The organism is Rossellomorea pakistanensis (genome assembly GCF_016908495.1).
Lineage (GTDB): Bacteria > Bacillota > Bacilli > Bacillales > Bacillaceae_B > Rossellomorea > Rossellomorea pakistanensis.
Window position 1 is genome coordinate 230,686 of the sequence record NZ_JAFBDZ010000004.1, and the last position, 115,343, is coordinate 346,028.

Annotated in this window: 99 protein-coding genes and 4 pseudogenes (2 of these 103 only partly in view); 45 read left to right on the forward strand and 58 right to left on the reverse strand. The window is 38.6% G+C overall.

The genetic code is table 11. The annotated features are described in order from the left end of the window. From JOC86_RS24750 to JOC86_RS18755, 4 genes are all read right to left on the reverse strand, one after another. A protein-coding gene (locus JOC86_RS24750; RefSeq protein WP_338021792.1) for a polysaccharide lyase 8 family protein crosses the window boundary here: on the reverse strand, positions 1–1,937 show its 5' portion. Its footprint begins 565 nt before the window's first position; 1,937 of the gene's 2,502 nt are visible here — the first part of the coding sequence; its start codon is at positions 1,935–1,937; the stop codon falls past the left edge of the window. Beyond that, positions 1,897–3,180, reverse strand: coding sequence for an Ig-like domain-containing protein (locus JOC86_RS18745; protein ID WP_205174478.1), 1,284 nt, complete (start codon positions 3,178–3,180; stop codon positions 1,897–1,899). Before JOC86_RS18745 ends, JOC86_RS24750 begins: the two co-directional genes overlap by 41 nt. A gap of 51 nt (positions 3,181–3,231) precedes the next feature. Next, on the reverse strand, positions 3,232–4,110 hold the full coding sequence (locus tag JOC86_RS18750) for a carbohydrate ABC transporter permease (protein ID WP_205174479.1): 879 nt from the start codon (positions 4,108–4,110) through the stop codon (positions 3,232–3,234). A gap of 72 nt (positions 4,111–4,182) precedes the next feature. After that, on the reverse strand, positions 4,183–5,082 hold the full coding sequence (locus tag JOC86_RS18755) for a carbohydrate ABC transporter permease (RefSeq protein WP_205174480.1): 900 nt from the start codon (positions 5,080–5,082) through the stop codon (positions 4,183–4,185). A 287-nt stretch (positions 5,083–5,369) separates the two neighbouring features. Between JOC86_RS18755 and JOC86_RS18760 the strand changes: the two genes are divergently transcribed. Both JOC86_RS18760 and JOC86_RS25180 read left to right on the forward strand, forming a co-directional pair. Next, on the forward strand, positions 5,370–6,848 hold the full coding sequence (locus JOC86_RS18760; RefSeq protein WP_205174481.1) for a sensor histidine kinase: 1,479 nt from the start codon (positions 5,370–5,372) through the stop codon (positions 6,846–6,848). 50 nt (positions 6,849–6,898) lie between these two features. After that, on the forward strand, positions 6,899–7,582 hold the full coding sequence (locus JOC86_RS25180; RefSeq protein WP_205174482.1) for a response regulator: 684 nt from the start codon (positions 6,899–6,901) through the stop codon (positions 7,580–7,582). A 40-nt stretch (positions 7,583–7,622) separates the two neighbouring features. Here the strand turns inward: JOC86_RS25180 and JOC86_RS18770 are convergent, their stop codons facing one another. The 7 genes from JOC86_RS18770 to JOC86_RS18800 all read right to left on the reverse strand — a co-directional run bounded on the left by JOC86_RS18770 (position 7,623) and on the right by JOC86_RS18800 (position 15,010). Further along, positions 7,623–8,240, reverse strand: a complete 618-nt coding sequence (locus JOC86_RS18770; protein ID WP_205174483.1) for a YesL family protein — start codon at positions 8,238–8,240, stop codon at positions 7,623–7,625. Between the two features lie 18 nt (positions 8,241–8,258). Further along, entirely contained in the window at positions 8,259–8,924 is a 666-nt protein-coding gene (locus JOC86_RS18775; protein ID WP_205174484.1) for a bifunctional 4-hydroxy-2-oxoglutarate aldolase/2-dehydro-3-deoxy-phosphogluconate aldolase, read from the reverse strand. A 3-nt stretch (positions 8,925–8,927) separates the two neighbouring features. Next, entirely contained in the window at positions 8,928–9,896 is a 969-nt protein-coding gene (locus tag JOC86_RS18780) for a PfkB family carbohydrate kinase (protein ID WP_205174711.1), read from the reverse strand. A gap of 21 nt (positions 9,897–9,917) precedes the next feature. Next, positions 9,918–11,897 (reverse strand): alginate lyase family protein, encoded by a 1,980-nt coding sequence (locus JOC86_RS18785; protein ID WP_205174485.1) that lies wholly within the window; start codon positions 11,895–11,897, stop codon positions 9,918–9,920. A 73-nt stretch (positions 11,898–11,970) separates the two neighbouring features. Continuing rightward, on the reverse strand, positions 11,971–12,801 hold the full coding sequence (kduI, locus tag JOC86_RS18790; protein ID WP_205174486.1) for a 5-dehydro-4-deoxy-D-glucuronate isomerase: 831 nt from the start codon (positions 12,799–12,801) through the stop codon (positions 11,971–11,973). Between the two features lie 40 nt (positions 12,802–12,841). Continuing rightward, entirely contained in the window at positions 12,842–13,597 is a 756-nt protein-coding gene (kduD, locus tag JOC86_RS18795) for a 2-dehydro-3-deoxy-D-gluconate 5-dehydrogenase KduD (RefSeq protein WP_205174487.1), read from the reverse strand. Between the two features lie 105 nt (positions 13,598–13,702). Next, positions 13,703–15,010, reverse strand: coding sequence for an ABC transporter substrate-binding protein (locus JOC86_RS18800; RefSeq protein ID WP_239587701.1), 1,308 nt, complete (start codon positions 15,008–15,010; stop codon positions 13,703–13,705). Positions 15,011–15,466: 456 nt separating this feature from the next. Between JOC86_RS18800 and JOC86_RS18805 the strand changes: the two genes are divergently transcribed. After that, the gene (locus JOC86_RS18805; protein WP_205174488.1) at positions 15,467–18,697 is read left to right on the forward strand and encodes a chondroitinase family polysaccharide lyase; all 3,231 of its coding nucleotides are present in this window, start codon (positions 15,467–15,469) and stop codon (positions 18,695–18,697) included. 143 nt (positions 18,698–18,840) lie between these two features. On the opposite strand, the gene JOC86_RS18810 is transcribed toward JOC86_RS18805, so the two are convergent. From JOC86_RS18810 to JOC86_RS18825, 4 genes are all read right to left on the reverse strand, one after another. Next, the gene (locus JOC86_RS18810) at positions 18,841–19,104 is read right to left on the reverse strand and encodes a hypothetical protein (protein ID WP_205174489.1); all 264 of its coding nucleotides are present in this window, start codon (positions 19,102–19,104) and stop codon (positions 18,841–18,843) included. 102 nt (positions 19,105–19,206) lie between these two features. Further along, positions 19,207–20,181 (reverse strand): anti sigma factor C-terminal domain-containing protein, encoded by a 975-nt coding sequence (locus tag JOC86_RS18815; RefSeq protein WP_205174490.1) that lies wholly within the window; start codon positions 20,179–20,181, stop codon positions 19,207–19,209. After that, positions 20,165–20,680, reverse strand: coding sequence for an RNA polymerase sigma factor (locus JOC86_RS18820; RefSeq protein WP_205174491.1), 516 nt, complete (start codon positions 20,678–20,680; stop codon positions 20,165–20,167). Before JOC86_RS18820 ends, JOC86_RS18815 begins: the two co-directional genes overlap by 17 nt. Before the next feature lie 216 nt (positions 20,681–20,896). Further along, entirely contained in the window at positions 20,897–21,445 is a 549-nt protein-coding gene (locus JOC86_RS18825; protein ID WP_239587702.1) for a helix-turn-helix domain-containing protein, read from the reverse strand. Positions 21,446–21,549: 104 nt separating this feature from the next. On the opposite strand from JOC86_RS18825, the gene JOC86_RS18830 reads away from it, so the two are divergent. The 4 genes from JOC86_RS18830 to JOC86_RS18845 are packed head-to-tail and all read left to right on the forward strand — an operon-like array spanning position 21,550 to position 26,323. After that, positions 21,550–22,902, forward strand: a complete 1,353-nt coding sequence (locus tag JOC86_RS18830) for a D-serine ammonia-lyase (RefSeq protein ID WP_205174493.1) — start codon at positions 21,550–21,552, stop codon at positions 22,900–22,902. Between the two features lie 15 nt (positions 22,903–22,917). Beyond that, a complete protein-coding gene (locus JOC86_RS18835; RefSeq protein ID WP_205174494.1) occupies positions 22,918–23,196 on the forward strand; it encodes a DUF997 family protein in 279 nt (92 codons plus the stop codon). Between the two features lie 4 nt (positions 23,197–23,200). Then, on the forward strand, positions 23,201–24,688 hold the full coding sequence (panF, locus tag JOC86_RS18840) for a sodium/pantothenate symporter (protein WP_205174495.1): 1,488 nt from the start codon (positions 23,201–23,203) through the stop codon (positions 24,686–24,688). A gap of 24 nt (positions 24,689–24,712) precedes the next feature. After that, entirely contained in the window at positions 24,713–26,323 is a 1,611-nt protein-coding gene (locus JOC86_RS18845) for an N-acyl-D-amino-acid deacylase family protein (RefSeq protein ID WP_205174496.1), read from the forward strand. A gap of 223 nt (positions 26,324–26,546) precedes the next feature. Here JOC86_RS18845 and JOC86_RS18850 read toward each other — a convergent pair whose 3' ends face one another. Next, positions 26,547–27,401 carry a MurR/RpiR family transcriptional regulator gene (locus tag JOC86_RS18850; RefSeq protein ID WP_205174497.1) on the reverse strand — a complete coding sequence of 285 codons (855 nt, stop codon included), beginning with the start codon at positions 27,399–27,401 and terminating at the stop codon, positions 26,547–26,549. A gap of 269 nt (positions 27,402–27,670) precedes the next feature. On the opposite strand from JOC86_RS18850, the gene JOC86_RS18855 reads away from it, so the two are divergent. The 7 genes and pseudogenes from JOC86_RS18855 to blaI all read left to right on the forward strand — a co-directional run bounded on the left by JOC86_RS18855 (position 27,671) and on the right by blaI (position 34,039). Then, positions 27,671–28,546: a hypothetical protein gene (locus JOC86_RS18855; RefSeq protein WP_419096123.1), complete on the forward strand. Its 876-nt coding sequence runs from the start codon at positions 27,671–27,673 to the stop codon at positions 28,544–28,546. Positions 28,547–28,559: 13 nt separating this feature from the next. Next, positions 28,560–29,954, forward strand: coding sequence for a sodium/glutamate symporter (locus JOC86_RS18860; protein ID WP_205174499.1), 1,395 nt, complete (start codon positions 28,560–28,562; stop codon positions 29,952–29,954). A 435-nt stretch (positions 29,955–30,389) separates the two neighbouring features. Then, positions 30,390–31,319: a class A beta-lactamase gene (gene bla / locus JOC86_RS18865; protein ID WP_205174500.1), complete on the forward strand. Its 930-nt coding sequence runs from the start codon at positions 30,390–30,392 to the stop codon at positions 31,317–31,319. A gap of 570 nt (positions 31,320–31,889) precedes the next feature. Next, positions 31,890–32,707, forward strand: a pseudogene (locus JOC86_RS25185) (M56 family metallopeptidase); the annotation flags it as partial. A 117-nt stretch (positions 32,708–32,824) separates the two neighbouring features. Continuing rightward, a complete protein-coding gene (locus tag JOC86_RS25190; RefSeq protein WP_338021793.1) occupies positions 32,825–33,253 on the forward strand; it encodes a penicillin-binding transpeptidase domain-containing protein in 429 nt (142 codons plus the stop codon). A gap of 26 nt (positions 33,254–33,279) precedes the next feature. Next, complete coding sequence (locus JOC86_RS25195; protein WP_338021785.1) at positions 33,280–33,633, forward strand: penicillin-binding transpeptidase domain-containing protein; 354 nt, start codon at positions 33,280–33,282, stop codon at positions 33,631–33,633. 22 nt (positions 33,634–33,655) lie between these two features. Continuing rightward, entirely contained in the window at positions 33,656–34,039 is a 384-nt protein-coding gene (gene blaI, locus JOC86_RS18875) for a penicillinase repressor BlaI (protein WP_205174501.1), read from the forward strand. Between the two features lie 280 nt (positions 34,040–34,319). Here blaI and JOC86_RS18880 read toward each other — a convergent pair whose 3' ends face one another. Continuing rightward, complete coding sequence (locus tag JOC86_RS18880) at positions 34,320–34,691, reverse strand: winged helix-turn-helix transcriptional regulator (protein ID WP_205174502.1); 372 nt, start codon at positions 34,689–34,691, stop codon at positions 34,320–34,322. A gap of 204 nt (positions 34,692–34,895) precedes the next feature. Here JOC86_RS18880 and JOC86_RS18885 point away from each other — a divergent pair, with 204 nt between their 5' ends. Further along, positions 34,896–36,089, forward strand: a complete 1,194-nt coding sequence (locus JOC86_RS18885) for an MFS transporter (RefSeq protein WP_205174503.1) — start codon at positions 34,896–34,898, stop codon at positions 36,087–36,089. A gap of 25 nt (positions 36,090–36,114) precedes the next feature. Continuing rightward, the gene (locus JOC86_RS18890) at positions 36,115–36,957 is read left to right on the forward strand and encodes an aldo/keto reductase (RefSeq protein WP_205174713.1); all 843 of its coding nucleotides are present in this window, start codon (positions 36,115–36,117) and stop codon (positions 36,955–36,957) included. Between the two features lie 395 nt (positions 36,958–37,352). On the opposite strand, the gene JOC86_RS18895 is transcribed toward JOC86_RS18890, so the two are convergent. The 4 genes from JOC86_RS18895 to JOC86_RS18910 form a co-directional block, all read right to left on the reverse strand. Then, the gene (locus JOC86_RS18895; RefSeq protein ID WP_205174504.1) at positions 37,353–38,387 is read right to left on the reverse strand and encodes an McrC family protein; all 1,035 of its coding nucleotides are present in this window, start codon (positions 38,385–38,387) and stop codon (positions 37,353–37,355) included. A gap of 1 nt (position 38,388) precedes the next feature. Next, on the reverse strand, positions 38,389–40,932 hold the full coding sequence (locus tag JOC86_RS18900) for an AAA family ATPase (protein WP_205174505.1): 2,544 nt from the start codon (positions 40,930–40,932) through the stop codon (positions 38,389–38,391). Between the two features lie 680 nt (positions 40,933–41,612). Beyond that, positions 41,613–42,986 carry a hypothetical protein gene (locus JOC86_RS18905; RefSeq protein ID WP_205174506.1) on the reverse strand — a complete coding sequence of 458 codons (1,374 nt, stop codon included), beginning with the start codon at positions 42,984–42,986 and terminating at the stop codon, positions 41,613–41,615. Between the two features lie 28 nt (positions 42,987–43,014). Continuing rightward, positions 43,015–45,249: an N-6 DNA methylase gene (locus JOC86_RS18910; RefSeq protein WP_205174507.1), complete on the reverse strand. Its 2,235-nt coding sequence runs from the start codon at positions 45,247–45,249 to the stop codon at positions 43,015–43,017. A gap of 93 nt (positions 45,250–45,342) precedes the next feature. Between JOC86_RS18910 and JOC86_RS24760 the strand changes: the two genes are divergently transcribed. Further along, a complete protein-coding gene (locus JOC86_RS24760; RefSeq protein ID WP_239587703.1) occupies positions 45,343–45,582 on the forward strand; it encodes a hypothetical protein in 240 nt (79 codons plus the stop codon). A 215-nt stretch (positions 45,583–45,797) separates the two neighbouring features. Next, positions 45,798–46,088, forward strand: coding sequence for a M48 family metallopeptidase (locus JOC86_RS24765; protein ID WP_239587704.1), 291 nt, complete (start codon positions 45,798–45,800; stop codon positions 46,086–46,088). Here the strand turns inward: JOC86_RS24765 and JOC86_RS18920 are convergent. The 3 genes from JOC86_RS18920 to JOC86_RS25060 form a co-directional block, all read right to left on the reverse strand. Continuing rightward, entirely contained in the window at positions 46,053–46,325 is a 273-nt protein-coding gene (locus tag JOC86_RS18920; RefSeq protein WP_205174508.1) for a DUF7669 domain-containing protein, read from the reverse strand. The genes JOC86_RS24765 and JOC86_RS18920 overlap by 36 nt on opposite strands. 89 nt (positions 46,326–46,414) lie before the next feature. Further along, a complete protein-coding gene (locus JOC86_RS25055; protein WP_275583415.1) occupies positions 46,415–46,630 on the reverse strand; it encodes a type I restriction enzyme endonuclease domain-containing protein in 216 nt (71 codons plus the stop codon). A 136-nt stretch (positions 46,631–46,766) separates the two neighbouring features. Further along, positions 46,767–47,195, reverse strand: a complete 429-nt coding sequence (locus tag JOC86_RS25060; RefSeq protein WP_338021786.1) for a type I restriction enzyme endonuclease domain-containing protein — start codon at positions 47,193–47,195, stop codon at positions 46,767–46,769. A gap of 403 nt (positions 47,196–47,598) precedes the next feature. Here JOC86_RS25060 and JOC86_RS18930 point away from each other — a divergent pair, with 403 nt between their 5' ends. Continuing rightward, the gene (locus JOC86_RS18930) at positions 47,599–48,594 is read left to right on the forward strand and encodes a zinc-binding dehydrogenase (RefSeq protein ID WP_205174509.1); all 996 of its coding nucleotides are present in this window, start codon (positions 47,599–47,601) and stop codon (positions 48,592–48,594) included. Between the two features lie 102 nt (positions 48,595–48,696). On the opposite strand, the gene JOC86_RS18935 is transcribed toward JOC86_RS18930, so the two are convergent. From JOC86_RS18935 to JOC86_RS18970, 8 genes are all read right to left on the reverse strand, one after another. After that, a complete protein-coding gene (locus JOC86_RS18935) occupies positions 48,697–49,140 on the reverse strand; it encodes a carboxymuconolactone decarboxylase family protein (RefSeq protein WP_205174510.1) in 444 nt (147 codons plus the stop codon). 169 nt (positions 49,141–49,309) lie between these two features. Continuing rightward, positions 49,310–50,182, reverse strand: a complete 873-nt coding sequence (locus tag JOC86_RS18940) for an RNA polymerase sigma-70 factor (RefSeq protein WP_205174511.1) — start codon at positions 50,180–50,182, stop codon at positions 49,310–49,312. Between the two features lie 234 nt (positions 50,183–50,416). Then, positions 50,417–50,800: a VOC family protein gene (locus JOC86_RS18945; RefSeq protein ID WP_205174512.1), complete on the reverse strand. Its 384-nt coding sequence runs from the start codon at positions 50,798–50,800 to the stop codon at positions 50,417–50,419. Positions 50,801–50,828: 28 nt separating this feature from the next. Then, positions 50,829–51,932, reverse strand: a complete 1,104-nt coding sequence (locus JOC86_RS18950) for a Gfo/Idh/MocA family protein (RefSeq protein ID WP_205174513.1) — start codon at positions 51,930–51,932, stop codon at positions 50,829–50,831. A 45-nt stretch (positions 51,933–51,977) separates the two neighbouring features. Continuing rightward, on the reverse strand, positions 51,978–53,354 hold the full coding sequence (locus tag JOC86_RS18955; protein WP_205174514.1) for a glycoside-pentoside-hexuronide (GPH):cation symporter: 1,377 nt from the start codon (positions 53,352–53,354) through the stop codon (positions 51,978–51,980). 183 nt (positions 53,355–53,537) lie between these two features. After that, complete coding sequence (locus tag JOC86_RS18960) at positions 53,538–54,635, reverse strand: Gfo/Idh/MocA family protein (protein WP_205174515.1); 1,098 nt, start codon at positions 54,633–54,635, stop codon at positions 53,538–53,540. 22 nt (positions 54,636–54,657) lie between these two features. Then, entirely contained in the window at positions 54,658–55,506 is an 849-nt protein-coding gene (locus tag JOC86_RS18965; protein ID WP_205174516.1) for a sugar phosphate isomerase/epimerase family protein, read from the reverse strand. A gap of 119 nt (positions 55,507–55,625) precedes the next feature. Beyond that, complete coding sequence (locus tag JOC86_RS18970; protein ID WP_205174517.1) at positions 55,626–56,627, reverse strand: LacI family DNA-binding transcriptional regulator; 1,002 nt, start codon at positions 56,625–56,627, stop codon at positions 55,626–55,628. Positions 56,628–56,875: 248 nt separating this feature from the next. Between JOC86_RS18970 and JOC86_RS24770 the strand changes: the two genes are divergently transcribed. Next, a complete protein-coding gene (locus JOC86_RS24770; protein WP_239587705.1) occupies positions 56,876–57,190 on the forward strand; it encodes a PaaI family thioesterase in 315 nt (104 codons plus the stop codon). A 151-nt stretch (positions 57,191–57,341) separates the two neighbouring features. Further along, positions 57,342–57,602 carry a tyrosine-type recombinase/integrase gene (locus JOC86_RS18980; RefSeq protein ID WP_419096124.1) on the forward strand — a complete coding sequence of 87 codons (261 nt, stop codon included), beginning with the start codon at positions 57,342–57,344 and terminating at the stop codon, positions 57,600–57,602. Between the two features lie 146 nt (positions 57,603–57,748). Here the strand turns inward: JOC86_RS18980 and JOC86_RS18985 are convergent, their stop codons facing one another. Beyond that, positions 57,749–58,279: a GNAT family N-acetyltransferase gene (locus JOC86_RS18985; protein ID WP_205174518.1), complete on the reverse strand. Its 531-nt coding sequence runs from the start codon at positions 58,277–58,279 to the stop codon at positions 57,749–57,751. A gap of 471 nt (positions 58,280–58,750) precedes the next feature. Between JOC86_RS18985 and JOC86_RS18990 the strand changes: the two genes are divergently transcribed. Continuing rightward, positions 58,751–60,265 (forward strand): MDR family MFS transporter, encoded by a 1,515-nt coding sequence (locus JOC86_RS18990; RefSeq protein ID WP_205174519.1) that lies wholly within the window; start codon positions 58,751–58,753, stop codon positions 60,263–60,265. A gap of 160 nt (positions 60,266–60,425) precedes the next feature. Here the strand turns inward: JOC86_RS18990 and JOC86_RS18995 are convergent, their stop codons facing one another. After that, entirely contained in the window at positions 60,426–60,866 is a 441-nt protein-coding gene (locus JOC86_RS18995; protein WP_205174715.1) for an Lrp/AsnC family transcriptional regulator, read from the reverse strand. A gap of 122 nt (positions 60,867–60,988) precedes the next feature. Between JOC86_RS18995 and JOC86_RS19000 the strand changes: the two genes are divergently transcribed. After that, positions 60,989–61,414, forward strand: coding sequence for a carboxymuconolactone decarboxylase family protein (locus JOC86_RS19000; RefSeq protein WP_205174520.1), 426 nt, complete (start codon positions 60,989–60,991; stop codon positions 61,412–61,414). A gap of 447 nt (positions 61,415–61,861) precedes the next feature. On the opposite strand, the pseudogene JOC86_RS25200 reads toward JOC86_RS19000, so the two are convergent. The 3 genes and pseudogenes from JOC86_RS25200 to JOC86_RS19010 form a co-directional block, all read right to left on the reverse strand. Next, positions 61,862–62,008: pseudogene (locus tag JOC86_RS25200) on the reverse strand (hypothetical protein); the annotation flags it as partial. Between the two features lie 58 nt (positions 62,009–62,066). After that, the gene (locus tag JOC86_RS19005; protein WP_205174521.1) at positions 62,067–62,663 is read right to left on the reverse strand and encodes a class I SAM-dependent methyltransferase; all 597 of its coding nucleotides are present in this window, start codon (positions 62,661–62,663) and stop codon (positions 62,067–62,069) included. Positions 62,664–62,809: 146 nt separating this feature from the next. Then, the gene (locus tag JOC86_RS19010; protein ID WP_205174522.1) at positions 62,810–64,186 is read right to left on the reverse strand and encodes an aminotransferase-like domain-containing protein; all 1,377 of its coding nucleotides are present in this window, start codon (positions 64,184–64,186) and stop codon (positions 62,810–62,812) included. A 159-nt stretch (positions 64,187–64,345) separates the two neighbouring features. On the opposite strand from JOC86_RS19010, the gene JOC86_RS19015 reads away from it, so the two are divergent. The 4 genes from JOC86_RS19015 to JOC86_RS19030 all read left to right on the forward strand — a co-directional run bounded on the left by JOC86_RS19015 (position 64,346) and on the right by JOC86_RS19030 (position 67,026). Continuing rightward, positions 64,346–65,287 (forward strand): DMT family transporter, encoded by a 942-nt coding sequence (locus JOC86_RS19015; protein WP_205174523.1) that lies wholly within the window; start codon positions 64,346–64,348, stop codon positions 65,285–65,287. A gap of 197 nt (positions 65,288–65,484) precedes the next feature. After that, entirely contained in the window at positions 65,485–65,961 is a 477-nt protein-coding gene (locus JOC86_RS19020; protein WP_205174524.1) for a DUF2975 domain-containing protein, read from the forward strand. A gap of 10 nt (positions 65,962–65,971) precedes the next feature. Then, on the forward strand, positions 65,972–66,193 hold the full coding sequence (locus JOC86_RS19025; protein ID WP_205174525.1) for a helix-turn-helix domain-containing protein: 222 nt from the start codon (positions 65,972–65,974) through the stop codon (positions 66,191–66,193). 41 nt (positions 66,194–66,234) lie between these two features. Then, complete coding sequence (locus JOC86_RS19030) at positions 66,235–67,026, forward strand: DUF817 domain-containing protein (protein ID WP_205174526.1); 792 nt, start codon at positions 66,235–66,237, stop codon at positions 67,024–67,026. Positions 67,027–67,174: 148 nt separating this feature from the next. Here JOC86_RS19030 and JOC86_RS19035 read toward each other — a convergent pair whose 3' ends face one another. Continuing rightward, positions 67,175–67,936: an MBL fold metallo-hydrolase gene (locus JOC86_RS19035; RefSeq protein ID WP_205174527.1), complete on the reverse strand. Its 762-nt coding sequence runs from the start codon at positions 67,934–67,936 to the stop codon at positions 67,175–67,177. 118 nt (positions 67,937–68,054) lie between these two features. Between JOC86_RS19035 and JOC86_RS19040 the strand changes: the two genes are divergently transcribed. From JOC86_RS19040 to JOC86_RS19055, 4 genes and pseudogenes are all read left to right on the forward strand, one after another. Continuing rightward, positions 68,055–68,465 carry an Lrp/AsnC family transcriptional regulator gene (locus JOC86_RS19040; RefSeq protein WP_205174528.1) on the forward strand — a complete coding sequence of 137 codons (411 nt, stop codon included), beginning with the start codon at positions 68,055–68,057 and terminating at the stop codon, positions 68,463–68,465. A 381-nt stretch (positions 68,466–68,846) separates the two neighbouring features. Next, positions 68,847–69,701: pseudogene (locus JOC86_RS19045) on the forward strand (EamA family transporter); the annotation flags it as partial. A gap of 66 nt (positions 69,702–69,767) precedes the next feature. Further along, positions 69,768–70,940: pseudogene (locus JOC86_RS19050) on the forward strand (CynX/NimT family MFS transporter); the annotation flags it as partial. 687 nt (positions 70,941–71,627) lie between these two features. After that, entirely contained in the window at positions 71,628–72,257 is a 630-nt protein-coding gene (locus tag JOC86_RS19055; protein WP_205174529.1) for a YesL family protein, read from the forward strand. A gap of 202 nt (positions 72,258–72,459) precedes the next feature. On the opposite strand, the gene JOC86_RS19060 is transcribed toward JOC86_RS19055, so the two are convergent. From JOC86_RS19060 to JOC86_RS19090, 8 genes are all read right to left on the reverse strand, one after another. Further along, positions 72,460–74,283, reverse strand: a complete 1,824-nt coding sequence (locus tag JOC86_RS19060) for a M3 family metallopeptidase (protein ID WP_205174530.1) — start codon at positions 74,281–74,283, stop codon at positions 72,460–72,462. A gap of 134 nt (positions 74,284–74,417) precedes the next feature. Next, positions 74,418–76,739: a glycoside hydrolase family 127 protein gene (locus tag JOC86_RS19065; RefSeq protein WP_205174531.1), complete on the reverse strand. Its 2,322-nt coding sequence runs from the start codon at positions 76,737–76,739 to the stop codon at positions 74,418–74,420. A 24-nt stretch (positions 76,740–76,763) separates the two neighbouring features. After that, positions 76,764–77,645, reverse strand: a complete 882-nt coding sequence (locus JOC86_RS25205) for a glycoside hydrolase family 127 protein (protein ID WP_338021787.1) — start codon at positions 77,643–77,645, stop codon at positions 76,764–76,766. Continuing rightward, on the reverse strand, positions 77,626–78,672 hold the full coding sequence (locus JOC86_RS25210) for a glycoside hydrolase family 127 protein (protein WP_338021788.1): 1,047 nt from the start codon (positions 78,670–78,672) through the stop codon (positions 77,626–77,628). The genes JOC86_RS25205 and JOC86_RS25210 overlap by 20 nt, the downstream gene beginning before the upstream one ends. A gap of 71 nt (positions 78,673–78,743) precedes the next feature. Beyond that, the gene (locus tag JOC86_RS19075; RefSeq protein ID WP_239587706.1) at positions 78,744–79,574 is read right to left on the reverse strand and encodes a carbohydrate ABC transporter permease; all 831 of its coding nucleotides are present in this window, start codon (positions 79,572–79,574) and stop codon (positions 78,744–78,746) included. 1 nt (position 79,575) lies between these two features. Beyond that, positions 79,576–80,472 (reverse strand): carbohydrate ABC transporter permease, encoded by an 897-nt coding sequence (locus JOC86_RS19080; RefSeq protein ID WP_205174718.1) that lies wholly within the window; start codon positions 80,470–80,472, stop codon positions 79,576–79,578. Between the two features lie 147 nt (positions 80,473–80,619). Then, entirely contained in the window at positions 80,620–82,002 is a 1,383-nt protein-coding gene (locus JOC86_RS19085) for an ABC transporter substrate-binding protein (RefSeq protein ID WP_205174532.1), read from the reverse strand. A 343-nt stretch (positions 82,003–82,345) separates the two neighbouring features. Beyond that, positions 82,346–84,292 (reverse strand): glycoside hydrolase family 127 protein, encoded by a 1,947-nt coding sequence (locus JOC86_RS19090; protein WP_205174533.1) that lies wholly within the window; start codon positions 84,290–84,292, stop codon positions 82,346–82,348. 333 nt (positions 84,293–84,625) lie between these two features. Between JOC86_RS19090 and JOC86_RS19095 the strand changes: the two genes are divergently transcribed. Then, positions 84,626–85,522 (forward strand): AraC family transcriptional regulator, encoded by an 897-nt coding sequence (locus tag JOC86_RS19095; RefSeq protein WP_205174534.1) that lies wholly within the window; start codon positions 84,626–84,628, stop codon positions 85,520–85,522. A 65-nt stretch (positions 85,523–85,587) separates the two neighbouring features. Here the strand turns inward: JOC86_RS19095 and JOC86_RS19100 are convergent, their stop codons facing one another. The 8 genes from JOC86_RS19100 to JOC86_RS19135 form a co-directional block, all read right to left on the reverse strand. Beyond that, entirely contained in the window at positions 85,588–86,655 is a 1,068-nt protein-coding gene (locus tag JOC86_RS19100; protein WP_205174535.1) for a M24 family metallopeptidase, read from the reverse strand. Positions 86,656–86,743: 88 nt separating this feature from the next. Next, positions 86,744–87,853 (reverse strand): M24 family metallopeptidase, encoded by a 1,110-nt coding sequence (locus tag JOC86_RS19105; RefSeq protein ID WP_205174536.1) that lies wholly within the window; start codon positions 87,851–87,853, stop codon positions 86,744–86,746. 133 nt (positions 87,854–87,986) lie between these two features. Further along, entirely contained in the window at positions 87,987–89,459 is a 1,473-nt protein-coding gene (locus tag JOC86_RS19110; RefSeq protein ID WP_205174537.1) for an alanine/glycine:cation symporter family protein, read from the reverse strand. Between the two features lie 295 nt (positions 89,460–89,754). Further along, positions 89,755–91,239, reverse strand: a complete 1,485-nt coding sequence (locus JOC86_RS19115; RefSeq protein WP_205174538.1) for an aldehyde dehydrogenase family protein — start codon at positions 91,237–91,239, stop codon at positions 89,755–89,757. 42 nt (positions 91,240–91,281) lie between these two features. After that, the gene (gene dapA / locus JOC86_RS19120) at positions 91,282–92,178 is read right to left on the reverse strand and encodes a 4-hydroxy-tetrahydrodipicolinate synthase (protein ID WP_205174539.1); all 897 of its coding nucleotides are present in this window, start codon (positions 92,176–92,178) and stop codon (positions 91,282–91,284) included. 75 nt (positions 92,179–92,253) lie between these two features. Continuing rightward, positions 92,254–93,207, reverse strand: coding sequence for a proline racemase family protein (locus tag JOC86_RS19125; RefSeq protein WP_205174540.1), 954 nt, complete (start codon positions 93,205–93,207; stop codon positions 92,254–92,256). Beyond that, positions 93,204–94,241 (reverse strand): proline racemase family protein, encoded by a 1,038-nt coding sequence (locus JOC86_RS19130; protein ID WP_205174541.1) that lies wholly within the window; start codon positions 94,239–94,241, stop codon positions 93,204–93,206. Before JOC86_RS19130 ends, JOC86_RS19125 begins: the two co-directional genes overlap by 4 nt. Continuing rightward, positions 94,238–95,413 carry an FAD-dependent oxidoreductase gene (locus JOC86_RS19135; protein ID WP_205174542.1) on the reverse strand — a complete coding sequence of 392 codons (1,176 nt, stop codon included), beginning with the start codon at positions 95,411–95,413 and terminating at the stop codon, positions 94,238–94,240. The genes JOC86_RS19130 and JOC86_RS19135 overlap by 4 nt, the downstream gene beginning before the upstream one ends. Positions 95,414–95,584: 171 nt before the next feature. Here JOC86_RS19135 and JOC86_RS19140 point away from each other — a divergent pair, with 171 nt between their 5' ends. The 6 genes from JOC86_RS19140 to JOC86_RS19165 all read left to right on the forward strand — a co-directional run bounded on the left by JOC86_RS19140 (position 95,585) and on the right by JOC86_RS19165 (position 101,976). Next, entirely contained in the window at positions 95,585–97,255 is a 1,671-nt protein-coding gene (locus tag JOC86_RS19140) for a sigma-54 interaction domain-containing protein (RefSeq protein ID WP_419096125.1), read from the forward strand. Positions 97,256–97,325: 70 nt separating this feature from the next. Further along, positions 97,326–97,598 (forward strand): (2Fe-2S)-binding protein, encoded by a 273-nt coding sequence (locus JOC86_RS19145; RefSeq protein WP_205174543.1) that lies wholly within the window; start codon positions 97,326–97,328, stop codon positions 97,596–97,598. Beyond that, the gene (locus JOC86_RS19150; protein ID WP_205174544.1) at positions 97,595–97,927 is read left to right on the forward strand and encodes a (2Fe-2S)-binding protein; all 333 of its coding nucleotides are present in this window, start codon (positions 97,595–97,597) and stop codon (positions 97,925–97,927) included. Before JOC86_RS19145 ends, JOC86_RS19150 begins: the two co-directional genes overlap by 4 nt. Further along, entirely contained in the window at positions 97,924–99,168 is a 1,245-nt protein-coding gene (locus JOC86_RS19155) for an NAD(P)/FAD-dependent oxidoreductase (RefSeq protein ID WP_205174545.1), read from the forward strand. Before JOC86_RS19150 ends, JOC86_RS19155 begins: the two co-directional genes overlap by 4 nt. A 539-nt stretch (positions 99,169–99,707) precedes the next feature. Further along, positions 99,708–100,148: a CHRD domain-containing protein gene (locus tag JOC86_RS19160; RefSeq protein ID WP_205174546.1), complete on the forward strand. Its 441-nt coding sequence runs from the start codon at positions 99,708–99,710 to the stop codon at positions 100,146–100,148. 1,051 nt (positions 100,149–101,199) lie between these two features. Further along, positions 101,200–101,976: a TerC family protein gene (locus JOC86_RS19165; protein WP_205174547.1), complete on the forward strand. Its 777-nt coding sequence runs from the start codon at positions 101,200–101,202 to the stop codon at positions 101,974–101,976. A 123-nt stretch (positions 101,977–102,099) separates the two neighbouring features. On the opposite strand, the gene JOC86_RS19170 is transcribed toward JOC86_RS19165, so the two are convergent. Together JOC86_RS19170 and JOC86_RS19175 are read right to left on the reverse strand one after the other, a co-directional pair. Beyond that, on the reverse strand, positions 102,100–102,531 hold the full coding sequence (locus JOC86_RS19170; protein ID WP_205174548.1) for a cytidine deaminase: 432 nt from the start codon (positions 102,529–102,531) through the stop codon (positions 102,100–102,102). 95 nt (positions 102,532–102,626) lie between these two features. Next, positions 102,627–103,316 carry an alpha/beta fold hydrolase gene (locus JOC86_RS19175; RefSeq protein WP_205174549.1) on the reverse strand — a complete coding sequence of 230 codons (690 nt, stop codon included), beginning with the start codon at positions 103,314–103,316 and terminating at the stop codon, positions 102,627–102,629. Between the two features lie 493 nt (positions 103,317–103,809). Between JOC86_RS19175 and JOC86_RS19180 the strand changes: the two genes are divergently transcribed. Then, entirely contained in the window at positions 103,810–104,445 is a 636-nt protein-coding gene (locus tag JOC86_RS19180) for a pentapeptide repeat-containing protein (protein ID WP_205174550.1), read from the forward strand. Between the two features lie 274 nt (positions 104,446–104,719). Here the strand turns inward: JOC86_RS19180 and JOC86_RS19185 are convergent, their stop codons facing one another. Then, positions 104,720–105,613 (reverse strand): TetR/AcrR family transcriptional regulator, encoded by an 894-nt coding sequence (locus tag JOC86_RS19185; RefSeq protein ID WP_205174551.1) that lies wholly within the window; start codon positions 105,611–105,613, stop codon positions 104,720–104,722. Positions 105,614–105,894: 281 nt separating this feature from the next. On the opposite strand from JOC86_RS19185, the gene JOC86_RS19190 reads away from it, so the two are divergent. Both JOC86_RS19190 and JOC86_RS19195 read left to right on the forward strand, forming a co-directional pair. Beyond that, positions 105,895–107,148: a cytochrome P450 family protein gene (locus JOC86_RS19190; RefSeq protein ID WP_205174552.1), complete on the forward strand. Its 1,254-nt coding sequence runs from the start codon at positions 105,895–105,897 to the stop codon at positions 107,146–107,148. Between the two features lie 111 nt (positions 107,149–107,259). Then, entirely contained in the window at positions 107,260–108,492 is a 1,233-nt protein-coding gene (locus JOC86_RS19195; RefSeq protein WP_205174553.1) for a cytochrome P450, read from the forward strand. A gap of 593 nt (positions 108,493–109,085) precedes the next feature. On the opposite strand, the gene yeiL is transcribed toward JOC86_RS19195, so the two are convergent. Next, positions 109,086–109,757 carry a transcriptional regulator YeiL gene (gene yeiL, locus JOC86_RS19200; protein ID WP_205174554.1) on the reverse strand — a complete coding sequence of 224 codons (672 nt, stop codon included), beginning with the start codon at positions 109,755–109,757 and terminating at the stop codon, positions 109,086–109,088. A gap of 79 nt (positions 109,758–109,836) precedes the next feature. Between yeiL and JOC86_RS19205 the strand changes: the two genes are divergently transcribed. The 4 genes from JOC86_RS19205 to JOC86_RS19220 all read left to right on the forward strand — a co-directional run. Then, positions 109,837–111,036 (forward strand): MFS transporter, encoded by a 1,200-nt coding sequence (locus JOC86_RS19205; protein ID WP_205174555.1) that lies wholly within the window; start codon positions 109,837–109,839, stop codon positions 111,034–111,036. Between the two features lie 579 nt (positions 111,037–111,615). Continuing rightward, on the forward strand, positions 111,616–112,476 hold the full coding sequence (locus JOC86_RS19210) for a MerR family transcriptional regulator (RefSeq protein WP_205174556.1): 861 nt from the start codon (positions 111,616–111,618) through the stop codon (positions 112,474–112,476). A gap of 429 nt (positions 112,477–112,905) precedes the next feature. Further along, on the forward strand, positions 112,906–114,252 hold the full coding sequence (locus tag JOC86_RS19215; protein ID WP_205174557.1) for an APC family permease: 1,347 nt from the start codon (positions 112,906–112,908) through the stop codon (positions 114,250–114,252). Between the two features lie 30 nt (positions 114,253–114,282). Beyond that, positions 114,283–115,343, forward strand: the 5' portion of a protein-coding gene (locus JOC86_RS19220) for an amidohydrolase (protein WP_205174558.1). 562 nt of this gene lie beyond the right edge of the window; 1,061 of the gene's 1,623 nt are visible here — the first part of the coding sequence; its start codon is at positions 114,283–114,285; its stop codon lies beyond the right edge, outside the window.

Below are 115,343 nucleotides of genomic sequence, written 5' to 3' on the forward strand. Positions count from 1 at the left end.
TTCATGGTAATAGATGCTTTGTCGTACACAGTTAACGGTCCGGCTTGTTGTTTTGTACTTTCCCAGAAATTTGCACCGAGGATGTTTTGAGTCGTTTCGTGAACCGCTTGAACGGCTTTATCATTTCGTAGGATTTGAACATCAGGATTTGCTGCATATTGCTCTATTTCATCTGCTGATTGATTCGGTAATAATGTGTAAGCATACCTTTCAGCGTTCGGATTTTTTCCATGATCCAACCACATGGTGGCATAGGAACGCTTAATCACTTCTTCTGGACCGCCGTAATTGATATCACTCCATTTTCCTTCTCGTTGTTCTTTTTTAACGTAAAGATTGGCTTTTTCCGGGAAATAATAACCTATATCCGCTCCTTCTCCATTCCCTTCTAGATAAGCCCACTCTACTTCTTTAATTTCCTTTTCCGAACCTAATTCGTTCAATGGGGATTCTCCATTAATGATGACTTTATTCGAACCGTCCTGACGAATTTTTCTGTTTTCAACAATGGTTTCAATAGGACGATCGTCCGAACTTGTGATATCAGCACCGAGGGCTACAATTTCGTTGTCAAACATGAACCATGATTTTTTTGCCTGCAAGGAACTGTTCCATGCATCATAGGACATTCCCGCTGTTCCATATTGTTCATTTAGTGTAGAACCACCAGTCCATGATTGGGTGGAACGGTGCTCCCCGCTTCCATCTGTACGCGTCATCGTATCAATGGTCGTTCCCGGCATCCGGTAAGGGTCGACGGTTGGCCAATAACCATCACTGAATTGTCCAAGATCATCATTGTATAAATACGCCATTCCTTCTCCCGTATACCATCCTTTACGATTTTCGTTATTCATGTCTTCATAGTTTTGAATTCGGTTGGAATACATACTGAGACCAAATGCATAGCCGGGTTTTCGGTGTACGACCCGATCCATCGAGGCAAACGTTTTATGCAAGTATAGCTCTCCCCGTGGTTTGATATCATTGTTACTTAACAATGTTTTCGCCAATGTAATATCACGGAAGCTTTCTGCATTCTCGATATAATCTAAGAAAGTGTCTTCTTGAATCCAATGCTTTGCCATCCTGAGGAACCGGTCTCCATATGGTTCTGGTGCGAACTGCCCCATTCGTACTACGGTTTTTATAACCGAGTGTCCAGCATTATGATCCTGAAGGAAATCACGGGAAATCGCCCGCCCCCTCACCATATCCATTAAACTTCCTTTATACATAAGAGGCTCGAAGCTATCTTGAATCCATTCATACACATTGTTCACATTTGGATTGGTCACTTTCCAAGTAGACCCACTGAAAACCTCAAGCAGCTCGGTTAATCCTTCAATTAATACAATTCCGTAAGATCCCGTGTAAGCAATGTCTTCATGCTGAACAAATGACCCGTCCTTATAGAATCCATTCCCTTCGGTGACATATTCAAATACCTGACTAAGGGCATCACGGGAAGCAGCAATTTTACTAGGATCCTTTACAATAATCCCTCTTACCGCAACAACTTTACTCACATCCACTCGGTTTGCCCCGAAGGCTTCTCTATAGTTATCAGGTGTAGTCGCTCCTGATTTAGTCGGGGCGGGCTGAAAATGATCGACGACATCCATATAACGATTAATCTTCTCCTCATCTAAATAGCTGTATAAAAGAACAACGAGATTATTTAACGCTTGGGGACCGCCGATTTCCCAATGCCACCAATTGCTGTATTGACTGAGTTGCTCGTTATAGCGATGTTCATTCATCCACTCCATACCAGAAATGATGTCTTTCAGTAGTTTTGGATTATGATAGAGAGACGACTGCTCTGAAACAAATGCTTCCGCCATCGCATAAAGATTACGGTAACTTTGTGTAATGACACCCGAATCTGTAGTACTAGCTAAATCGCTCCATAAAAACGTGATCTTCGTTTTTATACATCGTCACCCACAATCTTTCTGCTTTTTCCGTTCTTTTCTTCATCATTTCAGTCATTCTTGGGTTGTTTTCGTCAAATGATGAGGTTCCAAGCAATTGCTCTTCCCATCTTTCTCTTAGCTGATCATATTCATCTTTTTCATATTCTCTAACGGTTACGGTACTTTGAGCTTGAACACTTCCATCCTTTGATTGAACGGTAATGGTCGCTTTCCCTGGAGAAAGGGCTTTTATTAGTCCGCCTTTTTCAACAATAGCGACTTGTTCATTAGAAGATGTCCATTGAAGGGAGTCAGTGTCAGCATTCTTAGGCTGAACGTCTGCATTTAACAATGTGTAACGATGTTCGTCTAGTGTGGCTGTCTCTGGCGACAAAGTGATCGATTCGATAGCAACAGGAGGGTGCTCTGGGTTTTGGGTGACCGTTACCACACAATAATCAGAAAGCCCCTCTTTTGTCTTAACGGTAATGGTTGCTTTTCCCTCACGAACTCCTGTTACGATTCCATCTTGAACCGTGGCTACAGATGGATCTGACGACTCCCATCGAATGCCTGTTTCAAGGGCATCTTCAGGAGTGAAGCTCCATGTAAGCGGAGCACTTTTTTCTTGTTCGACCGTTATCTGTTCTTCTTCTATTTCAATCGCTTCAATCGGATTCGTTTTTACTAGTGAAACATCATCAAACCAGACTGTGCCTGTCCCTTCCTCAAGGAAAAGCTGTACCCTTATGCGATCGATTTCTTTCGGAGGATCGAGGGCTTTTTCAATCCTCGTCCAATCATTCGTACCTCTTAACTTGTCAGAGTAGATTAAATTGATCTGCTGGTCCCCGCTGTAATACACCACCCTTAGTCTAGCTCCTTGAGTGCTTGTAACATCAGCAGTTTTCAGCCAAGCACTCAGTTTATAATGATTTCCTCCTTCAATCGCAATATCTTGTGAAACCGCTGCTCTTCCGTTTTCAGGAGAAGAGATTTGCAGCGCGTGTCCGCCTGTACGATAGACCGAATCACTTACCGTTGCAGAAGGATTTCCTACAGGTGTCCATAAACTCCATCCAACTGCACTTGGACTTGTCCATCCCCCTCCTCCATCTGGAAGAATTTCTTCAAACCCAGGATTCATCAGTCCAAACGGTTCTTCTGCTGCCCCTTTTCCTATACTTCCTACCGAACCAAATAGAAGCATTACCGTAAGCATTACCATCCAAACCTTTTTCCAAAGATCCAATTTCTTCAAAACGCCACTCCTTTTTGATATATTTTATAATCCCCTTGATGGAACTTGCTCCTATCCCTTAATTCCTGTATTCGCTACCCCTTTAATAAAGTGATCCTGCGCTAGGATGTAAACAAGTAAAGTCGGTACGATAGCGGATACCGCTGCAGCCATTAAGAGGGAATACTCGGTATTAAATGTTGTGACGAAATGCTGCATGCCAAGCTGTAGTGTGTATAAATGGTCTGAGGTTAAATAAATGAGCGGTCCTAAGAAGTCATTCCATGCATGCATAAATGAGAAAATCACAAGGGTTGCAATCGCCGGCTTTGATAGCGGCAAAATGATTTTCAAGTAAATCCCGAATTCATTCAGCCCATCTATGCGAGCTGCTTCAATAAGTTCATCTGGAATCGATAAAAAGAACTGACGGAATAAAAACACTCCGAACGGGTTAAATGCCCCCAGCAAGATCAGAGACCAATGAGAATCAACTAGATTCAATTCTTTTAAAATCATAAACTGTGGAATCATCATGACCTGATAAGGAATCATCATCGTTGTGACATAAAGAAAAAAGAGCTTATCCCGTTCTGGGAATTTCACTTTTGAAAAAGCATATCCTGCTAGTGAACTCGTAATGACGAGCAAGGTAGTGGTGATCACCGCTATTTTCAGTGTATTTAGGTAATAGAGATGAAAGGGATGCCTTGTCCATACTTCTTTGTAATTACTCCAATGGAAGGTTTCTGGAATCCATTTGATCGGGAAGCCAAAGATTTCAGCTTCTGCTTTTAAAGACGCTGACAGCATCCAAATAAACGGTAGTACCATCATTAATGAGACCGAGATGATTAGAAGATACTTGATGATTTTCTTTATGTGCGATTTTGTTTTCGTTCTTTTCTGTTCGTAGAGATGTGGGGCTGATTTTTCTGTTGAGATCTCCATTTTCTTTTCTCCTTTCTACTGCAGCCATCCACCCCACCTCATATGGGATGCTTGGATGGACTGACAGACTGCTTAATAATTCACCCATTTCTTCTGACCTTTAAATTGGATATAAGCAATGATAATGATCAGCAAGAACAGGACATAAGCCATTGCGGAAGCATAACCATATTCAAACTGCTTAAAGGCCACATTATAAATATCGTAAACAAGGACGTGGGTGGAACGTCCTGGTCCCCCGCCAGTTAACACATAGATGAGGTCAAACACTTTAAACGAGTTAATGATTCCAATAATCGTGGTAAAGAAAATCACAGGTGAAAGCATTGGCAATGTCACATTAAAAAACTTAGCGACAGGACCTGCCCCATCGAGTTCGGCCGCTTCATATAAATAATCAGGGATGCTTTGTAATCCTGCTAAATAAAGAATCATATAGTAGCCGACAGAGTGCCAAATATATACAATTGATACAGAAACAAGTGCCCACTCGGGAGAAGACAGCCATTGCGGTGGATTGTCGATTCCAATCGCTTGGAGGACATTATTAATCGGCCCCATCGATGGATTAAAAATTAACTGCCACACCGCAGCAACTGCAACAGTCGCTGTCACATAAGGCAGGAAAACGGCTGTTCTGAAAAACTTTACAAACCTTATCCCTCTATTTAGCGCAACCGCTAACAGAATCGAAAGAAATAAAGTGATTGGTACCGATATTAAGGTGAATAAAATACTATTAAGGAAAGAGATCCGGAAGCTTGGATCCTTCATTAGATCAATGTAGTTCTTCAACCCTATAAACTCAATCTGTCCAAAGCCATTCCATGAAGTAAAGCTCATTAGGAACGAAGCAATCACTGGGAAAAATATAAATACGGAGAACCCCAAAATATTAGGGAGTAAAAAAGCATAAGCAACGATTCGATTTCTTTTTGTGTGTGCTGATTTTATTCGCGACTTTTTTGGCATTCCTTCTACTCCTTTCTTCACTGAAAGTAATCATTTGTAATTCTTTTTTTACTATTATTAGACGAGCTGCTTTCATTGAGCTTCGATTTTACTAGACTTATAGTCTCAAAAAGTAATAAACTTCCCTGCCATTCCCCCTCCAAATTTAATAAAGTTTCTGTATAATAAGTGTAAGGGTTTTCAATTTTCAAAATAAGACGAATATTTTATACCCCTATTTTTCTGACTTTTCTGAACGATACATCGAGGTGATCATCCTGATCTTTATTGCTGTTTTATTTCTTTTTTTGACCATACTCTTTACCTATAAGAAGATTGATAGTCTTTCCTCGCGATTTATGTACGGCATTAATCTGGGGTTTATTTGTTCTTATGTAGCTTTCATCCTGTACTTAACCCAGTTCAATTACTACTACAATATCGTCAATCAGTTTTTTGACTTCAGCCCTGGTACTTGGAACTACTTAGTCCTGCAAAACTTTGACACGAATACGATCATCCGGCTGTTAAACGGGGGAGTCATTTTATTCTACTTTTCCTTTTTTTGCTTCACCCTTTCCTTTACCAACAGCCGAAAGAAGTCAAAAAAAATAACCGTTTCGGTTACCCTGTTAAGCGTGTTGGCCCTGCTGCAATTTTTATTCTATGATCCCATCCTTAATCTTTATTTACAGGATTACACGTTGAAGTCAGATCTACTTTCGAGCTATCAATCGTATACACAAATCGGTGATAAACTATTTCGCTTTGTGAATGTTCTGAGTCTATTAATAGGGATTTTATTAATGGTCCATCATTATATAAAGCATCGTCATATTCGTTTTATGAGGAATTACACCCTTTTTACCCTGCTCAGCTTGCTGCCGCTTGGAACGATTCAATATTTAATGTTTTCATGGGCACCCGAGCTCCTTGTGCGGATTACCTTTAGCCGGCAGTTTCCCAACTATCAACAGCCTGACCTCAATCTGTATTTTGCAGAATTGCGGGTATTCCCGTTTATTGCTCTATTTGCTCTTGGGTTTATGGTTTTTAATGTGTATAAGTACAATTCCATAGAAAGCTACCATCGTGATGTTAACACTTTAATCAATCGTAAAATCGATACAGCTTCGTTAGGAATACGCGCATTCACACACGCGATTAAAAATCATTTGCTTGCCATTCAATCTGAGACAGAGTTTTTGCGGGAAAGATTCGAAGGAGATCAAGAAGCCGCCTATAGTTTAAAGCTGATTGAATCCTCCTGCGAGCAGTCATTTGAAAGCATTGATCATGCAGCGAAAATGCTGAAGCAAATCACCCTTAATATGAAGCCTTCCGGACTTCATCAACCAGTAGAACAAGCAATAATACGATTTCACCCGTTAAAACCGAATATTGAACTCCATTATCAACGTCCTAAAAAAACAATAATGGTTTATCTGGACGAAGAACATATAAATGAAGTGATCTATAACATGATCAAAAATGCATTGGAAGCCATCTCCGACCAACAAGGGGAGATTTCGATTGACATCAAGCACGTTAACGATGATTGGGGGGTCATCTCAATTCTTGATAATGGACCTGGTATTGAAACAGATAACGTGAATGAGCTGTTCACTCCATTTTATTCGACTAAATCATCGTTAACCAATTGGGGAGTCGGGCTTTCCTTTTGCTATAAAATTGTCAAAGCCCATGATGGAAAAATTGAAGTAACGACTGAGAAAGGAAAGGGAACACAGTTTCATTTATATTTCCCTCTCATTTTTGTAGAATAATAGCCATTTGTACATACGAGATTGATAAATTAAAAGGGGAGGAAATTCACGTGGAACCAATAAGTATACTCATTGTTGATGATATGGAAGCCCATCGCCGTCGTCTAGAGCGTATGATTAAAGGCGAGAGGAACTTAACCCTCGTCTCTTCCGCCAATAGTGGGAAAGAAGCTGTCCAACTAGCTTCCACTCATAAGCCGGATGTGATTTTAATGGATATTGAAATGGAAGAACAGCTTGCAGGGATCAATGCCGCTGCTGCCATTCATGAGAAGGTGCCTGACACAAAAATTATTATGTTAACCGTCCATCAAGACAGCAATATTGTCTTTGCTGCTTTCCAAACAGCCATTGTCGATTATGTCATCAAATCAAGCTCAAAAGAAGAAATTATCGAGGCCATCAACGCAGCAGCTAATAATTGCTCACCGATCCGTCCGGTCATTGCTGAAAAAATCCGCCAAGAATTTGCTAGAATTAAAAAAGCGGAATATCAATTTCCTCATATCTTTAAAATCATGACGACTTTAACACCAACGGAATTTGAAATTTTAAGATCACTCTGTACTGGGAAAAAACGCAAGGAGATTGCCAAAGAACGCGTCGTCGAGCTTGAAACGATCAAGAAGCAGATTAGCAGCATCTTAAAGAAATTCGATAAACGCAGTACGAAAGAGGTTATTAAAACGATCAACGAGCTTGGAATCTTTGAAATGATCAATAAAATTAGTTAAGAAAAAGCCTGATGAGAAATACATTCCCATCAGGCTTTCCTCATGCAGCCTTTTCATCAAATTTACGGAAGGAGTGGCGGGCAATCCACATCCAACCGAACACTAGTAAACTAATATTTAAAATCGGAATGAATCCAGGTAGAATCAGGCTCCAATAATAAAGAACAATCATTAAGACAACAAAACCAACGGTATGAAGCGGTCGCAGGATAGCTGTATATACCGCAAGCTTTAACACGCGAAGTCCTTTAATTTCATAATGAACCAGGACAGGAAGCCAAAACGCCCATAACAATAGAAGAAGAATCGTAATCGGAAACCAAAGATAAACGAACATTGTCCCCCAGCCACTTTCAATTTCACGAAACATGAAAAAGTAAAAAGCAATCGCAAAGGACGCAATCGAAAGGAACCAGCCTAAAACATTGGCTTGAACAAAATATTCTTTAAAATAGCTCCAAAAAGCCCGAAATAATGGAACTTCATGATGGCCAAGCAGCCATTGTCTCACTATCGCAAATAAAGCGGCAGATGCAGGAAACAAGCCGAATAAAATGAATCCTAATAAGGAAAAAAGAAGAAAAAGTAATTGGACATATACCAATTTTACTAGCCACCCGGTACCTTCATATATTTTCTCAGAAAAAGTACTGCCCATCATTCCTCACCTGCTTTTTCATTTATTCGTAAGCTTTTCTTCATGAAGGTTTTCTCGTTTCCAATCATTTAAAATGGTCATCACGTCTTCAGCATTTTGCTTCACTAAATCATACCTCTGTAATCGAACATCAACATCTCGAACAAGGCTTCCTCCCAATCCAACAGCCACCGCTCCATTTTTAAGATACTCCACCATGTTATCTTTTGTAATTCCTCCTGTTGGGATCATTTTTAAATGAGGGATGGGTGTTTGAATCGCTTTTAAGTACGCTGGTCCAACACTATTCGCGGGAAACACCTTTACAAAATCGGCTCCAGCTTGTATGGCTTTCACCATTTCTGAAGGGGTTAAGGTTCCGGGAATCGAAATGCAGCCCAATTCTTTTACCCTTTTTACAAGACCTTCGTCAAAATGAGGAGAAAAAATAAACTCAGCTCCTGCATCGATCGCCTTTTCTGCTTCTTCGATCGACAGCACCGTCCCTGCCCCTACTCTCAAATCTAAATAATCACTTCTTGAAAGACGATTTATAATATGGGAAGCATCAGGGGAATCCATTGTAATTTCAAATGTGCGAATTCCACCTTCATATAAAGCATCCACAACTGATAGAGCTGTTTCAGTACGGTATCCGCGTATAATCGAAATAATCTCAGGCTGGTTAAAAAGCTGAATACTCATTTTTTACCTCCTTACCTGCTCTGTATCATTAACTTTATTTAAGAATTCTTCAAGTTCGTCCCATGTCGGCAGCCCTTCCATATCTCCGTAAGATTGGACCATCATGGCTCCAACAGCATTTCCTGCCTTCACGGCTTGCTTTAATCCTTCTTCCCTCAATAAGCTCGCCAAGAATCCAGCCGCAAACCCATCGCCTGCACCGACAGGATCAATGACCTGCTTGACTGAAAAAGCTTCCACCATCCCTTTTTCAGCATCACTCGAATAATAGGCTCCCTTATCTTCCATTTTAATGACAACCGTTTTTACTCCTGTACGATGAAATTCAGAAGCGATTTCTTGTACATCTGTGTCCCCTGTTAACACTTCCCCTTCTCCCTTACCTGCCAGCACAATATCACTTTTATCCGCTATTTCTCTTAAAACAGCACGCGCTTCCTCTTTCGACCTGAATAATTTCAAGCGTATATTAGGATCAAATACAATTTTTACCCCGTGATGACGCGCAATATCAATGGCAGCTTCTACTGTTTCTGCACAGGAAGAGCTAAGGGCAGGAGTAATGCCTGTGATATGGAGAATTTTAGCTGACGCAATATAGGATTCATCCAGATCAGATGGAGACATTTGACTGGCTGCTGACATATGTCGGTAATACATGACGTTGACCATACCTTCTCGTACATATTCTTTTAAATACAGGCCAGTTGGGGCTTGCTCATCAAATAAAACCCTCGATGTATCGACACCCTCCCCTTGAATAGCCGATTGGATATAATAGCCGAATTCGTCTCTGCCCAGCTTGCTGAACCAGCCAGCTCTTACGCCGAGACGGGAAAGACCAATCGCCACATTAGACTCTGCCCCTCCAAGTTGTTTAGAGTAAGTATGGACGTGGCGTAAACGGCCAGGACGCTCAGGAGAAAACAGCACCATCGATTCTCCAAATGTTACGACATCAAGCATATAAATCTTCCTCTCTATTAATCTTCCTTAACGAATGACCTCTATCGATGACCCATCCTCCCTATTAGAAATCAAGATGACCTCTCCACAGACTTGATATTGGTCAGCAATAAAGCTATCGGATCCGGTTAATGAGCAAATGATGAGATCTTCCACATCGCCCATTTGAATGTGAAAAGCAAGAACATCAGAGTCCGCTTCTTTTCGTTCCTTTATTGAGCTGACAGGAAGAGATTTCACTCGAAGAGATACATCCTCCCCAGCCTGAGAAGGAACAATGATGAACGGAGCAGCGAACTGTTTTCGGTTTTTGTATTGAAGCATGGCATGCGGGGCCGAAGCAAGTTGATTATAATGTCTTGATATCAGTCCTTTTTTCAGCTCTAGTTGATCTTCCTTTGAAAAAGCGAGGGGAAGAATTTTAATATTTGTTCCTTCTTTATATGTCGTGAAAAGTTCATTACGGTCATTCCATTCCAATTGGGTATGCTCGGGAAAATGAAAATGTTGTTCATAATTGTGTGTGCCGTTTGATTCAAACGAATCGATTACAAACCAGTAAAGTGACTTTCTATAAAATACTCTTCGGGTAACGTGAACCGGAGAAGGAAGGCGCCAAAATCCGGTATGAGACGACTGTGAATAATCGTAACGCTCATGAAATCGAACGAAAGAATCAATCGGGCGCGGACATTGCTCCCACTCCCATGTTCCTTTATAGATCGAAGGAGAAAGGCCATCGACCGTAACCGTATTATGGCGGTTGGCGGCTTTAAAATATTCTCGCTCTTGCGTCTCACAATACGTGTAGCGTCCCCCATCTACTAAAAATTCACGGCCGTCTGTCATCAGTTCCAAATGAAGAGTATCATCATGGCCATGTCCTTTGTTCACTTGTCCCAAAATCCCATGGTCAAACAAAAGGTAATCATCTTTGTGGCTCCACCCGTTTCTCATGACCGTCACTCCCGCCTGTTGAAAAGAAACAGAACAATCCTGCGGCAGTTCTTCTGTAAGAGACGAGTATATTTTTAGCCCTTCCTCACCGAAATACCAAAGGAAATCAAGACCAATTTGATGATTGGACAAATCAAATAAATCTGACCGCTTTAATAGCACGGCTCCAATGGCTAATACGCCTCTCACATCTGTATCATCACTATCCCCCAGCATCGGCTGATGACCGTTTGGCTTCATGAACCCAAAGGACGCCGTCAACATTCGATCGACTGCTGCATTTACAAAGCATGGCACGGAAATTCGATTTCGTTGAAGTACGATGGTGATTTCTATCAGGCAAAACAATACTTCATGATGATACATGGGAGACTGCTCATTTTGGTATCCGTCATCAGGAATTTGTAATTCAATCATCTTTTCAAGTCGGCTGATCGCTGCGTTTAACCATTCATTCTTCATGCTTTTTTCCATCATAAAAGCAGATTGCAATAAACCATTTGTTTCAATGAAACCCCAGTTGCTTTGAAAATCAAAAGGTGTAAACAAGCGGGATAAATACTCCCCATGCTCCTTCAGTTGCTTATAAAAAAGAGCGTCATCTTCCTTACTCCAGTTTGCAGAACTAGAAATATAAGAATGCCCTTTTAACCAATTGACAAGGCGAATCCCTGCATCGATTTTTCGATAGGTTAAGGGATGAATAGTGGGATCTTGGTTAGCCAAAACCCAATCATAGAATAGACGTTTCCAATGATGAACAAATTCTTCCTCACCGGTTAACAGGTAGGATTGGCCAATCTCTGCCATAAAACGGTGACGGTTCAACATAAAGGTCCATTCTTCATCCTCATTTAAGCGATACGTCCAATCGATTTTATTTGAAAAAGATACAGGTTCTTCACATCGTTCCATATCCCACGGATGTGTGAACACAAAGCGGTTTTGACAGGCTTCCTTCGCTCGAAACAGAAGTTCACGGGTTTCTTTTCCGCATAGTTTCCAGGACATCTTTTTCAAAAAATCGGTTTCTTCAACGCCAACATACATGAATTCCTCATCCTTTTACCTAACCGTTTTCCGCTTGGGAGGAAAAGTTCTGTGTTCCCCCAGGCGAATGACATTATTTCAACTCTTCCATTGAGACCCCTTCCATATCCTCAAAGGTGTAATTCTCTCCTGCCATCGCCCAAATAAAGGTATAGCTTCCTGTCCCAATCCCTGAGTGAATCGACCAGCTTGGAGAGATCACCGATTGTTCATTTTTTATCACGAGATGACGAGTCTCTTCCGGTTTGCCCATAAAGTGAAAAATGCGTGTATTTGGTTCCATATCAAAATATAAATAGATTTCTGAACGGCGATCATGGATATGCGCCGGCATCGTATTCCACATACTGTTATCTTCAAGCAGCGTCATCCCGAGCATGAGCTGACAGCTTTGAATTCCATCGGCATGGATATACTTATAGATCGTTCGTTTATTCGATTCCTTCACTGAACCAAGGTGAACAGGTGTTGCTTCCTCGATCCCCATTATCTTCGTTACAAGAACCTCATGGGCAAGAGTAGAAACAAAGTAGAACTTAGCAGGAGTTGCATCATCTACATTTCGGAACAGGACTTCTTTCGTCCCTTTTGCCACATACAAACAGTCTTTTGTGTTTAACTCATATTCCACGCCATCAGCGAGAACTCTTCCCGTTCCTCCGATGTTGACGATGCCCAATTCCCGGCGCTCAAGAAAATAATCTGTTTTTAATGTATCTGGATCCTCTAAATAAAGACCATTATCCGAAGGCACGGCTCCACCGACAATCATCCGATCCTCATGGGTATAGGACATCTTCACTTCACCCTTTTGGAATAAAGACTCCATCAAAAAATTTTCTCGTAACTCTGCTGTATTCATTCTTTCCACTTCTTTAAAATGTCTAGCATGTCTCACTTCCATTGTTTTTTCTCCTCCAGTTTATCTATTTTTTTCAATATCATTAAGAGCTCATCCAACCGCCATCTACACATAAAATATGTCCCGTCACATAATCAGAAGCCTCTGACGCTAAAAAGACAACAGGTCCTTCTAAATCGCTTGGATTTCCCCAGCGTTTCGTCGGAATACGGGATAAAATCGATTCGCTTCGTTCTGGATCCTTCCGCAATGCTTCCGTATTATCTGTCGCCATATAACCAGGAGCAATCGCATTGACATTCACTCCTTGAGAAGACCATTCATTGGCAAGGGATTTGGTCAAACCAGCAATTCCATGTTTGCTGACAGTGTAAGCGGGAACCCTTATCCCTCCTTGAAATGAAAGCATAGAAGCAATGTTGATGATTTTCCCTTTTTGATGCTCCAGCATATGATTTCCAATGATCGAACTCATGGTAAACACAGCATTTAGGTTCATATCGAGTACCTCTTTCCAATCTTCTTGACTAAAATCCTTCGCTGGGGAACGGCGAATAATGCCGGCATTATTCACGAGAATATCAATTCTTCCCACACTCTCAATGGCTTCATTTGCCGCTCTTTCCACTTCTTCGCTACTGGACATATCGGCAGGTATAGCATAAAATTTCCGTCCGAGCTGTTCGACTGCTTCTTTTGTATCTTGCATATTACTCACACTGATTCCGACAATATCAGCCCCAGCCTTTGCTAAGCCGAGCACCATTCCTTTTCCAAGTCCACGGCTTATGCCTGTGACAATCGCTGTTTTCCCTACTAACGAAAACGCATGCTCCATATTTTCTCCTCCCATCGATCGTTTACTAAGAAGTCCTCCTCACTCAAATGAAAAGGCACCGCATTTAAAATGATGCAGTGCCTATTTTATTGCCAAAAGGTAGACTTAATTCCCTACCTCATACTCACCTTCATACTTACTGGCCCACTCTTCCTCTACACGTTTCTTAATATTCTTAATGGCTTTATCCACACTCTGCTCGCCAATAAGTGCTAACTCACCTTCTTGCTTATAGATTTGTTCGACGACAACAGTCTTCACTCCAGGGATCATTGGATACTCTGGATATTCTTTTGCTTCTAGGAAGTACTGTAGATTTTCTGGTTTTTGAGAGCTGTCACCCAGGTACGCCTTTTTCACATCTTCATTCGTATACCCTGTAAGATACCCCTCAGAAGCGAATAATTCCGCTCCTTCTTTTCCAGTCATATAGCTAAGGACTTTAAATGCTGCTTCCTTATGCTCGGAGTTTTTGTTCATCATTAACGTCACAGGTAAAGCCAGTGTCGTGTTTTTCGCTACCCCTTCAGGATGCGGAATCGGAACAACATCCCAATCAAAGGAAATGTCTCCTTCCGCTTCTGCTTGACGAAGCTGTGCCACATGCCAATCCCCAATGATATTCATCGCTATATTTCCTTTTTGAAATGCCGCATTATAATGGGCACCAGTCGTTACCTGCTCTGACCATTTCATAATCGAACCATCTTTTTCTAAATCCAAACGGAACTGAAGACCATCCTTAAATGGAGATAGATCCTTATCAATGATCGTTGCCCCTCCTTGTACACCCTGCATATACCAAGTTTGCGGCCATTGTTGGATATAAGCTCCATACACTTTGTCCCCACCGCTGCCACTTGTCATTTTCTTCGCAAGTTCGCGGAACTCACTCCAAGTCATATCATCACTCGGATACTCAACACCTTTTTCATCAAATAAATCCTTGTTGTAATACATCATCCAATTCGATTTACGGTAAGGAAGACCTAAAATATCTCCATTCATTTTCATCGAATCATACATCGTCCCATACCCGGCAACATCAATGCCACTCTCTTTAATCCGTTTATTAAGAGGCTCCAAGATTCCTGTATCCACTAAAGAATCGATTTGACCGGCAAACAAGTCATAGCTCGTCCCACCTGAAAGCTGGATCCGTAATTTCTCGTAGTATTGCTGCTGTGGAAAACTATCAAACTCAATGTTAATATTCGGATTCTCTTTCTTAAACTGCTCATAGGCGCGCTCAAACGTTGGCAAATCAGCTGGAAACACAGCGACCTTTAAATTCACTTCTTCCCCCGAACCCGATCCGCCGCTCCCGTCAGTTGATGACGAACCAGAACAACCGGCTAAAACCCCAAACACTAGAATCAAAACAGACACCATGATAGAAAAGGTCTTCTTCAATTTTCACTTCCCCCTTTTTCAATTGGAATTTCCTATATCCCAATTGTAAGGGGTTTCAATCTTGTCGATAAGATGAAAGATTTATACCCCTTTTTTCTGATTTTTCTGAATTAGTTTTGATTAAGTTAATGTAGAAATTTGTATTAGTACTTAATCCGTTTTATTTTTACGTAGTTGCTAAAAATCAGTTTCTTCATAAAAAATGATTCTTTTTCTCTTTCCTTGAGCATTCCCCTTTTTATGCGCCTCTTTAATTCATTTATGAGCCTTCCCTCGGCTCTTGTGCTCCCAACGATTTTTGAGCCTGCTTTTCCTTTTTTATCAAATAAGGATTAGCCAGTTAAATTGAAATAGGGGTAATTTGTTTACCCCTTCCCTATCCTTCAACTCTACTAATAGAATTAAGATTGTGAATATTCACAAAAGTATTCCTAATTTATGAAAGGAGCTGAGCCATTGAATAATTTTAGAGTTAAAAAAGATAAGGATCCAGTTACTCGTTCAAAGACGACCCCGATTCACTTGAAAAGCTATGGAAAGAAACTCATGGCATTATCGCTTACTGCTAGTTTGACTGTTCCCATGTCAATTGCCATGCCTGATGCATTAGCATCTGATAGGAGCTATTTGGGAGAAAGCGTTGAAACCAATGAGGAAAATGTTGCAGATCGTGCCCAATCTCTTGAACAAGATGCACTAGCTCAAGGCATTCCCTTATTTATGTTTGAAAATGGCGTACCTAAGACTTTCAAGGCAAAAAACGGCGGTAACATTGAAGTCGATAACCGACATTATAAGGACGGGAGACACTCTCTTAAATGGAATTATGAGAAGGGTTCAAAGCTAGAAGTGAAAGAAAAAATTAAATTCAAACCCTTTGTTCCTAATAACAGCGACCAATCCATTGAGACGTTTGTTGTCTGGGTATATAATGAGGAACCTAAAGAGGGTACCGTAACGTTTCAATTCGGCAGAGGAAATAAGGCCGACAGCTGGTTTGAAATGAATCTTAATTTCAGTGGGTGGAGAACGGCATGGGTATCATTTGAGCGGGATATGGAAGGAACCCCTCATCCAGCGATGAACCGAATGTCGATCATTGCCCCCGAATCTGGATCAGGTACACTCTATTTTGACTCCATGATGCTTTCTACACCGCTTGATCCCCGTCATCATACACCAGATTCACAAGTTCCATTCGTGAACCCCAACATCATGAAATCAGCAAACGCCCATTGGCTTGGCCTTTTACATTTTTCGAGACTCACACCACCAGAACCTCAAAGTGAAGTAACAGAAGCCGATCTGTCTGCAATCAAGAAAATAGAGGATACATTTACAGAGCTAGTTTTCAAGAAGCGAACCGTGACAGACTCCCTACTTGCCGATATCCGATCTCGTTATGCTGAATTCGGGATTGAGCGTGAAGGTGAAGTTATCCGCGGTAGCTCTCTGTTTATGCCGCATTTTGATCAGGTACCCGCTTCAATGAAAGAGGCATTTAAAGAACTGAGCAATACGATTGATCTCCGGGACTATACAGACTTTATGCAATTGGTAGCGGATACCTATCTATCTACTGATGATGAAGGTTTTCGGAATGAATTGAAGTCTATGTATATCAATCTATCTGATCATCTTGCCGATCAAGGCTGGGATTATGGAAGCGGTCAAGGAACCATGCATCATCTCGGCTATAATATCCGAGGTTTATACTCTTCCGCATTCTTAATGCGTGACGTTTTACGAGAAGCCGGCATTCTGGAACGAACCCAAGAAACCTTGTTTTGGCTAAGCGGTGCAGGGAGAATGTATACCCCTAAGGAAGAAGTTATGGGAAATATTGATATTCTAAATACAACGTTGAACGGAATGCTGTCTAGTATTCTCGTTCAAGAAAATACGGTGGAAAAAGTCCGGGATATGAAAAGCTTTACTTCCTGGCTGTCACAGGGGCTTCGTCCGGCAAAAGGGTTGGAACCTGCTTTTAAGAAGGACGGATCTGCTTATCATCACGCCAATCATTATCCTGCCTATGCGAAAGATGCCTTTAAGGGGGTGACACCAATCGTGTACGTTCTTTCCGGTACTCCCTATAGGATTGCTAAAGATGCGCACGAAACCTTGAAAAAGGCCCTGCTTTCTATGAGGCTTTATTCAAATAAAACTCAGTGGCTAATCAGCATTTCTGGTCGTCATCCTGATGGAAAAGGGGCTTTAGTTCTTCCCCCATACCGTTATATGGCCCTGGCCGGATCCCCTGATGGAGAAGAGGAAATTGACCGTGAAGTCGCAGCTGCCTACATAAGGCTGGCCGAAACAGAGGATGCAACGGTCCGCAGGTTTAAAGCGATAGGAATCGAAGCTGAGCCAGACCCGAATGGATTTTGGTCGATGAATTATGCCAATCTTGGGTTGCACAGACGTGACAATTGGCTTGTCGGCGTCAAAGGCTACAGCCGATATTTATGGGGGAACGAAACCTATCAGAACGCCAATCTTTACGGTCGCTATATGTCATACGGACAAATGCAAATTATGGGCTATGATAACCACAAAGACAGCGGTTACGTCCATGATGGCTGGGATTGGAACCGCTGGCCCGGCACTACGACCATTCATCTTCCGTTTGATCAGTTGAAATCAGATGTCCGTAATGTTGATCGTTTTAGCGGGATTGAGGAAATGCTCATTTCTGATGAAACCTATTCAGGAAGCTTAAGCGTTGAAGGAAAAAATGGCATGTTCGCGATGAAGCTTCACGAGCACCCTAAATATGATGAAACCCATCGTGCCCGCAAATCCTACTTTTTCTTTGAGAACCGGATTGTAGCACTTGGGTCTAACATCGAAAACGAAGATAGCGAACATTCAACAGAGACGACCTTATTCCAGAACCACATGCCGAAGGAGACAGATCCGATTTGGATGTCTAATGAAGGAGCGATTACTGAATTTCCGTATACTGATCGAGAGGAGCTTACCGAGGATGCATGGGTGATCGACAATAAAGGAAACGGATTCTTTGTTCCTGAAGGACAAACGATTGCGATGTCTCGATCACTCCAGTATTCCAAACACCAGAAGAACGGATCAGATACATCCGGAAAGTTCGCCACTGCCTGGATTGATCACGGCAAAGCTCCTAAAGATGGAACCTATCAATACGCTGTATTAGTCAAAACCAATGCAGAACAAATGAAGGTATTCTCACAATCGATGGCCGATGAAGACCAATCTCCATATACGGTCTTACAGCAAGATCGCATGGCCCATATCGTAAAGGACAGAGCTACTGGCATCACCGGTTATACTTTATTTGAAGCAAATGACGCGATTAATCAAGGTATCGTACAGTCAGTGGACACCCCTTCTATGGTCATGACCCGTAAAAATGGTTCTGATCTCATCCTGAGTGTGGTTGATCCTGATTTAAGATTGTATGAAGGAATTGAAGAAGACCAGTATGACGAGAATGGAGTTCAAAAAGAAGTGAGCATCTACTCGCGAACATGGCGTCATTCAGAAAGTATCATGCGTCCAATGAAGCTGACGATTAAAGGCGAATGGAAATTGACATCTACAGACGAACGTGTGCGCATCCTTTCATCTGAGAATGGACGTACTGTTTTGGAGTTTGATTGTAAGGATGCTGAGCCTATGGAGATTGCTTTGGAGCCTAAATGATGATTGTTGGGAAGGTTGAATAGAATTGTTCAATAGAAAGAGACACCTTGTTTTTTGTCGAGGTGTCTCTTTCTTACAATATAAGTACTTCCTTTTCTCTACTAAAAATTATTTACTTGTAAATTAGTTCAATTTTATAAAATTCAACTATTCCCAATGCTAACAAAAATAAATACATAAACAACTTCTAAACAAAAGGTCAGGGTCAATACCTTTTTAGATGCATTATACTTCACTTGTAAAACATAGCAGATCAACCATACACTAATATTCAATAATGGAATCATCGATGCAATATACCAAGGTATTTGGTCCAAACCTACTAAAGCACCCCAAATAATAAAGCTAAATAAAATCGTAAATAATCCTATGATAATATTAATAATATGAATCATTACCTTTCGCATAGCACTCCTCCAGAAGGTGTAATGTTTTCAAAGAAATAAATGCTAAATCGTTCCGACCATCCTAAGAAAAGTCAGAACGATTCAGTCTCTTTCTAATTATTATTAATAATTATCAGCTGTTGCTCCTAATGTAGCACCCCGTATGAATGGAATCTCATTATATTTTTTTAATTCACTCGGTTTCCCCGTAACAACTACACCTATTATTTTTAGGTTATGAGGCACTAACTTATCCTTACCGTTATCAGTAATGCTATTATAAATCTCTATTGCTTCATCCTGATTATTTCCACCGTCAGATCTTAGCATTTGGAGAGTTGAAATAAAGTTTGATCCTTGTACCGCTTCTGGATGATCGATAGATTGAAATCCATATGCTTCAAAGCCATTAATGGTATGATCTCTTGAAATTCTCTTATCTTTGTTTAATTCGTTATCTTCCTTAATGTCACTCTTATTAAAGGTATCTACCCAAAACCATGCTAAATGATTTTTGAAGAGTTTCTGGACTTCATCTATTGAATATCCCTTATCTAATGAAAAGGCTAACTCCACAACTGTGTTATCATCAATTTTGTTTAGTAGGTTTCTATCATCGAAAACCCTCCTATACTCTACTTGTGGATGATAAAATTCAATCACTCTTTCTCCTTGGAAATATAAAGGGATCCTCTCATCTCCGGTAGTTCCTGATCCAGATGGTCCAGTTGATGTAATCAATCGTGATGTTCCGAAAATCGTAAAGACTTTTTCTTTTTCTCCCCAAGGTATAGGAACTTCCCCTAATTTTTTTACAAACTCAGTAGTCGCTGTTGCAGAGATAGGAGTATAATTAAAACTTGTTCCTTTTTCCTCTATATTTGCTCCCATAATTCCATTCCAGGCCATATCTACATTGGTTTCCCTATCCATTTTTATTTTCATAACGGAATCACCAATAAAATACAGACCTGTTAAAACGATCAGGCTAATAATTAAAGAAATAAGTACCATTTTAAACAGAGATCTTCTTTTTGCTTTTTTAACTAAGTTTTCAAATTCATAGTCTTTAGGTATAAATTCATTTTCCTTGCTCATTTATTTCATACCTCCGATACTCTTCTATAAATTGCTTTCTTGCCCTGTGAAGAATCGTCTTCACTGACCCCTCTTTCATTCCATATAATTCTGCTATTTCACTTATTTTCAATCCAGTACTATACTTTAAAAGAAGCAGTTGTCTATTTTTCGGCTTTAATCTGTTTAATAACTTATGTATATCTGTTTCTAATTCACTTTGTATGAAAGCTTTCTCTGGAGTATACTCATCAAATAATTCTTGGAAATTAAATTTTAATAAAATCCCGGCCCTCCTAGAATTTTTACGAGTCATGTCATAATACTGATTGATGGCTACTCTAAAAAGCCAGCTCTGAATATGGTCGATTCTAATCGAATCAATATATTGTAAGAATTTATAAGCGGTTTCCTGAATAATATCTTCCGCATCCTCCTTAGAAGCACCCATTTTCACTAGATAAGAATATACAAATTTCAATTTCTTATTAAGCTTCTTCCCCATCATGGAATCATTCATTTCAGACCTCCCGTATTTTAAACGTTTAAATACTGAAAAGGTTAACAAGCATTTTAAAAAATGGATGTTATTACTGTAATGTAACGAATTAATCTCAACATTGATCTCCAATAAAAAAGAGACTTAGACAATAGTTTAAAATTCTGTCTAACTCTCTTCTATGAAAGACATTTTCTATGCTTCTAATCTTAAACGCCTTTACTTTGTTTACCCCCATTAAAAAGACGGCGGCGTAATAGCAAATATAATCTCAGAATCGTTCATTGAATGATTCACCCATCGATGCTTTACCGTTTTAGGGATTTTCACGCTATCCCCCTGTAATAATTCTATCTTTTCCGTTTCCAACTCTAATTGAATTGTCCCTTTCATGACAAACGCGGCTTCTTCTCCAAGATGTTCCATTAGTTCATCAGAGGAAGCCGTTCCTGCTGGTACTGTCATGAATGCAAATTCAATATCACTTTTTAGATCAGGTGATAATAATTCATAGGAAACCTGGTTCATTTTTGGGTTGGAAATAATTTTTCTTTGATCCTTCCTCACGACAAGGGCATCATTCGAGTTTTCTTCTAGAAAAAAAGTAAACATCGGAACATCTAAAGCTTGTGAGATAAGTCTAAGACTTTTTATAGAGGGAGAGGCTTTTCCTTTTTCGATTTGACTCAGTAAGGAAGAGGTGATTCCTACTTCTAAAGCAAGAGTATTTAATGTCCATCCTTTTTTGTTTCTTTCCAGCTTGATCCTTTTGCCGATCGGTTCCAAATTCGTCACTCCAATAAAATTTAATCACATTTAATTTTTTAAATATATTTTAATTTTCAGTTAATTATGTTACGGTATACATAATTCTGTTAAGGAGGTTATAAATGAGTGTAAATAATGATGTACGAATTGATCAACCGTTACTTACTGCATTAAAAAGTAAGCATGAAACGTTTTGGCCCAACTCGTTACTGAAATCCTATCATACTATTAAAAAAAATCCATCTCTAAACAGGAACGAACTCTATCAAGCAGAGAAGCTTCTTCGAAGATTTGCTCCGTATTTGTCACTGGTCTTCCCAGAAACTGCAGAAATGAACGGTATGATTGAATCCCCCATCCAATGGCTACCATCCATGAAAAAAGCACTGCAAGAGCATTATCATTCAAGCATCCCTGGAAATTTGGTTTTGAAATGTGATCATGAACTGCCTATTGCTGGCTCGATCAAAGCAAGAGGAGGAATTTATGAAGTTCTAAAGTACGCTGAGACGCTAGCTTTAAAGAATAATAGGCTAAATATTCATGATGACTATTCCAAGCTTGCTAGTGAGACCTTTCGTCAGTTTTTCTCCCAGTATTCCATTTCAGTGGGCTCCACTGGAAATTTAGCATTAAGTATTGGAACAATGGCAGCGAAATTGGGATTCAATGTTACGGTTCATATGTCACATGAAGCAAAGGAATGGAAAAAATCCCTTCTAAGAAGTAAAGGGGTGAATGTTGTTGAACATGCCAATGATTTCTCTTTTGCCGTGGATGAGGGTCGTAAACAATGCATGGCAGATGCCACCTGTTATTTTATCGATGACGAAAACTCCCTCGATCTGTTTTTGGGTTATGCTGTAGCAGCCCTCCGGTTAAAAAAACAATTTGAAGAAGAAAAAATTCAAGTCAATGAAAACCATCCCTTAATCGTTTATCTTCCATGTGGAGTAGGCGGCGGTCCTGGAGGTGTAACCTATGGGTTAAAGCATGTGTTTGGCGACCATGTTCATTGTTATTTTGCCGAACCTACCCATTCCCCTTGTATGCTGTTGGGACTAGCCACTGGAAAGCATGAGCGCATCAGTGTCCAGGATATTGGATTAGATAATAAAACCGATGCAGATGGATTGGCCGTCGGACGCCCTTCCGCTTTGGCAGGACGATTAATTGAACGTTTGGTCAACGGGATTTATACAGTGGACGATCAAAATCTTTATAAAATGTTAGCCCTTTTACATTCTTCAGAATCGATTTCTTTAGAACCTTCAGCGTTGGCAGGAATGTATGGTCCCGTTCTAACACAAGTTCATTCCCATTTAGAGACCATCAAGTTGACAAAGGATCAATTAAAGAATGCCACTCACTTAGTGTGGGCTACAGGCGGAAGCTTAGTACCACCTGCGATTATGGAGGATTATATTGCCGTTGGAGAGCGCTGCCTTAAAGAAAAACCCGAAAATCCAATTTAATGATGGGGTGATCATATGAAATCTTTTAAGTTCAAAGAAGATTCAAGGTATGCACAATGTTCAAAAGAGATGAAGCTGGTGATTGGGTATGCCATTGTGAACTTGATTGTCGTAATAGGGTTAGCCATGGGAGTTGGACTTAATAAGCCTGCTAGTGAGGTCAATATTATTATGGGGTTCCCCGACTGGTTCTTCTGGAGTGGAATTGTCGGTTCCCTTATTATGATTATTTTAGCTTTTGCCATGGTGAAGATATTCTTTAAAGATATGTCCTTAGAAAGCGAGGAGGAGTAAACCGATGCAATGGGATGTTCTTTTGCCGATTTTACTATATTTAGTGGTGACCTTTTTAGTTGGTGGCTATCTTCACAAGCATATTAAGCAGAGAAAAACGAGCTTTGAAGAAGAGTATTTTGTCGGAGGAAGAAGCTTAGGTCCCGTTGTCCTAGCCTTTACAATGATGGCTTCCGCAGCAAGTGCAGGGACGTTTATCGGAACCCCAGGGTTAGCCTACAATGTAGGATTTAGTTGGATTATTGTATCGTTAACACAATTAGCGATGGGGGTTTACATCCTCGGGATATTAGGAAAGAAATTTGCAATAGTGGCACGTAAAATTAAGGCGGTTACCCTGACTGACTTTTTAAAAGAGCGATTTGAAAGCCATGCGATAGTGATTGGTAGTGCTTTAGGGATCATCATTTTTATTTCGGCCTACATGGTAGCTCAATTTGCAGGAGGAGCACGGATTCTCGAAGCCATTACGGGGTTACCTTATACGACAGGATTAATTATCTTCGGTCTTTCCGTTGTTCTCTATACGGCATATGGTGGGTTTCGAGCGGTTGCCGTTACGGATGCCATTCAAGGGCTCATCATGATTGTTGGTGGGATTATCTTATGGGTGGTTTTCATGATCAAAACAGATGGGTTTTCTGTTCTTGTATCCCAACTTGCCGAAAGTAATCCCGAGATGGTGACGTTACCGGGTGGAAATGGGACAACCCCTACGATGCTGTTTTCCTATTTTCTGATATTTGGGATCGCCGCGATCGGAATGCCACATGCCTCTGTCAGGGGTATGACCTATAAAGACAGTAAGTCCATGCACCAAGCCATTGTGATCAGTACCGTGATTATGTTTTTATTTACCATTGGATTTGGAGCTCTTGGACCGGTGGTTAAAGTTTTATATCCTACCATTGAAGTAGCCGACTTAGCATTACCTACGATGATATTGGATATGATGCCAGGCTGGCTTGCCGGGATCATACTGGCTGCCCCTTTAGCAGCGATCATGTCGACCGTGGACTCGATGTTACTTGTCACGACGTCATCGATTGTAAAAGACTTGTACTTAAATTATGTGAATCCAAAAGCATCCCAACAAAGAATCACGAAATTGTCTTATTTTACTACGCTGATCATTGGTGTCGGCACAGTTTTACTAGCTTTGACCCCTCCTGAATATTTACAGCTTATTGTCGTTTATGCCATGGGTGGATTGGAAGCGACCTTCTTTACTCCTCTCCTATTCGGACTCTATTGGAAACGAGCGAATGGTTGGGGCGCAATCATTTCCATGTATACGGGGTTAATTTCGTACATTGTATTGTCGCAATGGTGGCCAAATCCATTTGGAATGCACACGATTGCTACATCCATCGCATTATCGATTATGACCATGATCGCAGTCAGTTTAATGACACCTGCCCCAGCTCATCATGTTATCCAAAAATTCTGGGGAGCATCAACTACTAAACAATCTTCCAAAAACGTTATTTAATCTATTTAAAAGGAGTTCATCATTATGCTGGATATTGTCATTAAAAACGGTTATGTCATAGATGGCAGCGGAAACCCTTGGACGAAAGTAGACGTTGGAATCAAAAATGGAAAAATTGTAGAGTTGAAAAAATTTATATCAGAAAGTGCTGACCGTACTATAGACGCTACGGATAAAGTGGTCTCTCCAGGGTTCATTGATACCCATGTTCACTCTGACTTATTATGCACCCAGCCTGAAACCCATCAAATTAAATTGAAGCAAGGGATCACAACAGAACTATTAGGACAAGATGGCATTTCCGTTGCTCCGGTCACGGACAAGACAGAAGAATTATGGCGATCCCAATTAAAAGGACTAAATGGGGATATTGGTGAATGGCCATGGAGATCGGTTAGAGATTATTTAAATACACTAAAAGAAGCTCCGTTGCTCGGAAATGTTTCCTACCTCATCCCCCATGGAAATATTCGTACCATGGTCATGGGATTTGATGATCGAGAAGCTCACGAAGACGAAATGATTGAAATGAGACAATTAGTGGAAAAGGCAATGGAAGAAGGAGGAGTGGGGTTCTCTTCAGGACTGGTTTATCCTCCGAACGTTTTTTCTACGACGAAAGAATTAATTGAAATCTGCAAGGGTGTCACCAAATATGATGGTTGCTTCGTCGTTCACATGCGAAATGAAAGCTTTAATATTATGGAAGCCTTTGAAGAAATGATTACAGTGGCGAAGGAATCAGGCGTGAGATTGCATATCTCCCATTTAAAGGTGATCGGCACTCGTAACCGTCATTTGTATCCCATTTTGCTAGACAGAATGAATGCTGCAAGAGAAGAAGGCGTGGAAATCACATTTGATCAATACCCTTATACCGCTGCTTCCACTGTCTTTCATGCAATTTTACCACCTTGGGTTCATGACGGTGGAACAGTAAAGATGCTTGAACGTCTACAGGAACCTAAGCAAAGAGAAGTGATTAAAAAAGAATTTCAAGACAATTTAACGTTTGAGAACTGGGTCTACAACTGTGGATGGGAGAATATTGTGATTTCTTCCGTTGGGACAGCAGCCAACAAGCCAAATGAAGGATTAAGCATTTTAGAGATTTCCACTAAACTGAACAAAGAGCCAGCCGACACCGCCTTTGACTTATTAATTGAGGAAAAAGGAAACATTCAAATGGTCATTCATTGGGGAATGGAAGAAGATATTGTAAAAGCGATGAAGAGTCCTTATCATATCGTTGGATCTGACAGCATCTTTGGCAGTAAACCACACCCAAGATTATCCGGGACTCACCCTCGTGTTCTTGGTCGATATGTAAGAGAGCAAAACATTTTATCGTTAGAAGAAGCGATCCATCATATGACAGGGGCTCCTGCACAGTTACTGAGGTACAAAGATCGTGGATTACTTAAAGAAGGTTATTGGGCGGATGTTGTGGTGTTTGATCCTAACACTGTTCAAGATGGGGCGACGTTTGACTCTCCTTTAGAAGCTCCTGAAGGGATTGAGAAGGTTATTGTTAACGGTAAAATTGTGATGGATGATGGAGAGTTGTTGTTTAAAGGGAATGGGAAGGTTTTGAGTAGAAACCTAATCTCAGAGTCTTCTTTACGTACACAATAACCCTATAATTACAAGGGCTTAAAAAGCTATGATTTTATTTATATATTCATAGCTTTTTTTGTGATTTTTAACCCATGCTCCATGTATAAAAGAATGACTGATCAAAAAGACACAAAAATGTGTCTCCCCCATCAGTCTATATATTGTACTTTGTTTGCTGTTAGAACCTCACTTGCACCCCAACAGAGAAGAGTTTTCTTTCTATTACCCTTATTCTCATATTTCACCTCTCTACTCCCTGCGATATCCCAAACCTCTGATTTACCTTCTCCATATCTTCCAGCGATTTTAATACCTCTACTTTATTGATTTCGAATATTTCTCCTAAGAGGATTTCAATCAAAAACACTGTTGCCATATGGGAATTAGCAAATATATCGGAATTTATACTTGTCAATAAATTGATGTCGACTATTTCTCTAAAAGGATTATTGAGGTTACTTAAGCAAATTTGTGTTATTTCTCTTTCCTTCGCGAATTGAACGGCATGAACCATTCTTTTGCTGTAGGAAGGCACACTAATCGTAATCAATAAGTCCTCTTTGTTCATTCCCCTTAAATAATCAAACACCTCATCATTTTCACCACTGATTAACAGGACATTCCCATATGCTTCATTTAAATGAACTTGAAGAATTTTGGCAGGACCCAATGAATTTCTCCGAGCCATAATGACAATTTTTCTTGCTGAATGGATAGTCTTTGCAGAAAGATTAAGAATCTCATCACTGTTGTGATTCAGTGTCTGCTGAATATTGTACATAGCTTGCTGGTATACATGATGATACATACTGTTATCTTGGCAATTTTCCTCACTCGAAAAACCCTTTTGTACCTTGTGCTCAAAGCGATTTTGGAACACTTTTTTCAAATCAGATTGAAGATCAGGATATCCTTTAAAACCTATATCCTGTGCAAATCTAACGACAACTGATTCACTTACTCCTACTCTTTTTGAAAGCTCAGAGGCTGATAGAAGTGCCACTTCCTGCCAATTATCTAATATAAAATAAGCTACTTTCTTTTTAGCATTACTCAATTTTTCTAAGTGATCTTGAATTTTTACAAAAACCGACATTATAATCCCTCATTTCAACAAAAATAATTGTTGCCTTAGCAAGAATTATTGCTATACTATAATTATACCGTAATTCTAACTTTTCAGAAAACTATAAGGAGGTTATTTAATTGAAAGGCAATGAAATTTTATTTTTATCACAAGAAGATGTGAAACAATGTGGTGGATTTGATATGGTCAATATTATAAGCATAATGGAAAAAGTTTTTAAACTCCACCATAAAAAAGATTACATTTTACCGAAAAAAACCGCACTACGTTGGGGAGATATGGATTCAGAGTCGATAACAGGACGGATTAATTCAATGCCTGGTTTTATAGGAGGAGACTTTAATATATCCGGTATTAAGTGGATCTCTAGTGCACCGCAAAATCCGTTTAAATATAATCTCCCTCGCGCCACGGGATTAATTATTCTAAATGATCCTAATACACTTACTCCTACTGCGATTATGGATGGAACATTAATAAGTGCCATGAGAACCGGTGCCAATTCAGGTGTTGCTGCAAAATATCTTGCTAAACCTGATTCAAAAATCATTGGACTGGTAGGAGCAGGCGTTCAAAACAGAACACAATTACTTGCCCTTAAAGCAGTCCTTAAAGAAATTGAAGAAATTAGAATTTATGACCTCGATGAAGCTAGAGCAAGAAATTTTGCAAAGGAAATGCAATCAGTGGTTAACACTCCTATCTTAGTGATGAATTCATCAGAAGAAACAATCAGAGGAGCGGATGTTTTTGTTACAGCTACGGTTACAAAAACCCCTATCGTAAATGCAGATTGGATAAAGGAGGGTTCCCTTTATATTCATGTTGGTAGTCACGAGTGTGAATTTGATGTCATCTATCAATCTGACAAAATTGTAGTCGATGATTGGGGGGAGCTTAAGCATAGAGGTGTAGAAACCATTTCTATTATGTATAATACCGGTAACTTTGACGAGACTACGATCTACTCAGAGTTAGGGGCAATCGTTTCAGGTAGTAAACCGGGTAGGGAAAATTCTACTGAGAAAGTGTATTTTAATAGTGTTGGGATGGGGATCGAAGATGTTGCAGTAGCGAAAGCCGTCTATGAAACGGCCAAGAACAATCATGTAGGACAGTCATTATCATTATGGAATACTCCAACTTTTATTTAAGGAGGTAGATCATATGCCACAAGAGGTTATTTCCTCTGATTTGTTAAATTCTTTCTTATTTTATGTAAGTATTCTCGGAGTTCTCTTATTTATCGGTGTCATTTCGAGAATTAAAGTCGGAATTTTCAAGAAATTATTTATACCTGCCTCTTTAATTGCTGGTTTTATTGGTATCATCATCGGCCCTTATGGATTAAAAATATTACCGGAGCCAATGGTTAGTACTTGGGGCAGCTTAGCAGGAATATTAATAACGATTGTATTTGCCCCAATGCTCATTGGAATGACCCAAAAAACATCAAAGGAAGCGGCAAAGCATGCAGTTCCACAAGTTTTATACAGTTATTTAGGAAGTACCCTTCAAATTGGTGTTCCTTTACTCGTCACCGGACTAATTCTAATTCCACTTTGGAATGTAGATGAATTGTTCGGATCCATCATCGAGATCGGATGGGCTGGTGGTCACGGAACAGCTGGCGGAATGCAAAGTGTTTTTGAATCCTTTAATTGGATGGAAGGCACGTCCCTCTCTCTTACTTCAGCAACCATTGGATTACTCGTCGGGATCATTGGTGGAATGATTATTATAAATATCGGAGTCAAAAAAGGCTATACATCCGTCATCAAAAGTACCTCTCAATTAAAATCACAACAACAAGATATCCCTCAAGAGAAAAAAGCCAACTCATATAATACAATAAACGCAGATGTAGTGGAAAGCTTCGGATTTCATTTTGCTTTAATCTTTATTGCCGTTCTAATCGGGTGGGGACTACAACAACTAATTAGTCCTTTCATCACAGGCGTACCTTTATTCCCATTAGCCATGATTGGTGGATTAGTCGTTAATATAATCCTTTCAAAAACGAAATTTTACGAGTTAATCGACAAAAATACTCTGAATAGAATACAAGGGCTAGCCTTAGAATTTCTTATTGTAGGAGCGGTAGCCTCAATCAAAATCCCTGTAGTCCTTGAATTCGCTGTTCCATTACTTATTATCACTGCATTCAGTATCATAACGTTACTTTGGTATTTCTACTTTATTGGTCCAAAAATGTTTAAAAAGGATTGGTTTGAACATTCCATTGTCAACTATGGTACAGCTACAGGCGTCACAGCCGTCGGGTTAATGCTATTAAGAACAGTGGATCCCAATATGAAAACCGAAGCGGCGTCTGCTTATGCGATTAGAGCCCCCTTTTACAGTCCTTTTCTAGGAGGAGGTTTAATTACTTCTATCGTTCCCGTTCTTATTATTAATTATGGTACCACGTTAGTGGGCTTTGGGTTCTTATTGGTTTCTATTCTAATATTAGTCGTGTCTAAATTGCTAGGGATTTTAAATTGGGAGGCAGGAAAGAACCTTGGTAATCAAGATAGCACCTTTCCAAAAGTAGACCTATAGGAAAGCTGTCCCAAAAGGAATTTTGGAAGACACAGAGTAATTGAGTTTTTCTTCCTCCTTTTAAGTTACTAACAAAAAATAAAAAACGCGTATCAGTGTTCAATTGGTACGCGTTTTTTTATGTAGTCATATTCCATATGTATTTTCCTGTTTCTGAATAATTTACCATCACACTAATTTCTTTATAATAGATCCCTTATCTTATTCCATTATGACAAACTTGGCCTCTATTCCCCATATTCTCTGAAATACACCTCAAGGATCGTTTTAGAATGATTAATTAACTTTCTGGTTGACTTTTATCTGACTACAAATGTAATATTATACTACAGTTGTAATCAACTGAATTAAAAGGGGGAATAAGTGTTTACAAATAACGTTTGGTAAACGGAGAAAACAGTATAAAAAATCCATTACTAGAAAGAAGGAATCAATATGAGAAATACAAATCCATACAAGTCCGGCGTGCGTAAGTTAACACTGTACCTAGCATTGCTGTCCCTGACAATACTTACCGCATGCGTAAATGCAGATAATAAAACCGATGCATCATCCGAAAAGGAAATCGAAAAAGAGCAAACGATCAATAAAGATGAAAAGTTTGTCCAGCTCGAGGATGAATTTGACGCCCGAATCGGTGTCTATGCAATCGATACGGGGACTAACCAAACCGTTGAATTCAACCCGGATGAGCGTTTTGCCTACTCATCCACCTTCAAAGTTTTGGCCGCAGCAATCCTGCTAAAGCAAAACGACCTCAAAGATCTTGAAAAAGTCGTTACGTACAATAAGGAAGATTTGGTTACCTATTCTCCGGTTACCGAGAAACACGTGGATACCGGAATGACACTGTTGGAAATAAGTGAAGCGGCTATCCGGAAAAGTGACAACACTGCGGGGAATCTATTACTTGAAGCGCTCGGGGGTCCTGATAAATTCGAGCATGCCTTACGTGGGATAGGTGATGACGTTACCCAGTCCGAACGATACGAAACCGAATTGAATGAATTCACACCAGGGAATACACGTGATACCAGCACACCGAGAGTTCTGGCCACCAATCTGAAGAAAGTCGTACTTGGTGATTATCTTCCAAATAAAAAGCGTGAATTACTTATCGATTGGATGAAAGGAAATGCAACAGGAGATGCACTTATACGTGCAGGCGCACCTCAAGGGTGGATAGTTGGGGACAAAAGCGGAGCCGGAAGCTACGGAACAAGAAATGACATTGCCGTTGTATGGCCGCCGAACCAAGAACCAATCGTCATTGCCGTTATGTCACGGTATGATACAAAGGATGCCAAATATGACAATGCGCTGGTTGAAAAGGCTGCCGAAATCACACTAAACGCGTTTAAATAAGAAAACCTGGATCACACATGTCAGTCAGGGGCTGGCATGTGTGACCCTCCACACAACCATTTATTCACACCTTTTTACATTGGAGAAGCTGACTAGATTTTTGGTCATGGGTCTAAGACAGTTTCGATTATGTCTTTATTTTCTTGGTTTATTTCATCCGACACTTTTTGTTTCTGCCGTATGAAGTAGTAGAGCTATTTCTTTTTTATTGTAACCACTTCGGTAAAAACTCAGAATCCTTTGCTGTCTTTTGAAAACTCTGGAAGGTGCCCATCTGCAGATTTCCTTTAGGCAATGGCATTCCTTTACCGATAAATTTTTATAGTCATCATAATTTTCCCTTATCATATCACCGATGAAATCATTCTATTTCTCACTCACATACATGACCCCCTTTCAAAAATAGTTTAATATATTTTTTTACATACTGCTTGAATCACCAGCCTACTCATATAAAATTTATAATCTAACGGAAACATTGACGCAGTGGCAAAATTAAGTTACTTTGGGTAAATAACTTCGCGGTTAAGGAGATGAAGTAAGATGTCTGCCCTTCACCTGGCTGTAAGCATGTTTATATCTTCTTTCATAGTCATCATAATCTTGCTAATCCGAAAGATTTTTAAGAACCAATTATCATCCAAATGGCAATACAATTTATGGTTTATTTTACTGACCGCGTTAACACTTCCCTTACTTCCAACGCATTTATTGGATTTTGGTGGTACGTTCACGTGGAATGGGAATCAAAACAGTAATCCGTCATCGTCCAATCCCACAATAGAAAATCTCGCAACGGAAAATGGAAATTGGATGAACGATTTTTCAACATCTGTTAACCGGTTTGACCTGACATTATTCAACCAATTCATAACCATTATATGGATAACCGGCATGCTCGTGATGATTGCTTTGACCATTCACGCATGGACGAAACTGAGCCAAATAAAAAAGTCCACAAGCTTCGTGAAAAATCAAGAGGTTCTCGCATTATTCGAACAGTGCAAACAACGCCTCCATATTTCACAGCAGCTTGTGTTGGTGAAATCACCGCTCATCAAGTCGCCGCTGACGTTCGGTATTTTCAAAACCTACATTATTCTTCCAAGCGATGCTGAAGCATGGCTGTCTATGGATGAGTTGAAATACATTTTGCTGCATGAATTAAATCACTATAAATATAAAGACATTGCTACGAATTACCTGATGGTTCGTTTCAGATTTTGTACTGGTATAATCCATTGATTTGGATTGCCTTCAGGGAAATGCGGTTAGACCGGGAAATCGCCTGTGACAGTGCCGTCTTAAAACTGCTTGATCACAACCAGTATGCAGCATACGGAAACACAATCATTCATTTTGCTGATAAATCTTATCTTCCAAGGCAGTTTGCAATGGTTAACCAGCTTGCTAGTTCCAAAAAGCAATTAAAAAAACGGATTGAACGTATTGCCGCCTTCACAACAGAATCAAAACGTTTAAAATTGAAAAGCATCCTGATTTTTATGTTTCTGGCGGGGGTTGTCGTGAGTCAGATACCCATTGTTTCTGCCATTCCTTATGGTGATGATCGGATCAATTTTGAACATAAGCGGACCGTGTATGAGGATTTAAGCGCATTTTTCAACGGACATGACGGCAGCTTTGTACTGTACGATTTGCAGAAAGCGCAATACCATATCTATAATAAAGAGAAAAGCACGTTACGGATTTCGCCGAATTCCACATATAAAATATACAACGCGTTATTCGCATTGGAGTCTGGTGTGATTACACGTCAGCAGACCTCCATGAAGTGGAACGGAAAAACATACCCTTATAAAACCTGGAACCAAAATCAAAATTTATTTACCGCGATGGAAAATTCCGTGACCTGGTACTTTCAAATGCTCGACAAAAAGATTCAGATGAAAAATATATCCAAGCATATCTAAAAAAAATAAATTATGGAAATCAAAATGTGTCCGGTGGGATCGAAGATTATTGGCTCGAATCTTCTTTAAAAATTTCACCGATAGAACAGGTGCAGACACTCAAAGACTTTTATACAAACCAATTTGGATTTGATGAGAAGAACGTTCAATTAATAAAAGATGCCATCAAGCTGGAAACAAAAGACCATTCAACACTTTATGGCAAAACCGCCACAGGAACGGTCAACGGAAAAAATGTGAATGGCTGGTTTATGGGATATGTTGAAACGAAAAACAACACGTATTTCTTTGCAACCAATATCGAAAACAATCATCATGCTAATGGTATTATAGCCACTGACATAACAAAATCCATTTTGGAAGACAAAGGCATTTATTAGAAAAGTAAAGGCAGGGATTCACGTGACGAATAAAATACCCACTATTTCAGAGTCGGAATGGGAAGTGTTGAAAGTGCTTTGGCAAAAAGCTCCCCGAACAGCAAATGAAATCATTTCATCCTTGCCGGCACAAAATAACTGGAAGCCGAAAACGGTACGTACCCTATTGGATCGGCTCACTAAAAAAGAAGTCATTGGTGTTCACAAGGATCAGCGAGTCTATACATTCTATCCACTATTTTCCCAAAACGAATGCCAGCGCGCCAAAACTGAATCTTTTGTGAAACGATTCTATGACGGCACCTTAAAATCAATGCTCGTTCAATTTATTCAGGATGAGGAATTGACTGACGAGGATATAAAAGAATTACGATCTATATTGGATAACAAGCAGGATAAGGAATAAGAAACACCCACTTCAGTGCAAAAATGGGACTTTCCAAAAACCCAACATTCCGGAAATTTTGTACGATAAGTAAATTAGAAAATAAAACAGCCGATTTCACCTTCTATTTTTAAGGAATCGGCTGTTTTATCTGTCTTACTATTTATGTCAGGTAATTTGCGCCCGTTCTAAGTAAGTCGGAAGAATTGAGGTAACAAATCAGACCTATTCATTACCTCTAAATGAAAAGAGTCACTAATCAAACTAAATAATCCCCAGAAGACCCAAACTCCGAATCCCCTCACTTAAGCTGTTCATTCAACACACTATCTTCTAAAACAGAAAATTTATCTCCATATACTTTCGTTAAATGTTTTTCACCCCATGCACATAGTGAATTTAAGATACTTTCTAAGCTTCGTCCATATTCACTAAGCTCGTATTCTACCTTTGGCGGAACTTGATTGTGCACGATTCGATTGATGACCCCATCCTCTTCAAGCTCGCGCAGCTGTTGGGTAAGCATTTTTTGTGTGATATTGGGCATGAGGCGCTTTAATTCGCTTGTTCGTTTTTTTCCGTGAGTCAGATGGCAAAGAATCACACATTTCCACTTCCCACCTATGACTTCTAATGTCGCTTCAACAGAGATATTGTATTTCTTTTTTTGCATCTTTGTCCTCCTTCTTATAGGTACTAGAAAGTACCTATATTACTTTTAGGTTTCTATATAACTTTAAAGTGCGTACTTTTCTTTATGATCGATATATCTCATAATAACATTTGCCGGCCGATTCATACTATACTTTCTTTCAAAATTTATTATTCGCTGAAAAGAAAGTTTTCATTTATATAACTGAAAAAAGGAGGAGATAATATGGCTTTAAGGAAAAAGCAAAGCACATTAGCATTGCTTGCCTTAGCAGTAAGTGCTTTTGCCATCGGAACGACTGAATTCATCAGTGTCGGATTGCTGCCTCTTATTGCTAATGATTTAAGTATCCCGGTGACCACTGCAGGGTTAACGGTTTCTTTATATGCCCTAGGGGTAACATTTGGAGCTCCTATTTTGACATCTTTGACATCGAGAATGTCACGTAAGACCTTATTACTTTGGATTATGATTGTCTTCATTATTGGTAATACTCTTGCAGCAATCTCTACGACAATTGGGTTATTGCTAGTAGCACGTGTGATCTCAGCATTTTCACATGGGGTCTTCATGTCAATAGGATCGACAATTGCTGCCGATTTAGTTCCGGAAAATCGCAGGGCCAGCGCGATTTCCATTATGTTTACAGGTCTTACAGTAGCAACAGTAACGGGTGTTCCATTTGGAACCTTTATTGGACAGCAGCTAGGTTGGAGAACAGCCTTTATTACCATTGTAATCATTGGTGTCATTGCCCTGATTGCTAATAGCATTCTTGTCCCATCTAATTTACGAAAAGGAGTAAAAACAACTTTTCGTGATCAGCTTAAGCTTGTGACAAATGGCCGGTTATTGCTTTTATTCATCATTACAGCATTAGGATATGGCGGAACATTTGTCGTGTTTACCTTCTTATCACCATTGCTTCAAGACATCACTGGGTTTAAAGAAGGAACGGTGACTGTAATTTTATTAGCTTATGGAATTGCGATTGCGATTGGGAATATGATTGGAGGTAAGTTATCGAATCAAAATCCAATTCGCGCATTGTTTTATATGTTTATTGTACAGGCAGTCGTCTTATTTATTTTGATGTTTACAGCACCATTTAAAATGGCCGGATTAATCACGATTCTTTTAATGGGGCTGTTAGCATTTATGAATGTGCCGGGCTTACAAGTATATGTTGTGATGCTGGCAGAGCGCTTCGTTCCTAGTGCGGTTGATGTGGCATCGGCTATAAATATTGCTGCCTTTAATGCCGGGATTGCAATAGGCTCTTATTTAGGCGGTCTTATTACAGACTCAATAGGACTTATTCATACGTCCTGGATTGGAGCCCTTATGGTTTTAGTGGCTGCAGTTTTAACTGGATTTAGCAGAGCTTTGGAACAAAAAGATCAAGCAAGTAAAGCATAATAAAATTTTGGAGGTATGAAAAATGATGGTTAACAATTTACAAGCTACAACAACTTTGCATAATGGTGTGAAAATGCCTTGGTTTGGAATTGGAGTTTTTAAAGTCGAAGAAGGTCCTGTATTAGTGAACGCAGTAAAAACAGCTATTAAACAGGGATACCGTAGTGTGGATACCGCAGCGATTTATGAGAATGAAGAAGGTGTTGGCCAAGGGATCCAAGAAGGCTTAAAAGAAGCCGGTATTTCAAGAGAAGAGCTATTTGTCACTTCAAAGGTTTGGAACGCGGATTTAGGATATGAATCAACGATTGCTGCTTATGAAACAAGCTTAAAGAAACTTGGCTTAGAGTATTTAGATTTATATTTGATTCATTGGCCGGTTGAAGGAAAATATAAGGATGCTTGGAGAGCATTAGAAACTCTTTATAAAGAAGGTCTAGTAAAAGCAATTGGGGTAAGTAATTTCCAAATCCATCATTTGGAAGAATTAATGAAGGATGCTGAAATAATGCCTATGGTCAATCAAGTAGAATACCATCCGCGATTAACTCAAAAAGAGCTGCAAGCATTTTGTCAAGATAACGGTATCCAGCTTGAAGCATGGTCACCATTAATGCAAGGTCAGTTGCTAGACAACGACGTTTTACAGGAAATGGCGAACAAGCATAATAAATCGGCCGCTCAAATTATTTTGCGTTGGGACTTGCAAAACGGGGTTGTGACCATTCCGAAATCAACAAAAGAGCATCGAATTGTTGAAAATGCGAATGTGTTTGATTTTGAATTAACGAAAGAGGAAATGGAAATCATTGATGGATTAAATCAAAATCTTCGTGTAGGGCCAGACCCAGATAATTTTGATTTTTAATGTAAAGAATTCGGACTCCGAGTTCTTCGAGTGTAGAGAAATAGGTAATTTTTCTCTACACTTTTTTTATGATGGTTGATTAGTTTCACACTTACACAATAAGTTTTGGTTTGTTAATGACAGCTTTTTCTTTTCTCTAAGGTTCAGTATTTATGTGACACTTTGTCCTTTTAAAACCTGGCCCCCTATAACTTATAGGTTATCTATCTCTTTTCCCCATTTTCTTCTATTAATTACTATTTCAATTATTTTTTTGCTTTAATCGTTTTTAACTTTTGGATAGGGTTAATAGAACAAAAATTCATAGTTAACCTTTTTTTCAATTAGAAAGACTGTCCTACAAGTTCATTATAGAACCCTTAGGGACAGCCCATTTTTCATTCTCCAAATAACGATTAAATACTCTTACCAAGTACAGCCATCAACTTCCCATATATCCCCTTCCAAGAATCATCCAAATTCAAAGTTATAACTTCCATCGTCACCCGCTCATCCCATCTAAAAGTCTCATCTACTTCAACCCCATTAAGCGGATAAATCAATATCCCTCTAACTTTCCACTCTTTCGGTTGATGCATCAAGTAGGTGTATAGTTGATACATATTGTGGCTATGAAATGACGATTTCCCGTAATTCTCTTGAAAGACATTTTTGTAAAACTTCGCGTCTATGATGATTTTCTCTGATCCGTTCTTTTGTGTTAAGGATACATCTGTCCTCATGGATGGCAATAATGATGGATTACCTTTTAGCTGCCACTGCATGACTTCAGAATGTACCCGATAATCCTGCTGCTCAATTCGGTAAAAATGAAACAAGAATTTCTCGAAAATCTGATTTAACGATTTTTCATCTAGTTCGGCTGAGAACAAACTCCAGTTGCCATGTTTATGGGAAAGCAAGGTTAATTCATGCAACAATTTAGCGATATGGACCATGCGTTTATAATGCACATCATGTCTTCCAAAGTAGATTCTTGAAAAGAGTTCCTTTGTTAGTGGTGGCGTATCCACTTCCGGTATTAATTCTAAATACATAAAACTGCGCTTTCTCGTTTCTTCTTTTACATAACGATTCACACAGATGGCCTTTAAGGTAGATTTCATCACTTGATTCTGCAAAATGTTCGCCGAGTATTCATCTTTCTCGCACACGACAATCGGTTTCCTTGCGACAATGTAGGGGATGGAATCATTCATCATCATTCGTCCACCAATGCGGCTGGTGGATTTCTTTTCGACTCTATAATTCTTTACTAGCCCACGACGATTTAAGGCATTTACTTCATCTAAAAACCGTTTGGCAATAAAATCATACGTAATCAAATCTTCATCCACATCATTCAAACTCTCAACTAACTCAGGCATATCATTCACATAACTGAGTAAGCAAAACAGATTTCGAATAGGTACTTTGAATAAAGGTTCCATTTTAAATTCCCTCAATCAGTGAATGAACCATTTCTGGACGGTCAAAGAAATATTCCTCTAACAGTGGCTTAATTTCAAAAGTCAGGATTCCTTCAAACCATATGTTTTCATCCATATTCTCGGGTTTTGACGTAAAAAATGAGTGACCAATAGCATAGCCGCTACCTAACTGAAAGTCGCCTACAATCTCTTTGTTTATCCTCTCAACTGCAAATAATATCCGAGCGACCATTTGGTCCGAAACCCCTGATTCTTGAATCCTAATCTTCCATTTTTCATTAAAAGCAGGTTCAAGCGTCACGAAAGCAAAGCGGCGACGAAGAGCTACTTCTAACTGGGCTAAGGATCGGTCTGCTGTATTCATGGTCCCAATCAGATATACATTACTTGGAACAGTAAACTTGTCTTTTGAATAGCCCATCGTCACAAACTCATCCCGCTTATCACGCTCAATAAGCATGAATAATTCACCGAAAATCTTGGACAAATTCCCGCGATTAATCTCATCTATAATGAAGAAGTAATCCTCTTCCGGGTTTTCTAATGCACGTTGACAAAAATCATAGAAAATACCAAACTGCAGGGAAAATCCATGTTCATTGGGTCTGAATCCCATAACAAAATCTTCGTATGCATAGTTTTGATGGAACTGAACCATTTCAACTCGATTTTCATCCTTCACACCCATCAATGAATAAGCAAGTCGTTTAGACACAAATGTTTTCCCAACGCCAGGAGGTCCTTGAAAGATCAGATTTTTCTTGTAATGTAATAGATTCGTGATTGTATCGTATTGTTTTTCATCAATAAATACTTCTTTTAAGAAATCCTCTTTGGTATAGCTTTCTAGTTCAACTACGCCTGAATCTACATGTGTCGTTTCAATTGCTTCTTTAAGATTAGGTTTTAAACGCCAAGTAAAATGTTGATTCTCTTCGTATTCACCTTCGAAAAGAACACACCAATAACAGGTAGTCCCATCTTCCCTTTTGATTGGAGATATCCCGGTTGCTTCATGTACTCGTTTTGCAAGTTGTACAATCGGGGCGTTAAATGAAGCCGAATGCTTTCCAAGAGCAGCTGCTAACTCAGTCGCCGTTGCCTCCCCTCCAAGCTCGTACATTTTATGAAGATACACTAAATCTTTCTCTTCAAATACCGCATCATTCTTAAGAAGCTCTATCCAGGTTTCCATGCTAATTTCCTGTTCTTGCTCGATAGGCTCCTCCCTTTCTTGTTTAAATTTCTCTAACACACCCACCATTTTTTGATGAAATTCTTCATAGGTAAACGATTCAGTATCTGATTTCATCACTAAATCTTCTTGCCCTTGATTCGGATGATGATCACCATATAGCAAACCGTATCGTACTCCATTTTCATCAATGGTTACAAAAAACTGTGGAGCTGTGCGGTGATTGGCATGCCCTTTTTCATAGACGGCTAACCAGCATTCTGAGCATCCAAAGTTTTGATTCCAGTTAAAACCATTCAACACTTTTTCTTCGACAAAGTTCATGCCTTTGAACTCTTCCATCTGGCGAATAGCCTTATGAATCTTACGTTGCTCCTCTTGGACTTTTTTCTTTTTATCTGCATAGTACAACTGGAATAGTATCGTGAAATTATTCCATGATTGCAGGATATTCGTCTCATATTTGACTTTCACTTTATTCTTAATCTCTTCCATTTCCGCGATACTTACAGAACCAGATTCAATGATTTTGTCTAGTACCATAAATTTAATAAGATTGACCTTTTCACTATTGCGATAGTTCTCTCTCAGTGAATGTAGAGATTCAGAATCCAGCTTTGTGATTGCCTCTAAAATAAGTGCAGGATTCTTGATAAAGTCACCCAACTCAGTCGCCATATCATGCAAGTACTCCACAGCACTTTCTACCATGATTTTTTCATACTGTGTGCTGCAAAAAAAGAAATCCTGAATATCGAGAATCGTCAAATCTGGATAAGACGTCTTCAAGTGCTGAAGGGCAATCTCACACAAATTTAAATAGGTTTGATAATTGCTGCCTACAGATCCAAGTTTCATCTCAATCCCATAACTTCTTTTCAGATCTACAAACACTTCTTGTTTATAAATGGGGTATTTTGTATAATCAGCAGCTGCCAACAAATATCCAAACAATGGTGCACCCAAAGAAATACTAGGGTTGTAGGCTTTCCCTTTTTCGCGAAACTTCTCTACTCTTTCTTCAATTGAAGAAGAAGAATGAAATAACTGATTAAGCAAATCTGCTACTTCTGAAGGACGTGCCTCTGCAAACTTAACTAAGTCATCCGTATTACTCCAATGCACAAAACTCCCGGTAGTTGGATTCTCTTTTTGAATCTTCTTCACAATATCTAGTACTGTGAGCTCGTTAATGTCTTGCCCTTTCAGAAAGCTATTTAAACGGGACAAGATTTCTATTTTATAAGACTCCTCATATAAGTCTGCCTCTTTAAATAATAAATATCTTCTAAATGAAATGTCTATGTATGTATCTTTTAATAAATGTTTCTTTAATTCTTCGTATTTCATGAATTGCACCCCTTACTTTGAATGGAAAAATATATCTATGTTTCTATTATAACTAGGGTTTATAAAAAAAAGAGTAGACCTTTGGCTACTCAAACTGTATTTACTTCTAGTAATTGTATTTAATTATATTTGCTTTCGTTCCTTTCATTTGGAAAAGTCACCTTTGCACCATTTTATATAATTTCCAGAGGGAAGATACTATATTCTTTGCTTTATCATTTTCATTTTATCCAATACTAGTATTGGATAAACAAGTTTTAAACTTTTTATCCGTTTCAATTTTCATATTGTCTTAAAATATGGATAGAGTCTATAGTAAAGATGGATTTCAAAAAGCTAGGAATTCCAAAATTCCCGTTTAGTATATACTTGAACCCTTCTACAATTAATCGCAAACTCACCAAGAGCTATGCAATATGTTGAAACCAAAGTGTAATTTACACATTATCAACAACCAAAATTTGATTTTAAAATGGTGAATAAATAATATTAATAAATTCTACATTTATATAACCATATTATTAATTTAAAATTACATTCACTATTAGTAATACGGTTCACCGTAACGTTGGATAGGGTAAAATAATAATAAAAAAAGGGTAGCTTTGTTAAATCATTGCTACCCCTAATTCTATTTCATATGATGACCTCATAATCATTAAAGAATAAGGAAGTTATAATTAATTAAAATACAACGAGTCTTTACCAATTCGCATAGTATAGGAATCTCCATCTATAAATTCTTTAATTTTTTTATCTAGTACTTTTTTATTAGGCTCAGATAATTTTACGTAAAGATTTACATTTATAGCTTCCATTATAGAATTAAATATTACAACACTATAATCAAAAATTGTTCGAGCAAATTTATGCATGTCAAAAAGAAAATTATCTTCTATCTGATGTTTTATTCCTAATCGCTCTTGGAAATCTTTACTAAAATAAGTAAAAGAATCAACATCTTTGTACGGTATCCATAATAAATTAGGGTTCTTACCAGACGTTGAGGATGAACCGATTCCTTGAAAATAATCCCTATGTTGTAGTGCATCACGAATCTCATAAACAAAATTAATAAAAACTTTCACTTCTTTACCCAATAAATAATTAACTAAATCATTGTTATAATACTTTACACTTTTCAAAAAAGGAATGTTTTCTTTACGATTATATACCCTTATGGATAAATCTTTCGGATGTTTTAGCTCAATATTATAAGTATCCTTAATAACCCCAGCAATATTCTCAAATGAACCTGTGAGTAACATTATAAAGTACCCTAAATGATATATTGTGTCATCTATCGTATCGTTATTTGGCGTCTTATAACAATTGAACTCTATTTCATCTATAGATTTGCAAAGAAGATTTAGTCGGTTAGTTAAACTACTATAATAGCTATGTTGTAAACCCGTTGAAACATTAGAAGGTTTTGTATTAACACGATTTGGTTCAAACAGCTTAGAAAATTTGCTCATTAACCTGTAATTATAATATATTAATTGCCCCTTGATTTGATGATTAAAGCGAACATAAAAAATTCTATGGTGCACTAACAAAATACGAATCTCTTCAAAAAATTGATTAATACTGACCTTTCTAATATTTCCTTCTCTTCGAGTTAGATATGGGTCAGTTTCATCCATGATAAAATAGTCAGGAACTATATGATTAATAGTCTGCATATCAGGTACACTAATTTGTCCGTTATTATATTTTTTATCTGTCCAATAGACTAATTCACCATTGAGTACAATTAGCTCATAATCTTGTGTAGAAAAAAGTATTGTACTACCATTTAACTGCTTTTCTTCATATTTTGGAATGGAAATCTGATGCTTTTCAATCAAAGTTCTAAATTTATCATTACTGTTTTTGTAGGGTAAAAGTGTTAATTCTATAAAAGATAACCTTGCCAGAGAAAATAATTTAGAGATTTTCATCTCATATTCTTCAATAAAGTCATTAAAATATTGTGATTGAATTATAATTTCAATCTTATTCTCTTCACTTGGGACCCCTCTATCAAATAGATTTTCTTTTCGCCTATACACCATTTCTCACTCCATACTTATTATTCAACTAGTTTATATTTAGATTATCTATTATAGACTGTATAGAGTTATCTTGAATTTTCACATCAGCATCTTGGTCAAAGTAATAAGAAACCATTCTTACACCATCCTGGTCTAATCTATTATAAAAGTAACAAGCATTAACCTGTGTATTAGGACTTGGCATCAATCTGATAAACGGAAGTAATACCAACGGTTCATAAGCATCTTCTTCAAGTAAGTATAAATTATCTATATCTAACCCATTTAAAACTTCAATATTCTTCTCAATAAATGTGTTTCTTGTTCCTTTTAACAATTTACAATTACAATGGTATAATCCAAAACTAAAATGTCCTGTTCCTGGTTGAATTAGTTGATACCCCTCATTAACATCACCAATAACTTTTCTTAAAGAATGTAATTCATTTTCTAATAAGACCAATCTATTTTTAGCTTCAGTAGTGCTTTCAACTCCACCATGACCTTTCCAATCATTTCGGTATCCATTCGTCTTCCTTAAGATATTATATATTTGCTTAGATGAAATCATTTTTATAAAGCCTTTTCTTTTGTGTTGAAACAATCTTAAGCACTGCTCAGGCGAATCTTCTAATAATTGTCTTAATTTTTTTGACATATTTTCACCAATGTGGACCCATGTCCCAAAGGTTGCTCTAGTTATTTTACTTGCGTCAATATTATATATATATTTTTCATCCAAGTTACTGCCATTCTTTGAATATGCACTTAACATTAATACAACTTGGAATTGGGCAAATGCTTCAAAGAAGTGTAACAAAAATTCTTTCTTTGAAGTAACATCCTTTATCGCATAATATTTATACAGGATAGATGCTAAAGGAAATGGCAATGTATCTATCCATTCAGAGAATCCCTCTTCTCTATTTAACTTTTCTACTCTCTTATTTAACTCTTCATAACTGTTCGGATAATTCCACGCTTTATTTTCAATGCTGTCTAATTCATTTCTAAACTCATCAATCTTGGATTGGATGTTTAAAATTCGTTGTTGTATGCTTTTTTCGGGAAGATAAACACTTGTTCTCAGTAAGCTTTTTTTATTTATTCTTTTTATAACAGAACCACTCATCAAGCTTTCTCTAACAAGTAGTCCTAATTCCGTATTAAACCATATAGCCAAATAGGATGCATTAACATTATCGTTTAAAATAATTTGATAATAATTTTGTGGTTTAATTTTCATTTCTTGTTGATTTTCTACTACATCCGATAAGCCTATACTAGGTAAATAAATTGTGTTCACATGATGTTCAAAGGTATCATTCTCATTTCTTGATAAGCTATTTATGCTAATTTCAAGATTAGTGAAAGGTACGGTATTAAGATTACTTTTATTGACAAGTCTTTTTATTTCTAACTCTTTTTCAATTTTTACATATGAAGTAAATGATTCACACTCTACTAACTTACCATTTTGAAGTATTTTACTTTCTTTTCGATTTTTCCAACTTTCCACTACTTGGTCTAAGTTTTCACTTTTTAATTCACTAATGAACAAATCATTGAATTTTGTGTGGCTTAAAATTACTAAGTAGGTTCCAATGCCTGTATTGGTTAATGTTCCAGGGGGAAGATAGAAAGCGGCATCTAAATGAACTCCTTGCTTTTCTAGTATTGGTAAAATGGAATTCGCCTTTTCTCTCTTGAAAAAGTTTTCTGTAACAACAAAAGCTATTTGACCTTTTTCCCTTAGCAAATAAGATGATTTTAAAATTAACAAATGGTTTAATTCATCATTAAATTTTTGATTATTTATTTCTGTTTTAACCTTATAACCTAATGGGGGGAAACTACATATTAAATCAAACTTATCCTCACCATATTCATCAAGGACCCTTAATGGGTCACCAGTTTCAATATGATGCTTATCATCTCTTAGCATCAAGTTTGTAATCTTAGCCAACATATCACTTTTACTAACTAGAGTGCTATTTTTCACATGGTTAGCTATGGCATCTATCAATTCACCGTATACATTCCATGGTACTAATACATCTACATCATCAGCAATTACCTTTTTTATAAACTGAGTAACTATTTCAGGAGTAATTACTTCGTTAGTAAAGCGAGTGGATTTCTTTTGTATCTCATAAATATCCTCATAATTTAGTTCCATGTTATTTTCAAGCCCTGTAAGAATTAATTCATTTACATCTGTTCCAATAGATTCACTATTTGTATTATTTAACCAATACAATTGTTCTAGCTTACTATTCATTCACAGCGCCTCCAACATATTATGTAATAATTAATTAGAATTGTTTTTATTACTTCCAATGTATATCGTATAGTTTAGAAAGAAGGTTTATATATGTCTTACATTACATACGGAACTACCACTATTCATTACTGCCATTATAAACAAACTAGAAAAGACGTTAAAATATCATTCGACCTTGTTAATGGAGTCGAAGTGTTTATATCTGAGAATATTCATGAGGAAAAACTATCTCAAATCATGAAACAAAAGGCACCGTGGATTTCTCAAAAGCTCCAGGAACTCAATGAAGTCAAAACGGCTATTCCTCAAAAAGAGTTCGTAAGCGGGTAAAACCTTCCCTACTTAGGTCGTCATTATCGACTGAAGGTGCATAAAGAAGGCATTCCTAAAGCAACACTTCAATTCAAACAAGGACGTTTCATCGCTACCGTTCCTAGTGCGTGGTCTCAGGAGCAAATACAGGAGCATCTCGAACAAAAACTCAGTCATTGGTATCGTGAACACGGACATAAAAAATCATTGAACGAGCACGCAATTATCAATCTTTGCTAGGTGTCGAACCTCGGTCTCTACAACTAATAACACAACATAAACGTTGGGGAACATACACCCCAAATGGTGATATCTATCTGAATTGGCGAATCGTGATGGCACCCGTTCGAGTGATTGATTATATTATCGTCCATGAGTTATCTCATTTAATCGTACCTGAGCATAATGATAAGTTTTGGCGGATAGTCAAAACGACACTTCCCCACTATAAAGAAGCAAAAGAATGGTTACGTGTACATGGTATCGAATTACATAGTATCGGGCGAATGCACCAAAGCATATAAACCATGCCCAATTCGTTCGTAATCATCATATACGGTTTGATGGTGTTTCTTGGTCCCGACACAATATTTACTTGTCAAATGGGTACGGATAGTGGAATCCTTATAAATGGTACCAGCCCTTTCCATCTCATCCAGGACCTCTTGGGTTGAAAATTTATTTTTTCCTTTTGCTTTCACAAGTTGCTGTACCACCTGTAACATTTCCTCACGACAGCTCGTCCTTTTCTTTTTATCCATTAACCAGATTCCTCCTGTAAATAGAGGCATAATACCTTTCCATGATGTTATGCCTCCTAGTTGCTGTTAATTAAAACTTATAATGAATCTCACCCAATTCCATAATTGTCTGCTACACTTTCAACTTGTTGATTAGAAACAGAGCTTGCTCGAAGCTGTTTCTTTAATCTTTTTCTCATTTCACGCTTCACATCTTCTTTTTCTGTCCAGTCAATCACTACATTATCTTGAATAATATCAGTGATAATCTCAGTCAAATCTTTTAAGCTTTCTTGTTCCATTTCAACTGGAATTTGCTGTTCCAACAACTGATAAACGGCAACTGCTTGGCATCTTTTAGACCGAACGATTGACTCTCCGTTCCATATCCATCATTTCTTCTCTCATGGCTTGGTATTCTTCCAGAAGTTCTTCAATCGTCAATTAACGGGCCTTGCGTTGCTATATTAACTGCTCCAATCGTTCTTTTATGGATGTGTATTTCACTGGGTTCTCATCCAGCTTGATTCGGCTTTCATGTTTAATCGCATGTTCCATTTCTGCAGCTTTTGCTTCAGATGTTTTTAACTCATCCAGCTTCTCATCAAATTTACTGGTTAAAATGTTTACAGGTTCAAATAAAATTTCAGGAGTCGATGGATAAACGTATTCTTCAATCAATTCCCGTATCTTTCCACCACAATCGGAAATATCCATCGTGCCATCATCGCCATAGTAACGGGATTTTGCTAACTTTCGAATCTTGACTAACCACTTCAAGTCATCTACATATGCTTTCGCTATTTGACTAAGCATAACTATATCTATGCTTTCAGAGAACTTCTTAAAAGCTGTATCGAACGTATTGCGCACATCTTCTGGTTCCAGCACTTTCAAACAAGCTCTTAAATAAATGTGAATCCGACAAAAAAAGAGCTAAGAGACATTGAGGTCCCTTTCAGTTTTACCCTCACTTATGATACGGTTCACCGTAATTAATTCTAAATGTATATTTTTAAGTGTAAAGCTTTTCTTCTCCTTCTCCAAATCTTATAATCTAAAACCTAAACACCATTTTTTCATTTTCCAACCTCAAATCATCCATTTATAGAAGTGGATAGACATATCAGATAAACTATTTTTCTTTCTTTTGAATTGTATAAGAAAAACTATCTAAATAATAGGAGAACTAAAAGTTAAAAGACATTGTTTTCCGAGTCAATCTTTTGATAATAGTCCAAGCTCTCTTTACAATATTAATAGAGTCACTATCCAAAGGAGTTGAGTTGATCATATGAAAGCATTCGTCCATGAAGGAACGAAAGGATTAGCAGGTACTAGCCATAGGGAAATCGAAGAGGTCCAGCCTCAAGCTGGCGAGGTGAAAGTAAAGCTGAAGTATGCTGGATTGAATCATCGCGATTTATTTGTGCTGGAGCGTCATAAGGAAAGTGATCCGGCGCTTGTGATTGGGTCAGATGGAGCTGGCGTGATCGAAGCGGTTGGTGAAGGAGTGACCAATGTTAAACCAGGAGATGAAGTGGTTATCGACGCCTCCCTTGGTTGGCAGAAAAAAAGTGATGCCCCTCCTGTTGGCTTTGAAATCATCGGTCTGCCAGGACATGGGACGTTTGCGGAATACATTACGGTTCCCGCTCAAAATGTGGAGCCAAAGCCTGCTCACCTCACTTGGGAAGAGGCTGGTGTTCTTCCGCTTGCAGCCCTTACGGCTTACCGTGCTCTCTTTACTCGCGCTAAAGTAAAAGCTGGAGACACAGTTCTTCTACCTGGGGTTGGCAGTGGGGCTGTTACTTATTTATTATTGTTTGCAAAAGCCATCGGAGCACGAGTTATAGTTACTTCCCGATCAGAATTCAAACGGGAACAAGCCCTAAAGCTAGGTGCGGATCTTGCACTTGACAGCAACAGTGATTGGGAAAAAGAGCTAGATAGAGAGAAAGTAGATATTGCCGTTGAAACCGTTGGAGCAGCCACGTTTAATAAAACATTAGATCAACTGCGACCAGGCGGGACTCTCGTAACCTTTGGGGCTTCTGCTGGAGATGAAGTCACCATTAATATCCGTAATTTATTCTATAAGCAATACAATCTACTAGGCACCACGATGGGCAGTCATGAAGAATTCAAGGAAATGCTGGAGCTGGTCAATAAATATAAAATCAAACCAGTCATCGATCAAGTCTTCCGTCTTAGTGAAACAGCGGAGGCTATGAAGAGATTAGAAGAGTCCGAGCAATTTGGGAAGATTGGAATTGAGATTAGTCGATAATGTAAAGGAAAAGCCCTTTTTTCATGAAGATAGAAAAAAGGGCTTTTGGTTTCGATAGTTTCGGTATGTTAATAGGATTAACATTATTGGTGCTATTAAGATCTAACCTTTTTCGGGCATTAACCTGGTTGACACTGCAATTCGATTCCAAGCATTAATTGCGGCGATCTGCATAATGATTTCTGCCACTTGCTTCTCATCGAAAAAGGTTCTTACTTCCTCATAAACCTCATCAGGAACGTGTGTATCTGCTACAAGGGTAATCGCCTCCGTCAAAGCAAGTACGGCCCGTTCTTCCTTTGTAAAGAAAGGGGTCTCGCGCCAAGCATTCAGAGCATAAATACGTTGCTCTGTTTCTCCACGTTCTCGTGCCTCTTTTGTATGCAGATCGATGCAATACGCACATCCATTGATTTGAGAAGCCCGAATTTTAATAAGTTCTTTCAAGCTTTCATTCATACTTGTGGTCATCAAATATTTTTCTAGACCCACCATTGCCTTATACCCTTCTGGATTTACCTTCCCCATATTGAATCTTGTTTCCATCGTATCTTCCTCCTAATCTAAAATCAGTTCCTATTTGGGCGACAGGATCTTGCAAAGGCTAGTAGGATTCATTCCTTATATCCCCTGTCACGTATAAGACAAATGAGGTCTTTAGTTTGTGACAAAAAAAGAAAAGAGATCTAAAAAATGATCTCTTTTCGATGGATGACTAGCGAACTAGAATATGCTGTAATTTATCGGGATTGACAACGATATAGATTCTTCTAATCGATGTTCCGCTTTCATCCCACTCAAAGCAAATGGCTGTCTTTGCACCGTCTTTATTGATTTCTAAGAACCCGGCTTGACCATTGATGATGGTTGGTTGAATCTCTGATTGTAGGAATCCGCGTGGAACGACGGACTCCAGAAAGGTCTGTATTCGCTCTTTGCCCAGAATCGGGAAAATAGCGGCACGCACTTTCCCTCCTCCATCGGTAACAAGGATGGCATCTGTTGTCAGTAAATGAATAAACTCTTCAAAATTTCCTGTTTTGGAGCCTTGGATAAAGGAATGAATCATCTTTTCAGTATGAACAGATGGCTGCGGATGTACGGGAACCTCACGCTCGATCTTCTCCTTGCAGCGGCTGTAAATCTTACGGCAATTGGCTTCTGATTTGTTTACCATCTCAGCGATTTCCCCATAATCGTACCTTAATGCTTCCCTTAAGACGAATACAGCCCTTTCAACAGGTGTTAATTTCTCTAACAGGACAAGAAAGGCATAGGATACGCTTTCGTTTTGAAGGATGGTTTCCATAGGATTTTGTTTCGCCAAATCGACTTCTGGCTCGGGAAGCCACTCTCCTGTATACACTTCTCTCTTTTTCCGAGCTGATTGTAGGATGTTCAAACAATGGTTCGTCGTCATTTTCAGTAAATAGGCCTTCTTATTTCTAATAGCGTCTTTATCCATCGTTTGACTTTTAAGAAGGATATCCTGGGCTGCATCTTCTGCCTCACTAACCGAACCAAGCAGACGATAAGCAACAGAGTAAACAAAAGTCCGATACGTTCTATACAACGTTTCAAAGTCCATCCAATCTCTCCATTCTACACCGGGTTTCACTATAAAATTATATACTATGACCCCGCAGTTTGAATGCAAAGATAGATGATTAAAAAATAAAATAAATTATATGAGAACAGGGACACCAGAATACCGATGCCCCTAAATAATTCGCAACAAGTCTTTTACTGCTCGTTTCCATCTTTTTCACCGTTCTCTAAGTTCAATAACTATGGTCTCAAACAAACCATTCATCTATCTTTTCTATTCTTCATGATGATAATGAAACTCTATCAAATTCCCATCCGGATCACTGACATACACTTGATACCAACCTGCAGCGTTACTCGGGATCGTTAACTTCGAAACATGATGGTCTTCCATACGCTTGATAAACGCTTCGATATCTGTCACACGAATAGCAAAATGACCATCAGCACTGTCTAATTCAACCGTTCCTCTTAATGTTTTTCCTTCGTGATAAACGATCAAATGCAGCTGGGTGTTTCCGATTTGATACCATGCACCACGTGTATCGAAATTCGGTCTCTCGATTTCTTCAAAGCCGATAATCTTACCATAGAAGTGCTTTGCCCGTTCAAGGTCTGTCACGATTAACGAAACATGGTGAATCCCGGTGTATTCCATTAGAAGCCTCCTGTTAAGCATTTTTCTCTTATACATCTAATCCATTCTTTGGAAGATTCATGGGAAATGGAGCTGGTTGATCACAGCTGCTTTTCACTTCATAATGCTTTCCTTCTTCTGAAGCAATATGGAAGCCATGCATAAGCTCCAACACATGATAAGCCATTTGTCCGTTGGCTCGATGGGCTCTTCCGTTTTGAATGGCGTAGGCCATGTCCAAAACGCCAAGACCTCGGCTGTTTTCCGTGAATCCGTGTGTTAACGGAATTTCGGTAAAATCCGTCTGGTGATGCTGTTTTATATAAACCGGTCCGTCGAATGTGTTAGGGTCCGGAACAATCATTGAACCCGTTGTTCCATGAATTTCGATATGGGGAGTTCGTGAACCCCAGACATCAAAGCTCGTAATGATCGTGCCGACTGCTCCATTTTCAAAATCCATGATTCCTGCGATATGTGTCGGGGTTTCGACTGGGAAGGTTCTTCCGTAATTCAATTCATTCGTGATCGATCTTTCCTTAAATGACATTTTTGCGGAGCCTGTCACACGGCGAATCGATCCCATTAGATTGACTAATGCCGTAAGATAATACGGTCCCATGTCAAACATCGGTCCCGCCCCTTTTTGGTATAAGAAATCTGGATTGGGATGGAAGCTTTCCGGTCCGTGGTACATCATAAAGGCTGTTGCCGCAATAGGCTCCCCAATCCAGCCGTCATCAATTAGCTTTCGGCAGGTTTGAATTCCTCCCCCTAAAAAGGTATCTGGAGCGGACCCTACTAATAGTCCTTTTTCTTCCGCGAGTGAAAGGATTTTTTTCGCATCTTCCAATTCTATAGCTAGAGGCTTCTCCCCGTAAGTGTGTTTTCCTGCTTCAAGTGCTTTGAGATGAATTTCCGCATGGGCACTTGGGATCGTTAAATTGATGACAATCTCAATTTCCGGATCAGCAAGTAATTCTTCCACTGTACATGCTTTTGGAACATTGAACTCTTCAGCACTTGCTCTTGCTCTTTCCATATCCAAATCCGCACAAGCGACAATATCTAAGACCTCAAATTTTTTCCCTGCCTCAAAATAAATCGAACTGATATTTCCGCAACCGATAATTCCTACTTTCACTTTTCTCATCGTACTCCCTCTCTTTCTAATGGATGGATAGTTTTTATAATACTTTTAAGAGTGATTTCTCATCTCTAATTCCTTAATAATCTCAGCATGGTTTTGATCCAATTTATAGAACGCTAGCGTAATCACCTGGAGAATTGTAAAGGCGATGAGCCCGGCAAATAGTAAGAATCGGATCATACTTAACGCACTTTCTGTAATCGCATCAGGGTTATATCCTGCCCACCCTAAAGCATAAGCGACCAATGCAGAACCAATCGCAATCCCAAATTTGGTTGCAAAGCTGTACCCTGAATAAAGCAGCCCCTCTGTTCTCTGACCAAATTTCCATTCCTGATAATCGATGGTGTCGGCTAACATCGCAAAGTTTGCGGCACCGTTTATCCCGATTAAGGTTAAAGCGATAAAAAACACAGTGGCAAACAGGATAGTGGACCCATCCTCTAAAAAGATTAATAGAACAAATAATGGAACAGATGCCGAAAGTAGGATGATACTGCCATTTCGATTTCCTAACCGCTTCAAAGCCCAAGGTGCAATCGCCCCGCCGGCAAAATTCGCCACACTTGCCAACGTTAAATAAAGTGGAACCAATGCTGGTTGTTCAAGCACATAGGTGACATAATAGATGAGAACACCGAATAGGACACCGATTCTTAGAAACTGGACGATGGAGTTAATCGAAATCACGACCCAAGGCTGATTCTTAAGCATATTGGAAAAAGATTTGCCGACTTTCACATTACTTCCAGCTCCGAGATGATCCGAGTACCGTTCCTTACAATTTTTAAAAGTAATAAAGAATAAGATCACTCCGACGATTGAATATACGGCCATCGTAATAGGAAATCCTACCTGCAGATTGCCGTTGCCAAAGAACTCTACTAACGGCATCGTCAGAGCGGAAACAATAATGGTCCCGACGGCTAGTCCCATCATTCTGAAGCTGCCTAATTGTGATTTTTCATTTGAATCCCTCGTCATCGTCGACATTAATGCTCCATAAGGAAGATTGATCGCAGTATAGATCATTCCCAGCAAGAAATAGGTAATATAGGCATACACTAATTTTCCCGTATCCGAAAAATCCGGTGTAATAAACGTCAATACACTTAGAATTCCAAAGGGGATCGATAGGTAAAGTAAATAAGGCCTTGTTTTCCCATGCCTACTCTTTGTTTTATCGACAATTACGCCCATCATTGGATCGTTAATTGCATCCCATATTCTCGTAATCAAGAAAAGCGTCCCGACTGCTGCAGCAGAGATTCCAAAAATGTCTGTGTAGAAAAAGAGTAAATAGGCTGATGTCATCCCCCAAACAAAATTCGAAGCTAAATCTCCTAAACCATAACTTACCTTTTCCTTCGTCCCTAACTTATCTGATTGAAGTTCAACGCTTGTATCCGCTTTCAAAATAGCCACTTAGTTCAACCCCTTTTTCTTCATTTTCTTGTCTGACAAGCCTTCAATAATTCATTTCATCATGGTTAAAAGGTTTTTTCTCAAATAAGCTGCAGGAGTCAGGATAATTTTGTCAATAGTCTGAATCTTTTTAAGAAAAAAATAGGAAGCCTTGCTCCCTTCACTGAAAAGGGAGCAGTTCCTTCAACTAAGTTCAATCGCTTTTCCGGTTTCTGACGATTGATAGATTGCTTCTAAAATACGTGTAACTACATAAGCTTCTTCAGGTTTTACCAACGGTTCCTTATCTTCCAAAATAGCCTCAATCCACTGCTTGGCTTCTAAATAGCCGGCATCGACTTCCTGGCCTTCAAAATAAGCCACACTCGAGCCTGCCGATGTTTCCGATTCGATCATTTGGTTGTATTTTGTGGTGTTAAAGGTGATGTACCCTTTGTTATCCCAGGCTTCGCCAAACATTTCTGCTCCTGCTTCTGTTCCGCATAAGGTCACCTGGGCTTCTTTTCCACGGATCATATTTAATGCCCATGAAGACTCCAGCATAATGGTGGCACCATTCTCCATTTTGATATAGCCGAAGGCAGAATCCTCCACCTGATACTCCTCTGGATTCCAAGGTCCGAAGATATTGCCCTCCGGCTTATCCTTCAGCTTCTGAAAAGCAGAGCCCACAACCAACACTGGTTTGTAGTTGTTCATCATCCATAAGGCAAGATCCAAGGCATGGGTCCCGATGTCAATGAGGGGACCGCCACCTTGTTTCTCTTTATCCATAAACACTCCCCAAGTCGGGACCCCTCGACGGCGGATCGCATGGGCTTTGGCAAAATAGACCTCACCTAAATCACCTGCTTCACATGCTTGGTGCAACGTTAGGGAATCATTCCTGAAACGATTTTGATAGCCGATGGTTAGTTTCTTGCCTGTACGTTTAGCCGCATCCAGCATTTTTTTCGCTTCTTCTGAGTTAATCGCCATTGGCTTTTCACACATGACATGCTTTCCAGCTTCAAGCGCATCAACGGTGATCATAGAATGCGAGATATTGGGTGTACACACATGGACAGCATCAATGGAACCGTCTTTTAATAACTCTTTGTAATCCGTATAGACTCGGGCATTTTCGTCACCGAATTCTTTCAATGCCTTCTCCGCCCGTTCTTGAACGGTGTCGCAAAACGCTGTCAATTCGACTTTACTTGTTAATTTTGATAGCGCAGGTAAGTGCTTTTGAAAGGCAATCCCCCCACACCCAATGATGGCGATTTTTACCTTTGTCATGTCAACCACCTCTCGTTCTTTCCTAAGCTTCTAATAGTTGAATCATATTTTTATAGCTTATCTCAACACTCTCTAATTGATTTTTGGTCGTTAAATCCTGTTCGACAAAAATGTATTTCGCCGCTCCGATTTGTCGGATCGTTTCAATAATCGACTTAATATCCATCGATCCTTCACCCGCTTCAGTGAAATACTCAGGCTTTGAAAAGTCGATAAACGCATCAAAGTCGATCTCTTTCTCTTCTCCAAGCACTTCAAACGCGTTCACAGGGTTGGCTGTTGCCGGGAGATCTTTTTGGTGAACCAGGTCGCAGCGGCTGCCTAGTTTTTTCAAGTACTCTACTGGGTCGATTCCGCCTCGTAACGCCCAGTATGTATCAAACTCAGCTTTCACAAGATTCTCATCTGTGTTCTCTAGTAAAATATCTAATACATACTCTCCTTTAAACTTTTGAAATTCTTGAAAGTGATTATGATAATAGAAGTCCAATCCGTTGTCTTTACACATTTGGGCACATTTATTAAGCGCTTTCGCAAAGTCTACCACTTCTTGTTTATTGTTGAAGAAAGCGATGGAACAACCAATACCAGAGCTTCCAATTTCAAGATTGTATTGAATCGCTTTCTCCAAAATGTCTTCATCTGTTAGCGGATTCACATGCATGGAAACGGCTTTTAGACCTAAATTGTCCAGTACCTCTCTTAGCTCGCTCGCTTCCATTCCACCGATTTTCATTTCTTTGCTTGCATCATGAATAAAAAATTCAACGTTTTTATACCCGATTTCCGCGACCTTTTGTAATGTACCGACAAAATCCTTTTCCAATTCATCTCTTACTGAGAATAACTGCAATCCAAGTTCTAAGCTCATGAACATTACCTCCCTTAAAATGTAATCGATTACATTTTAATGAAAAATTTTTATTCTTCAAAAACCGAACGTTAATCGTTGTTTTCCCTAGGTTACCTCTTGATGGGCAAAGAAATCGATTACATTTCATTCGCACCACAAGATTGTCTAATCACCAATTGATCTTCAAGAACATATTGTTTCTTCGTAAGCTGTTCCTTTTTCATAAGGCACAGCAGTAAATCCATCGCTGTACTTCCAATTTCAAATGTAGGCTGAGCCACTGTCGTGAGTTCCGGTTCTATGATAGAAGCCATCTCAATGTCATCAAATCCTACAACGGCAATATCCTCAGGTACAGAAAGACGATGTTTCTTTATCGCTTTGATCGCTCCTATCGCCATTTCATCATTGGCAGCGAACACCGCTGTCGGAGGGTTCTGTAGAGCTAAAAATTTCTCCATCAGCTTATAGCCTGATTCGTAGGAGAAGTCTCCCTCTTGGACTAGCACTTGATCGATTTCATAGCGATTTTGAGTCATTGCTTGCTCATAGCCCTTTAATCGATCCCGGCCTAAAATGATATTCATTGGACCTGAAATATGAGCAATCCTTTGATGTCCTTGCTTAATCAAATGATCCGTTATTTTTCTTGCGCTGCTTATGTTATCGATGGAAACCGTAGGAATCCGTGATCCCTCCAAATATTCACAGGCTAGCACAACGGGATAGTCATCAGATAAGTCCTCGATTAAACGGGAATCGGTTCTGGCAGTTAATAAAATGACACCATCTACTTGTTTATAGCGTAAATGATTGAGATATTGGGACTCACTTTGACTATTATTCTGTGAATCTCCCAACAGAACTTGATAATCGTTTTGAAGGGCGACTGATTCGATCCCCCTAATGACTTTCGAGAAAAACGTATTCGCAATATCGGGAACGACAACTAGAATCGTCTTCGTTTCCAATTTGCGAAGCTGTCTTGCCAAAAAGTTCGGTTGATAGTTTAATTCCTCCATTGCTGCTAGGACTTTCTTTCTAGTCTTTTCCGTTACTTTCCCTGTGTTGGAAAGAACACGAGATACTGTAGCTGTTGAAACATTCGCTCGTTCTGCCACTTCTTTTAGCTTAATCATTCCTCTTTCCCTTTCTAAAACCCAAAAATGTAATCGATTACTTTAAAAGCTATCATAATTATCAGAAAGTTGTCAATGTACTATTTTTATATTTTTGAATTTTCTACCCATTCCCCTTCCGTAGGTTTGAAACCATTCCTTTGGAAAATTGATTCTTTTACTAACTGGTTTCGTTTTCGAGTAAAAAACTCCTTTTCCATACCTTAGTTATTGAGTATTTTACCTCTGGAGGATTTGAGTTATTGTTTTTGTTCCATGGAACCGTAATATATGCTTTAACAGACCATGCCTTTTCGGCAGTCTGTAATGCATATGGAAAAACCTCTGTAGGGCTCTCGACAACCATCCAGTTTATCGAAGCCGCTAAACCAGGAGACAGGATCATTGCCCGCGCAACCGAAGTAGCAATAGTATTTGTCTCAACAAGGTCGTTGCCAAGATATGGCACTTTTTTTAAAAAAATATCCCCTGATGTAACACCGAAAGCAGAGAAAAATGCATCATCACCAGCTACCAACAGCACTATCTTCGATCGAAAACTACGTACCACTTTAGAATACTAATTTGACGATCTAAGTTTTGGTCAAACTAGGAGAAATAAACTAATAAAGAGTATTTTATTATTTCTTCACATTTACTTTACGGTCTAGAGCAAGAATCCTGTCATTAAGCTTAGAAGCAAGAACTGATGATCAACAAGCTCTGTTTGTTACGATACCGGGCACCACATCGAATGAGCATTGCACAAATGCGATATGTAATAAAACAGATTTCCAAAAGAGCAGGATAAATAAAGGGGTTCATCCACATCAACTTAGACATAGCTACACAACTACACTTATTAATAATGGAGCACCTTTAGAGGTTATCCAAAATTTAATGGGACACGAAAAGAGCCAAACCACCAGAGTTTACGCATACCTGAGTGGACATAAAGACGTGAGTTTTATAAGAAATTTTTTTAAGTGCTGCTGATGCAGCATTTTTTATTGAACTAAAAGGGCAGGTGTGTTAAATATCTGCTGTTATGTCACATTAGTTGAATACTGTATAACTAGTTAATAGCTCCATCGAAATATTAATCATAAATAGCCCATACTTTTACAAGTATAGGCATACATTTAATCTGTTACTAACAACGAATATAGATTGAGATCAATAAAACGTCCTTTTGATCTTTCCACTTTTCTCATTGTTCCTTCAAAGAGGAAATTTAATTTTCTAAGGACTTTAATTGAGTTAAAATTTTCAGGTTCTACTTTTGCTTCTATTCGATTAAGATTTAAGTCGTTAAAAGCATACTCTATTATACAATTAATAGCTTCAGGAGCATATCCTTTGCCCCAATAATGTTTATTAATTTCGTAGCCAATTTCAGTTTTTGCATTTTGAAAATCTAGAATGTTAAAACCGCAGGAACCAATAATTTTATTTGATTCTAACTCAATTATTGAGTAGCGAATTGCCGTGTTTTCTTTTGATAGTTTATCAAATAATAAAATCATATCTTTTGCTTGTTTTTTATCAGTGAACCTATTTATATTCATAAATCTAGTTACTTCTGGATTAGACCAAATTTGAAACAAGCTCTCTGAGTCTGATACCTGCATTTTTCTTAACATTAATCTTTTTGTGCTAAGGTCTTTAATCAATATTTTTACCTCCATTATGTTTTTTATTTGGGGTCAAGATATTGATATCTGGGCATAGTTCACACCTTTCATATAATGATAAATAAGATTATACTAGCTTTCTGCATTATATAGAATATTTATTATGGCGTGTTTGTTGATAATGATTAAAAGAAGTGGCTGATAAATATATTCATATAATAATTTAAATTATGCCAAATTTGATTATAAATCATTCTTGGCATTTAACAATTTCATCCTATTTTCTAAAATTTTAAAAGAGAAGGTAATGGAATATTGAAAGACCATCCATGTCCTATTTATGCTATGTGTTAAAAATGATTTTGATTCCCCCCCTGTTGATGGAAGCGAAGGTATGAAGACTCCTGTGGGAAGAGCATCGAAACGCATGCGGAAGCGATTTCCTGGAGTGGAAATCAACAAAATAAGTTTAAAAGAACCTATATTTTTGAAAAAGCTAGGAGATATTTCATGAGACAGATAAAAAGCGGAAAAAATTTGGTAGTAACAGGATTGTTGCTCTCTATTCTTATGGCGTCAATGGATAACACTATTGTGGCAACAGCTATGGGGACCATTGTTGGGGATTTAGGAGGGCTTGATAAGTTTATTTGGGTAACATCAGCTTATATGGTAGCAGAAATGGCTGGTATGCCGATATTTGGAAAACTTTCTGACATGTTTGGACGGAAACGCTTTTTTATGATGGGGTTGATTTTTTTTATGTTTGGCTCGATTCTTTGCGGAACTGCCCAGACTATTGAGCAGCTTAGCGTTTATCGGGCTATTCAGGGAATTGGCGGCGGTGCATTAATACCGATTACTTTCACCATTATAATCGATCTTTTCCCACCCGGTAAGCGAGGAAAGATGAGTGGGCTATTCGGAGCTGTTTTTGGCTTATCGAGTATATTCGGGCCATTGCTTGGAGCCTATATTACTGATTATATCAGCTGGCATTGGATATTCTATATCAATCTTCCAATAGGGGTTCTATCATTAACGTTAATTGCGCTATTTTATAAAGAATCCCTTGTACGCAAGAAACAAAAAATTGATTGGATAGGATCAATTACATTAGTTGGAGCAATTGTATGTCTACTATTTGCTCTAGAGCTTGGGGGCAACGAGTACACTTGGGACTCTATTGTCATTTTAAGTTTATTAGCCGGATTTGCGATTTTATTTACAATATTTTTTATTGCGGAAAAAAATGCTGAAGATCCTATTATTTCTTTCTCTATGTTTAAAGATCGCCTCTTCGCTTCAAGCACGATTGTAGGCTTATTTTATGGGGTTTCCTTTATCGTAGGCATTGTATATATACCGATTTTTATTCAGGGGGTGACAGGAGGTAGTGCAACAAATTCAGGACTTATCCTACTTCCTATGATGTTAGGTGTGGTGGTATCCTCACAAATAGGGGCAACAGCTGCTCCCAAAATCGGGTTTCGGAGTGTCATGCTCATTTTTTCCATTATTTTGCTAATCGGGATGTACTTGCTGAGTACAGTTTCAGCCGAAACATCAAGAACTATAATTACATTGTATATGATAATTATTGGATTAGGCACAGGAGCTTCTTTTTCTGTAATAAATATGGCAGCTATCCATAGCTTTGGACCAGAAAGCAGAGGTTCAGCTACTTCAACAGTATCATTTTTACGACAGCTTGGGATGAGTTTGGGAATTACCATTTATGGGATTATTCAACATGCTTATTTTTCAGATAAAATACAAGAAATATTCGGAGGAAACAATCATATGATTACCGGAGGGGTTCAAAATGGTCCACGCTCTATTTTATCTGAGCAAGCACGTGAAAGGATGCCAGAGCCAATACTAAATAAAATCTCAGTTGCCCTTGCAGATTCAATTAGTTATACATTCACATGGGCACTAATACCATCGTTATTGGCGTTGTTTTTCGTGTTTTTCTTATCGAATGATCGTATTTCTAGCATTGAATCTCAACAGGAAAGCTAGTTTTCCTAAGTTCCTATTCGTCTATGTAATACAAAGTAACTGATTGATAAGTGTTTTTTTGTTGACTAGTTTTACATGTCAAATAAAGAAGAAAAGGGGAGGCCTTAAGTGCCTCCTTTTCCATTTCCTACAGGTTAGATAAACAAGACTTGTTTATTACCTATTGGGTATAAATTCTCAAATGAGTCTGGACCTCTGAAAAAATAAAATGTGTCACAGTATGGGCATAGGGATTCACATTTTCAATAAATTCTTCTGCTTTTCTGAAAGTGTCGAATTGCATTTTTAGCATATAACAGGCATTTCCAGCAATCCGATAACAGAATTCAACATTGGGTAACTGCTCAATAAAAGTTTTAAAAGATTTATAGTCCCCATTCTTAACTGCTGCTTCTATTATGCACCGGATTGGAAATCCCAATTTTTCATAATCCACTTCCAATGTGTACTTTTTAATTATTCCAATTGACTCCATTCTCCTTACCCGTTCGGTAACAGATGGTGAAGATAAATTGATTCTTCTTCCAAGTTCACTCATTGATAATCGGCTATTTCTGCTTAATTCATCTATTATTTTCTTATCAATATCATCGATTTTCATTTCTAATGTTATTCCTCTCTTTTTCGTTAAATTATTAATAAATTTATCAAAATGATATTTTAAATTTAATGTAAAAGAACAAAATAATTCGATATGATATATATTACAAGGAGGGATTAAATATGGCAAGAATTGAGGAATCACAGTACGGATCAACTCCCTTTCAAAAACTTTTGGGGCATAACAAGGAGATATTAATATCATGGAATAGACTGGGAGATGCATTGGAGAAAGGAGGAAAACTTACTGCTCAATTAAAAGAACAAGTAAGGAGAACTTTAGCACAAAGTAATGGTTGTGCGTATTGTAAAGCCAAGGGAAAACCTGAACTTCATTTGTTTGATGAAAAAATCTCAATTGCGGTAGGATTTGCAGAGGTATTTATTAAGCAGAAAGGAGATATAACAGATGCTGCTTTTAATGTGTTGAAAGAGTGCCTGTCTGATGAGGAAATTAGCGAGCTTTGTGCGTTTATCACTTTTACTGCTGCATCACAGTATTTTGGAGCCATTATGAAATTAGAACCGCAAGTACCAGAGTTGCCCTAACTCTTATTTCCTAAAAGGATATTGGTCAAGGAGAGATTAAAGTTCTTTTTTGTTGTAGATCTTTGTTAGGATTAGGATTGGTTTAGTTTTTCGGCTTATTCCTTTCAGTAGTAAGTTCATTTGTTCAATAAAAATAAGAAAATGTTTTAAGAAATGTAAAGGTATAATAATTATTAAGGCAATGGTTTGTTATTTGCAAAATCCTTCTTTATAATTATGTCTCGGTTTGGAGAAGTACAATAAGGGACATGCATTAGAAAAGTATACCCTAGCAAAGTAAGTTATCTAAAATTATATTAGAACCTATTGAATGCTTCATTTATATCAATTTATGGACAAGGTTCTCTGAATGAAGATATAAAAAACATGATCAGATGAATAATTAATCATCCGATCATGTTCTTGCTTAATATTTGAATCGTTCACTATTACCTGTAAATCTTCAGCTTAATGGGAAAGCGAGGATGCAGCACTTGATATCTCATCCATAGAACCTAACTTGTTCTTAAGTTCTAATGCAACACCTTCTGAACTGGAAGATGTTTCTTTAGTTCCTGCTGCAAGAGCAGATATTGTATGTTGAATAACTTCAACAGGTCAAAGCCCCCCTTGAAATAGAGATTGTGTGAAATAAGAAATAAAAAACAAGAAATCACTTTATACTACTGGATATAAACATGGAGGCATCTTGATTCATAAAAATACGATTACCATGATAGAATGTCTTCATTTCAATTGATTTAAATCCAACTTCGGATAATCTTTGTTTCAGTTCTTCATGTGAAAAGCCGTTATGAACTTTCGGATGATTTATTTTATCGTTTTTGTCAAAATCAATAATCACTAGCTTGCCACCATTATTTAAAATGTTGAACAACTCTTGTAAAATTTTTTGAGTATCCGGAATATGAAGAAGGACTAGTGACATTAAAACGATGTCTGCCTTAAGTTCAGGAGTTTCTTGAGTAAAATCTGAATAAAGCACTTTTGAGTTGGTCATTCCTTTGTGAGAAATTTTAGCTTTCGCAACCTCCAACATTTGTTTGGATGAATCTACCAACAAAATAGTATCAACTAAATCTGATAATTCTAAACTAATTAGACCAGTACCGCTTCCATAGTCAATTAAAGATTTTGATTTACTATTTCGTAATTCTGGTCTTACTTCCTTAACGATAACTTTAGCTAATTCCATTCTTTCTTCTGTATCATATCTTTTTGCCATCTGTTCAAACACGTTATTTTCCATATTCCACTCCCAATTTATTAATTAAAGCTACATAGTGGTCATTATATCAAAAATCAAAACCTTGAGGGGCGATTCTCCCCTCAACCCCTTTCGTATAGACCCCCGTGGTCTCTGAAACTCTACCCCTCTATATAAACTTCCCCCTACTAAAAAAGTAAAAAGTTATTTGGAGGAATATGATTTTTTCTACTGTTCAGTAAAGAAATACAATGAGCCAATCGTTCTACCCCTGGTTTAATTTGACTCTCGTTCACTTGAGAGATGCATAATCGAAGGAGATTTTCCTTTTTATATTCTGGCAAAAACATTCTAGAGGCATCATCAACAAATACTCGCTGCTCGTTTAGCATATGAACGACCTGTTTGGCTGTCACATTCTCGGGCAAACGGATGGATAGATAAAATCCTGAAGTCGGTTTTGAAAAATGAGTGTTAGCCGGCAGCAATAGTTCACAGGCTTCTTGAAGGATTTGCATTTTAGTATAGTATACCTCTTTTATTTTTTTGAGATGGCTATTGAACATCCTACTTTTTAAATAGATTTCCAGCGCACCTTGAGAAAGTGCTGAACTATTAAAATCCGAACTAAATTTATATCGTAGAAAATGGTTCATCATTATTGCAGGAAGAACGACAGCAGCAATTCTTAACCCTGGGAGGAAAACTTTCGAAAAGCTTTTAATATAAATCACTCTCCCGGAAGGATCAAAAGAAAATAAAGGATCTGATTTTGCATTTGGGTCAAGGTCTCCTAAAAAATCATCTTCCACTATATATACATCGTATTTTTCAGCTAACTCCACAATTTTTTTCTTTTCGCGATTCGAGTAACAATGTCCAAGTGGATTGTGAAATCTCGGGATTATATAGAAAAATTTTATATCATTATTTCGAAAAATGTATTCCAGACGATCAAGATCAATACCTTCCATCGATAACTCAATTCCAAAAGTAGTCGCTTGTTGTAAATGGATCGACTCAATGAATCCGAAATAAGTAGGCTGCTCAATTAAAATATTGTTTTTGCCATTCGGAAACGGCATAGAAGCTAATATATTCAGGGCTTGCTGCGAGCCAGAAACAACGACTACTCTTTCAAGTTGTGTAAACACCTGTAGATTCTGCAAATATTTCACTACCTGTACTCGTAATGAGTAAAGCCCTTGTTGATCAGAGTATGTAAAAAGCTCTTCCTTATATTGTTCAATTGCTTGATTTATACAATGTTGAAATTCAATATAAGGCATAACATTTTTATCTGGGCCAGCAGACAAGAAATCAATCACTTCATTTTCATTCGTCGCATTTTGAAATTCATTCACAACAAAGTAGCCGCTTTTAGGAACAGAATAAATTAAATGCTCTTTTTCTAGTTCTTCGTATGCTTTGATGACCGTATTTTTGCTGCATGAAAAATGCTCAGACAGCTGACGAACAGAAGGGAGTTTACTCCCTGCAATAAGCGACCCATCCGCTAGCCGACGCTTCATTTCTTCCATTATCTCAGTATATTTTGATCTCATACATGAATCCCCCTTCATCTGTACCGGTACAGATGGGTAAAAAACTGGTTTATTTTTATCGTGTGTACCTATTAATATTTTAATTATATCAAACTGTTTTTTTAAGAAATGCAGAAAACGGTACAGATATAATTCGAAGTAAAAAGGCGGTAGGACAAGATGCAGACAGAAACCAGAGAGAAATTTGGATTATTGTTGGGATTAGTAGGTGTTATTTGCTTTAGCTTAACGCTCCCTTCTACAAGTATAGCAGTAGAGTATTTTGGGACCACGGTCGTTGGCTTAGGAAGAACCGTTGTTGCCGCTATTTTAGTGGCTGTTGTCTTAATTGTTCGAAGAGAAAAACTCCCTTCTCCCCGCCAATTTAAAAGTTTACTGGTTGTTGCTTGTGGTGCCGTTTTAGGATTTCCACTCCTCACTTCTAAGGCAATGGAATCCTTGCCTGTTTCTCATGGAGCTGTGGAATTAGCTCTGTTACCATTAGCTACAGCCGGATTTGCAATGTTTATAGCTGGTGAAGTCCCTTCTCTCAAATTCTGGATTTCAAGTATCATCGGCTCTTTAGCTGTTATGGTGTATGCCCTTCATCTAGGGTTCGGTCAATTACAATTTGCCGATTTAGCTTTACTAGCTGCCGTGATGATACTTGGACTTAGTTACGCAGAAGGGGGGAAATTAGCAAAAGAATTAGGCAGCTGGCAAGTCATTGCTTGGGCGATTATGATCGGTGCCCCATTCTTCATTATTCCAGTTGGGCTAAACCTTACAACTGAAATGCTCCATGCCCCTTTACAAGCTTGGGTCAGTTTTATTTATCTCGCAGTTGTTAGTCAATTTCTAGCCTATGTTGCTTGGTATAGCGGAATGGCTATGGGCGGAATAGCAAAAGTTAGTCAGATTCAATACCTACAACCATTTTTGATGATCCTATTTGCAACAGTTTTCCTCGATGAATCGATCACATTTTTCACTCTTGTAATAGCAGTGGTTGTTGTTTTTTCTGTTATATTAGGCAAAAATGCTGCCGTTACAAAGAAAGGATCACGATTAGAGAAAACCGGAGAATGTGAAATCATTAAATATGAAAACAATGAACAGTAAAGTTAATACTCTTTCAATGTATGAGGTGAAAACCCGTCCGTTTTGAGCATTTCTTTTTCATGAGGAATGCTTTTTATCTTTGTCTAAATCATCACATGTTAACAACAAAAATATTATTAAAATAAATAAAAATTTATTGCAAAACGATAAATTATAGATTAATATCAATATGACAATAAATAAGTGAGGTGCTTTTTATGAAACATGGTTCAACACTCTTTTTAAAGATAGCTGTTTTTCTTATTGGAACTCCGGTTCTTGCTTTGTGTATATATGGGTTGCCCTGGTTAGCTAATCATCCAGTAAATCCAGATTATGCCTATATACTCTATCCCATTGTAATAGGTATGTATGTATCGGCGATCCCGTTTTACATTGCATTGTACCAGGCTTTTAGACTTTTAATCTATATTGACAAGAACAAAGCTTTCTCTGAATTGTCTGTTAAAGCTCTAAAGAAGATCAAATTATGTGCCATGACCATCAGTGGTTTATATTTGGTCATGCTGCCATTTGTGTATCTCGTAGCAGAGAAAGACGATGCCCCAGGTCTCATCATAATCGGAATGGTCCCTATCTTTGCTTCAATGGTAATCGCAGTATTCGCTGCTGTTCTTCAAAGACTTTTACAAGAAGCGATGGATATAAAATCAGAAAATGACTTAACGGTCTGAGGTGATGAATATGGCAATAATAATCAATATTGATGTGATGCTGGCTAAAAGGAAAATGAGTGTAACAGAACTTTCGGAGAGGGTTGGAATCACAATGGCTAACCTTTCGATATTGAAAAACGGGAAGGCTAAAGCGATTCGGTTATCCACTTTAGAGGCGATTTGTAAGGCTTTAGAGTGTCAGCCTGGAGATCTTTTAGAATATCGAAGGGATGAAGACACCCAAGATTAATGAAGTAGGAATATTTAACATTGGAAGGAGAGGCACAATTCATGAGAGCACTAAAACCACTCGTTCATTTTGGTTGGGAGCAGGCCCTATCCTGTTTGTTTCCTGTCGTGATTTTTGCCTCTTTGGCTTTAACACAAATCGTGCCACTTCCCTTCCTGCCTCGTTATGACTGGCTGCTCATCATCTGCCTTCTGATGCAGTGGTGGATGGTGCGTTCTGGGCTTGAAACACGGGACGAACTAAAGGTGATCACATTGTTCCACCTTATTGGGCTTGCTCTTGAACTTTTTAAGGTCCATATGGGCTCATGGTCTTATCCAGAGGAAGGATATTCCAAATTTTTTGGAGTGCCTTTGTATAGCGGATTCATGTACGCAAGTGTAGCGAGTTATCTTTGTCAGGCGTGGAGAAGGCTTAAGGTTGAGCTGGTAAAGTGGCCGCCGTTTTTGGTCGTTGTCCCTCTTGCAGCTGCGATTTATTTGAATTTTTTCACCCACCATTATTGGATTGACGTCCGATGGTGGTTATCTGGACTTGTCATGATCGTCTTTTGGCCATCATGGGTCACATACGAGGTTAATGGAACTCGTTATCGTATGCCACTCGCACTTTCTTTTGTGCTCATTGGATTTTTTATATGGATAGCCGAAAATATCGCAACGTTCTTTGGCGCTTGGGAATATCCAAACCAAACCGATGCCTGGAGTCTCGTTCATCTAGGAAAGGTGAGTTCATGGCTCTTATTAGTGATTGTTAGCTTTCTTATTGTAGCGACGTTAAAGCAGGTTAAGGGGAAAAATTCCACTAGGATAGGTACTAGTCCATTTTTATAACTATTAAGAACCCTCTTTTAAAAAAGTCGGATCCTTAGCATTAGTAAGAATTCGATTTAACTATCGGGCAGGGATAGTTTAATAAAACCTTTTTACTTTTACACATCAAAACAGACAGAAATTTTATTTTTCCTGTCTGTTCTGATTCCTAAAATGAGTAAGATTCTCCGTCATCTGGCACTAAAACATTAGAGGAGATTCCTTTTTCATGAATAAATCTTTTTAATTCTTCCCTTGATAATGTCCAATGATTTACAGCTTCCATATGGCTTGCCATAATTTTTGCATGAGGGGCAGCCTTATACACTTCATACACATCCTCTTTCCCCATTACGAGAGAACCGCCTTCTAGGAATTGATTATCACCAGCATTTACAACAATGATTGCTGGTTTGTGTGTTTCGATTACTTCATGAATAGCTTCATACCAAACAGTATCTCCAGCTATATATAAAGTTTTTTCAGTTGGGTGTTTGAAAACAACGCCACACACTCGGCCCGCAATGTTTACTATTTCTCCTCTCCCATGCTCGCCTTTTGTTTTAACTAATTGGATATCCTCAAAGATAGTATCTTCCTTTAAAACCTCTACATTTTGAAAACCATCATTTTGAACTACTTTAGCATCTTCTTCATTTTGTACAAACATTTTTATCTCTTTTGGCAGTGCCTCTTTGGCAGCATCATCATAGTGATCTAAGTGTAAATGAGTTACAATGACAGCATCTACATTATTCCTAATAACGTCAATGGAGGTTGGTAAGCTGACTAAAGGATTATTTTGATCTTGTCTTAATGAATTGGGAAAGGGCGGGTAAGTACCTTTCTCAGCTAAAAATGGATCTATTAAAAACTTCTTCCCTGCATATTGGACAACGATTGTTGCATTTCGAATTTGTTGTATATTCATATTCATGAGCTCCTTTTCTTTACTGTACATCTAATTTATAATAGGACCACTTTTGAGATACATAGATAAAATCAAGTCTTTTTGCCGTTTCACTTGATTATTGAAAGGATTTGAATAAATGTTAGATAGCACGGATATGCGAATCATAGATGAACTTTCCAAAAACAGTCGGATCACGATGAAGGAATTAGGTGAAAAGGTCCATTTGACTGGGCAGGCTGCTTCAGCCAGGGTTGCGAAGTTAGAGGATAATGGGATTATTGAAGGGTATACCATTCAAATCAATCAAGAAAAAATGGGGTATTCGGTTCACGCAATGATCCATATTTTCACAAAAGCCACAAATCATCAACCTTATCTGTCTTACTTAAAAAAACAAGAACAATACGTCATAAACAACTACAAAATCAGCGGAGAAAGTTGTTACCTTCTCGAATGCAAATTTCCATCCAATGAAATAGTAGATGAATTTTTGACAAGCTTAAGCAATTATGTGAGCTATAAATTATCGATTGTTATTAATAAATAGTACATCTAAAGCAATCAATCATTGTGAATAAATCCACTTAAACTAACTGGTGCTATCATAGAATAAGCTTTTATAAATTATGGAGATCAGAGGCTCGAAGCCACGGATCTTTTTCTAATTTCGCCAGCTAAGAATACCTTGATATAAAAGCAATCCATTTAATTTGGATTTTGTACTTAAAAATAGAACCCGGCATTCTTCTAACTATTTATTTTTAACCATTGACAGATCACGATTTCAGTTTTATTATTTCAATAATAAATATTTCCATATTAAAATCCTTTTGGAACTGTGGATTTTTCTAGAGCTTACTCTATTTTCGCCACACAACTGTCTTAAGACAGTTGTGTGTTTTTTTATGTGAAGGAAAGGAGGATTAGAATGAAGACATGGCATTATGCACTCATCGTTTTCCTAGGCGGATGCTGTTTTGGAGTGTTATCAACATTTGTAAAGATTGCATACGCCGCTGGTTACTCAATGGCAGAAGTAACCGGAAGTCAATTTATCCTTGGAACGTTGCTTTTATGGGTGGTTGTTCTTTTTACTAGAAAGAATAAAATGAAATTATCTCTAGTCCTGAAGATTCTAGTATCTGGATTCCCTATGGGCTTAACAGGTGTGTTTTATTATAAGGCGTTACAAACACTTGATGCTTCCTTGGCCATTATCTTTTTATTTCAATTTGTTTGGATTGGCACCCTCATGGAATGGATCCTCTATCGAAAAAAACCAACGAGGGGAAAAGTCGTTTCGATAGTGATTCTTCTGTTCGGATCCGTTCTAGCCGCTGGTCTTTTTGGAGATGGTGTGAAGTCTTTATCATTTGAAGGTGCCATTTGGGGATTCCTTGCCGCTATAACGTTCTCAACCTTTATTCTTGTTAGCAGCATAGTCGGAAAAAATGTTCCCCCTATACTAAAAAGTGCTCTTTTTTCAACAGGAGGTTCGATTATTGTTCTTCTTTTATTTCCTCCTGTGTTTCTATTGGATTTCCCTACCCTCGTGGGAGTATCGCAATTTGGTTTATTTCTAAGGTTATTTGGGGTTGCTTTACCACCGTTGTTATTTTCCATCGGGATGCCACATGTTGGGCCGGGACTTGGCACGATATTATCGGCTTCCGAGCTTCCTGTTGCTGTTCTCATGTCCGCTTTGATCTTGGCTGAAAACATTAGCATTTGGCAGTGGATTGGAGTTATTTTGATTATAGGGGGGATTATTATGGGCAATTTAAATCGATCAATAGGTAAACGAACGTCCTCCTCATCACGCACCACCACGATCCTTCTTATACTCGGGATTGTCTTGGTTGCCGCGAATTTGCGTCCTGCTCTGACATCTGTAGGACCATTAATTGGAGACATCCGTACGGATATGGGGTTATCCAATGTGCAAGCAGGATTGATCACAACCATTCCGCTCATTGGATTTGCAGGTTTGTCCATTCTTGCACCAAGGCTGGGGCGGCGGTTTGGGAATGAAATCATGCTGTTTGCCGGATTAATCGCTTTAACAATAGGAACCTTAATGCGTTTTATTCCTTCTATCGTGATGTTATTCATGGGTACAGCTCTGCTTGGCCTTGCGATTGCCGTCTGTAACGTGTTGTTGCCTGGGCTAATCAAGCATAAATTCCCCGGTAAAGTAGGTATGATGACGGGGATTTACTCAACTTCTATGGGCGTTTTCGCAGGTCTTGCGGCGGGTATTAGCGTTCCACTTACGAATAGTTTAAATTGGAATGGTTCTCTTGCCGTTTGGGCAATATTGGGGGTCATTGCTGTTGTCATTTGGATTCCTCAAATTCTCAATAAAGGAGATTCCAAAGGACAAGTAACGAAAGTAAAGATGGGCGGAATGTGGCGTTCACCGCTGGCCTGGCAGGTGACTTCATTTATGGGATTCACATCGTTAGCTTTTTACATCACTGTGGCTTGGCTTCCGGAAATTCTCATTGATCAGGGTTTAAGTGTCGCCACTGCCGGATGGATGCTGTCACTGGCACAGCTTGCGGCGCTTCCTGCTTCGTTTCTCATCCCCCTTCTCGCTGATCGCTACCCTGATCAGAGGGTGTTCGTTGGGATGATTAGTATTCTTTATGTCACCGGGTTAGTAGGGTTATTCAATAGTTCCATCGGATGGGCTGCGCTATGGGTGGTGTGTATCGGACTCGCCCAAGGAGCCAGCTTCAGTCTCGCCCTCACCTTTCTTGGTTTACGGGCGAGCACCCCTGAACATGTCGGGGAACTATCAGGCATGGCCCAATCTCTCGGCTATTCACTTGCGGCCATTGGACCGATGCTGTTCGGATACCTTCGTGACTTTACCCATTCGTGGACGGTTCCTTTGATGATCCTTTTTGCCGCTGTCTTGTTTCAGTTTTTTACTGGGCTTTTAGCTGGAAGGGATTTGTACGTGGTACCGGATGGGGAACGACAGAAAGAGATGTATCCAGCAAAGAAGGTTTTATGATTTTGAGGTTTTAACGCAGATAACAGATGGTCAGCTTGTAGAGAAATGATCCATTTTTCTACAAGCTTTTTTATTTCCCCAAGATCTTCATTTCAATCAAGCTATCAAGCCTACTTGTATTTTCTAACAACGTTCCGAGCTCTTTTTTATAAAGATCAGTAAAACCTTTGTTGACACGCCCACCCTTACACTATAGAGGAGCTGTGGACGTTCAATCAGCAGAAAATTCATACTGATAAGTTAGAAGAATCATTAATATATGACCTAATTTTACGTACTTTTTTATTTTATAAATGACAGAAGCATGACTAGTAATGCTTATTGAGTTTAAGAAAAGTTGGTATCCTGTCTATACTTTTACCAATAAACAAAATGATTTCATAATGCTTTTTTTCATATGTATTATGGATGAAATAGTGTATAATTAAGCTAGTTGTACGTATAAGTAATGCTTACTCTTTTGCAGCAGACGAAACTACCCACAATATAGGATGTTAAAAAGGAAAAGTTGATAAAAAATGGGGTACAGCTTGGTGAACAGATATATTCTGAAAATGAAAACAGGTTTATAGAGGGGAACTAACAAAATTCAGTTCTCTATCATCCAGAACTTGTTATATGGATTCCAATAAAAAATATCCTTAAGGAGCAACATGTTCAAAATGAATTCTATAAGGGGAACCTATTATGAACATTTTTAATTTTGATAGTCGGGCTTACAGATTTCTCGAAAAGATAACGGATTTTCTTCTACTTAATATGCTATGGATCATTTTTTGTTTACCTATTTTTACTATATTCCCTGCTACAGCCGCAATGTTTGGCGTGGTAAGAAGTTGGTTAAGGAAAGAGGAACCAAGTCTCACAAGAATGTTTTTTAAATTTTTTAAAGATCATTTTAAGCAAGGCTTCATTTTGGGAATAATTTGGACTTGCCTAGGTGTTTTAATCTCTTTTAACATATTTGTAGGTTTTCAAATGGATGGTTCGCTTAAGAATGTTCTGTTGCCTACCTTAATATTCATTGGGGTATTATTCTTATTCACTTCAATCTATCTCTTTCCAATCATGGTGAACTACAAAAATAATGGGATTGGGATTATAAAGAATTCATTTTTATTTTCGATTAGTCACCCCCTTACAACGATATTAGGAATATTAATGCTGACTGTTGTGGTCCTAGCTACCAGTGTTATCCCCCTCTCCTTTCTAGTATTATCGAGTATTGTTGCTTACTTCAATTATTATTTATGCAGCAAATCGTTTAGAAAAGTCGAAAGGCAAAAAAACATTAGCTTTAAAAAAGAGGTATCCTAAATATAAACTAAAGGGAGAACGATAGGATCCCTCTTGTGTTAACAAGATAGGTCTTTCCCTATCTGCTGCACAAGAGGATGATGCCTTATATTCATAACATATGATAAGGAATGTCTGAATTATGGGTTATTCTAATACAATTCGCCCATTTGAAATAGCTTTAGCTTTAAAATCATTAGCTTGAACCTGGAAATTATAAAAATTAAAAGCTTTTCTCTAAATCGTCAACGATGGCCCCTACATAGGCGACTGTCTGATCAAAAATGTCTGTGGTTGTCATATCTAGCCCCGCCATTTTAAATAGGTCGAGACCTTTCATGCTGCCACCCTTTTTAAGTACATTTGTCCATTGCCTCCCTATACTGACCCCTTCTGCTTTTATTCGTTGTGCGATGACCGTAGCTGCTGATATCCCAACTGAATAAGTAAAAGGATACAGACCCATATAATAATGGGGCTGTCTCATCCATGTTAATTTTGCCCCTTCCTCACTCTCAACGGTATCTCCCCAGAACCCTGATAAAATCTCTCCTTTTGTATCACTAATAATTGCGGTCGTTAATGGTTCGTTATTTTCAAACATTTTATAAAGCCTCCTCAATAACTCGGCCTCTAAAACATGAGTGACACAGTTGTGATGGTAGCTCATCATCAAATACATATTTAACCAACGTTTTAGTCGTGGATCATCTCTATGTTCACGTAAATAGTGAACAACTAAATGCTCAACTAAGGTAGATGGTGATTCGACAAATAACATCGATTGAGAATTGTTAATGAATCGTTGATTTTGAGCGGAAAGTGTATAGTGTATGGTATGCCCGAGCTCATGACTTAACAGCAGCATGTCAAATAAGTTTCCACCCCACGGATAGAAAGAATACCCATGAACCCCATGAACTCCTCCACCAAATGCAATCATTCTTCGGCCCATGTTATCTCCTCTATACACCCATCTGTCGGTAAATGCTTTTTGCATTTGATTCTGATACTCAGACCCTAGTACCCCTACAGCCTCCGTGATAATTTCCCCAGCCTCCTTATAACTTATCGGTGGATCAAAATTAGGATCTAAGGGCGCTTTCACATCGGAAAAAAGAAGTTTATCTAAGCCGAGCTGACTTTTTCTTAGACGCGCATATCTTTGCATGTGTGGGGAAAGCTTTTCTTGGAACGTATCTAGAATTTGTTCGAAAAACTCAGCTGTTATCCCATCTGTCGTATAAAAGTTATTTGAAGCTGGTGAAAATTGAAGGTGCATATCAAGGGCTGATGGAAATCCTCGTAATTTTGCTAAAGACACATTTTTACTAATTTCATTGGTTAAGGTTTTTGCGAGTCCATGTTGATACCTACTTAGTCCTTTCGTTAAGGATTTAAATGCATTTCTACGAAGGATGGTATCTGGAGAAGTTTCAATCTGGGTCATATACATGTGGAGAGAGACAGGTACTTCTTTTCCATTCCTATCTTTTACTGGATCAAACTTTAGGTCCGATGAAGTGATCGTTAGATAGATGGATTCAGGAGATTCTAAAGATTGTCCTAAAGCTGTCAAAGTTTCTTCCATATCTGGAGATAATGAATGCTGACGTGCTTCTTCAATTCTTTGTAAGAATCGATCATAATCATGGAGATCCTTTTCATCATCCATGTATCGTGTCATAACTTCGTTCGGTATTTGGGTTAATTCATTAACAAGTTTCGTCGATACCTTATTCCCTTTAGCCACTAATAATTGAGATCTCCCCATCCGATTCTGGTTTACAGAATCGGATTCATCCTCCGAGTATTTGAACATCGCATAGCTGGAGATCTGGTGAAGTCTTTCCATTAAAGAATCGTATGTTCGCAAATAATGAAGGATTTTAAGCGGACTTGATAAGGAAATCTTCTCATTCAATAATTCATCTAATTCCCGTTCGGTGGCGAAGTACGATTTTTCCCATTCCCTATCAGAAGAAAAAATATCTGCTAGATTCCAAGTTTCTTCATTAGGTACTTCTTTACGTGTAATAAGAGTCATATTTTTAAATTCACCTTTCCTTTTCATTTTTTCTCATGCTAGTAGCTTAAAAGCCAAGAAAAAACGACCTTAGAGGAAAAAGGCCGTTCTATTTTATTTTTATAGAAGGTCATTATCGATCAGGTACAATAACTTTAGGACCCTACACCTAACTGTATATATTGTTCCTTATTTACCATCCTCAATCCGAAGACCCTTCGGACTCTACGACCCGGTTGGGCTTTAAACATAACCGTCACTTTCTCTTTCCCATCAATCATTTCCGTTGGAAGAACATAGTTTACGTTATAAAATTTATCTGTTTCATTAATGCCCTGTGTGGAATCTCTTAATTTCTTCCCATCTAAAAGAATATCAAACTCGCATCCCGCTATTTCTTTAGCCTCCGTATAAGTAATGACCAGCATCATATCGGACTGAGGACTTTCTTTCATGAGCGAAACTACATTTAAATCAACGGAGAACCAACCATCTGTTCCGGCCTGCCTGAAGGCACGGTTATTCATGGCACCAATACTTGTAATCTCCCCTTGAAAATGATGATCACGCTCCGGCTGCATCTCTCCAAGCTGAACAAAATCAGTTGTACACTCATCTAATATTCTGATTTTTTCACGGGCTTTATGATAGTCATTTTCTGCCTCTGCCCACTTCTCTTCCGTAAATATATCCCAATAGACTGAATACATTTTATGATGCATTCGGTAGAACGGATAAAGTTCGAGATCCCTAGGATACCCGGTATCAACCGTACGGAATGTATTTCGTTTTCCTTCCACAGGCTGTAACCATTCTGTCAGTGTTTTATCCCTTGGTATCATAACAGGTGTGTATAAATAACTCTTTGCATTTGGATCCTCAAGCGGTCCTAATTCTCCTGCTAGAACTAATGGCCCGTACATAACAGCCACTCGATTCGGATTGTCCGGCATACTCTCAAGCCTTAGTGTGAATGGAATGGTGACTTCCACTTGATCACCTTCTTCCCAGTTTCGAGAGATTTCCACAAAGCTCCCCGGAGTAGCATCAATCTGGTGAATCCCCCCATTCACCTTCACTTGGATGCCATTTTCCGCCCAGATTGGGTAACGAATACACATGGTAAATGTTACAGGAGTCTCAGACTCTACTTGGAGAGTAATGTGATCAGATTCTGGATAGTCTGTTTCTTGTGTTAGTGTAATCCCTTTATCCTTCCAATGGAGCGATGATGGAATATATTGATTCACATAAAGTTTTTCGTCATTATGAAAATAAATACTGTTTCCATAACTAGCGTGATTCTCCATTCCCGTACCGACACAACAAGTAAAGTGATCAAATTTATTGTTATAATTTTTATGTCCACCCATTGCTAGCGACACAAAATAACAGACCCCACCTTCAAGTGGATCCTGTGAGGCCAAAATGTGATTATAAAGGGCTCGTTCGTAATAATCGGCTTCTTTAGCCGATGCATTCCACTGAAATAAATGCCTTGTCAGTTTTAGCATATTATAAGTATTACAAGTCTCTGTCGTATGGGGACCAAGCCGATCTGTCAGCATGCCCGGTTCTCCAAAATATTCTCCAAAACTATTCCCGCCAGTGACATAGGAATGACGATGAACAACACGTTCCCAGAAAAATTCAGTAGTTGTTTTCCGTTTCTCATCATTCGTCAGCTCATATTCCCGAGCCAATCCAATCAATTTAGGAATTTGCGTATTTGCGTGTTTTCCAGGCAAACTATCCTCATGTACTGCAAGCGGATCCAAAACAAGCTTATGCCAAAACCGTTCAGCGAGCTTTAGATATTTCATATCGCCTGTATCTCCATACAGATCAGCTAATACTTCATTCATACCTCCGAATTCGCATATCATCATTTCTTCCATTTGGTCGTTACTTAGTTTTGCAAAAATACCATCCAGCCGATCTGCTAGTTTAATAGCTATAGTTATCGATTTCTTATTTCCTGTAAGATGCATGGCATCACGAAGACCGGCAAGCAGCTTATGTATCGTATATAAAGGTGCCCACCCTCCGTTCAGGTCAAAACCTTTAGACCTAACATCACCATTCGCGACTTCAAGGAATAGTTCTTTTCCACGTGGAATCCCGGAGACATATCCATCACCATGTTCCTCCTGGCAAATTTCCAGTTCGTCTATTATATAATCCACTCTTTCCCTAAAACATGGGTCGTCTAGTGATGCAGATAGCATAGAACATGCAGAAAGGTAATGGCCAAGCGTATGTCCTGATAAACTCATGGCCTCCCACCCTTCATATTGTGGAGCTTTTGGTTCAAGTCCAGCATACTCTCTAAATCTAGCAAGCAATCGATCCGGTTCAATTTGCAGTAAATATTCCTTGTTTAAATCCATCGCATGTTTAAAGGGTCCACCTAAAATGGAGACATCCTTCAAATCAAAAGGCTTTGCATTCGTTTCAACTTTTAGGTCAATGGCCATATTAATCTCCTCTCATTTCTTTTATTATTGGTTCCCTTCAGGTATCCAAACTCTCATTTGGCCAGGCTCGCGATTATCCCACGCATAGTAGGGGATTGCGATGATTTGAAAGGGCTGACTTTTTACTTTTTCCGTCCAATAAAGTCTATTCCCCCAGTCTGTGTAACCAACAACTTCTGCATCCCCCGTAATTTTTATGACACCGCCAAGAAGCGTTTCATCATAAATAGTTGTAAGATTTCCATCTTTAGAAAGAGAGATTTTATGCAGGGATTCAACATTATCTACAGATTCTAAACAATAAATTAATGGTCCTCTTTGAAGGGCTACATCATTTACGTTTTGTCTTACATTAGGGTGAGAATAGACCCTTTCAACAGGCATAAATAAATCTAGTTCTACTGTATCTCCATTCTTCCATTCGCGTTCCATTCGAACATATCCTTTTTCAAGAATGCCGGTCATTTCTATCTCTTGATTATTTACCTTAAGCTGTGCTTCTTTGCACCATTCAGGAATTCTTAGTTTTACACCAAATACATCTGGTTTCTCTAAATCAATATGGAGGGTTACTTTTCCTTTCCAAGGATATTCCGTTTTTTGTTTCAATTTAATTTGTTGTCCATGTAAATCAAACTTCGCTTCTCCTTGGATATATAGATGAACAATTAGATCATCCATGCTTTGAGAATAAATATAACCACCTAAAGAAGCTAGTAATCTGGCAATGTTGGGCGGACAGCAAGCACAACCAAACCACTCTTTCCGGTGACGGTCACCCAAACTAGCTAAAGGATTGGCGTAGAAGAATTTTTCCCCGTCCAAGGAAACACCGCTTATGACACCATTATAAAGAGCGCGTTCCATGGCATCTGCATATTTTCCATCACATTCCAGCTGAAGCATTCTTTGGTTCCAAAAAAACTAATCCAATGGCTGCACAAGTCTCTGCATATGATGTTTCATTCGGGAGGTCATAATCGTAGGTAAACCCTTCATTTTTACCAGTTGATCCAATTCCACCTGTTATAAACATATTCTTCGTATGAAGATGACCCCATAATCGTTCACATGCCTTTAAGAGGGATTCATCTCCAATTTCCCCAGCAAGATCAGCCATTGCCGAATACATATACATGGCGCGTACAGAATGTCCTACCACTTTGCTTTGTTCTCTTACTGGTTTATGGGATTGGTTATACTCTTTTAAATTGTCCAGGTGATTCATAAAATCATGAAAAAATCCTGTTTTGACTTCTTTTTCAAGGATAAAATAGTGTGGTTCACGCCCGCGTTCATCTATAAAGTATTGGCTCAATTCTAAGTACCGTTTTACACCGGTAACCCGATACAATTTAACAAGTGCTAGCTCAATTTCTTGGTGACCACAATATCCTCTCTTCTTTCCTTCTTCGATGCCAAAAACTGAATCAATATGATCTGCATACCGAAGAACAACATCGAGAAGGGTTCGTTTTTTCGTTGCTTCGAAATGCGCAACCCCTGCTTCAATTAAATGTCCGGCACAGTATAATTCATGGGCATCCCTCAAGTCTGTCCAACGTTCTCCAGGCTTAACGACCGTAAAGTAAATGTTAAGATAACCGTCTGGATGTTGAGCGGAAGCTATCAAAGAGATCACATCGTCTACCAATTTTTCTAGTTCTGGATCAGGATGGGTGGCAAGACTGTAGCTCGCTGCCTCAATCCACTTGGCTACATCAGAGTCCCAAAAGATATGAGGTTCATAATCCATTCCATGTTTCCAAGTAAGATTAAACGCATCAATTCGTCCTGTTTCTTTACATTGTACATATTGATGGGGAATCGTTTGTTCACGATTCACTTGAATTCGAGGTGACCAAAAGGCATCATCAATCACAACATTCGTAAATGATAACGGTTTCAACTTTTTTTGTTGTAGTACATTCATTTGTCTTATCTCCTTTCTAATTATAATAAGCTAGTCTCAGTACAAACCTAAGGGGAGTTATGTTTGTAGAGCTACCCCTTAATACCCGTTAGACTAATCCCTTCAATAAAATGACGCTGTCCGATAAAGAAGATAATAATAGCAGGAATGACCATGATTGCAGAAGCTGCCATCATAAGATGCCAATCGGAAGCGTACGATCCTTTTAACTGCAACAGACCAAGTGCTAACGTATACTTAGATTCATCATTTAAGAAGATCAAGGGTCCAAAAAAGTCATTCCATACCCCCATAAAGGTAAAGAAAGCAACGACTAAAATCGGAGGCTTTACTAATGGCAACATGATTTTCGTGAATATTTGAAAATGACTTGCTCCATCAATTAAGGCAGATTCATCAAGTTCTCGAGGGATGTTCATGAAAAACTGACGCATTAAAAAGATAAAGAAGCCTCCACCACCGAAAAAGGCGGGGATAATTAATGGCCAAAATGTGTTTATGGCATTTAGCTCTGACCACATTAGAAATGTAGGAATAAGCGTTACAGCACTTGGAAGCATCATCGTAGCGATAATGAGTCCAAACCATATATTCTTTCCAGGAAATCGTAGCCTGGCAAAACCATATCCGCACATACAACAGGTAATAATAGTCCCTAAAATGACAGGAACCAAAATAATGAGGGTGTTTTTAAAGTATTGGAAAAAGTCAATGATCGAAAATATTTCTATATAGTTGGACCATTGGATCTCTTCAGGAAAAATTTTTGGTGGAAACTCGAATATTTCCGCCGAAGTCATTAAAGAACTACGAACAAGCCATATAAAGGGAACTAAGCTAATAATCGCTCCTACTATTAAGATAAAAAACGAAATGGTTCTTTTAACAGTTCCTATAGTCAAATTACTTTCCTCCCCCGTAATGCACCCAGCTTTTCGATGATTTAAAGATAAATAATGTGAAAATTAAGATAATGATAAACAAAATCCATGAGAGGGCACTTGCATATCCCATGTTATTCTTTTGAAACGCTTCACGGTATATCAGAAAAACATAAAATAATGTACTATTATTCGGGCCACCTTCTGTCATAACATAGGCTTGGGTAAAGGCTTGAAAGGCTCCAATCAGCCCCATAACCAAATTAAAGAAGATAACCGGTGATATCGATGGAACCGTGACAAATCTAAACTTGTGCCACCAATTCCCCCCATCAATTTCTACGGCCTCTAATAACTGCTTAGGGACATCTTGCAATCCTGCTAGGAAGATTAATGCTGTTCCACCGCAACTCCAAATGCTTAATAAGATTAATGAAGGAATTACAGTAGACTCATCATAAATCCACATCAGCTTTGGAAGGCTAAAAAAATCTAATAGGCTATTTAGCAAGCCGAAATCAGGGTTAAATAACCACAGCCATAATATATTAGAGGCAACAGCCGGAACAATGACCGGCAAATAATACATGGTTCTAAAAAAGGATTGACCTTTGACGTTCATGTTCATAAGAATTGCTACTAATAATGCAGCGGCTAGGGTAAATACAGTACTTCCGATTGCAAAGTAAAAGGTAACAAAGAGCGATTTCTTAAAATTTAGATCGTTTTTAAAAATTTCAATGTAGTTTTCAAATCCTATCCAGTGAATGTCCCCAATAACCCTATAATCGGTAAAACTAAAATACAAGCTCGCAAGCATTGGTCCAATTGTCCAAATAAGTAATCCTAAAATAGCCGGAAGGGTAAAAAAATACCCCCAAAAGATCTCTTTGCGACGCAATTTATGGATCCCTTTCATTTTAACCGTTACATTCACACTATTATTTTCCAAGGGTATTTTTTCAGTATTCATCCAATCCCTCCACGGTTAATTAACGTCATTCCATAGGGTTTATTACGAAGATTCTCACCTTCGTAATAAACCTTTTCAGCAATATCCACTTTCTTATTGATATTTATCCCCAAATTTTTTATCTAATTTAGGCATAATAATGTCGTTCACTATTTCTTCTGCAGACTTTTCATTACTCCAAATTTGATCCAACCCTGGAGTGATAATCTGGCTTGCTTCAGAGCGGTCGCCCCAATAATAGTTAGGGTTTCTCCGTACATTGTTTAATGCCCAATCAATTACAGCTTCTTCAAATTCCTCCGGGTGAATTTCAGTATCGGTCCATTTCTTTATTAGTTCTGGCTCTTTATACCATTTCTCTTCGTTCGGCATCCATAGACCACCTTGAATTAACGGTAAACTATTCACCGGATCCATAATGAATTTAAGGAATTCTTTCGTTTCATCCCAATTTTCCTTCGTATTGTCCGTGTTAAACACAACAATAGGCGTTCCATAACTTGTTGTTACGGCCTTTTCCATTTTAGGTAGTACACCAATTCCTAAATTTAGATCTTTTTCTTTTTTCGCCTTACCTAGCTCTTGCAATGCCCAATGTCCATCAATATTCATGGCAACTCTTTTCGTAAGAAGAGCTGTATCGGTATTCGGGATCGTTGATAAATTAGCAGGAGTCGGCATTACATGATGCACATACATTAAATCTTGCATCCTTTGTAACGCTTCAATGGTTTCCGGTTGATCCAGAATAATGTCCTTTCCATCTTCGGATATAATGCCCCCATTGTTACTAAAAAGAAATGTCTCAAAGTGGTACGTAAAATTATTAACACCATAGGTTTTGATGTTTTTTGGATCAAATCCTTTGTCATCTGGGTGCTTTCCATTTCGATCGACTGTAAGCTTTTTGGCAATGTCGACAAATTCATCCCAAGTCCATGCATCTTCTGCTTTTGTTGGTGGGTATGCAATACCTGCTTCATCGAATAAATCTTTATTGTAATAAATATTCGTTACTTCGTTGGCTACACTCGATCCGGCAATCGGTCCGTCCTCTTCAAACTGAAAAATGGAGTATTTTAGTTTGTCACCGATCTCACCTGAATCAAACAGCGGTTTTAAATCTTTAATTGCTCCATTCTTAAGCCATGGCGGTAAGCTTCCTTCCGGGAAATAACCTAAATCCGGAAGGGTGTTAGAAGAGGCCATTGTCGTCATTTTTTCTATATAACTCCCTTGAATTTGTTGTCCTTTGACATGGATGTTTGGATGGGATTCGTTAAATGCTTTCAACAATGCTTCAATTGAATCCTTTTCAAGGGGTCCTCCCCAGTAGGCGAACTTTAATTGGACAGCATCTTTATTCCCACTCTCAGAAGTTCCAGTTGCACTAGTTCCCCCAAAACAACCGCTTAATAAACCGACGATCAACATGAGTACCAATGAAATAACAATAAAAGGTTTTCCTTTTCTCATTTTCAACACCCTTTTCAAAAATTTTTTATCTTTCTTATCGGTTTTATGTCCTACTCAGGGATGTTTAAAAACGTGGTCAGCCTAATGTCTAGGATCGCCCCCTATAAATTTTGGATGATCTAAAATAAGATGGGTAAAAAGGTGCAAAAATTTAGAGTATGATTTTAATTTATTGCTAATCTGAATACTAGAATCCATTTATAACTGTTTGAAAGCAGGCAAAAATAAAAGGTGTATTAAATTGACTATTTCAATCATTAAAACCGAGAATATCGCTTGTATATAAAAATAGATAGAAAGGTAGAAATAGAACACGAATAATTTATAAAAAACTCTATTTTATTTAATTTTCAGCTATCCAGACAATCATTTCACCTGGCTTTCGATTACACCATGAATAATACGGAATAGCCTTTAACGGGAATGGCTTTGTCTTATGTTCTATAGGTTTATAAAGCTCCTCATTCCATTCCGTTTCGTCAACTTGCTCTGCCTGTGCGGTTATGATATAGATCCCTTCTAGTAAATTTTCTTCGAAGGTTCCTTGAAGCTTTGCATCCTGTGGTAATCTAATACTAGATAAATTCGTGCCATTGTCTACTTCTTCTAAGCAGTACACAACAGGGCCTCTCTGTAATGCGACCTTGCCAGCATTCTCGCGCACCTTGGGATTGGCTCTAATTCTTTCGATCGGCATCGGAAGGAAAAGTTCAATTTCATCTCCTTTTTCCCACATGCGTGTTAGATACGCATACCCATTCTTTAGGCAAGATGGTATTTCTACGATATTTCCGTTAACTTTCAATATTGCACCTTCGCACCAACCTGGTATCCGGACGGCCATTGTAAATTCGGATGACGTTTCTGGTGTAAGCGTTAGCTTCACATGCTCATCCCAAGGGTATTTGGTTTCTTGCACGATTTGTACCTTCTGTCCACCGATATCCAGTTCAGATTCATTCCCCATATACAAATGAACAAATACTTCATTACGATCAGTAGAATAGATATAGTGTCCGATGGAAGAAATTAATCTAGCCAGATTTGGAGGACAGCATGCACAGCTGTACCATTTTTGTCTGATTGGTTTTACATGCTCTTTATCTTTGCGCTTTTCACTTGCTTTTGGCCATACTTCTAACGGATTGACATAAAAGAACTTCTTCCCATCTAAATCCATTCCGCTAATGGTCCCATTATAGAGGGCCCGCTCCATAACATCTGCATATTTCCTATTTTTTTCTATGCCCAGCATACGTTTTGCCCAAAAAACTAACCCGATAGATGCACAAGTTTCGGTATAGCAGGTAGCATTTGGAAGATCATAATCAAAAGAAAATGCTTCACCGAAGTCTTGTGATCCTACTCCTCCAGTAATATACATTTGACGTTGAGTCACATTTTCCCACAACGTTTCACATGCTTCTTTTAAAGATTCGTCACCTGTTTCTCTCGCTAAGTCTGCCATAGCCGTATACATATACATTGCCCTAACCGCATGTCCAATCGCTTCTTTTTGTTCACGAACGGGTAAATGTGCTTGATGGTAACTATAATCACCATACTCATCATTCCACCAGAACTTTTTGTCATCATTCCTAGCTTCCTTTTCATAGTCGAAGAAATGAGGCTTCTGGCCACGCTCATCAATAAAATACTTACTAAGTTTCAAATATCGTTTAAGTCCTGTTTCTTGATATAATTTTACTAATGCTAACTCTATTTCTTGATGCCCATCATACCCTGGGATTTTATTCTCCTCTTTACCGAAAACCGCATTGATATGATCAGCAAAGCGGCACATAATATCTAATAGTTTTCTTTTTCCTGTCACCTGATAGTAGGCAACAGCTGCTTCAATCATGTGTCCTGCACAGTACATTTCATGACGATCCCTAAGGTTACTCCACTTTCCTTCCGGTTCCTTTACCGTAAAATAAGTATTCAAATAGCCATTTTTTTGTTGTGCTCTTTCTATTAATTCAATCACTTGATCGGCGGTTTTCTCCAACTCTGGATTTGGATCACTTTCTAAACTATAGGCTACCGCTTCCAGCCATTTAGCTACATCACTATCCTGGAATACAAATCCAAAAAATTCACCACTAGTTTCGCCTGCGGCAATTCTAAAGTTCTGAATAGCATGGCTTGCAGGGGCATCTGGAATACGGTCATTTATAGCTTCCCATTGATATGGAATGACTTCATCACGTATGACATCCATACGTCTTCTCCAAAAATCATCTGTCACTTTCACATTTTCAATCTTTTTAATTTCAGTCTCTTTCATAAAAACCTCTCCTCTCAAACCTTCCAATTTTCTTAAGTTTTCCACTCCATGAACACGCTTTTTGTTTTTATTTTTATGTGCACCACCTCCTACTGATGGTTAATGCGGTGATCATACTATTCTGATAAAATAGAATAAAGTTTTCTATTTTACAGACTAAATGATCTAAATCTACTTAAATTTTTTAAATAGTTTGATTAGTCTAAATATAGCATTCAGGTTCATATCTTGTCAGTGGTCCAACTTAAACATTAGGTGTACTAAACTGACTATTTTTAAAAACAGAAAAGATGAGGGATAAAACCCATCCTACCTTTAAAGGATGAAACGATCATGAAACAATTTCTAAAAACAAATGTGAACACACCAATTGAATATATTTCTAGTGGACTATTTGTATCGAGCGAACCTTGGACCCATACAAAACGTAACATTAGTAGTTACGAAGTGATCATTGGTGTCAAGAAAACCCTTTACATCATGCAGGAGGATGTTCGGTATGAAGTGAAACCAGGGGACATTCTATTGTTATTACCTAATCACACCCATCAAGGTTATAAGGTGTGTGACCCAGGCGTTTCATTTTATTGGTGTCATTTTTACTGTTCAAACTATTTTGCCATGATTGATGATAATACTATGGAGGAAGAGGTATTATCATTTCGTTCTAATCCTGATTATCAAAGATCCAATCCACATATTTTTATACCCATCTATTCTGTTCCTTCAAGTATCGAAAGAATAAATATCCTATTTAATCAACTACTCGATGTTGCGAACGCAAATTACTATAATAATAGAAGTGTTGATTATTTCGTTACTTCCTTGCTAATTGAAATATCTGAACAAGCGCTTACCAATTTCCAAACGACAAAAGAAAAAACAAAAGCTGATAAAAACCTTGTAAAAATAGTTGAATGGATTCGTATCCATGCCATGGATACTTTATCGGTTACGTCTATTGCTGAAAGGTTCAATTATAATCAAGATTATTTATCCCGTGTTTTCAAGCAGAAGCATGGTATAAATATCCAAGTATATATTCATATTCTTAAACTATCTAAAGCGAAAGAATTGTTAACGACTACAAGTCTGGGCATTAAAGAAATTGCCCATTTAATTGGTATTTCTGATGAGAAATACTTTATGAAGCTATTTAAAAAATATGAAAAGGTGACCCCTACTGAATTTCGCAAAGCTTATTACCGGACACATTTAAATAATCAATAAACCTATAGACATGACTAAAAAAAGAGGGGTACATTGCCCCTCTCCAGACTAAATCAAATTTCCGGCTACAAAATGATGAGTTCCTTTGGTGATTTCGTCATTATACTATTTCCATAGTCTGTTATTAAAAGATCATCTTCAATTCTTACACCGCCTAAATTTGGAATATATATACCTGGCTCAACCGTAATGACCATCCCAGGTTTTAGAATGATGTCGCATTTCGTAGACATGAATGGTTCCTCATGAATATCTAACCCAATTCCATGTCCTGATCCATGTCCATATTGTTCCCCGAAGCCTTTCTTTGTGATAAAGTCCCTAGTGAATGCGTCAGCCTTTTTACCAGTTATTCCTGGTTTTATTTCTGCAAGGGCATTCGATAGTGCTTCAAATACAATCGTATATATTTCTTTTAACTCATCTTCCGGCTCACCTACTGCAACAGTTCTTGTTATATCGGAGCGATAACCCTGATAATAAGCACCAAAATCAAGGGTTACCATGTCCCCTTTTTCAATTAACTTTGTACTTGCCACCCCATGAGGCAGGGCAGATCGTTGACCAGAAGCTACGATTATGTCAAATGCAGATGAGGCAGCCCCTTGTTTTCTCATATAGAATTCTAATTCGTTTGCGACATCTATTTCTGTTATCCCTGGACGTATGTAATCTACTATATGAGTAAAGGCAGAATCTGCTATTTCCGCAGCCGTGTTTATTTTTTGAATTTCTTCCTGTGTCTTTATCATCCGAAGCTTTTCTATAACTCCTGAGAGAGGAATCATTTCTCCACTTACTTTCTCTTTATACTTGGAATATAAATGATAGCTTACATTTTCTTCTTCAAAGCCCAGATTGGAAACGCCTAATCGCTCTGCTATATTGGCAACTTCTTCATAAATGGTTGCCTTTCCACTTAATTGGATGACCGTAACGTTCTTTACTTGTGATGCGGCTTGTTCTACATAACGAAAATCTACAAATAAGTAAGCTTCTTCTTTTGTGATGACGACAATTCCAGCACTCCCAGTAAACCCTGTAAGGTATCGTCGATTCTGAGCATTCGTGATTAATATCCCGTCTACCCCAAACTGAGCAAACTGTTCTCTCAATTTTGTTAATTTTTTCATGTTTCTTCCCTCCATAATTACTTTTCTATTAAGAAATAGGCTCTTTTAGCACCAAATCTATTTCTTTTTTAGTACTTTCATAGACTCATCAATACCCGATCTTAATCAACTCCGTTGGAAAGGTTGTTAATACTTTTGCTTTTCCATCTTCCTCAATATATACATTTTCTTCCATCCGTACCCCGCCGTATCCTGGGATATAAATACCTGGTTCAATGGTAAACAAAAACCCTGGCTCTAACGTCAACTTATTCTTTTCATGGATGGACGGTTCTTCATGTACTTCCATACCCAACCCATGGCCAACGCGGTTATTAAAGTACTGACCATAACCGTTCATTTGAATCACATTACGGGCAGCAATGTCCACACTCCCAGCAGAGACTCCAGCTTTGGCTGCAAGAATTCCTTCCTTTGTTGCTTCCCTGACAATGTCATAAATCCGCCTCTGCTCTGCTGTTTCTTCTCCCATTACGAATGTGCGTGTGATGTCGGAACAGTACCCATCCACAATGACGCCCATATCAACTAATAAGAAATCACCATGATTCAGTTTCTTTCTGTTAGGGCTCCCATGTGGCAATGATGATTTTTCCCCTGATAAGACTGTGGTTGAAAACGAGGGCCCATCTGCACCAAATTTCCTCATTAAATACTCGAATTCCGCTACTAAATCGAGTTCGGTCATGCCATCTTTTATCCTTGTTATTCCTTCTTTCAAAACTTTTTCAATAACCTGAACAGCGTGTTGAACCTTCCTGCACTCCTCGGAAGATTTCCTCATTCGCTGGGAGGAAATAAATTCACCTATATTTTGATAGCTGAAATTAGAAAACAAGGAATGGAGTTGTTCTTGTTGAAATAAACTAGTATTCTTTGTTTCTAATCCAATCGATTGAAGGTCTTCACCGATTGTGTCTTTTAGCACTTTATAAGGATTTAATTCATCTGAGACGGGAACGATTTCTTTAACATAGGAAGTTTCTTCTGCAGCCTCTTGATCAAGAGCAGGAACAAATAAATAATTTTTTTGATTGCGTAGATCAATGACCAATGCCATAAACCGTTCATAAGGTTCTGAATGAAAACCCGTATAATAAAAAACATTTTTAGGCGAATTGACGATTGCCACATCGACTTGTTGATTTTCCAAATACTGTATGAATTTATTCAATCTTTTTTGATATTGCTCACTCATTAAAAAACACCCCTAATCGTTTTCCACTAAATGTATTCTACTATTCACACCGTAAAAAAGAGACAAGAAATAATGATAAACCGGACAGCTTCTAAATTTAAGCTGTCCGATTTTAAAATAGTGATATTCCACCTTAGCCAGTAGGCTTCTTTTTAGTCGATTCTTTCTCCATCTCTTTGATGTTTTCTTCCCAGAAATCAGCCCCGCGGATCCCTAGTTTGATAGGGTTAAAAACAGGGTCTAGACCTGCTTTTTTCTGCATTTCATAATCCTTTAATACTTTCAAAGTTGGTTTTGTCAGAAGTAATACCGCTATTAAATTGAGCCATGCCATACTGCCAATCCCTAAATCACCTAAAGCCCATAAAAACGAGGCTGATTCGACACTGCCAATGAACACCATCGCTAAAAAGGCAAGCTTCAGAACTGTTTTCAACCATTGCATTTTTAGTTTTTTATCCAGATAGACAAGGGTGGTTTCGGCAATATAGTAATAGGCTAACAAGGTGGTAAAGGCAAAGAAGAAGATGGCTAAGGAAACAAATAAGGAACCGAAGCCTGGTAAAAAGGTCTCTACGGCTTCCTGGGTATAGATCGGTCCAGCTTCTATATCCCCCATTGTTTCCACGATGGGCTCCTTTCCTTCTGGCGTAACGCTATACATACCTGTGACAAGGATCATGAGGGCCGTTGCCGTACAGACAACAATCGTATCGATATATACAGAAAAGGCTTGTACTAATCCTTGCTTGGCAGGATGAGAAACGTCAGCTGCTGCCGAGCTATATGTACCTTCCCCAACACCGGCAACATTGGAAAAAACGGCTCTCTTTACTCCCCAAGCAATCGCTGCACCAACAATCCCTCCAAAGACTTGATTGGTTCCGAATGCACTTGAGAAGATAAGTGCGAACATGTCAGGAACTTCGGAAATATTCGCGGATAACACGAGGAAGGTGACGATTACATATCCAATCGCCATAAACGGGACAACCATTTGGGTGACAGTGGCAATCCTTTTTACTCCCCCGAAAATGATCGCTGCAAGCAAAAGTACTAATATGATGCCGGTGATGTTCGTATTTAAGCCGGATGTATTCTCAAATCCAACGGCAATACTGCTTGATTGGATCCCTGGTAATAAGATTCCATAAGAGAGTGTGACGACCAATGCGACAATTACAGCGAACCACTTGATCTTCAATCCTTTTTCAATAAAGTAAGGGGTTCCGCCTCGGAATTCATTATTTACTTTGCTTTTATATACTTGGGCAAGAGTGGATTCGATAAAGGAGCTGGCTCCACCTAATAACGCCATCACCCACATCCAGAAAACCGCCCCAGGTCCTCCGAAAGCAATAGCTGTAGCTACTCCGGCAATATTTCCGATTCCGACACGCCCAGATAGAGCGATACAAAAAGCCTGGAAAGAGGATATTCCTGTTTCTGAACTCTTGCCTTCGAATAATAATTTGATCATTTCTTTAAAATACCTTATTTGAACAAATCGTGTGGCAAATGAGAAAAACAGCCCTGCACCAAGGGCAAAGATGACCAATCCGATACTCCATACCTGCCCAACTAACCATTCTACTATTTTCTCCATCCAATCCCCCTTAATCGAATGCTTGGTATTTCCCAGAAAATTAAGAATTCTTTAAACGTCTTTTATGACTAAATCTCACAACACTATTGAAAGCGTTATCATTTTTCATTACTTGTTGAAACTATAAGAAGAAAATTTCCTTTCCGTTACAACCACTTACAAACTATTCCTATAAAATAATGACTATTAAACTCTTAGTCTTTCTAATTAAAACGGTCAGCTCCATAATCCATCAGAGCTGACCGTAAGCTCTTATTCTAGTAAACATTTTCCTTTGCCAAGGTTATCCTTACCTCTATTTTAAATTCACCCAAACACTCTTTACTTCCGTATAATTGTCGAGTGCATAAGAGCCCATCTCTCGTCCGATCCCTGACTGTTTGTATCCGCCGAACGGAGCGGCGGCGTCTTCTAGGTTGTAATCGTTAATCCAGACAGTACCTGCTTTTAGGCTGTTTGCCACATTATGGCCTGTTTTTATATTTTCTGTCCAAACACCGGCTGCGAGTCCAAATGGCGTGTTGTTTGCTCTTTCAATGACTTCTTCCACCGTATCGAATGGGAGGACTGCGACGACTGGGCCAAAGATCTCCTCATTCGCAATGATCATCTCATCTGTCACATCTGCGAAAATCGTTGGCTGCACGAAGTAGCCTTTTTCGAACGCTTTTTCTCCTCCAGCTGCCACTCTTGCTCCTTCTGCTTTTCCTTTTTCGATATACCCTAGCACGCGCTCCTGTTGCTTCTTAGAAACAAGTGGACCCATTTCTGTTTCTTTGTCCATCCCGGCACCAAGCTTTACGTTGTTGGCGAGCTTTGACAGTTCTTCAACGACTTGATCATAGTGGGATCGATGAACGAACACCCGAGAGCCGGCACTACAGTTTTGGCCATGATTGTACATAATTCCATTAAAAGCACCTGTGATCGCTTCTGATAGATCGGCATCCTCCAAAATAATGTTCGGTGACTTTCCGCCAAGCTCTAATGTTACATGTTTAATCGTTTCCGCTGCTTGGCGCATAATGTATTTCCCTGTTACGGTTGAACCAGTAAACGCCACTTTTTCGATATCTTTATGGTTCACAATCGCAGCCCCTGCTGTTTGACCGAATCCAGGGACAAAGTTTACCACACCGTCAGGGAAGCCCGCTTCTTTAAATAGCTGAGCGGTATATAATAGAGATAATGGCGTTTGCTCGGCAGGTTTTAAGACGATTGTACAGCCTGTCGCAAGGGCAGCACCCATTTTCCATGCAGACATGACTAACGGATAGTTCCAAGGAATAATTTGTCCGACAACACCAATCGGTTCATGTCGTGTATAGTTTAAATAGTCTTTTGAAATCGGGGTTGTCTGACCGAGAATTTTCGTTGCCCAACCTGCATAATAGCGGTAATGCTCCACTGTTGCCGGAATATCATCCTCCAGCGCGACCTGATACGGCTTTCCGTTATCCAGCGCTTCTAGTTGGGCTAGTTCCTCTTTGTTTTCATCGATTAAATCGGCAAGCTTGTAGATTAAGTGCGCTCTTTCTGCGGCACTAAGCTCTGGCCATGCGCCCTTTTCAAATGCCCGGCGAGCGGCTTTCACAGCTAAGTCGATATCCTCTTCCTCCGCTTCACTAACGAGAGCAAGCACTTCCTCTGTAGCCGGATTTATCGTTTCAAATGTTTTTCCGTTAACAGAAGGAACAAATTTCCCATCAATAAAAAGCTCGACCTTGTCTTCTAAAAATTTCTTCACCTTTGGTTTTAATTCCGCTTGTGCTGTTAACATTAGCCATTCCTCCTTTATTTTTATCCTTGTCCTCGAATCTGATTATGCATGTGAAACAGCAGATAAATTAGATAAGATATCTTTTAGCGTTTGATCTTCCTCAGGAGTGAGCCCTAAGCGCGGATACCGGGAAGGTCCCCCTGCCTGTCCATTCAGCTCCATTGCCCGCTTCACAATTTGCACGTATTTCCCTGATCCTTCAAGGAAAGTACAAAGTGGAAGGATACGATCATTAATGGCCCAAGCTTCTTCTAGCTCCCCTTTTTGGAAATGTTGGAACATGTCGGTTACGAGCTTTGGTACGATGTTTCCTGCAACGGAAATCCAGCCTGTCGCTCCAACAAGGTAAGACTCCATCACCAATTCCTCTGCCCCGCAGAAAATTTCGATATCCCCTTTGCCTTGTCTAGCTAGGTCTCTTACTTTACGGATATCTCCGCTTGATTCTTTAATATGCGTCACTCTCTCACACTCTTTTCCGATTTTCAGCATCAATTCTGTGCTCATATCGACTCCAGAGGTAAAAGGATTGTTGTACAGCATAATCGGCAGATTGACGGCATCAGATACCTCTTTAAAATGGAAGTAAATTTCTTCCTCTTTCGGCTTGCAGTAATATGAGTTAATGATTAAGGCTGCATCGGCTCCAAAAGCTTCGGCTTGCTTCGTGTATTCAATCGTTTCTTTCGTTGTTTCTGCAGCGGTCCCAACAATAACAGGTAGACGCCCATTTACTTCCTTTAAAACCGTTTCAACCATTTGGAATTTTTCTTCTTTTGATAAACTGACAAACTCTCCTGTGCTTCCATTGATGACAATCCCTGCTACCCCTTGGTCTACAAAATAGTTCACATTGTTTTTTACTCCAGCCCAGTCGATCTTTTGCTCCTCTGTCATGGGTGTAATTAATACTGGGTAAGCTCCTCTAATTGCTGTCATTATTCGTTCCTCCTTAATATTTTTTATTTATCAAAAGTCACACAATCTAGTAAATTGTGATAACGTTTTTTGAAATTATTTTAATAAGAATCCAGCAGCTAATGGATCAGTCGGATCCAGCAAAAAGTTCTGAATTCCTGTAATGAAACCACGGCTTTTCAACCTATACTGATATCCGCTCTCTGTCAGTTTGGCTACTTGAACTTCTAATTTACTATTAAAAATGCTTTCATTTATCAAGGAGTGTTCGATACTCCATCGATTTTTAGAAAGTAAGTCGGTATAGCAAGCCATCGTTGGGCCGAAGCCTGGTGACCGCAAAATAGCTTGATCCCTCAGGAATGTGATCGTTTTGATTCTGCCGTCTTCTAGACGAGAGTCATCTAAGAGAATCGCTCCCTTCACATACGTATTCTGACCAAGCGCTTCCGACACTGTTTTTCCCCATTTTCGTAAAGGTGTGAGTTCTTCTACCTGAATCTCAGTAGAAAGATCCCGTTTATGAAATACAGCGTATAAAGCATCCGCTTGGATGAGTGAATAGGATGTATTCAAATTCGGGTGTGCTAGTGGAAGATTCGTTTCGATTACTTGACATGGTTCACTTTCTAACACGACAGAATCGACTTCTTCCTTTTCCATCATCGCTGTAACCATGATTTCCCCACTGACGGTTTCGATTTTGTATTTGTTGGATGGTCTAGGACGCAGCTGGCCACATTCTAGTAAAGCGGTGATGACAGCCACAATACCACCGTAGTGAAATCGAACCGTGCCTTCGTGATTAAAAAATAACACCGCAACATCTGCTTCCCGGCTAATGGGGGGAACAACCAGGCAGCCAGTTAAGCCAGCGAATCCACGGGGTTCGTTCAATAATAATGGGATTTCTTCTGCGAATACTCGCGGAAACTGTTCATATAACTCTTCTAAGCTCTGATAATGGATGAAGGGGGCATCTTTTATTATTCTGAACGCCTCACCAGCTACGTGTACATCTGTCGTTGAGTAGACTTTATGAATCTTCATTTCACTTCCTCCGTTTCATGCTCCATCGGGGGAATCAGAAGAAACCCTTCTTTTAATGGATCTTTCTCATGGTAGAAAAACCTGTGCATCCCCATCAGCCAGGCAGATCCCGTAATCTTTGTCACTACAGCCTGCACGCCTTCTACATCCGTTGTTTCTAGCACACGCCCTCGAAATAGCGAACCGACAATGCTTTCATGAACAAATTCTTCCCCCATGGAGATTTCTTTCTTAGCATATAGGACAGCCAATTTTGCCGAGGTTCCCGTTCCACATGGCGAACGATCAATCCCACCCGGGGGAACAACGACAGTATTTTTTACATCTGCTTCTTCATGGCTGGGTTCGGTATAAAATTCAACATGAGTTAACCCGCGGATGAAGGGATATTGCGGGTGAACAATTTCTTCGACTTGATTGATGCGATTTCGTATGTCGATCGCTTTTTCGATTATGTAAGATGCATTTTCTGGAATTAAATCCAAGCCAACCGATTTAGCGTCAATAATGGCGTAAAAGTTCCCACCATAGGCAATATCAGCATCGACATGTCCAATTTCTTCGACATCCACGGAAACACTTTTCAATAAAAACGCAGGGACATTGCAAAAAGATACTGCCTTTGCTTTTCCGTCTTTCACAGAAATATCCACTTCCACGAGTCCGGCTGGTGTATCCAGCTTTAATGAAGTAACAGGCTCCTCAATAGGGATCAGCCCTGATTCAACTAAAGCCGTACACACCCCAATCGTGTCATGGCCGCACATAGGCAAATAACCGCCCGTTTCGATATAAATAACGCCAATGTCTGCTTCTGGATGGCAGGGATCGGTTAGCAAAGCACCAGACATGACATCATGGCCCCTCGGTTCATTCATTAAGAGTTTACGAATCCAGTCATACTCCTTTTTCATATGGAGCATTTTATCTGACATCGTTTTTCCCTCTAATTTCGGAAGACCACTAATTAACGTCCTCGTTGGATTCCCACCTGTATGCGTATCAATCGTTGTAAACACTCTATGTGCCCTCATCTGCTCAACACCCTTCCTTTAAAACGGTTAAAGCTAAGCGGTTCTATCGGGATAGACGTTTCTTTCTCATTAATCAGTTCTTCCACAATTTTACCGGTAATAGCGGCAAGACTAATACCGTCACCTTCATGCCCCGCTGCAATATAATAATTTGGAATTTCATCTACCCGAGAAACAATTGGCAAATGGTCTTCTGTCCAAGGACGCAAGCCTGCATACGAACGAATCACCATCATATCCGCCATTTTTGGATAAAAGCGGATGGCCCGGTTCGCGATACATTTGATGATTTCATTGTTCACCTTCGTATTGAAGCCAACGAATTCCCTGCTGCTTCCGATCAAAAAGTTTTGACTTTCCGTTGGTTCAAAAACAAGAGCGACTCCATATTTTTCAGTCAACGGATCAACATGACGCTCCCCACCGAATTTAGAAATAAGGTAACCAAACTCCATGACTTTACGAGAGCCTACATGCTGCTGTCTTGAGGCAACGATGATATGTCCTTTTCTTGGTTCAATGGGTATTGAGAGATCCAGCATTTCTCCTATTCGTGGTGCCCATACTCCAGCCGCATTGACGACATGATCCGCGGTCATAACTCCTTTTGAGGTGTCCACTATAAATGATCCGCTTTCATCTTTTCTTATTGCTTTAACTTCAGTATGCTTCAACGCTTTAGCTCCTTGCTTTTTGGCATCCTCAAGAAGGGAAAACGCTAGCAGGTAAGGATTCACAGTGGAATCAGTGGCACATTCTAAACCACCTAAGAGGTCATCTGCAAAAAAGGGAGACTCCTGCTTTATATCCTGGCGATCCAGCATTCGGAATGGCAATCCTGCCGCTTTTTGACGATCTACCCATTTCTTTGCTGCATCCATTTCCTCGTCTGTCTCGCAAACTAGAATGCTCCCTGGAGCTCGGTATTCAAAAGAGTGCTCCAAATTTCTGCTTAATTCATCTACTAAATTTTGACTAAGTAACGACATCTGACTATCAAAGCCAGGATCTTTATCAATGGCCAATATATTTCCATCACATCGCGAAGACGTACCACTGACAAATTCCCCTTTTTCAATAATCGTTACGTCCCTCCCATATTTAGAAGCATAATAGGCAATCGAACAGCCAATAATCCCCCCACCAATGACTAAAACGTCACAGTGTTTCACATAGTATTCCTCCCTCTGATGAAATCGCTTCATTTTTACTAATGCAATTACTGTGCCAAAACAAAATGTCATCTGATTCGAATTGTTTATTTTAATATTTCAAATATTTTATACACTCATGTATAATTATTTTTACAGTGTTCATCATTTTTTACACGCTAGGAGGATTTGATTGTGTTTTCCTTACCGTCGATTAAAACATTGATCAACCGGAATCTTAAGAAGATCTCTACAGATATGACCCCCATTGAAGAGAAAAATGGAGAATTTTATTATTGTTCATCTGTGAATACAAAGATTCCATGCAAAGTGATAAATGAAGATGATTCAATCGGTACTTTAATTCAAGCATTTAATCATCATTCCTATGTTGTTATTCTTGATCCCAACAAACGCCCTGCCGGCTTCTTGTCAGCTGTACAAATGATCCATCTTCTTCATACTTTTTACCATCATTTAAAGGCATTTTACGAAACGGTCATCCAAACGACTGATTCCTCTGTCACGGTCATTGATGCCGATGAACGTGTCCGCACATGGACGGAGGGGGCCGAAAAAATCTTCTCTGTCCATCATCAAGATATCCTCGGAAGACCGATTACTGATTTTTTTGACCATCAGAAACTAGAGATCTTGCAATCATTGCATGAAGGAAAAAGCATCGAGGGCAAGCATCACCAGCCTCGTTCTGATTTGTTTGTCTTAATTAATTCCAACCCTGTTTATTTTGACGGTGATATCATTGGGGCAGTCGTATCCGAGACTGATGTCACGAATCAAGTTGTCTTAAATAAAAAATTATTTCACATGTCCAATGAAATGCACCGCCTGCAGCAAGAAGTCGCTAAATATAAGGACACGACCGATCCGTTTACTCTTATTAAAGGAAAGAGCGCTGCCTTACAAAGAACGATTCATTTAGCTAGAAAGGTGTGTTCTGTAAAATCAACAGTCCTTATTTTAGGAGAAAGCGGCGTCGGGAAAGAAGTGTTTGCGAAAGCGATCCATGAAGCTAGTGAGAAGCCGCAAGCCCCTTTTATTTCGATAAACTGCGGTGCGATTCCCGCGTCTTTATTTGAAAGTGAATTATTCGGTTATGAACGTGGTGCCTTCTCTGGTGCCGACCAAAAAGGAAAAAAAGGTAAGGTGGAACTAGCGAAAGGAGGAACTCTTTTTCTCGATGAAATCGGGGAAATGCCGCTTGAAATGCAAGTAAAATTACTCCGGGTGCTACAGGAGAGGAAATATTACCGGGTTGGCGGTGAAAAAGAAATTGATATTGATTTCCGAATTATTGCGGCTACAAATCGTGATTTAAAGGAATTAATGAAAAAAGGAGAATTTCGAGAGGATTTATATTATCGCTTAAACGTCGTCAGCCTCCCGGTTCCGCCACTAAGGGAGCGACAAGAAGATATTATTGAACTAACCCATTATTTTCTGAATGATTTTGCCCTAAAGTATCAACGTCCCATTCATGAATTTTCCCCTCAAGTCATGCAGGAAATGCTTACATATGACTGGCCTGGGAATATTCGAGAGCTTCGCAATGTAGCGGAGCGGCTCGTAGTCTTTTCAACAGATGGGGTCATCAGAAAGGATTATTTACCCTTTCATGAGAAACCTACCGGTCACGATCACAACCTGATGATTCCTTCCAATACCTTAATAGAGGATGATGAGGTCATCTTACCTCTGCAAGATGAACTGAATCAGTACGAAAGAAAAGTCATTGAAAGAGCATTAAAGATTGTGAACGGGAACAAACAGGAATGCGCGAAACAACTAGGTGTCACAAGAGCCACTTTATATAATCGATTGAAGCGCCTGGGCATCCATTAACCTACTTCCTCTAAGTTGGTACGCTTTTTGCATAATATTTTAATAGAATGCAAATCGAGGGGGAAATCAGATGGCAACTAGTGAAAATATCGTGATTTGTCGTTGCGAAGAAGTGACATATGGACAACTTCAATCAACCGTAAAAGAACATAAATGTACCGCAAGGGAATTAAAATTAAGAACAAGAGCCGGAATGGGCTTTTGTGGTGGGCGTACATGTAGAATGGCCGTTGATCGAATCATTGAAAGTATCACTACTGATCTATCGCCAGGTGATATTCCTTTAAAATACCAGCCCCCTATTCGGCCGGTAACTTTTGGGACAGTAGGTGAAAAGCCATGACTAGAATTATCGATCATCCGATTTTAGGAAAAGTAGAAGATAGAGAAATCATTTCCTTTCAATTCGATGGAAGGACCTATAAGGCCTATGAAAATGAGACGATTGCTGCTGCCCTTTTAGCTAATGGGATCAGGAATCTACGTGTTCACGAGGAAACTGGAACACCTCGGGGCATTTATTGCAATATCGGCCACTGCATGGAGTGCCGTGTAACGGTCAATGATCAAGCGAACGTAAGAGCCTGTCTTACGGTTGTTGAAAAAAACATGGTGGTGGAAAGCGGGAAACAGCATCCGAATATCGTTAAAAGGATGGTGGAACAACAATGAGCGATGTCATCGTAATTGGAGGCGGACCAGCGGGATTAGCAGGAGCGATCGCCTGTGCCGATTTTGGTCTCGATGTGACAGTCATAGATGAATTTTTGAAGCCCGGGGGCAGATTGCTTGGACAGCTTCATCAAGAGCCTTCCGGTGACTGGTGGAATGGAATAAAAGAATCGGAACGTCTTCATCAGGAGACGAAAAGGTTAGCCGTTGATATCCGATGTGGTGTGTCTGTTTACAATTTAGAAAAAGAAGGTCATCTCTGGAATGTCCATACGAACTCAGGGGTCCTCGAAGCGCCCTTTGTACTGGTTGCAACTGGAGCCGCCGAGTACCCTATCCCCCTTCCTGGCTGGACCCTTCCTGGAGTCATGTCAATCGGTGCGGCTCAAGTCATGACAAATGTTCACCGTGTCCAAGTTGGCAAGAAAGGAATCATCATCGGTGCCAATATTTTAGCGTTTGCCATTTTGAATGAATTACAATTGGCTGGCATCCATGTCGACCGAGTGGTCCTCCCTGAAAAAAATGACCTAAGCCAAAAAGCAGGCGATCCAGAAGAAGTGATGAAGTCGCTTTTAAACGCTGCTCACCTAGCCCCTTCATCACTTTTACGAATCGGCAGTCGTTTCATGAAAAATGACTGGATGAGAAAAATCGGGTTGCGTTTCTATCCGAAAAACGGCATGAAAGTAAACGGGACTCCTCTCCAACTTCGGAAAGCAGCCTTGGAGATTATCGGTTCCGATCAAGTAGAAGGAGTGCGAGTAGCCGATATTGACTCAAATGGAACGATTATTTCTGGCTCTGAAACGATTTACGACGCTGATTTTGTTTGTATTGCCGGCGGCTTATATCCGCTGACAGAGCTTGCAGCTGTTGCTGGATGCCCTTTTCAATATGTACCTGAGCTTGGCGGTCATGTGCCCCACCATTCCGAAACAATGGAAACCCCTCTCGAAGGGCTATTTGTAGCGGGCAATATCACTGGAATCGAAAGCGGTAAAATTGCAATGGCACAAGGAACAACGGCTGGCCTGTCCATCGCCAAGCATGCCGGAAAGGGAGCTGGTGCTATCGATCATCAGCTTCAGCAAGCAGTACAAAACGTCCGTACCGTTCGTCACGAAGCTGCCATCCAATTTAATCCGGAAATTGATAACGGGAGAGATAAAATGAAGGAGCTTTGGGATCATCTTTACATCAAAAATAATGACGGGGTGCCTCGAGAGAAGTTAGGGTAGATAAAGGTTGGGATTAGAGGAAATAAGACTAGACTTCAAGTCATCCTAACCTTTTAGGAACTTTCTATTTCAAGTGGTTATTCTATTTTCGAGCAATGACAACCTTATTTTAATAGGTAGGACAAACTATTCAAATGAGGTAATATCTAACCATTCGTATAAGAAACCAGCTTATTTACAAAGTGAGCTCAAAAGAAAAACCACCCTAGTGCTCTCAAAGCTCAAGGGTGGTTTGTTTTTCTGTCTTTATGGAAGCCACAAACATGAAAAGATAATGATCATCATGGCTTCACCTCCTATATCTTCAGGAGATGAGAGCCACCCTCCCTTGGAAATTCCCCTTCATTTAATTTACTAAACTTATTAGAAGATCTTTAAGACTATTCTGATCACGCGGTGAAGTAACCTCTCCATGTGTGCCAAGCAATGAGTTTACGTGGAACTGTCCTCTCCAGCCCCCTTTTAGGACTGCCCCTATACAATTTAACTATACAAAATGAATCATTCTGCATAGTTTATAGTAGCTAGGAGGTGATATTATGGAAAAGTTTTTTGCAAAGTTGAAAGGTAGGAATGAAGTCCCTCCCGTAGATTCAGATGCATTTGGGATTGCCAAATTTGTCTCAAATAAACACTGCACGAAAATTAAATTTGTATTAAAGGTTGAAAACATTGATAACTTTATTCAAGCACATATACACTTTGGCGACCGTGGTGAAAACGGACCTGTACTTGTCTTCCTGTTTGGAGCTAATTTGGATACACTTGCAGATCAAAATGGCATATCAACGCGTAAAGGTGTGGTAACTGGAACGATCACAGATGAGGATATCATTAAGAATAATGTAGGCGTTAAGGACGTTGAAGACTTACTCGATCTGATGAAAAAGGGTCTTACTTATGTAAACGTTCATACAGAACAAAATCCTGCAGGAGAGATCCGCGGACAAATTATCCCTGTCTCTAGAAAAGATTACTAAAAAGTTAGAAGAATCATTTACCATTACAAAACAAAATTGATATTGATCGAATTTGATGATCATGAGCCCTTTCCCCCTCCTTATCTCGGGGAAAGGGCTTTTCCATACCTTTTATTAAAGCTTAAACCGATCGTGTTTTAGACTATCCTTTTCGTTCATTAAGCTCATTAATCCCCTAAGTTGACTTTCACCTTAAAGGTTTTTTACACAATTACGCTTAATATTGGAAGATGAATGTCGTAATGCACAACTTTTTAATTTTATGCACGAAGGCTTAGACGTAGTGCACGAGAATCTAAATTCATGCATGAAAATGACCAAGAAATGCACGAGACTTCAAATTTATGCATATGCGGGAAACGAATCCAAAACAAACCCAAACGTTCATTCTGAAAATGACTAATAAAAGTAAAGGGCTGTCCTAAATCAAGGGATCAATGACCATGACTTCAATAGATAGAAGAAAGGCACTTCTATCGATGGGAAAGCAATGGCGTTCCTTTTCCCATTTTACACAGCTCCATCATTTCATCTTGAAAACTCTCTCTGGCCTGTTTACATTTTCAACCGCTAATGAACAATCAATTTGTTTATTTTATTTGAGTATAAATCAACTACGTAACCTGTCAATTTCAACAGATTTTTCTATTTTTTTGGAGGAATATTATGGTTTGTGTCGAAACCCCCTGTTATAATAAACCATAGAAAGATTTAAAACTAATGTAAGATTAATCTAATATCACCAAGAATTTCTTAATCTTTTCAGAACCTCTGATGGATATTATTCCTATTTTAGTATAATGTTATGAATTGAAGGTTATCAACTCATTCAAATTGAGAATATGCAGTTGGTTTAGTTACAAGATTCAGATAGGTATCTCAGAGAAATCAGATTTAAATGGATGGATGCTATAAAACAACTCTATCCTCATATGCAGGGGTTAATTTAACACCACAAACAGTCTTCTAGGAATACCTGTTGCTTAATAGGAAAATCTATAGTTAACGAAACTTACACATGGCATTTTAGTGATAGATTGGAGAGAAGTAAATGGAGTCAATATGGCTAGAGTATGCTTGGGCATTGTTAATTTTAATTGGATTAGAAGGATTGTTATCGGCTGACAATGCCCTCGTACTAGCAGTTATAGCAAAGCATTTACCCGAAGAACAGAAGAAAAGAGCTATAAATTACGGAATCATTATGGCTTTCGCTTTCCGATTTGGTGCCCTTTTCGTCATATCCTTTATTGCAAATATCTGGCAGATACAGGCGGTGGGAGCAGCTTATCTTCTTTACCTAGGATTAAAGCACATCATTCAAGCACGATTCGGAAAAGAAAATGAGAATATACATAAGGACGAAGAAAAGGAAGCAGCCGGTAAAGGCTTCTGGCCTACAGTAGGGAAGATTGCATTAGCGGATCTCGCTTTTGCCATTGATTCGATTCTAGCTGCTGTTGCTCTTGCCCTCGGCCTTCCAGATTCACCGCTGGACGATTTCGGTGGTATGGATGGAGGAAAGTTCTTGGTTGTTCTTCTTGGAGGCATTGCTGGTCTAGTCTTAATTAAATATGCAGCAACCTGGTTTGTACAGCTTCTTGAAAAACGTCCAGCATTGGAAACAACAGCCTATGCTATTGTAGCCTGGGTCGGTGTCAAACTGGCTGTCATTACCCTTGCCCATGAAGATATTGGTATCTTAGAGCATCATTTTCCTCATAGTACCGTTTGGACTCTGATCTTCTATGGAGTATTAGTCGCCATTGCCCTACTCGGTTGGTTTGCACCTGGCAGTAATAAATCATTACAAAAAGATAAATCCTAAACGGTAAAGTATATTGTATTAAGTTGAATATCTTCATAAAAAAGAGGTTGGTCCTTGGAAAGTTAAAAAAACGATTTTCAGGACAACCTCTTTTACATTCATACCTAATCGATTCACTTAGATTTATTCAATATCACTCGTATATTTTTCTGGTAATAACTCCATCACATTACACTTTACTAATTCCCCATTAAAAGAAATGATGACATCCGTTTCTTTTCCATAATCACTTATTAACTCCCTGCACATTCCACAAGGTGCAACCACCCAACATTTGTCTACATCTTCGTTTGGATGAGGATGAGCCACAGCTACTATCGTTTCAAATTCATGGTCTCCTTCAGATATAGACTTCCCTATAGCCATTGCTTCGCCACATACCGTTATTCTTCCAACGTTTGCTTCTACATGTACTGCTGAAAAAACATTCCCCTCTGCTGTTCTGACTGCTGTGCCAATGTGGTGTCGTCCATACCTATAATTCTTTTCAATCACTTTTTCTGCTTCTTTAATCAATTCATAGTCTTGATTTTCTAATGGCCTTACTCTTAACATATTTTTCCCCCTGATCACTCTATCTATCATGTCTTTTTAATAATCCTGATACAGAAATGTTGTTTTAATTCGACTAAAGGTAACAGTGAAAGTGCTTATGATTTAAGAAAACTTTTTACAGCAGCTAGGAATGCCTGTAATTGATCATCATGCACAAAGTGCCCAGCATCCTCTATCGTTACCATCTCGCTATTCGGAATCAGCTCAGAGACTTCCTGTAACTTGTTTTGAGGAATATGACTTGCCCCACCGCCTATAATAAGAGTCGGCATGCTAATATCGGGAAGACGCTCCCACCATTCGGGATTCGGTTCATTAAGTTGCTTTAGAATCGAAGGTACAACTGGCCAATCAAATGGTAGAGGCTCAGATGGTTTAGGAGGAGCTTCGATTGGCTTATTGGGAAAAGGAGGAGGAGTGTCTTCTACAATCAACCGTTCTACCCTTGACGGAAATGTTTCCGCGAAAAGATAGGAGACCGTCCCCCCCATGGAATGGCCAAGTAAAGTAAACCGTTCCAATTTCATAGCATTCGCAAAATGAAGCAAGTCATCACACATCAATTCAAAAGTGTATGTACTCGTTCTTGTACTCCCACCGTGCCCCCTTTGATCTAAAGCTAAAACGCGGTATTTATCTCCTATTTCAGCAGCCACTTGATCCCATGATTCCGCACTTTTTCCTAGCGCATGAAGGGCAACAATTGGCGGTGCAGAAGGGTCCCCACTTTCGCGATATTGAAAAATGAGCCCATTCCATTCGATTTGCTTCACCCTTGTTTCCATCTCCGATCATCTCCTAGAGTAGGTCTCGTCATTTGAAACCCGATTTTTTATATCCTACCTATATATTCGGGCGTATATGTACTATTACCTTCTTAATCTCTTCTGCCCTTTAGCCATTTATCAAGCTATGCTTCTCCACAGACAATGGCTGTCCCAAACCATGGTGCCTGGAACCACAGCTTGAATATAAAATCTCCAAAAAACTTTTATATTTTGACGACGTGGACAACCCCTAGTTGAATATTCCTTGGTCATCTTTAAATGGTTTAACAACAATAGGACATGGAACTCCCTGACACCTCAAATACTTCTTTGTACATAAGTTTTTATAAAAATATAGTCTTTTTTTAAAAGCTCATCTTACTTATAGTTAACATTATAATTTTTAGTTTATGAATTATATCAACCTGACCCTTAACTCAATTAGAAAAAAGCTGTCTTTTTGGTCTATAATGACCCCCCTAACGAATTTATTGATGAGAGAGGTTTGAATATGAAAATGGATTCACCAAAAATTTCAAAAGAATTACCTATAAGGAAATTCCATGATATTTTCTATGAAGAAGACCCCGAACTAGAAATGTGTAAAATCATTGACTCTTCTTTTGAAGATGAAGTTTTAGATAGAGTCCGATTATCTAATATGGTCATTAAGAATTGTCGGTTTAATCATACAGATTTTAGGAATATAGATATTACAGATGTATGTTTTGAAAACTGTGATTTATCCAATGCCAATTTGAGTAAGTCCTCTATCCACCGAGTCGTATTTAATAATTGTAAATTATTAGGTGCCGATTTTACAGAATCTCGTTTTGGGAATGTTCAGTTTGATCATTCCGTATTAAACTTCGTGGCTTTCGGAAATTCAAAACTGGAGAAAGTACTATTTCAAGAAGCTTCATTAGTAAGTTCAGATTTTTATGACTGTAAATTTAAAAAGGTTGAATTTCCATTATGTAATCTTGATCGAACAAACTTTGAAAAAACATCACTAAAAGGAATAGATATTAGCTCTTCAACTTTTGGATCCCTTACTGTATCATTGGAGGATTTAAAAGGGTGCAAAGTATCTGAACATCAAGCCATTCAATTTGCATCCCTAATGGGGTTGATCATTAAAGATTAGTTTTGTGGAAAATTTTGAAAGGAAATGATCAATCTTTATTTTAGGAATACACAACTTTTTACCTTGAATGGCGAAATGCACATCTTATTGATTTTATGCACCTAATCGACTAATAAATGCACAAGAACCGAATTTTACAGGCTAAAAAGATCTGATGCAAAAATCCGATTTTCCTTATAGTATGGAAAATCGGATTTTTTAATGATCATTCAGTTAAGTGGACGAAGATTGTTTAAACTAGCTGCTTGGTTCAAATTAACACCTCAAAAGAGTGTTATAAATTTGTTATGAACCGATTTATTAATTGCTTGTATTTTGCTATTTCAATACTATTTTTAATAGGTTCAATCCGTTCTAATGATGATAGAGAACTTTTGATTATAAAATTACGGGGGTCAGCATTATTTTGCAACAATTCATCAGAAATAAATTCAATAAATTCTAGACATTCTTTTTGTTTTGTTTCATCAATTACATTTTTCCCCACAAAGCGTTTCATACTTTTTGTTGCACGTATCAATTCAGTAGAAAAATGGTGATCAGTTTGCTCTTCAAATAAAGAAAATAGTAATTCTGGATCAAATAATTGCTCCTTTTTTTCACTCACTGCCATAATCATCTCTTCTGTACGTTTCATACAGTAACGGACAATATGTTCGATTGTTAATGTATAATTTAACGTTTTATTTATCCTAAAAATATTATTAAGCATTCCATCGAATACTACGGCACTGTCGAATAATTGAGAGGAACTTTCATTTGGAAAAATCTGTTGAAACCGTGTAAATATCCAACTTAAAGTCGTTGCTTTCAGTTCTTCTATATAATGATAGATTTTAATTTCATTCAAGACTAGTGTAGTTTCAATCATTTCAGGTACTTTATTCTCTTCCATAAAACGCATCATAAATATCATTTGCTCTTCAAACACTAGACGATTCGTTTCTTTATGTTCAATTGCTACCTTTTCACGCTGCAACGTCATCGATTCTTGTAAAACCGAAAGCAACGATATTAATAATTCACTTTTAGATGAGAAATATTTGTAAAATGTCCCTTTTGAAATACCACATCGTTCTAGAATATCCTGTATTGAAGTATCGAGGTATCCTTTTTCTATAAAAAGCTTATGTGCGTGCTCTAAAACGTCACGTTGTTTTTTGTTCATTCTATTACTCCTTTGTTCACACTTTCTCCATTATTTAATATATCGCATGTAGCTTCTGCATAATCAAGTTATATTTTCCTATTGATGAATCAACAAAAATGATTTTATACTATTAGTATACCATGAGTATAAAAATATACTCTTGGTATACATAAATGGTAATTAGATATCAAATGAACGCTAGCGATTATTATCTTGATGATTTTTAGATGCAGCATTTAGACAAACAGGTTTATAGAAAAGATCTCCCGTAAAGGGTACTTGAAGAAAGGAAGGTTGTTATGAATAATTCAGATCAACGCTTACCAGAAAAAGCAGTATTGGGCTTACTTAGTGGTGAAAGCGGTGAAAATCCATTTCCGTTATTCGCACAGATTCGGGAAGTCGGATCCGTTATCCCTATCCCGTCTCCGATGGGCGGAACGAATCAACAAACCTGGATGGTTACCCGTATGAAAGAGTCGATCCAGGTACTCAAAGATCATGCCCATTTTACTGTAGATCAAAGCTCCATCGATGACCAAAATGACATCCGTCAAATCAACGCTGATTCATCTGCTCCTCCTACCTTCCTGACTGGAAAATCCATGCTCTCTGTCGATAATCCTGATCATCAACGATTGCGGAGACTTGTGTCCAAAGCCTTTACTCCCAAATATATGGAAAGCCTACGCCCTCGCGTGCAGAAGATTGCTGATGAATTACTAGATAAAGTTCAAGATAAAGGCGAAATGGACATCGTCAAGGACTATGCCTATCCCTTACCGATCAATGTTATTTCTGACATGCTTGGTGTTCCTCGATCAGACCAAGCAAAAATCCGTGACTGGTCTGGGGCCATCGCACACGGTCTGGGGCTGGGAAGGGAAGAACCGGGAGTCGCGGAGCAAATACGGGCTTTTGGCGAATACATCGCACATCTTGTGGCGGAGAAACGCCATCATCCTGATGATGAATTAATCAGCCAGTTGATTGCCATCGAAGAAGAGGGCGATCAGCTCAGCGAAGCAGAACTTCTCTCAATGATCTCGCTATTGATTTTTGCAGGACATGAGACCACCTCAAATCTGATTGCCACCGGTACTTTGATGTTACTGGATCATCCTGAGCAACTGGAAAGGCTCAAAACCGATCTTCATTTGGTTCCTTCGGCTGTTGAAGAACTGCTGCGCTTCAATGGTCCAGCTACAATATCGGGACCTCGTTTTGCCATTAAAGATACCGAACTCGCTGGGCAGCAGATTAAGAAGGGCGATATGATCATTCCCGTATTGAAATCAGCAAATCGGGATGAGCTCCAGTTCGAGGAGCCAGAAGAGCTGGACATTACACGCAAAATCAAGCGTCATCTCGCCTTAGGACATGGTATTCATTCATGTTTGGGTGCGCCGCTAGCACGTGTAGAAGGAGACGTTGCGTTTTCCACCCTGCTGAGACGCATGCCTAACCTGCAGCTCAATGTCCCTCGGGATAGCGTCATTTGGAACTTCACGTTAAGCTCACAAGGGGTAACATCCCTGCCCGTTGCTTTTTAGTGGAGGTATCGTATGAAGGCGGGAAGACACTATGTCTATAGTTGCTTTCCATGTATTGAATAACGAAGGCTGATTAATGTATTTCTATTTTGAAGGAGGAATAGGGCTAGTATGAATAAAGAAGTAATCCCACTTACAGAAATCCCAAATTTCCAATCACGTGCAGAAGAATTTTTTCCTATTGATTGGTATAAAGAAATGCTTCACCATAATCCTGTTTATTTTCATGAAAAAACGAAGACATGGAATGTGTTTAAATACGAAGATGTTAAACGGGTGTTAAGCAACTATGAATTCTTTTCAAGTGAAGGACCTAGAACAACTATTTTTGTTGGGGCAAATAACAAACAAGAAAAGACTTCACCTCTAACAAACCTTACAAACGTGGATCCCCCTAGGCATCGGAAGGGTCGTTCCTTGTTAGCAGCAGCTTTCACTCCACGAAGTTTGAAAAACTGGGAGCCTCGTATTCAACAGATTGCTACCGAACTTGTAGAAGACATACAAGAAAACTCTACTGTAAATATAGTTGAATCCTTGGCATCTCCTTTGCCTAGTCTGGTTATAGCAGATTTATTTGGGGTACCGATACAAGATAGGAATCAGTTCAAAAATTGGGTTGATATCCTTTTCCAACCTTACGACAAAGAAAATTTGGACGAGATTGAGCTACAAAAACAAATGGCTGCAAAAGAATATTTCGAATACCTTTACCCTATTGTGGTTCAAAGACGTTTGAACCTTTCCGATGATATTATCTCTGACTTAATCCAAGCTGAAGTAGATGGGGAAAGGTTTACAGATGAGCAGATTGTGCAGACCACAATGCTACTTTTAGGTGCAGGGGTCGAAACAACCAGCCATGCGATAGCTAATACTTTCTATTCATTGCTTTATGATGATAAATCATTATATGGAGAACTAAGAAATGATTTGGAATTAGTCCCAAAAGCAGTCGAAGAAATGCTTCGATATCGTTTTCATATTTCTAGAAGAGATCGTACGGTTAAACAAGACAATCATTTATTAGGGATTGAGTTAAAAAAAGGAGATGTAGTCATTGCCTGGATGAGTGCATGCAATATGGATGAAAATATGTTTGACGATCCTTTCTCTATAGACATTCATCGTTCAAACAATAAAAAGCATTTAACGTTCGGAAACGGTCCACATTTCTGTTTAGGTGCACCTCTTGCACGTTTAGAAATAAAAATTGCATTAGAGGCATTCATTCAAAAGTTTTCTCATATTGAGCCATTGGAAGGGTTCGAATTAGAAAATAATTTAACATCTTCCGCTACAGGGCAGTCCTTAACCTCTTTACCTATGAAGGTATTTAAGTAAGGATTTAAATAAAAAATATTAATAAATAAATTCTTTTTATAAAAGATAGCGTCAAGAAACCGCATTTACAACGTTTAATATTAAACAGCCCAATTTCCAATATTACCATTGAGAAATTAGGCTTTTTTCATTGCTCCATTAAAGAGCCGGATTCTTGAATAATGAAAAAGTTAGAGATCCATTGACTGATCTTCAGCTATTGCTACCGTTTTTTCAGAAAGATTTTGTCATTTACTCATTTCTTCTGTCTTTCGCCCAGCGTATAACCCTAATTTAACTAGCCCAATCACTAAAAGGGAGAGAATTCCATTAAAAAATGCTGCAATCTAAGCCAAGTCAGAAATCTCATATTCTATTGCCTTATATAAATCCAGCTAACATACTTAGGAATACAGTAATGATAAAATGAACTCTTTTTAAAACAAAACTAATAATTCCACTAAACAACATTACTAAAGCGCCCGAAGATTCAATTATTTCATAAAGTTACTAATAATACGGTTTACCATACCCTATTTAAATGATTTACTTTGTCTATAGACAAAATACTTATTATTAAATTTACAAGGAGCTCCTTTCTAATCACAAATTAGTTATTTATTCCACAACATTTCAGCTAACTTATAAAGTGAGTTGTGCTGCTGTATACGATAGTGACGTCCTTCCTTTTGCAAATACCCTTTATCGCAAAATTGTGCAAGCACATGTAATAAGTGTCGATAGGAAACACCTAAGAATTCACATACCGTGACATGTTTCTCCTTGTAGATCTCTTCATCAGAAGTTTGTAAAATAAATTCCGCCAGACGATTTTCGAGTGGGAAGGATAAGCTTTGCGAATATTTTGCAGCCATTTTTGTTGCTTTCAAACTTAAAAATTTGGTTAATTCCCGTAAAAATGTTACATCTTCTAGTAATTGTACGCGACATCGATGAAAAGGGAGCGCAAAGCAAATGGTTTTGGTAGACGCTTGAATTCCTTTTGTATAATAGATCTCATTTAATAATTCCATCTCTCCAATATAATCATTAGGATTGATAAAATTAATTAAAGAGACTTTTCCATTTTGATGCGTTACATAAATTTTGGCTTTACCTTTGATGACGTAAAATAAATAAAATGGCCTCTTGTCTTCTTGAATAATCCATTCATCCCGTTTATATTCATGCACTTCTATAAATTCTTCAATCGGAAAAGAAAATAAATGGGCAATAGAGTACTCCACTAAATAACGTTGCCTTTTCTCATTTTTATAAATCTCCATTATCCACCTCGAAATATGAGATATCTCCTATTTTTATATGGATATTCATTATATCATGCAAACAAAGGAGAGATTTAGAATGAATACACAACGCTGGATGAGTAGACAGTTCTTTAGTTTTTTTGTGACATGGGGTATTTTTCTCCCCTATTGGACAGGATGGATGATTCATGCAAAAGGAATGACGATTTCACAAGCTGGCTTAATTATGAGTTTAGGATTGGTTGCAAGAGGCCTTTCTACATTAATTGTGTTTCCATTTTTATCAGGAAAATTTAGTAGTAAAGCGATTTTAAATGGTACTGCAATCGGCACACTAATTGCCTTACTCTGTTGTATTCCTGCAAGTTCCTTTACGAGCTTGCTTGTAGTAACTTTACTATTACATGTTTTTTACCCAACATTGATGCCTGCATTAGATAGTGCAGCTGGTGTTCTTATGCAAAGTAATCAATTAAAAAATTACGGGAAGAGCCGATTGTGGGGATCAATTGGATTTGTCATGGCTGGTATGACCTTAACCGTCTTTACAGAGTCGCTTGGCGATGAAGTGATTCTATGGGCACTTGTCTTAGGTATCTTGGCATTTGTGGTCCTTGGCTTTATGCATGTACCCATTGTTTTATTAGAAAAGCCGCAAGCTGACGAAACAAAAAAAAGCGGTATGCTAAAATTATTTCGTATAAAACACTTTGGTTTAGTGCTCGTGATTGTGATTTTACTGCAAGCTGCACACGCTTCCTATTACAATTATGGCTATATCTTTTTACAAGAAATCAATGCACCAAAATATCTAATTGGCTTAATTATTAACATTGCTGTGATCGCAGAAATCATTTTTTTCTCAATCGCAGATAAAAGCTTTAATAAATTTTCAGTAGGCTCTTTATTGACACTAGCGGCAATGGGTTCATCCGTACGTTGGATATTAGTGTTTGCTTTTCCAAATGTTATTGTTTTTGGTGTCTCACAAACATTACATGCATGCTCGTTTGCAATGGCACATTATGCATTTATGAAATATTTAATCAAAAATATTCCATATGAACAGATCCCAAAAGCACAAGGCATATACTCGGCATTGGCACTTAGCTGGAGCACTGCGGTGTTTACGATTCTCGGTGGCTATTTATTCGAAATTGAGCCAAGATATGCTTTTATCGGGATGATTATCAGTACCATTCCAGCAATGCTGATTGCGTTTGTTTATCGGAATTTGGAACTTAAAAAGGAAGCAGACGTTGCTATTCCGTTCGTTGACATTCGGAACGAATCATAAGTTCTATTTATTTTCCTAATCTATGAATGTTTTAGAAGAGGCACATTTAAGGGTTGCAATTTGAAGATTATTATTGAGTATTAGATGATCGTAATACTTAGGTTTATCAAGTAAGCTTGTCCAATTTGGACAAGCTTACTAATATGTTCTATGCATCCTTTTCTAAATATTTCTACTCACTTCTTTAATACCGAGAACTCATATACCGAATTCAAATATAAATCCTTTTCTTATGCACTCAAACTCCGTTCCTACACTATCAGTTAAATTTATAGAAGATGTATTCTCCAGCTTTATCTGTCCTTCTAAACAGTGAAAGTTTAAATTTTCAAATGAAATTACCGTTATCTTCTCTTCATAACCTACATATCCAAATTCCTTCGTAAGTGATTTTCAACAATCTAGACCTTAAAGAGATAACCTGACCATAGTTTTTTACTATTCAATCACTAAAAAGGCCAGCTGACAAATCCTAGTAGAACAGCTATTAACAATAGAAATCACTCTTTTATAATAGTGGGGATCGTGGTATTATACTAAACATATTATTTTCAATATTGGGAAAAAGGAGAGAGTGCGATGCAAAATAAACTGAGTATAGGAGAAATGGCGAAGCTTCGGAGCGTAACAGTAGATACGCTGCGTCATTACGATAAAATTGGATTGCTAAAGCCCTATCACATCGACCCTGATTCTGGCTATCGCTATTACTCTATTTCCCAGTATGAAGTTCTTGGAACGATAAAGGAACTAAGAAGAATCGGTTTTTCCTTAGAAGAAATCAAGCAATTTCTAACGGATCGCAATGTCAAAAAATCGGTGCAAACTCTTAAAGAATCAATGCATACTATACAGGAAAAAATAAATGAATTACAAAATATCCATAAAATTTTGATGACCCGGATAGACAATATTGAACATTTTACCAACAGTTACAAGAATTCGGATATTGTCATTAAACAATTTAAAGAACGGGAATATATTCGTCTTGATAAACCGGTAAATTGGAGCGACAAAGAAAATTTTTATTTTGGATTCTTGGAGCTTGAAAACATTATAGGTGGAAACCTTCCAGTATTGGCTAGCAATAAATTTGGAGATTTTATCAAGAAAGAGTATTTTGATGAAATTCGTCAAACATCTGATTTTTCCCACATCCTAAGTACATATGAATCTCAATTATTCATTCTTGTGCAGGATGAAGAGCCTGAGCAACCAACGCAAAAAATAGAAAAAGGGTTATATATATGCACTTACTACGGGGGACTTACACAAGATAAAATGCTCCCCAAGCTGAAAAAGCTCCTTCATTATTGCGATACTAATGGCTACACAATTATCGGTGACGCCCTTCGAATCATGCAGGTTGATGTTTCTCTAACTGATCAGCATGATGAAGCTTATTATGAAATACAAATTCCGATTCAAGAGAAAATATAGTCAAAAACAGCCTTTGAAATGAAAGGATTTTCATTTCAAAGGCTGTTTTTTTATGAAAGCGGTTGACTCTAGAGTTAGACGAGACTTTATGGTTAATTCATACATATTAATTGGATTGATATGTTTCCTGGATGAAATTCCTCCTAATGCGTTCGATCAGAGGACACCACTTAAGCTTTTAAAAAGGAATTTTGATAACGGTTACAAATGATCTAAGGAAGCAGAAACTGTTTGCTGTTCAATTATGGACAATTAACTACTTTTCATGTTGGTATTCTCAAATTAGTAAAACAAGCTCAGAGTAGAATAACCTTTCCATTACATGATAGTAACGAAATTCTAAGTTAAAAATTTAGAAAATTCAAACTTTATATTGATGAATTTAATTTCCATTTATTAGACAAAAACAAATTATAAGGAGGTTTGATTATGGAAACAAAAAATTCACCAACTCTTAAACGTTCTCTTACTTTGACGCATGTCGTCTTTTTCGGATTGGCTTTTATGGCTCCAAAAACGTTTTTTTCTACATTTGGGGTTGCTGTCCACAGCACAAACGGAATGATGCCAACCGCTTATGCGATTGCTTTAGTTGTCATGTTATTTACAGCTTATAGCTATGTTCAATTAGTGAAAGCTTTTCCGAACGCAGGGGCAGCATATACGTTTACACAAAAATCAATCAGTCCAAGTATTGGGTTTATCGTTGGTTGGACAATCATTATTGATTATATGTTTAGCCCGATGATCAGTTCTCTCATCGTCGGAATTTCATTGAAGGCTTATTTCCCATCTATTCCGATGTTTGTTTGGATTATTTTATTTATTATAATCATTACAACTGTCAACATTCTCGGGATTAAATTAGCGGCGAAAGTTAATACGTACATGCTTCTCTTGCAAATTTTATTGTTTGTACTGTTTTTTATTCTGTCGATTAAAGGGCTTCTTGCAGGAAAAGGAGCAGGGACATTATTTTCAATCGTTCCCTTTTATGATCCTGAAATCAGCGTACCTACTCTTTTATCTGTTATCCCTATTCTATGTTTTAGCTTTCTAGGTTTTGATGCAGTAACTACGTTGTCAGAAGAGACAAAGAATCCTACGAGAACCCTGCCAAAGGCAATCTATTTCATAACGATGATTGGTGGATTTTTGTTTATAACAGGTTCTTATTTTGCACAACTTATTTTTCCAGAGTTTCAGTCTTTCAAAAACCCCGAATCCGCCTATTTAGAGATTGCTATGTATATCGGCGGAAGCATTTTTGTGAGCTTCTTTGTAGCAGTAGGGCTAACATCCACCACTGCTTCAGCAGTTGCATCTGGGACAAGCGCCTCTCGTATTTTGTATGCGATGGGAAGGGAAAATGTATTAACGAAAAAAATCTTTGGCTATCTATCCCCAAAATACCGTACACCAGTATTCAATATTTTACTCATTGGTGTGGTTGCGCTAAGCGCCCTCTTCTTAAATCTAACGACAGCCGTATCGCTTATTAGTTTTGGAGCGTTGTTCGCTTTTTTCTTTGTGAATCTATCGGTGGTTGCTCACTATTTTTTTCGAAAGAAACAGAGGTCTTTTAAAGGAACGATTCAATATGTGATTATCCCGCTTATAGGTGCAGCACTCATTGGATTGTTTTTTATAAAATTAGATAAACCTTCACTATTACTAGGTGGAACTTGGCTTCTTATCGGGTTTATCTATCTATTAAACTTAACAAAAATGTTTAGACAACCGCCTCCTGAGCTTACCTTTGAAGAAGCTCAATAAGAGAGCGACAAAAGAAAGGATTGATTGATGATGAGTCAACAAGTAGCCGATGTAATTATTTCAAGTAATGCTGTATTTACAGGCCTTTCGGATCAACCTGAGCCTGCTTCCATTGCGATAGCTGACAACAAAATCATTGCGATTGGTTCTGATAATCAGATGAAAATTTATTCAGACGAAAAGACGAAAACCTATCAATTTAAAGACCAATTAATTATGCCGGGATTCCATGATTTCCATCTTCATATTATGCAAGGGGCCGTTGCCCTCAAGAGTGTCAATCTGTTCACCGCTCGTTCAGAAGAGGAAGCGCTAGAAATAATTCGCGAATTCGCCGAATCAAATCCGGATAATCCATGGATCATCGGATTTACATGGGATGCGGGTTATTGGAATAAAGAACAATTACCTACTCGCCATTCACTAGATCGTATCCTGCCTGACCGTCCAGCACTCATGTTTCATGCTGAAGGTCATTATGCATGGGTAAATACGAAAGCATTAGAGTTGGCTAACATTAACCGAGATACAGAAAATCCTTCTTACGGTATGATTAGTAAAGATAAAAATGGAGAACCCGACGGTCTTTTATACGAAAAAGCAATGGATCCGGTGATTTGCAATGCATTTAATTTTTCAAATTCACAAAAGAAGGAAATCTTCTCTAATTTCTTGTCATATGCAGCAAGTTTAGGAGTTACGGCCGTTCATGATTTACATGCCTTAAAATCAATAGAAGCACTCCATATTTTTAAAGAGTTTGAAGACAAAGGAGAATTAACCACGCGTATTCATTTATGGCCTGCTTTAAATCGCGATCTTGGACAAGCCAAACAATTACGAGAGACGTATCAATCAGATAAACTCCGTGTGTCAGGATTGAAACAATTTATCGATGGTGTCATTACCGCACGTACTGCTTATTTACTCGATCCTTATGCTGATCAAGTAGAAACATGCGGGGAAACGTCCTTTCCACCTGAGACAATCAAAAAGTGGGTTGTTGATGCAGATAAAGAGGGATTTAGTATTCGTTTTCATGCCATTGGAGACGGAGCGATTCGTCTTGCCTTAGATGCCTTTGAGGGAGC

Excerpts from the sequence above, each read along its gene's own strand:
- JOC86_RS18750 (WP_205174479.1), bottom strand. The coding sequence starts at position 4,110 with ATGGAGATCTCAACAGAAAAATCAGCCCCACATCTCTACGAACAGAAA.
- JOC86_RS18755 (WP_205174480.1), bottom strand. The coding sequence starts at position 5,082 with ATGCCAAAAAAGTCGCGAATAAAATCAGCACACACAAAAAGAAATCGA.
- JOC86_RS18770 (WP_205174483.1), bottom strand. The coding sequence starts at position 8,240 with ATGGGCAGTACTTTTTCTGAGAAAATATATGAAGGTACCGGGTGGCTA.
- JOC86_RS18775 (WP_205174484.1), bottom strand. The coding sequence starts at position 8,924 with ATGAGTATTCAGCTTTTTAACCAGCCTGAGATTATTTCGATTATACGC.
- JOC86_RS18785 (WP_205174485.1), bottom strand. The coding sequence starts at position 11,897 with ATGTATGTTGGCGTTGAAGAAACCGATTTTTTGAAAAAGATGTCCTGG.
- kduI (WP_205174486.1), bottom strand. The coding sequence starts at position 12,801 with ATGGAAGTGAGACATGCTAGACATTTTAAAGAAGTGGAAAGAATGAAT.
- kduD (WP_205174487.1), bottom strand. The coding sequence starts at position 13,597 with ATGGAGCATGCGTTTTCGTTAGTAGGGAAAACAGCGATTGTCACAGGC.
- JOC86_RS18810 (WP_205174489.1), bottom strand. The coding sequence starts at position 19,104 with ATGCGAAAGGTAATGATTCATATTATTAATATTATCATAGGATTATTT.
- JOC86_RS18815 (WP_205174490.1), bottom strand. The coding sequence starts at position 20,181 with ATGAGCAAGGAAAATGAATTTATACCTAAAGACTATGAATTTGAAAAC.
- JOC86_RS18820 (WP_205174491.1), bottom strand. The coding sequence starts at position 20,680 with ATGAATGATTCCATGATGGGGAAGAAGCTTAATAAGAAATTGAAATTT.
- JOC86_RS18830 (WP_205174493.1), top strand. The coding sequence starts at position 21,550 with ATGAGTGTAAATAATGATGTACGAATTGATCAACCGTTACTTACTGCA.
- JOC86_RS18835 (WP_205174494.1), top strand. The coding sequence starts at position 22,918 with ATGAAATCTTTTAAGTTCAAAGAAGATTCAAGGTATGCACAATGTTCA.
- panF (WP_205174495.1), top strand. The coding sequence starts at position 23,201 with ATGCAATGGGATGTTCTTTTGCCGATTTTACTATATTTAGTGGTGACC.
- JOC86_RS18845 (WP_205174496.1), top strand. The coding sequence starts at position 24,713 with ATGCTGGATATTGTCATTAAAAACGGTTATGTCATAGATGGCAGCGGA.
- JOC86_RS18850 (WP_205174497.1), bottom strand. The coding sequence starts at position 27,401 with ATGTCGGTTTTTGTAAAAATTCAAGATCACTTAGAAAAATTGAGTAAT.
- JOC86_RS18855 (WP_419096123.1), top strand. The coding sequence starts at position 27,671 with ATGGATTCAGAGTCGATAACAGGACGGATTAATTCAATGCCTGGTTTT.
- JOC86_RS18860 (WP_205174499.1), top strand. The coding sequence starts at position 28,560 with ATGCCACAAGAGGTTATTTCCTCTGATTTGTTAAATTCTTTCTTATTT.
- bla (WP_205174500.1), top strand. The coding sequence starts at position 30,390 with ATGAGAAATACAAATCCATACAAGTCCGGCGTGCGTAAGTTAACACTG.
- JOC86_RS25190 (WP_338021793.1), top strand. The coding sequence starts at position 32,825 with ATGTTTCTGGCGGGGGTTGTCGTGAGTCAGATACCCATTGTTTCTGCC.
- JOC86_RS18880 (WP_205174502.1), bottom strand. The coding sequence starts at position 34,691 with ATGCAAAAAAAGAAATACAATATCTCTGTTGAAGCGACATTAGAAGTC.
- JOC86_RS18885 (WP_205174503.1), top strand. The coding sequence starts at position 34,896 with ATGGCTTTAAGGAAAAAGCAAAGCACATTAGCATTGCTTGCCTTAGCA.
- JOC86_RS18890 (WP_205174713.1), top strand. The coding sequence starts at position 36,115 with ATGGTTAACAATTTACAAGCTACAACAACTTTGCATAATGGTGTGAAA.
- JOC86_RS18895 (WP_205174504.1), bottom strand. The coding sequence starts at position 38,387 with ATGGAACCTTTATTCAAAGTACCTATTCGAAATCTGTTTTGCTTACTC.
- JOC86_RS18900 (WP_205174505.1), bottom strand. The coding sequence starts at position 40,932 with ATGAAATACGAAGAATTAAAGAAACATTTATTAAAAGATACATACATA.
- JOC86_RS18910 (WP_205174507.1), bottom strand. The coding sequence starts at position 45,249 with ATGAATAGTAAGCTAGAACAATTGTATTGGTTAAATAATACAAATAGT.
- JOC86_RS24760 (WP_239587703.1), top strand. The coding sequence starts at position 45,343 with ATGTCTTACATTACATACGGAACTACCACTATTCATTACTGCCATTAT.
- JOC86_RS18920 (WP_205174508.1), bottom strand. The coding sequence starts at position 46,325 with ATGGATAAAAAGAAAAGGACGAGCTGTCGTGAGGAAATGTTACAGGTG.
- JOC86_RS18930 (WP_205174509.1), top strand. The coding sequence starts at position 47,599 with ATGAAAGCATTCGTCCATGAAGGAACGAAAGGATTAGCAGGTACTAGC.
- JOC86_RS18935 (WP_205174510.1), bottom strand. The coding sequence starts at position 49,140 with ATGGAAACAAGATTCAATATGGGGAAGGTAAATCCAGAAGGGTATAAG.
- JOC86_RS18940 (WP_205174511.1), bottom strand. The coding sequence starts at position 50,182 with ATGGACTTTGAAACGTTGTATAGAACGTATCGGACTTTTGTTTACTCT.
- JOC86_RS18945 (WP_205174512.1), bottom strand. The coding sequence starts at position 50,800 with ATGGAATACACCGGGATTCACCATGTTTCGTTAATCGTGACAGACCTT.
- JOC86_RS18950 (WP_205174513.1), bottom strand. The coding sequence starts at position 51,932 with ATGAGAAAAGTGAAAGTAGGAATTATCGGTTGCGGAAATATCAGTTCG.
- JOC86_RS18960 (WP_205174515.1), bottom strand. The coding sequence starts at position 54,635 with ATGACAAAGGTAAAAATCGCCATCATTGGGTGTGGGGGGATTGCCTTT.
- JOC86_RS18965 (WP_205174516.1), bottom strand. The coding sequence starts at position 55,506 with ATGAGCTTAGAACTTGGATTGCAGTTATTCTCAGTAAGAGATGAATTG.
- JOC86_RS18970 (WP_205174517.1), bottom strand. The coding sequence starts at position 56,627 with ATGATTAAGCTAAAAGAAGTGGCAGAACGAGCGAATGTTTCAACAGCT.
- JOC86_RS18990 (WP_205174519.1), top strand. The coding sequence starts at position 58,751 with ATGAGACAGATAAAAAGCGGAAAAAATTTGGTAGTAACAGGATTGTTG.
- JOC86_RS18995 (WP_205174715.1), bottom strand. The coding sequence starts at position 60,866 with ATGAAAATCGATGATATTGATAAGAAAATAATAGATGAATTAAGCAGA.
- JOC86_RS19000 (WP_205174520.1), top strand. The coding sequence starts at position 60,989 with ATGGCAAGAATTGAGGAATCACAGTACGGATCAACTCCCTTTCAAAAA.
- JOC86_RS19005 (WP_205174521.1), bottom strand. The coding sequence starts at position 62,663 with ATGGAAAATAACGTGTTTGAACAGATGGCAAAAAGATATGATACAGAA.
- JOC86_RS19010 (WP_205174522.1), bottom strand. The coding sequence starts at position 64,186 with ATGAGATCAAAATATACTGAGATAATGGAAGAAATGAAGCGTCGGCTA.
- JOC86_RS19015 (WP_205174523.1), top strand. The coding sequence starts at position 64,346 with ATGCAGACAGAAACCAGAGAGAAATTTGGATTATTGTTGGGATTAGTA.
- JOC86_RS19020 (WP_205174524.1), top strand. The coding sequence starts at position 65,485 with ATGAAACATGGTTCAACACTCTTTTTAAAGATAGCTGTTTTTCTTATT.
- JOC86_RS19025 (WP_205174525.1), top strand. The coding sequence starts at position 65,972 with ATGGCAATAATAATCAATATTGATGTGATGCTGGCTAAAAGGAAAATG.
- JOC86_RS19030 (WP_205174526.1), top strand. The coding sequence starts at position 66,235 with ATGAGAGCACTAAAACCACTCGTTCATTTTGGTTGGGAGCAGGCCCTA.
- JOC86_RS19035 (WP_205174527.1), bottom strand. The coding sequence starts at position 67,936 with ATGAATATACAACAAATTCGAAATGCAACAATCGTTGTCCAATATGCA.
- JOC86_RS19040 (WP_205174528.1), top strand. The coding sequence starts at position 68,055 with ATGTTAGATAGCACGGATATGCGAATCATAGATGAACTTTCCAAAAAC.
- JOC86_RS19055 (WP_205174529.1), top strand. The coding sequence starts at position 71,628 with ATGAACATTTTTAATTTTGATAGTCGGGCTTACAGATTTCTCGAAAAG.
- JOC86_RS19060 (WP_205174530.1), bottom strand. The coding sequence starts at position 74,283 with ATGACTCTTATTACACGTAAAGAAGTACCTAATGAAGAAACTTGGAAT.
- JOC86_RS19065 (WP_205174531.1), bottom strand. The coding sequence starts at position 76,739 with ATGGCCATTGACCTAAAAGTTGAAACGAATGCAAAGCCTTTTGATTTG.
- JOC86_RS25205 (WP_338021787.1), bottom strand. The coding sequence starts at position 77,645 with ATGCTTCAGCTGGAATGTGATGGAAAATATGCAGATGCCATGGAACGC.
- JOC86_RS25210 (WP_338021788.1), bottom strand. The coding sequence starts at position 78,672 with ATGAATGTACTACAACAAAAAAAGTTGAAACCGTTATCATTTACGAAT.
- JOC86_RS19080 (WP_205174718.1), bottom strand. The coding sequence starts at position 80,472 with ATGAAAGGGATCCATAAATTGCGTCGCAAAGAGATCTTTTGGGGGTAT.
- JOC86_RS19085 (WP_205174532.1), bottom strand. The coding sequence starts at position 82,002 with ATGAGAAAAGGAAAACCTTTTATTGTTATTTCATTGGTACTCATGTTG.
- JOC86_RS19090 (WP_205174533.1), bottom strand. The coding sequence starts at position 84,292 with ATGAAAGAGACTGAAATTAAAAAGATTGAAAATGTGAAAGTGACAGAT.
- JOC86_RS19095 (WP_205174534.1), top strand. The coding sequence starts at position 84,626 with ATGAAACAATTTCTAAAAACAAATGTGAACACACCAATTGAATATATT.
- JOC86_RS19100 (WP_205174535.1), bottom strand. The coding sequence starts at position 86,655 with ATGAAAAAATTAACAAAATTGAGAGAACAGTTTGCTCAGTTTGGGGTA.
- JOC86_RS19105 (WP_205174536.1), bottom strand. The coding sequence starts at position 87,853 with ATGAGTGAGCAATATCAAAAAAGATTGAATAAATTCATACAGTATTTG.
- JOC86_RS19110 (WP_205174537.1), bottom strand. The coding sequence starts at position 89,459 with ATGGAGAAAATAGTAGAATGGTTAGTTGGGCAGGTATGGAGTATCGGA.
- JOC86_RS19115 (WP_205174538.1), bottom strand. The coding sequence starts at position 91,239 with ATGTTAACAGCACAAGCGGAATTAAAACCAAAGGTGAAGAAATTTTTA.
- dapA (WP_205174539.1), bottom strand. The coding sequence starts at position 92,178 with ATGACAGCAATTAGAGGAGCTTACCCAGTATTAATTACACCCATGACA.
- JOC86_RS19125 (WP_205174540.1), bottom strand. The coding sequence starts at position 93,207 with ATGAAGATTCATAAAGTCTACTCAACGACAGATGTACACGTAGCTGGT.
- JOC86_RS19130 (WP_205174541.1), bottom strand. The coding sequence starts at position 94,241 with ATGAGGGCACATAGAGTGTTTACAACGATTGATACGCATACAGGTGGG.
- JOC86_RS19145 (WP_205174543.1), top strand. The coding sequence starts at position 97,326 with ATGGCAACTAGTGAAAATATCGTGATTTGTCGTTGCGAAGAAGTGACA.
- JOC86_RS19150 (WP_205174544.1), top strand. The coding sequence starts at position 97,595 with ATGACTAGAATTATCGATCATCCGATTTTAGGAAAAGTAGAAGATAGA.
- JOC86_RS19155 (WP_205174545.1), top strand. The coding sequence starts at position 97,924 with ATGAGCGATGTCATCGTAATTGGAGGCGGACCAGCGGGATTAGCAGGA.
- JOC86_RS19160 (WP_205174546.1), top strand. The coding sequence starts at position 99,708 with ATGGAAAAGTTTTTTGCAAAGTTGAAAGGTAGGAATGAAGTCCCTCCC.
- JOC86_RS19165 (WP_205174547.1), top strand. The coding sequence starts at position 101,200 with ATGGAGTCAATATGGCTAGAGTATGCTTGGGCATTGTTAATTTTAATT.
- JOC86_RS19170 (WP_205174548.1), bottom strand. The coding sequence starts at position 102,531 with ATGTTAAGAGTAAGGCCATTAGAAAATCAAGACTATGAATTGATTAAA.
- JOC86_RS19175 (WP_205174549.1), bottom strand. The coding sequence starts at position 103,316 with ATGGAAACAAGGGTGAAGCAAATCGAATGGAATGGGCTCATTTTTCAA.
- JOC86_RS19180 (WP_205174550.1), top strand. The coding sequence starts at position 103,810 with ATGAAAATGGATTCACCAAAAATTTCAAAAGAATTACCTATAAGGAAA.
- JOC86_RS19185 (WP_205174551.1), bottom strand. The coding sequence starts at position 105,613 with ATGAACAAAAAACAACGTGACGTTTTAGAGCACGCACATAAGCTTTTT.
- JOC86_RS19190 (WP_205174552.1), top strand. The coding sequence starts at position 105,895 with ATGAATAATTCAGATCAACGCTTACCAGAAAAAGCAGTATTGGGCTTA.
- JOC86_RS19195 (WP_205174553.1), top strand. The coding sequence starts at position 107,260 with ATGAATAAAGAAGTAATCCCACTTACAGAAATCCCAAATTTCCAATCA.
- yeiL (WP_205174554.1), bottom strand. The coding sequence starts at position 109,757 with ATGGAGATTTATAAAAATGAGAAAAGGCAACGTTATTTAGTGGAGTAC.
- JOC86_RS19205 (WP_205174555.1), top strand. The coding sequence starts at position 109,837 with ATGAATACACAACGCTGGATGAGTAGACAGTTCTTTAGTTTTTTTGTG.
- JOC86_RS19210 (WP_205174556.1), top strand. The coding sequence starts at position 111,616 with ATGCAAAATAAACTGAGTATAGGAGAAATGGCGAAGCTTCGGAGCGTA.
- JOC86_RS19215 (WP_205174557.1), top strand. The coding sequence starts at position 112,906 with ATGGAAACAAAAAATTCACCAACTCTTAAACGTTCTCTTACTTTGACG.